Origin of the sequence: Psychrobacter sp. Ps2 (genome assembly GCF_022129405.1) — a bacterium.
Classification (GTDB): domain Bacteria; phylum Pseudomonadota; class Gammaproteobacteria; order Pseudomonadales; family Moraxellaceae; genus Psychrobacter.
Window position 1 is genome coordinate 1 of sequence record NZ_JADQAM010000024.1, and the last position, 99213, is coordinate 99213.

Sequence of the window (99213 nt, forward strand, 5' to 3'; positions counted from 1 at the left end):
TCAGAAGTGAAACATCGTAGCGCCAATGGTAGTGTGGTTCGCCCATGTGAGAGTAGGTCATCGTCAGCTCTCTATTCTGAAATATCCCCCGACATTAGCTTGTCGGGGGTTTTTCTTTGTGTGGAATTTGAGAAATCTCTGATACTTTTTGACTGGGACTCTATCTTATATGTATGATTTTGGAGCTTGTACTAGGTATTCGGTTATAATAATCTTTCTATTAATATACAATAAAAAATTATAGAGAATTTACTATGAAGTTTGGCTTCCTCATTGATCCTAAATCGTTCGAATGTGATGGATTTAAGCTAGCCCCTGTTTTGGAATTTTCTTATGTTCTAAAAGATTTTTACAGTACGGCACGTGTCAGCAACGGATGGTTCTATGGACCAGAAATAGAACTTGTGAAATCAGCTAGTGAAAAAGAAGACTTTGCATCTGATGCGCCAATAGTCCATAAATCATTTTTTCATATGAGTTCTACGCATCGAATAACATCAACTAAAAGTTACTCCGAGGAGCATTTAAGATTTCTTATTTTAGGTTACGGGTTTTTACAAGGACTGTATCTTACACCAGAAGGTTATTCACACTTAGGACGTATAGCTTTCAAGCCTACTACTTTAAATGGCCTATTATTAGCAGATAGTGACTACGTAAATGGAATGGAATGTATAAATCGATTTTATATTAACTCAGGTGAAGAAGACCGAAATCAGATGTTTGCTTGTATCCATTGGTATTTGATATCTCAAAGCTATCAGTTTGCATGGGATAAGTTCGATGCGCAGTATAAAGTAATGGATGGTGTATGGAGTCTTTCAGGCATAGCACAAGAAGACAAACGTAACAAACGTAATTATATTCCACATCCAGAGCGACCAGTAAAGCTTGCTGAAAAATACGGTTTAACACTACCGTCATGGGCAGAGTTAGATTCGAATAAAAAAAGTAAGCTTAGCAAACTGCGTAATGCTTTAGTTCATGAGGCAAAGTATGGTGGGTATCCAATTGGATACTCATATCCAGATGAAAATTACAGTCTTGAATTTAGGTCTTTTAATACGAAACTTATTGCAGCTACTTTAGGTATAAATACTCCATATTTAAAAGAAGAACCAAATTTTAGAATAAAAGGAAGATGGAATATAAAGCCATAACAAAATGTTTAATTTGGAAATTCTTATTGAGTGAGAAGTGTAGAACTTCTTAAAATAACTCACCTATCTCAGGTATCTCTTCAAAATCAAATCCTAACTGTTCATCTTTACGCTGTCTTATTTGTTCTATACGCAGTTTACGTCCTGCGATAAGCCTTAGCACCTCGCGCTGCTGCTCTGTCGTCATGTCATGCCATCGCTGGCGCTCAGTTCGACTACGCAGGCAACCAAAGCAATAACCCTTCTTATTGCTTTGACAAAGACCAATACATGGATTGGCAATCTCGAACAGTTCAAACTGTTGATTCATGACTCCTCCATAATGACTACCGTCATTCCTTTGACCTGCATAAAATCACTGTACAACATTATTATGTCGCAAATACTGACTAATAGTGTGCCATTTTATTGTTATTATTTCCGTCTAGTGGGTGCTATGCTTAGCTTTGATAGCCTCTATAAGATAATCATAACAAAATTAATAAGTGAGATGATACGTGAACTTGATTTATATCCATGGATTGGACAGTGATGCCAACTCGACCAAAGGCGTGTTGTTAGAAAAATATTGCCAGCTTCATCATCCTGATATTAATGTACTGCGTCCTGATTTAAATAAAACCCCTGCTCAAGTTTGTGAGCAATTATTGTCTTTGATCGAAGTGCTAAATAATAGTGAAGATGGAAAATCAGCAGATAAACAGACTGAGTTATCAAATACGGTATTAATCGGCAGCTCGCTAGGTGGGTATTTTTCTACTTTGATAGGCAATCAGATAGGTTGCCCAGTTTTATTGCTTAACCCTAGTATCCAGCCCCATATCACTTTACAGCGTTTCTCTAATCAATCAGTATCAAGTCAAGATAACTTAAATGAGTCATCTACTAGCAAAGTCCTGCATACGACAGCGGGTGGCTGGAGTATTACGACTGCAGATTTACAGTGGTTTGCAGATCATCAGCTATTATCAGTAAATTATCCCGATAAAGTTGCTGTACTATTAAAAGAAGGTGATGAATTGCTAAATTCTGAATTGTCTAGAGATTTTTATCAAAGTCAGGGCGCATCGGTAACGGTGCAAGTGGGTGGCGATCATTGCTTCAGTGACTTTGATGAGCAGTTGCCCATGGTGATGAATATCTTACAGAGTTTAGTACAACCTTAAATAGACGACATTATATGACGTAAGCGATGGAGTATTAACGTTAACGTCGCTATTTTTCGTTATAATGGTTTAATAGAATTAAACGCAAGCGAACAGTTAAGGATGCATTTGTGAGTCAATATAATGCGCAATCGTTAGAAGTTTTAGAAGGTCTTGAGCCAGTCCGTCGTCGTCCGGGTATGTATACCGACACCACGCGCCCGAACCATTTGGCGCAAGAGGTTATTGATAACTCAGTAGATGAAGCGTTGGCTGGTTATGCTAAAACCATCAAGGTGCAATTGCATAGTGATGGATCGTTGTCTGTCGAAGATGACGGGCGCGGTATGCCAACTGATATCCATCCTGAGTTTGGTCAATCTGGTATTGAGCTGATATTAACTCGCTTGCATGCAGGTGGAAAGTTTTCGACCTCTAATTATGAAGTGTCAGGTGGTCTACATGGCGTGGGTATCTCTGTCGTCAATGCGCTATCAACTCGCGTTGAGGTTACGGTATGGCGTGACAGTACGCAGTTTGATATGGCATTTGAAAATGGTGCACCAGTTACGCCATTGACTGAAGCAGTCAGCTCAAATAAGCGTAAACGTGGCACTAGAGTGCACTTTTGGGCGGATGGTAGTTTCTTTGATACGCCCAAATTTAATGTAAAACAGCTCAAGCATAATTTAAAAGCAAAGGCTGTTTTGGCCGCTGGACTGACGATTGAGTTCACTGATGATATCAATGACGAAAAGGTCGTTTGGCAGTTTACGGATGGGGTAGTCGAGTATCTAAGCGAACAATTAGATGGTTTGGAAACATTGCCTGAAGCACCGTTTTATTATAATTATGATGCGAAAGCAGGTGAACGAGCGGCTATTACCTTTGCCTTGTCTTGGTTGCCTGATGGTGGTACGCCGATTCAAGAAAGCTATGTGAACTTGATTCCGACAGCTCAGGGCGGTACGCACGTCAATGGACTACGCACGGGCATTTTAGAAGCACTTCGTGAGTTTTGTGATATTCATAATTTGCTGCCGCGCAGTGTGAAGTTGACCGCAGAAGATGTCTGGGACGGAGTGAACTATATCCTGTCTCTGAAGTTCTCTGAGCCACAGTTTTCTGGACAGACCAAAGAACGTTTATCTAGCCGTGAAGCTGCAGGTGCTGTACAGACATTGGCAAAAGATGCCTTTAGCCTATGGTTAAACCAGCATGCGGACATGGGTACGCAAATCGCTGAATTGGCGATCAATAAAGCAGGTCGTCGTCTGAAATCTGCCAAAAAAGTTGCTCGTAAGAAAATTACTCAGGGACCCGCATTGCCTGGTAAATTGGCAGACTGCCGTGGTGATTTACGTGATGGCGCTGAGTTATTCTTAGTAGAGGGTGACTCTGCGGGTGGTAGTGCTAAGCAAGCAAGAGATCGTCATTATCAGGCAATATTACCTCTGCGTGGCAAAATCCTAAATACATGGGAAGTATCATCAGATACGGTGCTATCAAGCCAAGAGATTCATGATATTGCCATTGCTATCGGTGTTGATCCTGCCTCTGATGATTTATCCGAGCTGCGTTACGACAAGATATGTATCTTAGCGGATGCTGACTCTGATGGACTGCACATTGCGACATTGATCTGCGCTTTGTTTGTGAAGCATTTCCCTGCACTAGTGGATGCGGGTCATTTGTTTGTGGCCATGCCGCCATTATACCGAGTGGATGTGGGTAAAGAAGTTCATTATGCATTGGATGAGCCAGAGCTTGCACATATCTTGGCTAACGTACCGGGCAATAAAAAAGCTCAGATTACACGTTTTAAAGGGCTTGGTGAAATGAGTGCTGAGCAATTACGTGAGACAACGATGAGCCGTGATACACGCCGCTTAGTACAGTTAGATATGGATGACATGGTACTGACCAATAGCGTGATGGATATGCTACTGGCTAAGAAACGTGCCTCTGATCGCAAGTCGTGGCTTGAGAGCAAAGGTGATTTGGCCGATATTTCTTAACACTTAGCAATGAATCTAAAGAAATATGGGTGCAGAATATCGAAATAGGTCATTACTTATATTTATGGCTAAACGATCTATCACATAATAAAAGCACGCAAAATTCAGCCTAGCCACAAAGGCTTAATGGTATTATGTCAGTACCTTTCATTATATTGTGCTGTCATGATACCGAAGATTTTTAACCGTTCTAAGTCTGTTGTTTCTAAACCTGCGCGCTCCAAAGTACTCCCAAAACTTAGCAAAAAGCATTTGGGAGATAGGGTTCCTAAGCGTGGCAATAAGTTTGCGCCTGCTATTGCATCCGCGCTGTTAAAGGCGTCAGGTTGGCGTACGGTAGGCGAGATTCCAAATATCTCACAAGCTGTAGTGCTTGCTCTGCCACATACTTCTAATGTGGATGGTATTTATGCGATTCCAAGTCTGTTTGCATTAGATATCAAAATCAGCATTATGGGCAAGCACACACTATTTAAAGTGCCTGTGTTTGCGCAATTATTAAATTGGATAGGGGTTATTCCTATCGATCGTGGTAATAAAGGCTCTGTGCTGCAAGCCAGTATAGATAAGTTCAAAACTGGTGAACCATTATTTTTGGGGTTATCGCCAGAGGGTACACGGCAATATACTGAGTCGTGGAAGACAGGTTTTTATTATTTAGCGGTGGGTGCTGGTGTACCGATTTTGCCAGTAGCGATGGACTACAATACTAAAGAAATACGGTTTATGTCGCTGGTTTATCCTACGGGTGATATCGAAGCAGATTTACCAAAAATATATTCTCAATATAAAGGGGTGCTACCAAGACACCTTGAGCGTTTGTCGCAGCCACTACAAGACATCAATAATGCAGCTGAATAAGCTAGATAGTATAAATATTAGTTCAATTAGTTAAGTTAAAATCATTGGTTGTATGACAGGTACGAAAACTCAAAGCTGTCTACAACTAAGTTCTAATGATTGTTATTGGAAAAGCCCCTGATATGATGGTATCAGGGGCTTTTTTTGAATAATATTTAGATACCTATCAGCTTAACAATTTAGAACTGTGGCTGTCCGTTAGAGGTACTAACACCGCCATCGACAGGTAGATTGACACCAGTAATCATAGAGGCGTCATCGCTCGCTAGGAAGGTAATGGCGGCGGCGATATCCTCTGGAGCTGCCAAACGTCCAAGCGGGCAGCGAGCTAAGAATTTATCTGTCTTAGACTCATTATCTTGAATAGCCGTGGTCATATCGGTCTTGGTGACGCTTGGGTTTACTGCGTTCACACGAACACCATCTGAACCATGATCTAACGCCAACGTACGGGTTAGATTGGTTACACCCGCTTTAGCAGCATTATAGGCAGCCATATTCCAGTCACCACCCACACCCGAGAGCGATGAAATATTGACGATATTACCCTTTGATGTAATCAGGTGAGGCATAGCAGCTTGCGAGACGTAAAAAGTCCCATTTAGATTCACATCGATAGCAGAGCGCCAATCATCAGCAGATAGTTCTGTGATTTTACCTTGAGTGGCTTTACCTGCATTGTTTATCAAGATATCAATCTTGCCGAATTTGTCGATAGCGCGCTCAACCATCTCTTGTACTTGGCTTTGGACACTGATGTCGCATGTAATAATGAGATAATTGTCGGTATGAATCCAAGTACGATCTTGTGGTAATTCTTTGGCAGTTTCTTCTAGTGTTGCTGCCGTACGTCCTACTAGAACCACGCTAGCGCCTTCCTCGGCAAAGCGAATGGCAGTTGCACGGCCAATACCAGAACCTGCACCCGTTACAACGACGGTCTTTTCTTTAAAACGCTTCATAATGTTTAATCCTTATTATTATATAATAGTTATTAAAGTTTCGATGATTAGAATTTCAATGACTACGGTTCCGATAAATACAACTAAGTACAGTTTGTCATCCATAAACTTGCACGCAAGCAATACTGCTTTGATATCATCATAACAAGTGATCGCTTTGAAAGCGACTGTCTCTGATAGTGCTTATGTAGCATAATTTTGCATCATTCAGATATTTGTAATACGCGATAATCATGTTGTTATTATTATGAGCTGGCATGTGCGATATTCACCATACGATAATAGAAGGTTGGAACTTGTGTCCCATTCGATTACTACTATGCCCGACTGGGGCTATCTGACAACTGAGCTAGCCAGTTATTTACAAGCAGATGCTATGGCTGTGACTTTAGCAGGCATGCATACGATTGAGCATGAATACAATGCTCAGTATATCGCTCGTCACTACCAATATCAGTTACCACTTGGCAAGCTACAGCTGTTGGAGCTGACACTGTATCTACCCTATGATACAGAATCAGCCGACATTGAGGCTGTACGTATGACTGCGGTCAAGTCAGCACTTACATGGTACAAGTCATTATCGTCTCAAAATGAAGACAATGCCTTAGCTGGTTATGAAGCTATGATTTTTGACATTCAGCTTGTCGGAGGAAGTAGCAGTCTTAATCAAGATGATAACAATGACAGTGCAAATAATTCAAACAGTGCTCTACAGCGACTTAAACACAATTTTGGGGTTCGTTACTTTTTAGAAGATTTGGTTGTCGACATGAGCGAAAGCATGCAGCAGCTGCAAGTATTTAGCTGGGACGACTGGTACTCGATAGCAGCAGCAGTACGCACCCCATGTGAATTATGGCGTTTCTTAGCTTATCATTTGAAGCAGCTTCAACAGTCGGCTGTAAACCATATTCCAAGTTTTGAATCGGAAGATGCTTTGGTTGAGCGCTTCTTGCAAAGCCCAGATTTATTTGCCTCTGCTATTGTAGTCGACAATGCGCTCATCAAAAATGAAGTACAAGACAAACCTAACTCAGCACTGGTCGCCATTACGCTTGCCTACAAGAACCAAAGTTCAACTGCTCAAATGTACCATCAGCATATGATACAAGCGGCCACGATATGGTCTCAGCTAAGTATGCAGATGATAGATACGTATGGTAAAAAGCACGTAGCTAATAACGACGAACAGACAGAAACACCGCTCGCTCATTGGCAACGACAATTGCTAGATGAATCTTTGTTTTCACGCCACGAGCTTATCCGTACGCTATATAGACATCCTAAACAGAGCGCAACGCTGCAAAAAGATGGCTATGTCGTACATCAACATTCTTATGAGAGTTTGGGCCGTCATTATGTGCTGGTTTTTTATGGTCAGGAGTCAAAAGGGCTTAATAGCAAAGCCACTGTCCAACCAAAGCTAGCAAAGATCGCACAGGACGTTGCCACACGTTTGCCAATTATTGAACTACATCATGTAGTCGTGCTTGGTATCGACTTTATCACTGAGAATAATGAGAATTTTTTCGATATTGATTTGTGGATTCAGCCAGTTGATGCGATGACTCAAAGGGAGCGCCAACTTACTAAGCAAATGCAGAAACTAAAACAACAAGAGTTAGATAAAAAAAATACGCCAACTGCTAGTAGCGTGGAAGATGGTAAACCTACAAAGGCGCAAAAAGAGAAGCTACCTCAAGTACAGATGAGCTTAACGATTCCAGCGCGTAAAGATAAGCAGTAGATAGACGTAGTTAGCTTTCTACCCGTTTATTAATAAGAAGAGCTACAGATTTATTAATATATTTACTGACATAAAAAAAGACAGCCTAGGCTGTCTTTTTCGTATCTAAACCAAACAATCAGAAATACTTATTTATTGAGGTCGTCATTGAGACCGCTACCAGGAAGTACGTCATCACTGTTGTAGATGTCATTAGTATCAACACGTGGTGTATCAACTACATCGGTACGTAAGTCAGCAGATGGTGTGTTTTCACGAACTGAATCAGCAACTTTTTCTTGAGTTGATGAACTTGGCTGTAGCGCAGATTTTGCTTTCGCTTCAGTGCGTTCATGATCCATCTTATCCTGCATTTTACGTAAGAAGCGAGCTGCAGCTTCTTGACCACCAAGACCAAATGATAGGGCAAAGGCAACGGCTACTGCACCTAGTGTTAGACCAAATGCTAGGTTAACGATTGAATCCGCAATACCCATCGCTTTTAGACCCATTGCTAATACTAGGCCCATGATTAATACACGTACGATGTTTGCTAGGAATTGTGAACCTTGCTCAGAACGTTCAACCACACCTGCAATGATATTGGCAAGCCAGAATCCGATAAATAGGATAATTGCGCCTAAGATGATGTTCGCACCGAATGCGATAAACATCGTGATAATAGCTGAGATAGGCTCGAAACCTAACAAGTCAGCAGCTGCAATAGCAGCAAATAGCATAGCAAAGAAGATAATCGCATAACCAACTAAGTCAGAGATTTTCTTATCGCCCATGGTTTCTTGTAGACCAACTTTCGCAGGTAATTGATTGATTTGAGTGTTCTCAATCAGACCTTTGATGATGTTGGCAACCATGCGTACAACATAGTAAGTTACTACTAGGATAGCCACTGCCATAAAGATGTTTGGGAGTGCTTCCATGATTTTGTTAAGCATATTGGTCGCAGGGCGAGCAATTACTTCGATTTTTAGTGCATTTAGAGCAGCAATAATGGTTGGAATAATAACCACAAGAAATGCTAATGAACCCGCAATATTAGGTAAGCTGTTTTGCTCACTTAAACCTGCTTTTGACGCCAATTCTTGTACATTAAAAGTAGAAACAAGGTTGGTCACAATACCGCGTATGACTTTGGCAATGATATAACCAACAACGAAGACCACACCAGCAATCAAGATGTTAGGGATAAAGCTAAAGATTTTGTCGACCATATTAGTTAGTGGAGCGAACAAACCATCAAGCTCTAATTGACCAAGTACCATGGTCAACACAACCAATAAGATGAACCAGTAAACCATATCAGCAATCGTACTGCTCATAGGTTTTACACCAGCTTGTGCACTTAAACGCTCATCCATAGAGGTTTTCGCGAGTGCAGCGTTGATCGCTGTGCGTGCAACAGTAGCCACGACCCAACCGATCACACCAAGTGCGATAGCGCCGATAAGATTAGGGATAAATGCCAATACTTGATTAACCATATTTGCGAATGGTGCTGAGATAGAGTTTAAGTTTAATTGGCTAAGTGCGCCTGAGATAGCAATGATGAAAATAAACCAGAAAACAATTTTGGAAATGATACCTTCAAGGTCGTAGGTCTTACCAGTTGAAGAGTTCATACGTTGATTGAGATTAACTTTAGAGAGTACGCCGCGTACCAGTGCTGCGATACCAAGGGCTACTAGCCAACCAATAACGAATATCAAAATAGCACCAATGATGGAACCGATAGGTCCACCGAGATAGCCGTTAAAAGATGTGTACATTGGGTTCATCTTATCCTCCTTGAAGCATCTTATATAACTCGCCAAAAACAATGTTCATACAGCGATTAGTGAGCAAGACATACAGATGGTTGTCATAAATAGTATTTTTAGAATCAGTTATATAGAGATATTATCGTTTTTGAGCATAAATTATTATCAGCAGTATCTCTTATTTATATTACAGTGACTTCGCTATCGTTATCTGCTTATTTTTGATAAAAATTAACGCTCGGTTACTTATCTCCTTAACTAAATCAGCTTAGCTGATGTATTGATGGATTTAAAGACAGAAAGCTTTACCTGTTACTATATTTGTGTGATAACTTGTTATTATGATAGAAGATATTAACATAGACTATACATTGACCCGATAATTTCGTGCAAAGCGTGGTTCCCAAAACTAAGATTTGTTATTATAGAGGAATGTGACATCTCGCCACTATTCTTACAATTAGAGAGTACTTTATGAAAAAAATCACTACTTTAGGCGTTAGTGCACTTGCTAGCGCTATGTTGTTAGTAACAGGCTGTAGCACCAACAATGGCAATCAAGAAACAGCCGCTCAAAGCGTTTCCATTACTGAACAAAGCTCAGCTAGTGAAAAAGTAGGTTATAGCTTAGGTTTCATGATGGCAGAAGGCAATAAAGACGCTGTCAAAGATCTAGACCTAAATACTTTTGAAAAAGGCTTCCGTGATGGCTACGAAGGCAATGAATCAGCATTGACCCAAGAGCAGATGCAACAAGTATTGATGGACTATCAAAAAGAGCAAGAAGAGCAGTTTGTTAAAGACATGGAAACCAAAGCGACAGAAAATAAAGCCGCTGGTACTGCGTTCTTAGCAGAAAACGCTAAAAAAGAAGGCGTGAAGCAAACAGAGTCTGGTTTACAGTATAAAGTTATCAAAGCAGGTACTGGTAAATCACCAAAAGCAACTGACGTGGTTGAAGTAAACTACGAAGGTAAATTGCTTGATGGCACGGTATTTGACAGCTCTTATGAGCGCGGTGAGCCAATCGAGTTCCCACTAAACCAAGTAATCGCTGGCTGGACTGAAGGTCTACAGTTGATGAAAGAAGGCGGAAAATACGAGTTCTATATCCCATCAGACATCGCTTATGGCGAAGCGGGTAACGCTGGTATTGAGCCTAACAGCACGCTTATTTTTACTGTTGAGCTATTAAAAGTAAAATAAGTATCTAAAGCAAATATTGTTTAGGTACTTAACCTAAAAAAGCCTTCATATAATTATGAAGGCTTTTTTTGTGATTAAACGTCTTATTTCAGACTGATATCGAGCTTATAAAGCAAATATCAAGTTGGCGATAAACTATAGATTCTTTTGAAAGACTTTAGAGTTACGGCCATTATGGTATTTCTCTAAACGTGCTTCAGGCAAAGCGCTGGCTTCAACTTCAGCAAAGCCTTGCTCAACGAACCAGTGCGCAGTACGAGTGGTCAAAACAAACAGCTTGTACAAACCATGGCTACGCGCTTGCTGCTCTAGAAACGCTAGTAAATCTGCACCGCGGCTACCACTACGATATTCAGGACGTACGGCAACACAGGCAACTTCCGCTGACTCTGAGTCTAGCGTATGCAATGCTGCACAGCCCAAAATCATACCATCACGCTCAATCACACTATAGTTATCAATCTCTTGCTCCAAGCGCTCGCGTGAACGACTGACTAAGATACCTTGCTCTTCTAGAGGTGACAGCAGCTCAATAAGACCAACCACATCATCGATATTGGCACGGCGAATCTCTTCATAAGGATCATGGCTAATCAGCGTACCAGAACCATCACGTGTGAATAGCTCTTCTAGTAATGCGCCGTTTTTAGCGTACGAGATAATATGCGTGCGATGGACGCCTTGACGACAGGCCAAGCTTGCACAGTTCAAGAAATAATTGATTTCGCAATTTAAATCACGGTCACGTAAGAAGCGATCAACTTCATTAGGAATCATTTCACGTAATAAACGATCGTCGTCGTTGATACCCGCTTCTTCACCTAAGAAGATAAGCTTATCAGCACCCAGTGCTACAGCAGCGCTAAGTGCAACATCTTCGGCCAATAAGTTAAATACTTCGCCAGTCGCAGAGTAGCCCATCGATCCTAGTACAACGATATGGTCATGAAGTAGGTTGTTTTTGATGGCTTCTACATCGATAGAACGCACTTCACCCGTCATTTGGTAATCAATACCTTCACGGATACCGTATGGGCGAGCTGTCACGAAATTACCCGATATCGCATCGATACGCGAACCATACATCGGAGAGTTGGCCAGTCCCATGGATAGCTGAGCTTCAATCTGTAAACGAATAGCACCAACGGCTTGTAAGATAGATGGCATCGCTGCACGTGGCGTAATACGGATGTCTTGATGTAGCGGCGATTCAATATTAGCGTCTTTTAAGTTCTTCTCGATTTGCGGTCGTGCCCCGTGTACCAGTACCAGCTTGATACCCAAGCTATGCAACAAGGCAAAATCATGAATAAGTGTGCTGAAGTTCGCATGATTGACCGCTTCACCACCAAACATGATCACGAAAGTTTTGCCGCGATGGGTATTAATGTAGGGTGCAGAGTTACGGAACCAATGAACGTATTCAGGGTTGATCTGGGGCATGGAGCTAGTAGTCATAATGGGAGCAGTAGTCGTTAGAATAAGAAAAGGGGCGTAGCAAAAAAATGCCTAACGCTAAAGATTTACCATAGCAAAAAACGCGGTTATGAGCTATCTTTTATTTCAGTTGTATTCAAGCATTCTGATTGCCAATCGCTGATATACACAACCTCAACACTGGGTTAATGTACGTACAAATGCTTTTTGTTATGCTAAGTGCTATTGCTTTACAGATGCTGAGCGAAGATAATCAGGTTAGATAAGTGAGTTCAGGTTTTTAATGGATTGCATGAACTATTTCACAGCGATATCTTATGTACATCGTAATGCTTTTTATCTGTTGAACAAATTATAAAAATAACTTAAGTTGCACCATCTGTGTTTTACCGATATATCAACCAGGGATAATGAAAATCATGAAAAAAAGTAACCAGTTTGCTAGCCCGTTCAGTGCTTGGAGCGGCCACCGCTTATTTCACATTGTTGCCGGTACGCTCATCGGTGCAATGGTAGTCACACAAGCCTCAGCGATGTTACCAACACCAGAGCAAGCGGTTGATAGCTCAATGGCTATTCAGACAAATGCCAACAAGAACAGCAACTCAAGTGCTCAAGCCGTTAACAGCAGAATTACAGCGTCGTTGGTCAGCGTTGATGCCAATGGTCAAGAAGTGCTTGTCCCTGTAGATACCAATACTCGTTTGCAGTCAGGCAATGTATTGGAATATCAAGGATACTTTACCAATACCAATGCAGATCGCGTACGTAAAATGACCGTTACGATGAGTATCCCAGAGCAGGTAGAACTATTAAAAACGGTTGCTCCTGAATTCCCGTATGGCAGTGTAGATGGCAATAACTTTGCTCGTATGCCATTACGTACCAAGGTAGATAATCAACTGCAAGACGTCGCGCTTAAGTACTATAAAGCGGTACGTTGGGACCTAGAAGGCGTAGGTCTAAATGATACCGTCGCTGTAAAATATCGCGCGCGCGTTAAATAGTCCTGAATGTTTGGATTAGAATTTAGCTAGTATTGATGTAGTTAGCACTAAAAACTATCCATTTAGTATTGAAAGCTATCAATAAAAAAGCACCACAGTTTATAGCTGTGGTGCTTTTTTACTGTATGTCAGGACGTTTGATAATTTTGCTGATAAGTAAGTAAAAATACTGAGCTACAGCGTGGCATATTTGCTATTAGATTTCTCTTGGATAAGTTGTTTAATTACATTGATTTGCGGCGTTGTAGCTTGAGCACCTGCTTGTATCAGACTGCGTCGCTGACTAGTATCTATTGAACTGTTACGACCGACATTGGGAGTAATAACAATATCTGCTCGATCCCGCTCGGTCTGTTTTGACGCGGAGCGATTAGCAGTCAGGTTAGTAGCCATAATATTGGTCTCGAGAAAGCCCCAAAAGTCACTCAATGAGTTCATAGTCGGTATTTGATTATTAGTACTATCACTGCCTTGAGCTCCCGTCACATCTACAGCAATGACAATATCAGCACCTAAGTCATAGGCGCTATCTACTGGTACTAAACTGACCACACCGCCATCGACATATTTTTTACCAACCTTTTCAGGAATGCGTGGGGCAATAAAAATATTGGGTACGCTACAGGATGCTTGTACGGCAAGCCCAGCGTCGCCAGTGGTAAAGACTGTTTTCTTTAGTGTGTGTTTTTCTGCTGCGATTGCCGCAAAAGCAATAGGGAAATCCTCTATGGCTCGCGCATTTATTTTGCTATTAATAAAGTTTTTTAACTTAATACCTTCGATGAAACCTTGATTGGACAATGTGAAATCTGTGAGCTGGCTATCTGTAGTGGTCAGTGATAATTGCTCAAGCTGTGCCGGCGTGTAACCACTGGCGTATAAGCTACCAATCAAGCTACCCACACTCGTACCGACCACCAATGTTGGTTTGATACCGTTTTCCTCTAGAGCTTTGATGACGCCCACATGGGCAAACCCTTTTGCACCGCCACCACCCAACACCAGTGCGACAGTAGGGGCTTTAATAACAGGCTCTGGAGTTTTGGGAGTAGTAGATGTCAACGTGCTACAGGCACTAATATACAAACCGAGAATGGGTATTAAACTCAACCTCAGTATTTTTAGATTATGACGAATCAGATTGTGACGAAACTGACGAGGCAAAATAGAAATAAGCATAGAAAAACACCTTACGAAATTGCCAGAACTCAAAAAATAAGACATCAGTTATTGATATGATGAGAAGAAGCGGTTTATCTATAGTAGATGGACTGTATAGATGCTATTTTACTAAATAGCCGAGCATAAGCAATTGTATTGTCAGCTATAATGAAATGAGTCGAATTTTTTATACGTACTATCGTTATCGCTATTCTATGCTACAAGTCATCATGTGCAACCTACTAAAAATGCTCGATTTAGCATACGAAAATTAAAAATAATATTGTTAGGATCTTTAATGCCAATATCGGAGAGTCATGCCTTAGCCAGCTTATCAGATCACTTTAGATCTGACATGCCGCTGTCAGCACTAGATATGCCAGTGTCTGCGCTAGCAGGTGTAGGGGTAAAAGTCGCAGAGCAATTGGCGCAATTGAATATCAAGCGGATATTCGATTTGCTATTACATTTGCCCCGTGATTATGAGGATCGTAGTCGACTGGTGTCAATCGCCGATGTAGAGAATGGACAATCAGCGCTAATTACTGGTCATATCGTCCATGTCGATACCAAGCGCAGTGGGATGACTGTGACGGTGGATGATGATACGGGTACGATATCGTTGCGGTTTTTTAAGGTCTATCGTGGTCTGGTACAGACCATGAATTTGGGGACACGCTTACAGCTATTTGGTGAAGTCAAAGTCAGCCGTTACGGTAAGCAGATACATCATCCTGAATATCAAATTATCACTGATAATACAGTCATGACTGATACGGGATTGCAGCCTATTTATCCTACTGTCAAAGGCTTACATCAAAACAAGCTGCGCACTTTAATTAAGCTGGCATTGCAAACGGTTCGGAGCCAAGGTTTGCCGATGACATTGTTTACGGCTGAAGATTTTGCAGTTGTATCCGATTTGCCATTAGTGCCTTTTGAGCCATCCAAATCAGCGGTGTCAGAGGCCGAATATACCGAAGATATTTTCTCGACGTTAGCACGCAGTGTGCCTGACAATGTGACTAGCAATGCGATTGGCAATAGCGTATACAAACCCAATCCTTCTACCTATCAGGCAGATAATGACATACATAACGTCGCTGCCAGTATTGCTCAGCACAATGTCTATAATTTAACGATATTTGAAGCATTGGTACTGCTGCATACACCGCCTATTTATACCAGCGCGTCTCAGCAATACAAACTATTCACCCAACTCAGTGCTCGTACGCATGCTGCTTGCCAGCGCTTGATTATTGAAGAATTGACTGCGCATCAACTCAGTCTGCTATATCGTCGCCAGCAGCTACATCAGCATAAAGCACCCAAATGCACTACCAATAGTCCTCTTGCTGATAAGCTGTTTTCTGCATTGCCTTTTGATTTAACGGGTGCGCAAAAAAGAGTGATGAAAGACATTACTGCGGATATGGCGACCTCAATTCCGATGCTACGACTGGTACAGGGAGATGTGGGTGCTGGTAAGACGTTGGTGGCAGCAGGGGCGGCAGGTTATGCGCTCGATAGTGGCTGGCAGGTCGCGGTAATGGCACCGACTGAGATTTTAGCAGAGCAGCATCTACTGAATTTCAAGCAATGGTTTGAGCCATTAGGTATTGGTGTCGGTTGGCTCGCAGGTAAGCAAACGGCCAAACAGCGCCGCGAAGCTTTGGAAGCGGTCGCAGAAAATACCGTGCAAGTGGTGGTCGGTACTCATGCATTGTTTCAGGAGCAAGTTCAGTTCGCTAAGTTAGGTTTAGTAATCATTGATGAGCAACATCGTTTTGGTGTTGAGCAGCGTATGGCATTGACCAATAAAGGCGTGGCTAACAGTACCCCACACCAGCTAATCATGACCGCAACACCGATTCCAAGAACCTTAGCGATGAGCGTTTATGGCGATATGGATACCTCAATTATTGATGAGTTGCCACCGGGGCGCACGCCAATTACGACGGTAACTATCGATCGCAATCGACGCGACGAGGTTATAGAACGTATTGCGATCAATTGCGAAGCGGGCAGGCAAGCGTATTGGGTATGCTCACTGGTAGAAGCGTCTAGTGTCTTGGATGCGCAGGCAGCCGAAGCCACTTATGAGGACTTAAATGAACGTCTAGATATTCGTATTGGACTGGTGCATGGCAAAATGAAGTCTGCTGATAAGCAAGCCATTATGCAGGAGTTCAAAGCAGGTAATTTGGACTTGCTGATTGCGACGACTGTCATCGAGGTAGGGGTCGATGTGCCCAATGCGTCATTGATGGTTATCGAAAATGCGGAGCGTTTAGGGCTATCACAATTGCATCAGCTGCGCGGGCGAGTCGGACGTGGCTCGACCAAAAGCTTCTGTGTACTGTTATATCAAAAGCCACTATCGGAGACAGGTACTGAGCGACTAAACGTCCTACGCGATAGTACCGATGGCTTCGTCATTGCTCAAAAAGACTTAGAGCTACGTGGGCCAGGAGAGCTGTTAGGCAAACGTCAAACGGGTAACGTTGGCTACTATCTGGCTGATCTGATCCGTGATGAGCAATTATTTGCCATTGCTCAGCGGTTAGCGAAGCATTTGATAGCAGACCCTGCGCGAAAAGCAGATGTCAGTCAATTGATTCATCGCTGGATGCCCGAGGCAAGTCGATATACCAATGCCTAGTGTTTAGTAATCAGTGCTTAGTATCGGTATCGGCAAGTAGGTTCAGTATGTCATCGAACCTAGCTCTGGATATAATCAAACAGTATGGCCGCAACGTTGACATTCTTTATAGACAACACTCCATCCATAGTCAGCCGTTGAATACATCAGATATTCAGCGACTAACTACATGCGCTTTTATTTCTTTAAATTGGTCGATATGCCTTGAACATTGCACAGATATTCGATCTAAGTTTCAATTAAGTTTATGAACGCTAGACGCTATATATAAAAATAAGATGAAGACTAAATATATGCTATTCTCGATAATTTGATGAACTATTATAATAATAAACAGTGCTTTAGAGAACATCGTAATACTCTCTGTAAGTAACGCTCATAGCTATATATCAGGCTGTCCAAACATTGCTTCGATTGCGTGCCACTTTTTATTATTGCTGTGAATGATTGACATTTTTAGTCATTCCATATCGAGTATTTCAATATTGACTGTACCTACAGAGAGTTATCATGAGCGATTTTGAAGAAACCCATTCTAAGCCGGCAGCTGAAGCTGAGTTGCCGCCATATCGTCAACCTGACACTGTATCTCAAAGGCCATCTGCAAAACCACCATCATGGTTATGGCCCGTATTAGCAGCCGTACTAGTGATAGGGGTGCTGCTTGGCAAGTATTGGGGCAATGATAGTAATGCAGCTGCAGATGAGTCAGCAAATTCTAATTCTGTCGCAAACGATCAGGCAACTGGTAGCGATGCCAGTATTGAGCAATCAGTACTCTCAGTAGAAACAGTCAGTCCAAGCCAAGATGATATCGGTAGCACGCTCAGTGCCGATGGAAACATCAATGCTAAGGATACTGCGAATGTCAGTGCAAAAGTCAATGGTGTGGCTATCGAGCGTATTTTTGTCGAAGAAGGCGACCGCGTCAGAGCGGGTCAAATCTTAGCCGTGTTCGATACCGATGCTATGGAGCAGCAAGTGCTACAGGCGCAAGCAGATGTCGCAGAAGCGGAAGCTACCCTTGCCAATGCCAGCGCTGATGCTGCACGTGTGTTGCCATTGATCGATATCGATGCCATCAGCAAACAAGAAGCCGACCGCTACCGTACCTCGGAAGTACGTGCCAGAGCTTCTTTGCAAGCGTCCAAAGCTCGTTTGAGCAATCAGCGTTTAACATTAGAGAACGCAAAAGTCGTCGCTCCTGTCAGCGGTATTATCAGTGAAAAAATGGTAGAAGTTGGGCAGGTGGCAGGCGGGGATCCATTATTTACGATTATCAAAGGCGGCATTTTGGAATGGCGAGCAGATATAGATCCTAAGCTTATCGGGGATATAAACGTCGGTACGCCTGTACAAGTCAGTCTGCCGGGTGGTGATACAGTGATGGGGCAAGTAAACCGCATCGCACCAACCGCAGACAACAACCGCCAAATTACGATTTATGCCAGCCTAGCTGCCAACTCAAAGATACGTGCAGGCATGTATCAAACAGGCGAATTCCTATTAGGAAGTACTAGTACGCAAACGATTCCTAATAGCGCCGTGGTCAGTAATGATGGTTATGATTATGTGATGCTCGTTACCGAACCGACTACTCGAGACGATCGGTCGATGGGACGTATCAAGCAGCAGCGAGTGACATTGGGTGAGCGATTGGGCGAGAGCGTAGCAGTGCTAGAGCCTTTACCAAGTGACAGTCGTATCGTAAAACAGGGCGGCAGCTTCTTAAATGACGGTGACCTAGTACGTGTTGTTGATGGTGTGTCTCAAACCAGTAAGCCAGTGCAGGCACAGCCATGAGCTTAAACGTCTCCGCTTATTCGATAAAGAACCCGCTCGTTGCTATCTTGCTGTTTGTGCTGCTGACGCTGGGCGGCATTTACGGTTTCATGAAAATGAAAGTCCAGCAGTTTCCGGACATAGATTTGCCAGCGGTGGTGGTCACGGTCACGCTACCGGGTGCTGCGCCTTCACAGCTCGAAAACGATATCGCCAAAAAGATTGAAAATAAACTGACCAGTATCGAGGGCGTGAGTCATATTCGCACCACGCTACAGACGGGTGCGGCGACCATTGCCACTGAATTTACCTTAGAAAAAGACATTCAAGAAGCGGTAGACGATGTGCGGTCAGCAGTCGGCGAAGTACGGGGTGATCTACCAGCTGCGGCTAATGATCCTATTATTACCAAAGTATCTACTGCTGGATTTCCAGTAGTTACGTACTCTGTCGCTGCTGAAAATATGAGCGTGGAGGATTTATCGTGGTTTGTCGATGATACCGTTACCAAGCGGCTATCAGACATACCAGGCGTTAGTACCGTGAGCCGTGTTGGCGGGTTGCAACGTGAAATCACGGTTGCTGCCGACCCAATTGCGTTAAGTGGTTTGAAATTTTCTATTTCGCAATTATCGCAGCAAATCGCTGGTATCCAGCAAGACAGCTCTGGCGGGGAGGCGGAAGTTGGCAATACGACTCAGACCATCCGTGTTCTCGGTGCCGTTGAGCGAGCAAATGAGCTAAACGATTTGCAAGTGGCTGTCCCTACAGGAGGCACACAAGCTTTAGGTCGTATGGCAAAAATCACTGACGGCGCAGCAGATCCAAGCTCGATTGCTAAGCTAGATGGTAAAACAGTGGTAGCATTTAACATCACTCGCTCGCGTGGGGCCAGTGAAGTCGATGTAATGGAGCTGGTCGATGAGGAGCTCGCCAAGCTGACCGCTGATGTCGGTAATATCAGTATTGAAAAAGTCTATGACCGAGCGACACCCATTGCAGAAGATTATGAAGCCTCATTAAGAATGCTCATCGAGGGTGGTCTGTTGGCTGTAGTGGTAGTCTTCCTGTTTTTGCGCAATATTCGAGCGACTATCGTCGCTGCAGTCGCTTTGCCGTTATCAGTCATTCCAACCTTTTTGGGTATGTATCTGTTTGGCTTTAGTCTTAATATCATCTCATTACTGGCATTGTCGTTGGTCATTGGGGTGTTGGTCGATGATGCAATCGTTGAAGTCGAAAACATCATACGCCATCTACGCATGGGTAAAACACCTTATGAAGCGGCGATGGAAGCCGCTGATGAAATCGGCCTCGCCGTTGTCGCTACTACGTTTACTTTGATTGCGGTGTTTTTACCAACGGCTTTTATGGGCGGTATCGTTGGACAGTTTTTCCGTCAGTTTGGTTGGACAGCTGCCTTATCAATTTTTGCCTCGCTGATGGTGGCGCGCCTGATTACCCCTATGATGGCAGCTTATATCTTACGACCTGAGAAAAAGCACGTCGAAAAACAAAGCGCGACGATGAAATACTATCTTAAGATTGTGTCTTGGACTCTACATCATCGCTGGATAACCATGGGTGCAACACTTGTTTTATTTGTGGCATCGCTAGCTCTGGTTAAGCTGTTACCCACGTCATTTATCCCTGATAATGATATCGATCAAACCCGAGTGGCTATTGAGCTGACACCTGACGTGTCGTTGGCAGATACTGAGCGCGTGGCAGCGCTAGCGAGTGCTCGCATTTTGGCCATGCCTGAGGTGACCAATATCTTTACCTCAGTGGGAGAGGCGCAGGCGTCGATGGGTGCGTCAGATGGTGGCGGCGGTAAGGCTGAAAACATTGCCGGTTTGGATATTGTGCTTGCTCCTCGTGCAGAACGAGGCACCAAGCAAGAGATAGAGCGCAAAATTAGCAAACTGATGACAGAAGTGCCAGGAGCACGGTTTACAGTCGGGCTATCGAGTGGTGGTGAAAGTGGCTATAACTTTTCATTAACCAGTACCAATCCGCAACTGCTTGAACAAACTGCACAAAAAATCATGTCTGAGATTCGGGGGCTACCAAGTGCAGGCGCTGTGACCAGTGATCGCAGTCTACCACGCCAAGAGCTAACGGTAACGCCAGATAGATTGGCAATGGCTGACAAAGGGGTGACCACGCAAGATATCGCTACGACTCTACGTGTGGCGACCGTAGGCGACTACGAGCAGCAATTGTCCAAGCTCAATCTTGATACGCGTCAAGTACCAATCGTTGTACGTCTGCCGGATGTGGCTAAGCAAAATGTTAGCCAACTAGAGGGCTTGTACGTGCCGAGCACTATGCCTGCCGGTCAAGGCGTGCGCGTCGGTGAGGTTGCTACGCTAGACTTTGGCACTGGACCTGCGCAGATTAGTAGACTGGATCGAGAGCGTGCTATTAGTATTACGGTACAACCTGCGAGTGGTGAACTTGGCGATTTGGTACAAGCGGTCAAAGCAGTGCCGACCATGCAACAATTGCCGCCTTCGATTACCATCATTGATCAAGGTCAAGCCGAAAACATGGCAGACCTCTTTAGTGGCTTTATCATTGCGATGTCCGTCGGTGTGGTTTGTATTTTAGGCGTGCTGATTTTACTTTTTGGTCGTTTGTTGCAGCCTTTTACCATTCTGATGGCGTTACCTCTGTCGATTGGTGGGGCGTTTGTCGGCTTGGTTATTACCAATAGCAGCTTATCGATGCCTTCGATGATTGGCTTTATTATGCTCATGGGTATTGCGACCAAAAACTCAATCCTGTTGGTCGATTACGCGTTGATTGCTCAGCGTCGAGGGCTGGCGCGTTTTGAGGCTATCGTAGATGCATGTCGCAAGCGTGCACGGCCTATTATCATGACGACCATCGCGATGGGTGCAGGTATGTTGCCCCTAGTATTTGGTTGGGGTGATGCAGATCCTACCTTTAGGCGACCGATGGCAGCAGCGGTACTGGGTGGTCTGGTGACCTCTACGCTATTGAGCTTGGTTGTTATTCCTGTCGTCTATACCTTAATGGATGACCTATCAGGATGGTTTGCTAAATGGCTAGCTCCACATGGTAAGCCTAGTGACCCCTAATAGTTACTTCTCATAGTCACTTCTCATAGAGAGCCAAATAGCTAACCAACTAATGAGCCAAGACACGACACAATAATAGCAATCTGGAAAACGATGTATGACTAACACGCTCTCAATTAGGTCATATACTCGTCAAACTAGAGGGCATTCTCATGACTTTCATCAGATTGTTTTGCCTTTGCGAGGGGCAATCAATATCGAAGTTGGGAGCTATACTGGAAAAGTTATCCCAAGCGAATGTGTTGTCGTCAAGGCAAATGAAAAGCACTACTTTAGTGCTGAGGAGAATGCAAAGTTTATCGTTGTGGATACAGATCTATTGCCAGATAATGTGCTTCATTCATCACAAATTGTCTTTTCTATCAGTGCGCCATTGTTGGCATTTTTGGAGTTTTCAGAAAGTCAGTTAAGGTATCAAATCAACCCTGAAGTCGAGAAGTTGATGTTTGATACCTTTTATAAGCTTCTAGAACAACAAAATATATTTGTGCAATATGACGCTCGAATTAGAGAAGTCGTCGCATATATTCACCACAATTTTGCTAAAAACCTTTCTGTCGAAGTGTTGGCGAATATCTCTTGTCTCAGTGCCACACAGTTTAAAAAGAACTTCAAATCGCAAACAAACCAAACCGTCACTGAGTACATCACAAAGATCAGAATGCAAAAGGCACAAGCTTTGTTACTACATACTGATTCACCTATCGCTATCATAGCCGAACTGGTTGGTTATACGGATGTTAGTGCTTTTAGCCGCCGATTTTCTAAATATTTCGGTATTGCTCCTTCCAAATTAAAACACGTCTAACCAGACATGCAAACCGTCTAATCTGCACAAATAGTAGTCTATAACCCTCTATAATAATGTTATTCATTATAACGTTAGAGGTAGCTACTATGCTGCAGAATAAATCTAGTCTAAGTGCTATTTTATGTGTGATAGCTGCCAGTGTCCTTTGGGGAACGACAGGTACAGCCTCTGCTTTTATACCTGACGTTAGTCCATTAGCCGTTGGTGCATTTTCCATGGGGGTGGGTGGTGTATTGCTAGTATTGAATGCTAAGAATGATTTATTAAGCGATAGACAGAAACTACTTTCCAAACCTAGTCTCTTATTCATCGGTAGCCTATGCGTTGCTATCTATCCTTTAGCTTTTTATTCCTCTATGAGATTGGCAGGTGTCGCTATTGGTACAGTGATCTCAATTGCCAGCGCGCCATTTTTCACTGTCGTCATGGAGCGTCTGATTAGCAATAAAAGAGTCACTAGTCGATGGGTGGTAAGTTTTATATTTGGTGTGGTTGGCGTCATTTTGCTAACCTTGGGAAAAACCCAATATTTAGATATAAACGCACAAGCAAATAATCGAATACTAGGCGTGTTGTTAGGGTTAGTTGCAGGACTGACCTATGCCACATACTCATGGACAGCACGTCAAATGATAGAGAACGGGGTAAACTCGAAATCAGCGATGGCCAGTATGTTTGGTCTGTCGGCAATCTTATTGTTGCCATCATTATTATTAACAGGGGAAAACCTGTTTTTGGATGCAAAACATATAAGCGTTGCCCTATATCTGGCAATTGCGCCGATGTTCTTTGGTTATTTACTGTTTGGTCAAGCGTTAAGAGTGATTGAGGCGAGCAAAGCCACGCTTATCACGTTATTAGAACCTATTGTGGCCACTATATTGGCTATCATTATAATCGGTGAAACATTCTCTCCTATCGGCTGGCTAGGCATGTCACTCATGATAGTCTGTCTTTTATTGCAGGTAATGAAGACGCCAAAACTGACAGGTTATCGAGGAAGGCGTGCACTATATAAGTAATCAAACAATTAGCAAAACAATGTTGCTGATAACAAGCAGTGTTTTTGATGAGTGATTGCCTACTAAGTATGACTCTTTGTATGACGTTAGTCTAAAACTGGTAAGTTGAATGGATTAGTTGGGTCAGTCTTTGCTATAGTCTGTCCAATCAAATTTATTGAAGAAATTGTTTACCTCTTATAGCACTATTTTAATTTTACTAATAGATTGATAGCTGCTAGAGCGATAAACCAATCACTATAAATTAATCTCTAAAAAAACTAGAAAATAAGGAACAACTATGATTAACGCATACGCAGCAAAAGAGAAAGGTGGCAAGTTTGAGCCTTATGAATACGATCCAGGTGCTCTAGGCGATCACGAAGTAGAAATCGAAGTACATAGCTGCGGTATCTGCCATAGTGACTTATGAATGTGGCAAAACGAATGGGGTATGACTCAATATCCGTTTGTCGGTGGGCATGAGGTTGCAGGTAAAGTCCTTAATAAGGGCAAGCATGTACAGCATTTAGAGTTGGGTGATAAAGTCGGACTTGGCTGGCATAAAGGGTACTGCAATGTCTGCGATCTATGCATCGATGGAGACCACAACCTATGCCCTGAGCAAGAAGGTACGATCATTGGTAACCACGGCGGCTTTGCAGATAAAGTACGCGCAAAAGATACTAGCGTCATCAAGATACCTGAAGGGCTTGATTTTAACGCGGTAGGACCACTGTTATGTGGTGGTGTCACAGTGTTTAACCCGCTCATGCAGTACGATATCAAACCAACTTCTAGAGTGGCTGTAATTGGTATTGGTGGTTTGGGTCATTTGGCATTGCAGTTTGCCAATGCGTGGGGCTGTGAAGTGACAGCATTTACCAGTGAATCAAAAATGGAAGAAGCAAAAGAGATGGGCGCTCACCATTCACTCAACTCAAGAGACGATAGCGAAATTGAAAAAGCCGCAGGTTCTTTTGATTTAATTATCTCAACAGTGAACGTCGATATGAACTGGGATGTCGTGATCAAAACGCTAAGACCAAAAGGTAAGTTGCATTTTGTTGGGTTATTAGAAGCGCCACTAGAGATATCGGCTGCACCAATGATTATGGCTCAAAACAGTCTATCAGGATCGCCAGTTGGCTCACCATCGACGTTGCGTAAAATGCTAGATTTTGCTGCGCGCCATGATATTCAGCCAGTCACTGAAACATACAAAATGTCTGAGATTAATGAAGCGTTTGAGCGACTAGAGAGTGGTAATGCTCGCTATAGAGTGGTACTAGAAAGAGATTAAATATCGTTACAGGCGACTCAATGTAGCCACTAAATAAGCACAATAATAGTGATACTCTAATTAATAGATAGAGTGTCACTATTTTTTTGTATTAAAATTCTACTTTCTATCAGTTTTTAATACATGCGAATTATTTGGAACTGGGTCTAAGTGTTTTTATTTGATTCTTTACTGATGTAGTTCTTACTGCTTTTTTCTAAACTGCTAGTAGGTCGTTTTAAAATTATAAAAAACCCCTGCTACTGAGTTTACAATAGCAGGGGTAAATACTTGTCTTTTTCAGATTAGCGTAGAGTAACTTTCCTTATTCTACCGTGACTGATTTTGCCAAATTGCGCGGTTGATCGACGTCTGTGCCACGCATTACTGCTACATGGTATGACAACAGCTGCACAGGCACGCTGTAGACGATAGGGGCAAGCGTCTCGCAAACATCGGGTACATACACTAAGTGCAATCTATCTTCCGCGACCATTTGACTGGCTTCACTAGCGAATACAAATAGCTCACCATGACGCGCATGCACTTCTTGCATGTTGGCTTTTAATTTATCAAACATACTGTCTTTAGGCGCTAGTACGACGATGGGCATGTCTTTATCGACCAATGCTAACGGACCGTGCTTGAGTTCACCTGCTGCATAACCTTCTGCATGAATGTAAGAAATTTCTTTTAGCTTTAACGCGCCTTCTAGCGCAATCGGGAACTGTAGCCCTCGACCTAAAAATAGACAGCTTTTCTTATCCTCAAAGCTTTCACTCATGGTCTTGATAGGAGCATCAAGGTTTAAGCTGGCGTAGAGTTGTCCTGGCAATTGATGTAACTCACTTAATAACGTATTTAAGTGTTCGTCAGTCATGCGTTGCTGCGTGACACCAACTTTTAATATCAACAATATCAATGCTACAAGCTGAGTGGTAAATGCTTTGGTAGAGGCGACGCCAATCTCAGGTCCTGCCAACGTCGGTAAAAAAATATCTGTTTCGCGTACTAGCGATGACGTCGGTACATTACATAGTGCCAAGCTGACTAAGCCTGCTGGCATTTGCTTCTGGATATCACGTAACGCTGATAAGGTGTCAGCCGTTTCACCAGATTGAGAAATACAGATGACCAAAGTATTATCGACGACGACAGGATTGCGATAGCGGAATTCGCTGGCAACCTCGACCGAGCAAGGTATACGGATAAGGCTCTCAAACCAGTATTTTGCGACCATACCGGCATGATAACTGGTACCACAAGCAATCACTTGCACATGACGAATACCTGACAACAGTGTCTCATGACGCTGTAAAAAATCGTCGCGTAGTTTAGTCGTTTCGCCATTATCCAAAGCCATCTCTATCGTACGAGCGACGGCATCTGGCTGCTCGTAAATCTCTTTGAGCATATAATGTTTGAACTCGCCTTTATCGGCATTGTGCTGGGTTGCATCAATCTCATGTATTTGACGTTGGACTTCAACACCATCTGCATAAACTTGAATACTATTGCGAGTTAATTTGGCGATATCGCCTTCTTCTAAATACATAAAGCGGTTAGTCACCGGCAGCAACGCTAACTGATCTGACGCGATAAAATTCTCACCGATACCGACACCAATAACCAAAGGTGAGCCTAGACGTACAGTAATGAGCTCATCAGGGCAATCTACGTGGACAATACCCAATGCAAAAGCACCGTGCAATAACGGAATAATGGTGCGGACCGCTTCTAACAAGTCAGGTGTCTTTTTGTAGATATCATGGATCAGATGCGCCACAACTTCAGTATCTGTCTGTGAAGTAAACACGTAGCCTTTGGCTATTAGCTCTTCTTTTAGTTCAGCGTAGTTTTCGACGATGCCGTTATGAACGACCGCAATCTTGCCTGATATGTGTGGGTGCGCATTACGCTGTGCCGGCTCACCATGAGTTGCCCAGCGTGTATGAGCAATACCGATATGACCATCAAAAAACTCTGGATTGATAGCAACGGCATTAACCAGTGCCTGTACTTTACCCACTTGGCGCTCACGGTGTAGTTCACCATCACGAATAACCGTCAGACCAGCTGAGTCATAGCCGCGATATTCTAAACGCTTTAGGCCTTCAAGTAAGATATTAGCGATATTTCGCTCAGCAACGGCGCCTACAATTCCACACATGGCTATTCCTTAGATTCAAATTTTAGTAGTTCAATATATAATGTTGCAAGATCAAAAATTTGGTTGGTCATTAATGATGAGTCATCAACAGATAAGTATGATGAAGCAGTACCACAAAAATTGCCGCACTGCTTAGATTTATTCAAAAATGACTGTGGTCGATTAAATTACCAATGAGCAATTATTTTTTAGTTGGTCTTTGAAAGTCATTTTTTTGTACTTGACGCGCACGACCAAATGCCAACGCACTACTATTAACGTCTTTGGTAATCACAGAACCAGCGGCAACGGTAGCTGTATCGCCAATCGTCACTGGTGCGACTAAGCTAGCATTGGAGCCGATAAAGGCGTTGTCTTCAATGATGGTTTGCGATTTATTGGCACCGTCATAATTACAGGTAATGACACCAGCACCAATATTAACGCCTGTACCGACAGTTGCATCACCGACATAGCTTAAGTGATTTACTTTACTGCCTTGACCAATAGTCGATTTTTTAATTTCGACAAAATTACCAACTTTGCTGTTATCAGATAGTACGGTATCAGGACGCAAGTGCGCAAAAGGCCCGATATCAACACCAGCACCGATATCAGCGCGATCGATCACGCAATATGGTTTGATATAGCAAGCATTACCAATCTTGGCATTTTTAATAACACAGCCTGCTTCGATATAGACGTTGTCACCTAAGGTACAGTCACCTTCAAATACCACATTAACGTCAATAAACACATCTTGACCAGCGGTTAACGTACCACGGATATCGACACGAGTAGGGTCGGCAAACTGTACGCCAGCTTCTTGTAAGTCAGCAACTAGCTTACGTTGCCAAGTGCGTTCTAGACTAGCAAGCTGTTGACGATTATTAACCCCTTCAATTTCAAACGTATGCTCAGGCTCAATTGCCGCGATAGTAATACCATCGGCAACAGCCATTTTGACGATATCCGTCAGATAATATTCTTGCTGTGCATTGTCGTTAGAAAGCTCAGGCAAATATTTGTGCAGTAATGCATTATCGACGCAGTAGATACCGCTGTTAATTTCTTTAATACTTTGCTCTTCAGCATCGGCATCTTTTTGTTCAACGATGGCTTCAATATTACCTGCTTGGTCGCGTTTAATACGACCCAATCCAAATGGATTATCGACAGTCAACGTCAGCATCGACATACCATTAGTATTGGCAGTTTTTAATGCCGTTAGCGTCTCACAGCTGACCAATGGCACATCACCGTAAAGAATGAGACTTTGTCCTGACTTGGGTAAATCAGACAGTGTCACCTTGACCGCATGGCCAGTTCCCAATTGCTCAGTTTGAGCAACCCAAGTAATCGATGCTTGTGTATATTGATTGGTAATTTCTGACTTTACTTGATCACCACCAAAGCCATGAACAATAATGGTTTCATCAACAGTTAGCTGATGACAAGTGTCTAGCACGTGGCCTAATAAAGACTTCCCAGCCAAGGTCTGCAATACCTTTGGCTTTGCCGATTGCATACGTGTGCCTTTACCAGCAGCTAAAATAATTACAGAAAGAAGAGATGTCATAATAGGCTCACAAATGTAACAAAATATAATATTGAATTATAGCGCAAATGTTCATTTATAAAAACGCTGTGATGTGCAGGCTTTGTAATGCAACCTGCTGACAATAAATCAATCATCTATGCAGAAGAGTAGCGTTCAAATTGATAACGTTGCTGGGATTAGCGGTTGTAGAGTAGTTAGCTCAGTATCGTGGTAGTTAGGGTAGCTTATAACAGCACGCCAAACATAACCGCTACCCATACTACTGCTGCCATGATACCGGCGATGATGTCATCAAGCATAATGCCTAACCCACCAGCAACCCTTTTATCAGCCCATCCAATCGGTGGCGGCTTAACGATATCAAAAAATCGAAATAAGATAAAAGCGAAAACAATGGCGAAAATAGAAAGCTCTTGAGACACATTTTGCCAAAAGTTATCGTCAGCAATCCCCATATAAGACAAGGGTAGTAGGGTAATCCAAATACCAGCCCACTCATCCCAAACGATATGCGGATCGTCGTGACCTTGCATTAGCTCAGCAGTGCGTCCGCAAATCCAAACGCCCAAAATACAAGATAGAATTGTCAAAATGAGAAAAGGTACAAAGCCCAAACTCAATAATGGTATGGCAATGATTAACCCACCAACAGTACCCCAAGTGCCAGGTGCACGGCGCGGCAGACCACTACCTAAACCTAGCCCAAGCCAATAAACCACACGGTCAAGCATACTGGCACCGACCGGTAGCGGTGGGCAGTCATTTGCTTTACGGATGTCAGGCTTAGATAAGTCGTGATCAGTCATGGATTAGCCTGTAAAGTGTTGGTAACCAGTAAGATTGGGCCATATTGAAAACGGTGCGGGCTGAGTTGGCGTCACTGGCTGATTTTGATAAAACAGTTCAAGACGTGAGTTATCAGAAGACTTGGTATCTGTCGTTATAGGATCTGATAGTGCAGTTACCTCACCGATACAAGTAACAGACGTGTTGCCTATAGGCGGTTTGATATGAGCAGGCAAAGTAAATGCCAATTCATAATCATCGCCGCCCGCTAGCTGCCCTAACAAGCGATCAGACAAATCGACAGTAGATAATGACTCGCTACTCGGTAGCTTGTCTAAATGGATGCGCATACTGACTGAGCTTTGCTGACAGATATGTCCAAGATCTTGATAAAGACCGTCAGAGATATCGATCATCGCAGTTGCACCAGTTTTCGCTAATGCTGCACCCAAAGCGATGCGCGGTGTCGGCATGTGCAAGCGATGCGCCAGTTCTATGCCTTGTGCGCTGTCAGGATGCTGTAGCGCATAAGCGGCATCACCAAGGGTGCCTGAGACATAGATTTTATCGCCAACTTGTGCCCCTGAGCGATAAACAGCTGGTGTATCTGCGACAAGCAATCCTTGCGCACTGACACTTAGCACTAGGCGCTCGCTACGGGTAGTATCACCGCCAATCAGCGTCACGCCAAACAGCTGGCAGGCATGAAACAATCCTTTGGCAAATGTCGTGAGCCATTCATGATTCGCTAGACGCTCAGGCAATGCCAACGCTAGCAAAATACTATGCGGCGTCGCGCCCATCGCTGCAATGTCTGAAACATTAACCGCGACCGCTTTATAACCAATTTCAAACGCAAGCTTATCTACTTGTGTAAAGTCAGCATGAAAGTGACGACCTTGAACCAGTGTATCAATACAGCTAACCAAGCGTGATCCTGCTGGCAATGCCATCACAGCCGCGTCGTCACCGATACCTTTTTCGATACCAGTTAATGGCGCATGCGTGGCCTGCATCTGTGAGAATATACGCTCAATCAGCTCAAACTCGTTCATGGCTAGTCTTAGTCTTAATCTTTAGTATCGTTAGCGTTTTTCTTGCTCGCCTTAAAGTCACTGATATTTGCACTGGCTTTACTGGCACTACTGCGTTTAACGTTGGCTTTGTTAGCACTGATACGCGGCTTATTTGATGCAGTCGGCTCATCGACGATCGTGCTTTCTGTTTCAGCAGCAGTTTCGATGCTATCTACTGGTTCTGCTTCAGACTGTTTAGCCGCCGCTTTTTGTGACGTACGTAGATTGGCATTAGTATCTGCTTGCACTTCGACTGCGCGCAGCTCACCAGCCATTTTATCCAGTACTGCATTGATCAATTTATGAGCGTCAGTCGCCCCAAAATGATTGTTTAGCTTCATCGCTTCGTCAAGCACGACCTTGTAAGGAATCTCTACACGGTTCTGTAGCTCATACGCGCCAATCAACAAGATAGCGTGCTCAACCGTATCTAGCTTATCAACCTCACGATCGAGATGCTGACTGATAAGCGCATCGAGAGCTTCAATCTGCTCTGGAATGTCGCGCATCATTTCATGATAATAACCGATATGGACGGTATGCATGGCATTGGTTGCACGCGTGCGAGCAGCAATATCGTGCGGAGCATTGGCTTTCCAGCCAAGCTTACCATCTACATCAAAGCGGCGATCAGTGACGAGCCATTCGTATAGGCCCTGCATCGCAAAGCGACGTGCCTTACGAATAGCCGTATGACTGGTCTTGTAAGAAGACTCACTCATATCGAATGTTTGATCACCCGCACTACTGCTCGCTATACGGGTAGCTTCAGCTTGTCCATCATTGGCTTGTGCGGTTTTCGCAGCGCTAATAGCGCGCTTGAGTTGGTCAGTCATAGGGGGTCTGTACCTAAATTTTTGAGATGATACCCAGTCAAAACATAAATTAACAAAGTAGCTTTTTAGCTTTGTTTATTCAAAATTTCAAAGGGTATAGAAATACGGCGAAAATTCAAAAAATAGCCAATTGTTTCGATAGCTGGCTAGTGCTATAAGGTGCTGTTATTACTAGATAGCAGCACCAGTTAAACTAATAAATTTGAGCTTTAAAGCTTATGCTTCATCGATGCTGTCATCAATATCTAGCTGTGACAAAACAGCGATCATTTCTAGTACGACCATCGCAGCTTCAGAGCCTTTGTTACCAGCTTTAGTACCAGAGCGCTCAATGGCTTGCTCGATGCTATCAGTAGTGATGATACCGTTAGCAACAGGGATATTATAATCCATTGCCACAGCGCTCAAACCTTTGGCCGACTCGCTAGCTACAATATCAAAATGCGGCGTGCTGCCACGGATGATTGCACCCAGTGCCACAATCGCGTCAAAACGATCTGATTCAGCAGCACGTTGGGCCACAAGTGGTAGCTCAAATGCGCCAGGCACACGAATAACAGTAATGTTGCTACCCAGTACGCCATGACGGAGTAGGGCATCGATTGCACCATCAACCAATGACTCAACGACGAAACCGTTAAAACGACCAACAACGATACCAATGCGAGCATCAGCGTTTTGATGTAGGTTACCATCGATATGAGTCACGTCGTTGCGCTGCTGTTGTAAATTCGACATAAAAAATCCTTTGCTTAATAAGCGTTCAATTGAAATATAGGCGTCAATAAGTAGCTAAATAGTCTGATGCGTTCAATCGACTCGGTCGCCTATTATTTTGGCGCTGCCCTAGTTAATTGAACGAAAATAAATGGTTAGCGCTATGATAGCATTTTTTTGGGTTTTATTTGTATATTACGAGCGTGCTAAAGACGCATCTGTATTCCTTGCGCTGCCATATACTCTTTGGCCTCCAATACCGTGTACTCACCGAAGTGAAAAATACTGGCGGCAAGTACGGCATCGACGCCGCCTTCTAGTACACCTTCTGCTAAATGTTGCAGGTTACCGACGCCGCCTGAGGCAATGACTGGTACATTCACTTGGCTAGTGATTTGTTGCATGAGGGCTAAGTCATAGCCTTTTTTGGTGCCGTCACCGTCCATCGAGGTGATTAATAACTCACCTGCACCCAGCTCAGCCATTTTTTTGGCCCAAGCAACCGCATCAATGCCCGTTGGCTTACGACCGCCGTGAGTGAAAATCTCCCAACGTGGGACGACAATGCCATTCACATTGATATCAGCGACACGCTTGGCATCGATGGCAACGACGATACATTGATTGCCGAATTTCTGCGAGGCTTCGCCAACGAACTCAGGGGTAAACACGGCGGCTGAGTTAATCGCCACTTTATCTGCACCAGCATTAAGCAAGTTGCGGATATCAGCGATTTTACGCACGCCGCCGCCAACAGTCAGCGGAACGAATACCGTTTCTGCCATGCGCTCAACAGTATGATAAGTGGTATCGCGCTCATCATTAGTCGCAGTAATATCCAAAAAAGTAATCTCATCAGCGCCTTGTTCGTTGTAGCGGCGGGCGACTTCGACAGGATCGCCTGCGTCTTTGATATCGACAAACTGTACGCCTTTGACCACGCGGCCATTGTCAACGTCCAAGCAAGGAATGATACGCTTTGCTAACATAGGGTCTTTCACCTTATAATCAATTCATAGGCGCTAGTCTAGCAAAATCACTGCTATTTCAGGCAGGTTTTCGCAAGATTATTACGCTTTTTACCATCGTTTGATCATGCGCGGTACAATTGCTGTCATTACCGCATAAACTTATCCTATTCAACTTCTTATCCAATTGCTATAAGTGAGATGTCATGTCTGTCTATACCCAGTTAACCGATGACCAGTTTGCCGCCTTTTGCCAAAGCTTTGGCGTGTCGTTTGCCCGCGCGATTCCGATCACTCAAGGTATTAAAAACTCAAACTGGTTTATTCAAACGACTGACGATGTAGATGGCACATACTCTTACGTGTTCACATTGTTTGAAGAGCGTCCGCCCGCTGATATCGAGAAAATGGCCGTTATTCTTAATCAATTAAATGGCAAGCTACCAGTCGCTGCGCCACTAGCCGTTATTGAATCAAATAGTTCACAAATGGATGGTGATGATAAGCGCTATGTTATCCATTATGAAGACAAGGCAATTACTTTAGTGCCGTGTTTAGCAGGCTCACATCCTGATCAAACCACGCAAGCAATGTGTCATGACATTGGCGCGGCATTAGCCATGCTGCATGAAACGCTACAAGCACTGCAGCCAAGTGAGCAGTACGGTGTGCCTTTGTACCCATGGGCAGATGTGCGCGACCGTGAAATGCAGTTTATGCCAAGTGACGAAGCTAAGCTGATGAGCGATATCTGGCGCTCTTATTCAGAATTACCACTGGCAACTTTGCCAAAAGGTCTGTGCCATTTAGATATGTTTGCCGACAATACCTTATGGAATCTACAAAAAGGCGAAGCGCGTTTGACGGGCCTTTTGGACTTTACTGAAGTCAGTGTCGAGCACTATGTGATGGATATTGCCATTACCATAAATGATTTTTGTACCACGTGGGGCGTTGCAGAACAAGGCGAATCCGTTAACTTTGATCGCAGTAAAATGGCGGCGTTCTTACAAGGTTATGAATCGATCCGCCCGCTAAACAGTGATGAAAAGCGTGCACTACCTGTTATGCTAGCAAAAGCCGCGGTGATTTTCTGGTTATTACGCCTAAATGTGATTCACTACAATCGTACCGAAGGTCGTACGGGTGATAACATCATGGTCAAAAACCCTGATTTGATGAAACGTTTGGCCGCTTATCATTGGGCGCATGTTGAAAAGTCGCAAAATACCGTATTTGTACTATTAAGCAAACCAGACAATCAAATAGTTGGTGTATTTAGCAGTATCTCGCAAGCTGAGCAAGCGCAGGAAACATTAAATAGTAGTGAGTTTGCAATCAAAGAATATATGCTAGATCAATTATCGTAAGCATTGCTTATTCATTTATTCTAGTACCAATGCTAGTACCAATGCTAGTACTAATTTTAGCACCGAAACCTTAGAGGCGACCCCATGACCGATCAAGTTGATAACTGGCACAAACTGGCGCGCTATGATACCAATATGCAGGGTGAGCTGCATGCCAATCTGCTACGTAATAACGGCATAACCGTGTCCTTGCAGCCGCTCAGCGCTATTCCTGGTATGAACTCTGGTATCGTTCTCTGGGTAGAAGACACCGACTTGGCAGAAGCTCAGCGCATATTGGATACCATCCCAACTGATGGTGCCGCTTTGCTTGATGAGATGAGTGATGCTGACTTTGATGCGCTATCTGCCAATCAAAGCAATAGTACTCAAGGCAATGCTACTCAAGGCAACTCAATAATAGACGACAATAACGGCGGTACTTTATAAATGTGTCAACTCTTAGGAATGAACTGTAATACCCCAACGGATATTGGCTTTAGCTTTGCAGGATTTCGCAAGCGCGGCGGTATGACGGACAGTCATGAAGATGGTTTTGGTATTGCCTTTTTTGAGCGCAGCGAATGCAGCAATAATGACAAAACCAACGATGAGACGGCAAATGACTCAACGGGTCTGCGTCTGTTTCATGATAATCGTCCAAGCCATCTGTCGCCAGTCGCCGATTTGGTTAACAACTATCCAATCAAAGCCATGAATGTCATTGCGCATATTCGCAAGGCGACGCAAGGGCAGAACTGCTTGGCAAATACCCATCCGTTTGTCCGTGAAGTATGGGGCGAGCAGTGGGTATTTGCGCACAATGGGCAGATGAATAGCGAATTTATCAAACGCTGCCAACGATTGCAAGATAACGGCAACGCCTCACACTGTCAGCCAGTCGGTTCAACTGATTCTGAAATGGCATTCTGTTATTTGGTTAATCGTCTAAAAAGTAGCTTTAAGTCGCGTCCTGATGACAAAACGCTGTTTAATTTTTTGACCACACAGTGTCGTTATCTATCTGCCAATGGGTTATTTAATTGCTTGATATCCAATGGCAGGTGGCAACTGGCTTATGCAGGTAGCTTACTGTTTTATCTCACGCGCAAAGCACCATTTGGTGAAGCGAAACTCGCTGATGATGATATGGCGATTAACTTTGGTGATGTGACCACAGACACGGATAAAGTCACGATTTTGGTCACTGTGCCATTGACTGAAAATGAGAAATGGCAGCAATTGGCTGTCAATGAATGCTTAATCTTTCAAGATGGTGATGTCATTTATAAAGACAGTCCAAGCCAGCGCAAGTTCTTAACGGTTGATGAAGGCATTGCAATCGCACGAGCAGTTGGGGCGAGTGTTTAAGAACTAAATTGTTAGTTTTAGAATTGACTTGTACTCTTAGATAGTTTGTTTCATTATCAGAGTCATTATTAATCACGTTATAAATCAGGTGCAGCCATGTTAGGCAATGACATTCAAATAAAACAGCTAATAGGTGTCGGTGATGTACATCTTAGTTTTCTACCTGACCAAAGAGTGTATTGTCTGATTGGTGAAAATGGTATTGGTAAAACCAAGTGTTTAGAAGCTTTGTTTATTTCATACCTAGTACACAATAATGACTTCTTATCTGGTGATTACGCCGTTTTTCCTGAAAGACATTTCCCATTTACAAGCTACATATCTAATTTATCTAGCAAAGCTCTTAAACCACCTACTGGTAACTACTACGACTTTGAAAAAGTTTTTCTGGGGACAAATTATCATAACCTCCCTATAAATTTTGTAGGAGCACAAAGTAGAGGTTATATAAGAGATGGTTCTGAGTATAATAGTTCGATTTCTCGCGATAGTTTTGATGGTATTGGCGTAAAAGAAGAAAGGAAATCTAGCTACTTAGATAGGTTAATAACAGGAGTCGAAAGTACGGGTCTAAAAGATTTAAATATGGATACAGATATTGAAAAATGGATTATTCAACGTGCCCGATCTGCGAATCCATATCAGTCTGTAGAAGACAATAGAGAAATAGAGATTAAAACTTTATTTGACTTACTTAGTAAAATTGACAAACGCATTGATGCAAGCTTTCTTGAAATCTCAGGCAACAATCGCGTATTCATTAAAGTTGCAGATAAGAAAACCGAACTATCCGAGCTTTCTAGTGGTTTTGCCTCAATACTAAAAATCATGCAGTCCATTATCGCAGGTTACAGTTATTTCACTAATGAAAACAATATCGCTCATGTCAAAGGTGTGGTATTTATCGACGAAATCGAAAGCCATCTACATACTAAGTGGCAAGCGACTATTATTCCTACTTTAAAGCGTCTGTTTCCCAACACGATATTTTATATTACCACTCACTCCGCTATTGTTTTGAGCCAACTACAACACGGCGAAGCCTATGAGTTGTACCGTGATAAAGAAGACGGCGTGGTCAAAACAGAGCTGATAGAACATCCAAATAATGCTGCATTTGTAGACCTGCTAAAAGATGCTTTTGATATTGATATCAACAAGCTTAAGCTGGCTCGTGACAATGCTCCACAGCAAACAGAGGCGAAACAAGCATTACTAAGCTTATTAGATGAAAAAATTAAGCAGTTAGAGGTAGGGCAATCATGAAAGAGAAAGAGAAACTGTTAGACACAAACTATCTGATTGGTCTGCTCGAAGGCAAAAGTGATGGAGATGATACTGAGCTTTTACAGAATTTGAAAGATTTGCGCAATGAAATAAAATCAGAAAATGTAGAGGTAGTCATAACTCCACTTATCCGTTATGAGTTCTTACGCTATTTTCTTTGGAAAACTCAAGAAAGTGATATCAAAAAATATATTGATGTCATGAATGGACTAACTACTTTAGACATTAGCCAAGATGTAGCAGATTTGGCTGCAGATTTATATCGATTAGATAAATTCGAAGCTAGCAAAAAAAATATAAACAAGAATATTGATAAACGTCAGTTTGATATATTTCATTTTGCTACAGCTAAGATAAATGGTATAGAACTATTATCCAATGACAAGCACTTACCACAACTTGAAGATTTATATAAACTCTATGAATTAGACAAAATACTCTAGAAACTAACCTAAATACTCCCCACAACACCGTTTAAATTTCTCCCCAGAACCACAAATACACGGTTGCTTTTGTGTCACAGTCATCGCAATCGTCGGATCTAAGAAGTACCAGCGCGCATCATGATTAGCTTTGTTTGTAACCTTTACAAAAGCAGACAGTTCATGGTGTGCCTGTACTTTTTCTTCTAAACTAGCGGTATTATCTTTTGCATTAAAATAAGCCTTAAATTCAACCTGTGCATGACGTTTACCAAGTTTTGGCGTGTGCTCTACAATCTCTAATCCTGCCCAATCTGTCTCTTTTGCCCAACTCTCAATCGCTGCAACATCAAGTAATGCTTGCTGCGCAGGCACTGTGGTCTTGACGATATACTCTGGTTTTACGAGCACAAAGGCGCTATAGCGCGTGCGCATAAGCCGTTCGGCTGTCTCCGCTCTTATACCATCTGCTTTATCAACCTCATCATTATAAAAAGCATCATGATATGGCTTGCAGCAGTCTTGATAGGATAGCGGAGCGTCTGTCGTCTCTGTTGTTGGATTGATTTGGCAAGGGCAAGTATCTGGGTAAGGTTGCATGTTTTACTCTAATTTTTGTTTGGACTCATTCGTTTAGGCTTAATGGTCTTATGATAATTTTATTGCAGCATGCTTTTTATTAATTCTGGCAATATACCGACTTTGAGCTGCGCCCATGCTGAAGGATCACTTAGTCGTGACCAAAACATCTCAAAAGGTGGGGCGGCATACACCAGTAGCCCCAGAATAGTATATAAAAGCAGATACCACCATTTGTCTTTTGGCTGATAAAATTTCATTGCCGTGCCCGATGAACGTTTCATTTTCATATTGGACAGATTGACGCTATACAGCTCGTCCAATGATAAGTGCACCATCGCGCCCCCAAATAAAAACAGACCATAAAACCAGCTAGTCGTCAGTGGTAGGTGCAAGCCATAATAACTTAGGCACGTCAGACCCAATCCCAGTATCGCCATATACGGCACAGAGTGGATGACGCCGCGATGCACCGTCATAGTAGTAAAAATATGAAAAACGACATAACGCATGAAACCGTAGCCTGCTAGCCACAATACTATCAATGCCAGTAAGCTCAAGTCACTACGCCAATGCATGACCAGACCAAAAGCAAATATGAACGAGGTGATATTAAAACCGAGCTTAATCGGTGTTGAATTATCAGAATCCAAGTCTGGCAGCAATCCACCGATAGTACCAAGCGCTACGCACACCAAAAACCCTGAATCATCAATCAATCCAGCTTTATAAACCGTCAAACTCAGTGTGCCGCTGACCATAAAGGCGACATTTAAGTGGGTATTAAAATTTGCCATAAAACTCATTCATCCATAGCGCTCAAAAAGTCCTTTCGAGCGGCGTATCTAGCAGTAAAAAAGCGCACCATGATACCATAGACCGTCCATACGTCTAATAGAGATAGCCCGTAAGAGAGAGCTTCTATGCCTGCCAATGATTTACCCGCCACACTTAACTCTGATACTCATACTAAGCAGCTGCCGGTAGTAGAAGGTCAGCTTGATAACAGCTTTGCTGATATTGATTGGCAAGCACCATGGTTGTCACATATCGTTCAACTACATTACCTCAGCAACAGCATTGAGCATCTTAGTAGGCCAAGTCAGCAGAATAGCTTAAGTGAATCGGATAGTTTAGATGAGCACGATATAAATGCTTCTGACATCAATACGCCTGACACGATTGCCAAAGTCTTAAAAACGGCGATGATGCAGCAGGCTGAACATCTGCAACAGCCGTTACGACATACTAAACCTGCTCATGATCACAAATCTCAGACGCTACAGTTCGTCTCTCAAAATTCATTGCCTGAAGGGGAAGCCTATGAGCATTTCATCGGCACAACTGGCAATATCCCGACGCGTGATAATTTGCATGACTTGTTTAATGGCAGTATTTGGCTGACCTTTCCGAAGACTAAAGCTATGCTCAATTACTACCATATGCTAGAAATCGCAAAGCAGGGTATTAGTGAGCGTCGAGGGCGTGTGCGCGACACTATTACTGTCTTTGATGAGAATGGCGCAGTGCTAGTGACTTTTGATGCTAATATCGGTAAAGCATTAATTGATTTTGACTGGCAGGCAAGTTTGGTGAAACCGCGTGCTAAATGGGACAACCCAACTCAGCCTGATAACAGCGCTCAAGCCGCAGTTTATATCTTTGGCCATGCATTGCTTGAGCAGTTGGTACACCCACGCAAACCTCTATGCGCTCACAGCATTGTCATTCACGTTGCACAAGAATTCTTTACCTTATCATTAGCTGAACGTATGCGCTATTTGGATGACAAAGTTGCCGAATACATGGATACATTATTATCAAATGATGACGTCAAACCGCGCCAGCTTGCGCCGTTACCGATTTTAGGGGTGCCGCATTTTTGGGCAGAAAATGCAGATACTGGCTTTTATGAAGACAGCTACGTGTTCCGCAGTGGACGACGTAAAAAAGACAAAAAGTAAATAGAAAGATATTGCTTAAGAATAGCTCGCTAAACCGTTGTTACGTTTACGATTGTGCCACGATTCGACAACGTCTAGACGTTAACAAAGCCTTGTATGTTTGTTATGGTAAAAGGGAGTTTCTGTTAATCACTACAGATACGATTATCTCTTTTGTTAACACGGACTCATATCAGACAGTTTTGCGAAACTGCGATATTGATTCAAGACAGATCAATCATTTATTGAGCCACCAGTCATACATAAACTTATAATAATTTATGTTCAGGATTTATAACAACGATAAGGAAGCTATCATGAGTGATATTTTTGATGTAAAAGACACCCTTTCGGTTGCTGGCAAGGAACATGCCTACTACAGCCTGCCGAAGCTGACCGAAACTTATGAACATATCAAGACACTACCATTTTGTATGAAAGTGGTACTAGAAAACCTATTGCGTAACGAAGACGGCGGCCAGTCGGTTGGCAAAAACCATATCGAAGCGGTTGCCAACTGGGATGCAGGGGCTGAGGCGTCAAAAGAAATCGCCTTTATGCCAGCGCGTGTGGTATTACAGGATTTCACTGGTGTACCTTCAGTAGTCGATTTGGCTGCGATGCGTGATGCAGTGGTCGAGCTTGGCGGTAAGGCTGAGCAGATCAATCCGTTTATCCCTAGTGAGCTGGTCGTCGACCACTCTGTACAGGTTGATGCTTATGGCCGCGAAGATGCGCTAGATTTGAATGAGAAGATTGAATTTAAGCGTAATAATGAGCGCTATGAATTTTTGCATTGGGGCAAGCAAGCCTTTGAAAACTTCGTCGTGGTACCACCAGCGACAGGTATCGTGCATCAGGTTAACCTTGAATATCTAGCCCGTGTCGTGATGGCAGCAGACGTCGATGGCGAGCTGACAGCTTATCCAGATACAGTGTTTGGTACAGATAGCCATACTACGATGATTAATGGTATTGGCGTGCTTGGTTGGGGTGTGGGCGGTATCGAAGCTGAAGCCGCGATGTTAGGCCAACCGTCTTCGATGCTGATTCCACAAGTGGTCGGCTTTGAGCTAAAAGGCAAGCTAACCGAAGGCGTCACGGCGACCGATTTGGTACTACGTGTCGTTGAGATGTTGCGTGCACATGGCGTAGTGGGCAAGTTTGTCGAGTTTTATGGCGAAGGCTTACACAGTATGCCGCTAGCGGATCGCGCCACCATTGCCAACATGTCACCAGAGTATGGGGCGACTTGCGGTATTTTCCCAATTGACCAAATGGCGATTGATTATCTGCGTCTATCAGGTCGCGAAGAAGCGCAGATTGAACTGGTCGAAAAATATGCTAAAGCGCAAGGTTTATGGCACGATGCCGATACGCCAGCGGCGACTTATTCGAGCAAGCTAGAGCTCGATCTGTCGTCAGTACAGCCCGCATTAGCAGGGCCAAACTTGCCACAGCAGCGTATCAATCTGTCTGATATGCATGAGAAGTTTGGCGAAACGCTAGAAAAAATGACCAAAGATCGCAAGTCAGAAGTCGAAGGCAAAGTACGCTTTGACCAAGAAGGCGGCGAGCAAGAGCAAGCGGAACACTTGGCGGCTGAGCCGAATATCGAAGTTGATACTAGTGATGATAATGCAGGTTATGCGCCAGCAAACAATGTCTTCTCAAATGTCAGCATCAATGACAAACAACACAAGTTACGAGACGGGTCGGTAGTTATTGCTGCTATTACTTCTTGTACCAATACTTCCAATCCAGCAGTAATGATTGGTGCAGGTCTAGTGGCCAAAAAAGCTGCTGCCAAAGGTCTTAAAGCCAAGCCTTGGGTTAAGACATCGCTTGCACCGGGTTCTAAAGTGGTCACCGACTATCTTGAGAAAACTCATCTGATGGATGAGCTAGAAAAAACGGGCTTCTATTTAGTCGGTTATGGGTGTACCACGTGTATCGGTAACTCAGGGCCATTATCAGAAGAGATCGAAAAAGGCATTGAAGAAAACGACTTAGTCGCAGCAGCGGTACTGTCTGGTAACCGTAACTTTGAAGGTCGTATTCACTCGCATGTCAAAGCCAGTTATTTAGCATCACCACCGTTGGTCGTTGCTTATGCGCTAGCAGGTACAGTCGATATCGATCTGACGACTCATCCACTAGGCCAAGACCAAGATGGCAACGATGTATTCTTAAAAGACATCTGGCCAACTTCAGAAGAAATTAACGAGTTAATTGCCAACAATATCGATGCTGATATGTTCCGCAAAAACTATGGCGAAGTATTTGACGGTAGTGCAGCGTGGAACGCAATTAGTTCAGCGGATAGCCAATTGTATCCATGGGATGAAGGGTCAACGTACATCAAAAACCCACCGTTCTTTGATGGTATGACCATGGAGCCAGAAGGTATCCCTGATATCGAAGGCGCGCGTATCCTAGGTCTGTTCGGTGATTCAATCACCACCGATCATATCTCACCAGCAGGTAATATCGATCCAGACTCACCAGCAGGTAAGTACTTGCAAGAGCGCGGTGTGATGGAAGCAGACTTCAATAGCTATGGTTCACGCCGTGGTAATGATGCAGTCATGACTCGTGGTACCTTTGCCAACATCCGTATCAAAAACACGATGATGGGCGGTAAAGAAGGTGGCTATACTTATTACTTCAAAGATGACAGCGCTACGTTACAAGATGGCGAAGAAATGCCTATCTATAACGCAGCGATGAAGTATAAAGAAGATAAGCGTCCGTTAGTGGTATTGGGCGGGGCAGAGTATGGTTCTGGTTCGAGCCGTGATTGGGCAGCTAAAGGTACCATCCTGCTAGGCGTAAAAGCAGTTTTAACCAGCTCGTTTGAACGTATTCACCGTTCAAACCTAGTCGGTATGGGTGTGCTGCCATTGACGTTTAAAGATGGTCAAAATGCAGAAACCTACAAACTAGATGGTTCTGAAGTGCTGAGCATCACGGGTCTAGATAATGGTGAGAGTAAAACAGCCACGGTTACGGCTACACGTGCTGATGGTTCGGCAGAAACCTTTGAGGTAAATGTTGGTCTACAAACGCCAAAAGAGCGCGAATATGTGCGTCATGGCGGCGTATTGCACTATGTACTACGTCAATTGGCTGCTGAGAGCAAAGAAGCTGGCTAGTAATTAGTTAAGCTTTATATGACAAAAAGCCCAACCTCCTTTAAAGTAGGGGATTGGGCTTTTTTATGGAAGACGTTTTTTCTTCTTGTTACTTTACTCTACGCTTTTTCAGTCAACAGCTTAATTCCTAGCCCCATAAATACGACACCACTTATTTTATTCATCATGGATTCAATTTTTGGATTCTCTCTTAGTTTTTTGCTGAACTTTGACGCCAGCAGCGCCAAACACAAGCACCATATAAAACCTGTGGTGGCAAAAGTCAGTCCCAACATCAAAAATGACAGCATGCCATAAGCATAACTAGCGTCGATAAACTGCGGGAAGAACGCCAAGAAAAATAAAGCGACTTTTGGATTAAAAGTATTGGTCAACACACCTTGCTTATATATTTGCCAACCATCTACAGCCTTTCGGCTAGTCACGTTCTGATCTTTGGACAAATTGTTTGCTATCGAGCTCGAGTTTTTGCTCAGTAGCATTTTTAGACCCAAATAGCACAAGTAAGCCGCACCGATATATTTGACGATCATAAACGCCGTAGGGGAGTTGGCAAGTAACACGGACAACCCTAGCGCCGCCAATAAAGTATGTACCAAAATACCCGAAGTAATGCCAAGAACAGAATAAAACCCTGCTGTTTGTCCTTGTGAAATACTACGGGTGATGATGTACATGCTATCCGTACCTGGCGTTAGGTTTAACAAAATAGCCGCCAAGATAAACCCCAGATAATTCTCGATACCAAACATCGCAATCACTTCCCTTTAATCACGCCAAGCCCCATCATTTATAGTATGTGGCTGCACTTTATAAATATGCTTATCAGGTCGATATTAACGAGTATTAGATAGGTTGGCAATAGTGCTATCAACAGTAAGCTAGCAGCGATTAATAATAAGCTAACGACAATAGAATAGAGGATGTTGAGAAATGACAGACATAAAAAAGCCCAGTCACCATATGATGACTGGGCTTTTTTATTGTTCGCTTATTAGTCTAATCTGATGCTAAGCAAAAGTGCTAATAAGTGACGCCGAATAGTGGCGTCCCCAGGGGGATTCGAACCCCCGTTACCGCCGTGAAAGGGCGGTGTCCTAGGCCTCTAGACGATGGGGACGCATAGAATGTTATAACCAGTGGTTACAACGGTACTTCACAATATCAGATAGCTTAGTGAATAAGCATTGCCTAGGTGCTGATATCGTCCTACTAGCGAGTATTTATTATTACGTTTCAGTAATACTGAGCGTTGCTATAAATAAGTATGGTGGAGCTAAACGGAGTCGAACCGTTGACCCCTTGCATGCCATGCAAGTGCTCTACCAACTGAGCTATAGCCCCTCGCTAAGAGTGTGCGTATTTTATGTAAGAGCGGCAGTCTTGTCAACCACTATTTTAAAAATAATTCATAAATATGCGAAAAAAAGTGATTTAGCCTGTTTTAAAGGCTCAACAAGCCCAAATTAGCGTGGATTTTGCTTAAGTGCGATCTCTTTTAGGGCTTTATCGGTATAAAACTCTTCTTCGCTGCCATCAGAAAAAATAATCGCACAGCATTCAGTTGGCATATATTGACCGCCTTTTTCTCGGATTGTTCTGATACTTTTGACGCCAATGATGTCATATTCGCCCAATTTATCTAGATTATGCTTGGTGTAACTACAGTAAGTGTTGTATATCCATTTTAAGTCTTCGAAGTCTTGGCCCTTGGTCAGGGTCAAAGTTGCATCAAACAGCTCCTTTACGATGGCATCATAATATTTCTGTGCTTCTTTTAGGGTATTAAAGACATAATCTTTGCTTTCTATCGTGACGGTTTTGGCAGCCATGTTTATTTCCAACTAAAATATTGAGTAAGAGGTTTTTATATTCTGAGAGTAGTAGTACTTATTAACAACGAAAAAAGGGTCAGAGATGGCCTGACCCTTTTACATTCGACAAGTTTAGCTAATTAACTGTTTAGCAGATAAGTTATTCAGCTTCTGAACTATTCAGCAGCAGCTAAGAAATCTGGCAGTTCTGCCGCTTGTTTCTCAAGTTTTTTCAGTTTCTTTTTGCCAAGGCCGCCTAATACATCAACGGCATGACGCAAGCGAGTCAGAGTCATGTCAGCACCGATAATCGCCATAGAGTTCATGACTGGCGTCGATGAGGTGCTACCAGCGATAGCGATAAAGAACGGCGCCATAAAGTCACGCATCTTAATATCCAGATGAGCAGCAAGGCCTTTTAGCGTGGCATAGATGTTTTCTTCTGACCACGTTGGCAGGACTTCTAACTGCCAAAGCGCTAATTGCAGCATCTCGATAATTTGCTCAGGGGTGAGTGATTTATGAGTAAAGCTTTCAGCATTGATGTCAGGTAGGTTTTGGAAGTAGAAACCACCCCAATTAACCGCATCAGATAATAGCTCGATACGTGGCTGAATCGCCGCTGCGATAGCGGTTAGTTTGTCACTGTTACTGGCCCATTCAAGGATTTTATTCTTTAATTCTTCAGGGCTAAGCGCACGTAGCCATTCTGCATTGAGCCAGTTTAGCTTTTCGATATCGAAGATAGGGCCACCAAGCGACACACGCTGAATATCAAAGCTGGCAATCATTTCTTCTAGCGTAAACTGCTCAGCATCATTGGGCATTGAGTAGCCCATACGACCGAGATAGTTTAACAATGCTTCAGGTAGCACGCCTGCATCACGATAGTAGGTGATAGAGGTTGGGTTTTTACGTTTAGACAGTTTTGACTTATCTGGGTTACGCAGTAGCGGCATGTGGCAAAGCGTTGGCATTTCCCAACCAAAATAATCATAAAGCAGTTGATGCTTAGGCGCAGAGTTCAGCCACTCTTCACCGCGCATCACATGGGTGATTTCCATCAAATGGTCATCGACGACGTTGGCTAAATGATACGTTGGCATGCCGTCTGTTTTTAGCAGTACTTGCATATCGACTTGAGTCCAAGGGAACTCAACGGTGCCACGTAGCATGTCTTGTACCTGACAAGTGCCTTCGGCCGGTACGCGCATACGAATCACGTGCGGTTTGCCCTCGCTTACCAATTGCTCGGTGGTTTCTGGTGCAAGGTGAGCACAGCGACCATCATAACGAGGGGTCTCGCCATTGGCCATTTGCTCAGCACGCATGGTATCTAGCTCTTCACTGGTACAGAAACAGCGAAACGCATGGTCTTTTTCTATGAGTATCTCGGCGTGTTTGGTATAAATGTCGCTACGCTCGCTCTGACGATAAGGGGCGTGTGGACCACCGATATCTGGACCCTCGCTCCAATCTAGACCAACCCAGCGTAAGGCGTCCAAAATCATTTGTTCTGATTGCTCAGTCGAGCGAGTCTGATCAGTGTCTTCGATACGTAAGATGAATTCGCCACCGTGCGCTTTGGCAAAAGCCAAGTTAAACAGGGCAATATAGGCAGTACCTACGTGTGGGAAGCCAGTTGGCGATGGGGCGATACGCGTACGTACAGGGCGCGTGCTGTCAGTAGAGGTTTGCATGATAAAAGTCTCAAAGTTTGCTATCGATATAAGCTATTAGTATAAATAGCGATGAAAGATATGAAGTCGATGTTAAGAAATAGCGTAAAATATAGCGCTAGTATAACAGAGACATGTGATATTTTTAATGAAAAGCCCTTCTAGTGCTTGACTACAGGTGTATCCTTGCGATAATAATGCTAAGCAAGTCATAACTTGTTTATTTTCATCTAATTACTGGCCAGTATGGTCGTCATCTATTGAGTTGTTTGTGTCCCTATCAAAGTCTAAGCCAAAATCGAAAGCCAGTCCTTCTGCCGCCGCTGATCTCTCTGCGTCAGTGTCTAATCCTTCTGCTGTAAAGGATGCGTCTACGCAAGATGTCGATCTGGATGTTACTCACGCCCGTCATGAGGGCGATATCACGTCTGATGAATTAAGTTTTGTCCATGATGCGGTGCTGCTGCAAGAGACTGTCGCAGCAGTACTGGGTGTAAAATCCTTGCCTAAGCAAAAAGAAGGCGACCAAAATAGCTTAAATATAAGTGGTATCTATGTTGATGCGACCTTTGGCCGTGGCGGCCATAGCCGACTGCTATTAAGTCAACTCGCAGATGACGCCACACTGATTGTCTTTGACAAAGATCCGACAGCCATCAGCGTGGCGCAAGAGCTGGCAAGCAAAGACAGCCGTGTGCGTGTGGTGCATGATAGTTTTGCGACGTTGACCGACAGTCTGGCTGCTATGGGCATCACTGAAGTTGATGGGTTAATGGCGGATTTGGGTATTTCATCACCGCAGATTGATGATGGTAGTCGTGGCTTTAGCTTTATGCGTGATGGGGCAGTAGACATGCGTATGGACACCAGTCGTGGCCAGTCAGTTGCCGAATGGCTTGAGAAAGTCGATGATGAAACGTTGGCCAATGTGCTTTATGAGTTTGGCGAAGAGCGTCATAGTCGCCGTATTGCCCGCGCTATCAAACAAATGGAGAGCTACGAGTCTACACTTGAGCTGGCAGAAGTCATCAAGGTAGCGCATCCCAACTGGCAGCGCGGCAAACATCCAGCCACACAAAGCTTTCAGGCCATGCGTATTTTTATTAACAATGAGCTGGGCGATGTTGACGATTTTTTAGCGCAAAGTATTCCTATCTTAAAATCAGGCGGGCAGCTTGCGGTCATTAGCTTTCACTCATTAGAAGATCGCCGTATCAAGCAGTTTTTGCAGCGACATAGCAAAGGGCAATATCCAGAAGACGAAAACCTGCCAATGCCGCCGAATCGTCCGCGCTATTTTAGCAAGCCAAAACGTGTTGGCCCAAGCAAAGCTGAGACGAGTCAAAACCCGCGTGCGCGCAGTGCATGGTTGCGTATGGCAACTCGCACCGACACAGCTTATGAGCAGACAACAAAATTATAGAACAACATGATGCCACAAGTCATAGTCGAATAAGATTGGTGAGTTGTCAAAGATTGCTAATGTTTGTCTAAATGATGCGCAAATGTCCTAATGGCTACGCCACTGTTAAAAATCTGTAAATATTGTCTGTTAGGCTCAGCAGTTGATTTTTATCTGCATGATAGTTGCACGGATTTATATGTAGTATAGCCATACAATGTGTTTGGTTGTGGTATGGCATATTGATAGCCATGAGTTGTGATGACTTGTGGCGCCTAAATATATTAGCTATTGGATATGTTTTTTACATTCGTTTTTTTAAGTTTAGTTTGTACATTTATAAGTGTCTTTGGTTTTATATTTATCGATGGTATGACCGAATAATGACACGTTCATCTTTCGCAATCCGTTATCTACTCTATCGTTTACGTTCACCTTTTTGAGATCGTCATGGCAATATCTGACAAACCTGCGAATCGCCGCACTGCTACACCTTATAATACCGATGTCGGCGAGCTGTTCGTGCGCCGGTTTAATGTGGTGAGCATTTATGTAATCGTGCTATTGCTATTGGCAGCCACGATTGTATGGAGTGGTATCAAAACTGCCGAAGAAGTTCAGCAATATCATCAGGACTACAAAACTTTGCAAGACATGAAAAAACAAGAACGTAAGCTACAAGTAGAGCATCAGCGTCTATTAATTGAGCAACAAACCTTTAGCGCCACGCCGCAGATTGCCAGTCGAGCGGTTGCTGAATTGGGTATGTATTCGCCAACATTAAAGGATAAGCTGATTATCCAACCTGGCGTCGCAACTGCATTGGTGCCAGTGGTTACAGAAGACTCAGATGAGGATGCATCTGACGTCATCGGGCCACGTGTCTCTACCGATATTTCTCCTGAAGAACCAGCGACGGAGGCAGGACAATGAGTGAGAAAAAGCCTAAATCCACCGCAAAAAACACCAGCAAAAAACCAGCCAGCGGCAAGGTAACCAAACCTCTCCGCCGAGCCAGTGCGGCTAAATCTGGTCAGACGAGCAGCAAGCCCGATAAAGCTGCAAGCAATCGTAAGGCAAAATTGTTTGGACGCATCAAAAAAAGCGACACCCAAGGCGCTTATACCAGTGTAAAAAATCGCAAAAGTAAAATGGTTTTTTCGAGCAAAGCGTCAGGTGCTTCTGCTCTTGGTGGTTTCGAACAAGACAAAAACCGTTTTCGTATGGTTTGGGGTCTAGCGCTAGTTATATTAGCACTACTGATTAGCCGCGCCTATTATATTCAGGTTGCCAACGCACAGTTCTATCAAGACAAAGGCAATGAGCTTATTACCAGTGAACGCACCCAAAAATCTTATCGCGGTATGATTACCGACCGTAATAATCTACCGCTTGCAGTCAGTGCGCCGCTCGCGACAGTTTCGTTTAGTCCACATGATTATTCTCGTGAATATTACGAGCTAAAGCGCATTATCATCACCAATCCTAGCAGTCCACAATTACAAGCGCGTATGCAAAAGCGTCTAGATAATATGGACCTGACAAAGCTAGCCGCTGCTGCCAATATCTCGGTCGATGAGTTGAAAAAAGTCACTGCTATTGATGACAGTATTGATGTGACCGATGAGAAAGCGGTAAAAGCTGCTTTACCATCTGGTGCGGGCTCACACTATTTGCCACTGCTTAATAAGGTCACACCTGAGATTGCCCAAAGCGTCAGCTCACTTGATTTCCCAGGCGTCTACGAAAAGAATTTCTTTCAGCGTTATTATCCACAGCCACAGTCCAATGCACAGCTACTGGGCTTTATGGGTCAAAATGCCAAAGATCCTGAAGGCGGTTACGAAGGCCGTGCTGGTATTGAGCGTCAGTATGAAAAAGATCTGGCGGGTGATGATGGGAAAGTTTTGGTTCTAAAAGATGCTAAACAAAACAGCCTAAAAGAAATCAAACAAATCGAGCCAGAAGTACCTGGCAAAGATGTGGCATTAACGATTGATTCGCGTTTACAGTATTTGCTGTATAAAGAGCTAGAAAAGGCTGGGCGTTTGCAAAAAGCACGCTGGTCAACGGGTATGATCGTTGATGTGCAGACTGGTGAAGTGTTGGCATTATCAACATGGCCGTCGTTTAACTCAAACAACCTTAATGAGATGACGGGTGAAAACCAGCGTAACCGCGCATTGTTAGATGTGTTTGAGCCAGGTTCGGTAATGAAACCGTTTACCGTGGCGGCAGCGCTAGACTCGGGCAAATATACGCCAACGACTTTGATTGATACCAATCCTGGTTCGATTCGCGTACGTGGCTATACCATTCGAGATCATAATAATTTGGGCATGATTAACATGGCCACGCTATTACAGAAATCTAGTAACGTTGCCTCGACCAAGATTGCGCTATCACTGCCAGCCGATGCTATTAGTAATATGCAACGACAGTTTGGCTTTGGCTCAAAAACACCTTTGCAATTCCCAGGTGAGGGCAGTGGTTTAATCGTCACGCCAAAAGAAAAAGAAACCTCGCGTCGTGCGACGGTTAGTTATGGTTATGGTCTACAAGTGACATTGGCACAGGTTGCACAGGCGTATTCAGCCCTAGCAGCAGGTGGAGTCATGCATCCATTAACTTTAATTAAAGATGACAAGTCGCAGCCAAGCAAACGTATTATGGCGCATGAGCAGGCAATGTCGATTGTACAGATGCTTGAGAGCGTGACTGAGCCTGGTGGTACGGCGAAAGCCGCTGCCATTGACGGATATCGCGTGGCAGGTAAGACGGGTACGTCACGACGTATCAATCCAGATGGTGGCTATTATACCGATCAGTATCGTAACGTCTTTGCTGGCATGGCACCTGCATCTAATCCAAAGCTGGTAGGCGTGATGCTTATCGAAGATCCGCGCGGTCAGATTTATGCTGGTCTAACGGTCGCCCCTGTCTTCCACAATGTGATGAAAGAAGCATTGCGATTGTATAATGTGCCTTTGGATAAGCCACTAAAAACGGAAGCGCAGTAAGCGTTCAATTATTTTAAATGTCCAGTTCTACTGAGCTGACACGTTTTAACTGTTTAGGATTTATCTATGACTATATCATCGCTAGATAGCGCTACTGTTACTTTACAACAGCTTATAGATGCCAATAAAAGCCAGCCGCAAAAACTGGCTGAGCAGCTTACAGCGATGATAGCAGCATCGATTCAGGAAGAATCCAATCAGGTAGGTTCAGATCAATCCCAGTCTATTGCCCATATTCAGTTTCAACAGTTTCGCTTAGACAATCGCCAGTTGGAAGCGAATGACGTATTTGTCCTTTTAAAAAGTCAAACAGCCAATTCTGAAAAAAGTCGCGACTATTTACTGCAAGCCGCTGAACAAGCCGCGTTTATTCTCTCAGAGATTGACCCTAGTATTTTGCTTAGCGAAGCAACAAATCTCTCAAATACCAGTAGTGAACCGCAGACGGATAGTATGCAGCAACTAGCAGCATTGCCGTGCCCTGTCTTATACGTTCCTAACATTCGCGACTTTTTGGGTAGCTTAATTCAAGCGCGCCTGCAATATCAGCAGCCAGTGACTCTACCGACCGTGGTTGCGGTGACTGGTACGAATGGTAAAACAACCATCAGTCAATTAGTGGCACAGCTTACCCAGTTGATGGGTCAGAGTAGCGCAGTGATGGGTACGGCAGGTAATGGTCGACTTGGCGCTCTAGTACAAGCAAGTCATACCACGGGCGATGCTTTAGCTGTCCAGCAATTCCTATATCAAATGGGAACAGAAAAGGCTGAGATATTGGCATTAGAGGCCAGCTCTCACGGGTTGGACCAGCAACGTCTACAAGGTATGCCAGTCACTGTGGCGATTTATACCAATTTGAGTCGTGACCATTTAGACTATCATGCCGATATGGCAGAATATGCCGCTGCCAAAGCCAAGCTGTTTGATAAAGCTCATTTCCCAGATTTGACCCATGCCATTATCAACATCGATGATGAGCACGCTCAGGTTATGTTAGATATGGCAAATGCCAGCGGTTTGACGGTATGGACATACAGTTTGGATTCATCAAAAGCGGCTACTTTTGTTGCCGCTGATATCATACCAAGTCTGCAAGGCGTCAAAATAAAACTGCGTATTGAGTTTGGTAATGAGAGAACTGACAACATGGAGATTGTCAGTCCATTATTAGGTCGCTTCAATGTAGCCAATTTGCTCGCAGCGATAGCAGCTGTCGTAGCACTCGATGTTGACTTAGCCATGAATATTGAGCGTATTGCGCCTGCTGTTGCACAGTTGCAAGGTGCGGTTGGGCGTATGCAGCGTGTACCGTCAAATGATGGCTGCTTTATCGTTGATTATGCGCATACTCCAGACGCTCTAAGCCAAGTGCTAGCAAGTTTAAAAACCCACTGTAAAGGTCAGCTATGGGCAGTATTTGGTTGCGGCGGAGATCGCGATGCAGGCAAGCGACCGTTGATGGCGCAAGCAGGTCTGGCATGTGCTGATCAAGTTGTTTTGACTGCGGATAATCCACGTACCGAAGACCCAAATGTAATTTTGCAAGATATGCAGGCTGGTATGACAGCTGAGCAATATCAACGAACCCATATTGAACCTGCCCGCCAAACCGCTATTGAGTATGCAGTTAGTCACTCAGGTGTAGATGATATCGTTGTCATCGCAGGCAAAGGTCACGAAACCTATCAAGAGATTAATAACGTCCGCTATGATTTCGATGACAGTGTTGTTTTGCAGCAGGCATTGAATCAGACGGGACGTGTGTAATTGGTTGGCTCGCGTTACATGCATTAGTAAAAATTGATCATTAAATATAAAAATTAAGTAGTCATCATATAAGGTAATCATTATGACAGCCGACACCGATAATACTGCCCAATCGCAAGGACTCTATGTCTGGCAAATGGACAATCTGCTCGCAGCGACCACGTCGCTCGATGGGCATTGGCAACTACCACAAGGCCATGCAGCAGAGCAGACTGCTTTAGCCAGTAAGCGGATAGCCACTGATACTCGTACGATAAAGCCAGGCGATATATTTTTGGCGCTAAGCGGCGATAATTTCGATGGTCACGATTATATCGAGACAGCGATACCAAAAGGCGCTGTTGCCGCTGTCGTCTCGCGTCCTATTTCGTTGTCCGGCCCAAATGCTATTCCGCAATTGGTGGTCAGCGATACCCGTTTGGCGCTAGGTCAATTGGCAGCGTATCGTCGTCAGCAGCATACAGATTTAACCGTGATTGCTATTACGGGTTCTAGCGGCAAGACCACTTGCAAAGAAATGCTAGGCAGTATTTTTGGTAGATTGGCACCGACCTTAATCACTCGTGGTAACCTCAATAACGATTTGGGTGTACCAATGATGCTGCTTGAGCTATCAGATCATCATCGCTATGCTATTTTAGAGTTGGGTGCAAACCATATTGGCGAGATTGCTTATACGACTGAAATCGTTCAGCCTGACGTGGCCTGTATCTTAAACATCGGTACAGCGCATTTGGGTGAATTTGGTAGCCGTGAAGGTATCTGCCAAACCAAAGCAGAGATTTACCATACGTTGACGGACGCGCAGTTTGCGATTGTTCCTGATAAGGATGATTTTACCAATCAGCTACGCCGTATCGCTGAAAAGCACACCTCACATGTGATTGGCTTTGGTAATACAGATGTCAGCGCAAGCCATCTAGACGTAGAGCCTGAGCGTAGCGAATTTAAGCTACATATCGGTAACCAAGTCCATGATATCAACTTGCCATTGGCAGGTGAGCACAATGTCAATAATGCCTTGGCTGCTGCTGCCTGTGCGCATGCGCTAAATATTGAAGTAAGTGACATTGTGATTGGACTCGAAAACGCACGTCCTGCTAAAGGTCGTCTAAATAGCCAGATACTTGGTATGCATCGTCTCATTGATGATACTTATAATGCCAATCCTCATTCGGTACGTGCCGCCGCCAAAGTATTGGCCGCGCAAACCGGTACGCAAGTTATGGTACTGGGCGATATCGGTGAGTTAGGCGAGGCGGCCATCAGTGAGCATCAAAGCTTGGGACGTACTATTGCGACCACAGGTATCAACGTGCTGCTTTGTGTTGGCGAATATGCCCCTTATACCGTTGCGGGTGCGCAAGAGGTCTCTGATATCAGTGCGCATGCCTTTGCTGACAAAGAAGGTTTATTACAGTATTTACAGCCGTATTTGCAAGCGCAACAAGCTAAGCCTTGTACTGTGTTGTTCAAAGGCTCTCGTTCCATGGGAATGGAAACACTTATTCATGCGCTAGTAGAGGAGTAGGCGGTGTTAGTTTGGTTGTTCGGCTGGCTTGGCCAGTATTATACGCCGTTTTCTGCGGTTTCTTCGTTGACGCTACGAGCATTGCTTGCCGTTGTTACCGCCCTTGTATTTAGCATGATGTTTGGTGGCCGTGTCATTCGGCACTTGCGTTCGCTCAAATATGGTCAGGCCATTCGTAATGATGGGCCTCAATCGCATTTGGCCAAGACTGGTACGCCAACCATGGGCGGGGTATTGATCCTAAGTGCGATTGGTATATCGACGCTACTATGGGCACGACTAAACAATCCTTATGTTTGGATTTTGCTCGTGGTTATGGTTATCTTTGGTGCCGTCGGTTGGGCTGATGATTGGCTAAAAATTAAGTACAAAGATCCAAAAGGCTTAATCGCGCGCAAAAAGTATTTTTGGCTGTCTATGGGGGCACTGTTTGTCGGTGTGTCTTTATATTATATCGCCACGCTACAACCCGATATCAACACCACGCGTGAGATGCAGGATCTGCTATTGCCAGTATTCAAAGACTGGATGATTCCATTTTCAGTAGTGCCATTTGGTATTGGCTTCATCATCTTTACTTACTTTGTGATTAATGGTGCTTCTAACGCAGTCAATCTAACCGATGGTTTGGATGGTTTGGCGATTTTGCCAGTCGTTCTCGTCGCTGCAGGTTTGGGCGCGATGGCCTATGTATCAGGCGATGTACGCTTTGCTGATTACTTACATGTGCCTTATATTCCTTACAACTCCGAAGTCATCATCGTCTGTGGCTCAATGGTCGGAGCAGGTCTTGGTTTCTTATGGTTCAACGCGCATCCAGCACAAGTATTTATGGGTGATGTTGGCGCGCTAGCATTGGGTGCAATGCTAGGTACTATCGCCGTGATGACCCGTCAAGAGATTGCCTTTGCGATTATGGGTGGTTTGTTTGTCGCAGAAGCGCTATCAGTGATGTTGCAAGTTGGCTCGTACAAACTACGCAAAAAACGCGTCTTCCGTATGGCACCGCTGCATCATCATTTTGAGGAAATTGGCTGGAAAGAAACGCAAGTGGTGGCAAGATTTTGGATTATTGCCATTATCCTTGTCATCCTCGGGTTAATGACGCTAAAGCTGCGTTAAGCTATAGCAGTCGAATATCTATATAGATATTAATTTGCAAAACTCTAAAAAGCCGTTTCAATCGTGATTGAGACGGCTTTTTGTCGCTCATGACCCATGAATTTTGTTAAAATACGAAGCATATTGCTATCACTTTGAGATGCCCGTGTCGTTATTTATTTGTCCACTTTGTCAGTCACCACTACAGCCTGCCGTAGATACTTGGCGCTGTGATGGTAGTTTGCACCCTAAGCAAACTTCACATCCCTTTGATGTGGCGCGTCAAGGCTATGTCAACTTACTACCAGTACAACAAAAAAAGTCCAAAGCACCTGGGGATAGCCAAGAATCTATCGATGCGCGTAAGCGGTTTTTGAATCATGGACACTATGCACCGCTCCAAGAGTTAATTAGCCAAAAAATGATAGAATTGCTGTCTAACGATGAGTTAATAGATAAGCAAGATAGCAAGACGGTCAATTGGCTTGATATTGGCTGCGGTGAAGGCTACTACACGCAGGCAATGGCACAAATGGGATCGGATGTTATAGACACGCTGATAGCCGCTGACATCAGTAAGCCTGCAGTGGTTGAGCTGGCCAAAGTCAGTAAAATAGCAGGTCGTCTATGGTATCAGCCGCGCAAAGAAGATACTGCCAAGACGACAGCAGTCTATCCATTAGTGACCAGTGCTGCACATCTACCATTACGCCCGCATAGTATGACGGGTATTAGTAGTATTTTTAGCCCTATTTTGCCCGAGGCGTTTGATAATGTATTGATGGATGGCGGCTATCTGATTATTGCCAAACCTGATGTCGGGCACTTGGCAACGATGCGTGATGCGCTGTTTGATGATGTGCGTGAGCATGATTCTGATAAATTTTTGCAAGAATTGGCACCGTATTTTACGTTGGTTGAGACCTGCTGTGTCAGTACAGAGCTGACGTTATCCGCAGAGGATTTGGCTGATTTGATGACGATGACACCTTACGCTTACCGTGCCCGCAGCGAAAAAAGGCAAGCACTATTGGCTGCCGTAGAAACAGCAGCATTTAGCACAGAGGCAAAGTTTGTGGTTTATATTTTGCAGAAAACGTCTGTTTAGCACATTTAGAGCATAGCAGTCTGGAGTATTGCTATGTTCGCTTTAAACATTAGCCATTAACTTCTAATGAGTTAGGTTTTTCGAATAGCAGAAAGGTCGATATAGAGAGTTTAGCTTAACCGCCTCCGTATTTGCATTCTTCAACAATCAGCCAGACATTCGCGTTTTTATAAATATCCTGTTTACGATGCTTACTGATAAAGCGTAAATACGCTGTCATTTAACCAAACATTACGCCAACACCTAACATGCCTTTAATCGCGCATGCCCTCGTAACAATCGCAACCTTTCTTCAAGTTTCATAAATCTACTTAATACTATAATCATTTATCATTCTCTTTGTCGATAGAGTAAAGCTTTATCACGATAGTTCATTTAACACTAAGTGAATTATCTATAACTACTCTAAATATGAATTCAAAGGAATAAAATGATGAAAAAGATACTAGTTAGCTCGATTCTAGCCGTTACTGCTTGTTTGTCGATGGTTGGTCAGGCCAATGCCGCGCCTAATTTTGATAAGCATCATACAGCTCAGGTACAGCATCAAAAACACAGCAGCAATAAAGAGAGTAATAACTATAAGCATGCCAAAGTTAAGGCAGCAAAATCACATTACAAAGCGAATGTAGTGGCTGCTAAACATAAAGCAATAGCCAAAAATGCTCATGCTAAAAACAGCAATACTAAAAACAGCCACGACAAAAACAATCATGATAAAAACAACCATGATAAAAACAACCATGATAAAAACAACCATGATAAAAACAACCATGATAAAAACAACCATGACCGTCGCTCATAAAAATACGATCCTACCATCCAAAAATAGCGCCTTAATTAGGCGCTATTTTTTTGTTCTTATATGACACTATTGAGCGTTACTAGTTGAGCAAATGCTACTGACTGATAAATGTCATTGATTTAGATGTACCGCTTTTATTAGGCTGAATGAGTGTGACTTTGCTACTCAAAACATCGCCTTTGGCATTGATTTTATAGCATTCTGACGACGTACCTGCAGCATCAGAAGTCAAAAGCAGATTGCCTGAGGTTTCTATACAGAGCCACGCCGTGTTATTTGTATCTTGTGTGAGCGACCAGTCCTGCTTATAGGTGGCGGTTTTCTGACCCATACTGCTGTCAGCATATACGTTTTCAGTGATGAGCTGATTTGAGTCGCCCACCGTAGCTATCTTAGGGATACTTGTCGTTTGGTTAGCGATTGAATACTCACCCGTACTATCCGTAAAACCATGGAACACCAATGGGTTTAGCGTAAAGTAATTGATAGCGACGGACTGATCCGTAATCTGCTGATTCACTGTGTTGATTGTGCTGACTTCTGCGCCTTGTACCATTTTATTATTAAAACGCATGCTGCCTTTAGGGGTTATTTGAATATCTGCGGCTACGCTTTGTCCGCCGACAGTAGCGACCAATTTTTCACTACGTTGTTTGGTATAGATATTGAGTAAGGCAGTCTCAACTGGGTATTGAGTGATTACGTTAGCAGAGTTGTTATTTTGATTGGTATTACCTGTTGCCATGCCGCCCATGCCAGTAGCGCAAGCACTCAATCCGAGTCCTGCTACGATACACATTCCTAGTGTTTTCATCGTTGTATCCTTTAGTTTATTTAAATAAATACTACCGATATTTACTATAATCCAATTTTTGGACAATGGCATCTGCCGAGTATCAGAGACCCTATTGTGATTACATTTTTGTACGATATAGCAATATTGACTAGCATTGATACAAAACTAGATTGAGCATCACAGAAAAATTCAACGCCTTTCTGTATAAAGGTTTAATGATAAAAACAAGCTGATAATAAAACGAATCGTAATAGAATATCTACTCATTTTATGAGTCACTCTCATTCCATGGTACGAATTTTTTAGTTTGGTCAATCAATGTGTTGTTCGATTAGATATATAGTTATTAGACTCATACAACACACGGAATTAAGGCTAAACAGAAGTATTTCAGACAGCAGTAGAAGATGAGTATAGACTGAAAGTCTTACTGTTAAAAAGTATAAAAAATATCTAAAGAAGGGTAGAACAAGATAGAAAAACTGAGGTTTTGCTTAAGCAGAATAAGATTGGCGGTGAAGGAGGGATTCGAACCCTCGATACGCTATGAACGTATACACACTTTCCAGGCGTGCGGTTTCAGCCACTCACCCACTTCACCGTTTTTTGAACGCCTAAGTATAGCGGATACCATTTAAAATGTCACGACTTGCGCGCTATCTTTCTTTATTGGCAAGCGCCTGCTAGGATAGCAAGTATGTAACGGCAAGTATAAATGGTTGAAAGTTGAATGATAAGTTTTAGTAGGCTTAAGTACGGATGTAAGAATAGTGCGATGATGGCAGTATTGCTTGTCGCGACGGGTATTACCCAAGCGCACGCTGATGATCTAACCCAGTGTAGCCAGTCTTTTTATGGGGGTGTTTATCCTGAATTTACCAATACCAAGCTAAAAAAAGACACACAAGCGCTATGCATGGATGGCTTTGCAGTCATGTACTCAGGGGTGTCGCGTACCCCGCTTTGGTCAGCAGAGCATCTCGATCGCACACGTCTGCAACAAGCTAAGCAGATCGATCGTGAAGATAGCTTTCACGAAGAGAGTAAACTACCAAAGTCAGCACGAGCCTCATTATCTGATTATTCAGGATCTGGTTATGATCGAGGACATTTGGCACCCAATGCCAATATGGCCAATCGCAGCCAGCAGTATGATAGCTTTAGCCTAGCCAATATTGCCCCGCAGTCACCACGTAACAATCGCTATATCTGGCGTAATATTGAATCTGCCACTCGGTATTTAACGCAGCAATACGGTGAGGTGTATACCATCACGGGTGTGGCATTTACTGATAAAAAAACCAAGCAGCTCGCTAACCGTGTCCTTGTGCCTAGCCACTTCTTCAAAGCGGTATATATCCCAGCAACCAATCAAGCAGGCGTGTATTACGCACCAAATGATGAGTCAGAACGCATCGATGTGATCAGTATCGATGAGCTGACCACTGAGATTGGCATCGATGTATTACCTATGCTAGATAGTCAGTCCAAATCTCAAGCGTTTGATTTACCATTGAAGGCAGGTGAGAGCTCAGATACCCCTGAGGCACCTGTGGAGGAGCCTGAGTGGATGCTATTTGTCTGGGCTATTTTAGAATGGTTAATTGCACAGTTGCAAGCTTAAGCTGAAAGTAAGACCCAAAAATAGCCTCATTTCGAAAAAAATAAAATGTTACTGATAATAAGGATAATCAAATGATTGAGCCATTCGCCAACGACCATCAAAGCATGCAGATTGGTGATCTTGTCATTGAAAATCAAAAAGACAAGATTATTATATATGGTGATATTGATCTCACTTTTGACGAGTTGGGATACGAGCAAGCCCAACAGCTACATGAACTATCGGGGAAAATCGTACAAGCATTTGCAGATAAAAATCTATATAGCAAGAATGATGCTAAGTCAAAGGAAAATGATGACCAATTAGATAAAGATATCGACAATCCTTTCCTATAAGTCTTTGATATGGTTTTATTTTTATAGAAATAAGAAACTGTAAAAAAATTACTAGGCAAAACCTAAAAATTGCTTATAATGAGTTAAGACATCGCTTGTGTCGCTCGAATCTTTAACCAAAAGCTTATAAGTTGTCATGGTAACTATCATTGAAAAAGGTCGAAACCGTAAAGCTCGTAATGAAAGGTTCTAGCAAAGGATAAGCATAGGACAACAGAAACATAACGTTTCGCGTAATCATTGTATGAAGGGAGTCAATCTATGAAATTATTTACAAAGACCACTTTAGCAGTTGCTGGTATTGGTATTGCTAGCATGGCATTCGCCGCTGACCCATTAGCCAACACTACTTGGCAGACATATGATGAAGGCAAGCCAAAAGGTACGGTAAAAATCACTGAGTCAAATGGTGTGTTGACCGGTACTCTTATTGCTACTAACTCAGCTAAAGGCAAAAAGCACGTTGGTACGACCATTATTAAAGGTCTAAAAGCTGACGGTGGTGGTAAATATAGTGGTGGTACGATTACTGACCCTGAAAAAGGCAAAGACTATCGTATGACTGCAAGCTTAAGCGGCAACACGTTGAAGCTAAAAGGCTATATTGGCCCATTCTCTCGTAGTCAAGAGTGGAAAAAGAAATAAACTAAAGAGTTAGTTTTAGCGTAATACATAAAAATCCCGCGTTACCGAAAGGTCTCGCGGGATTTTTTACGTTTTAGATTCAAGCTTATATTTTATATATTCAATAGGGGAGATCTTTAAACACTAAAATTATAAACGCTGATACTACAGTAGGTAGTATCAGCGCATTTAAAAGCAGTCTTTAGCTTACTTGAAAGGAGCTTATCTTATAAATTCTGGATAAGCTTCCATACCACATTCTGCAATATCAGCACCTTCGTACTCGTCTTCTTCAGAGATACGTAGACCGATAACCAGCTTGATGATAGACCACACCACTAGGCTGGCAATGAATACCCAAGCAAAGATGGTTGCAGCACCCACAATCTGACCGATAAAGGTAGATGCTGGGTTAGTGATAGGTACAATTAGCAGACCAAATAGACCGACCACACCATGAACTGAGATTGCACCAACTGGATCATCAATTTTGATTTTGTCTAAGGCTAAGATTGATAACACTACAATGATACCGGCGATAAGACCAAAGATAGTGGCTTGTAGTGCAGAAGGGGTTGAAGGCTCAGCAGTAATGGCTACTAGACCAGCTAGTGCACCGTTTAGGAGCATAGTTAGATCGGCTTTACCAAAGATGACGCGTGCTAGTAATAAAGCACCCACTGCGCCACCAGCTGCCGCTGCATTAGTATTTAGGAACACCATCGCAACAGAGTTAGCGCTAGCGATATCGCCTAATTTAAGCACTGAACCACCGTTGAAACCGAACCAACCCATCCACAAGATTAGTGTACCGAGTGCAGCCAATGGTAGGTTAGCACCAGGGATAGCACGTATCTCGCCGTTAGGGCCATATTTACCTTTACGTGAACCTAAGAGTAATACACCTGCTAGAGCTGCTGCAGCACCTGCCATATGTACAATACCAGAGCCTGCAAAGTCAGAGAAGCCCATGTCGCCTAGGTTGAATAGACCAAAGACATCGTTGCCGCCCCATGTCCAGCTACCTTCTAGTGGGTAGATAACACCAGTCATGACCACAGCGAATAATAAGAATGACCACAGTTTCATGCGCTCAGCAACCGCACCTGATACGATTGACATACAGGTCGCTACAAAGACTACTTGGAAGAAAAAATCTGATGCGGCAGAGTAGACAGAGTCGCCACCGAAGCCGTTTTCAGCAGAGGCTGCTAGGGCGTCTTCTACTAACGTATCACCGCCTGCAATTCCGCTTAAGAATAGATCGCCACCATACATAATCGCATAGCCACATACCATATACATGATACTAGCCGTTGCAAATAGGGCAATGTTTTTGGTTAAGATTTCGACTGTGTTTTTTGATCGGACCAGTCCGGCCTCTAACATAGTGAAGCCTGCTGCCATCCACATGACCAACGCACCACATATCAAAAAGTAAAACGTATCAAGCGCATATTGGAGCTCAAAGATTTGACTTTCCATTTAAATTCCCCCTTGAATTTATAATATAGATATCGGCATTACCGATAGATAAAAATGCTGTAAGAGTCTGTACCTATAAGTTTATGCCCGTAGGTAGGTCTTCAAATTTAGATAGCGTCAGGTCCCGTTTCACCCGTACGGATGCGAATAACTTGCTCAAGTGCAGTGACGAAAATCTTGCCATCACCAATCTTACCAGTGCTAGCGATACGAGTGATTGCCTCGATAGCAGGCTCAACCATCTCGTCGATCACAGCGACTTCGACTTTTACTTTAGGTAAAAAGTCCACCACGTATTCTGCGCCGCGATAGAGCTCTGTATGACCTTTTTGACGACCGAAACCTTTGACTTCAGTGACAGTGACACCTTTAACACCGATGTCGGAAAGCGCTTCACGCACGTCGTCGAGCTTAAACGGTTTTAAGATCGCAGTGATTAGCTTCATAAAAAATTCCTTATTTGTGTGATGCCGCAGATTGATAGAAGTACTATGATGCATCATCATATCTCTGCCTTGCTTACTGTAAGTTATTCAAGAACTATGCCAACCTACTCAAGGGGGGAGGTAGAATTGGCGTTGTTCATTAAAAAGTAATGACAGTAGTAACATAGAATATGGGCTACGATGCAACGATTAGAGCCATTGCTACAAGCATAATAAAGGTGAATCAATCTTTAGCATTTGGTTAACGAAAACTTTATTATAACCAACTTTTTGAGTGCTTGGGGAGGCTATCCCTTTATTTCATGTGACGATTTGCTAACTTGAGTTTGGTCGTTCGCTTGGCCTTTTCATGCAAGCGTATCAAAGATGAATGGCGGGAAGGTAGAGAGAGAATAGAGGTAAGCGGCAGAGCCTAACATAGTAGTCAGACCCCTGGGCTTAGATAGATAAAGGGTTTGGGCGTGTTTATATATACGTCGTTAGGCTTTAGGAAATAGTAGATAAGGGGTTTTTGTACTGACCAATAGCTTTTTAGTGTCGCTACCTTGTAGTAATTCGCGTAGACGAGATTGGCCAAAAGCCCCAGTCATAAGTAAACCGATATCATGCTGATTTTGATAGTAGTTCAAAGCCGCAGCTACATCACGGCAGTCAAGCAATGTCTTTTTGGATTTGATACCCGCCTGTTTGAGTTTGGCGTAGGCTTCACGCAACGCATCACAGTTATCAGAAGTTTCCTTGCCAACCATCACAATATGAACCGTTAGTGCACGCACCAGTGGCGTTTTACACAGCCAATTTAGTAGTTTATGGCACGTTGGACTGTTATCAAACGCAAATAAAGCGGTAGTAGGGGGCAAAAATGGTGCATGTGTCACCAAAATGGGGCAGTGACTGACTCGAATGAGTTGACTTAGTGTTGATTTGCAGGTGACATGATGACCTATAACGATCAATTGTGCTTGGTCATCGACGTAATCAATGCTTTGATTTAGGTTCTCATGACGATGCAGTGTATATGTCTTTAGCTTATGGCGTTGCTGCTCACAATACGAGGTCGCTTGAGATAATAGCAGTCGGCCCTGCGCTTTTAGTTCACAGTTGCTCAGATGCTCTTTGGATGTGAACTGTTCGAGCAAAGCGTTTTCGTCATCAATATTGAGGCAACCAGAATAATTAATAGCGGCTTTTTGCTGCAAGCTTGGCATCGAGTGCAATAAGCCAACAGGCGCGCGCAGGCGAATAGAAGCCCACATACTGGCCTCTAGTACCGCTTGAACATGATCAGGACAGTCCAAGCAAGCAATCACACTATCTGGTTTTAAATTACTCATAAAACGACCACATCATTTTAGTAATAAAAATCTGCTATCTCAGTTTATGGTTGGCGTATGCAAAATACATCCAACCCTTTTACCAATATAACTGTCTATTAATATCCGATACATCAGCCATGGACTAATAATATAGCCACATGGCAACCGCGTAGATTCGCTTAGCAGTTTCGCTTAGTCTAACAAGCCAATGTCTCGGCGGTCATGAACAGAGAAGCGATCAATCAGTGTTCGACTCGCATTGTTGAGTCCTACCACTTTGACATCAATGCCTTCACGTTGCAAGCGCATCACTAGCTTGTCCAAGGTATCAACAGCGCTGACATCCCAGAAATGTGCTTGGCTTACATCAATCTGAATACTATCTAAAGCTTCTTTGGTATCGAAACTATGCAAGAACTGGGTGGTAGAGGCAAAGAATACCTGCCCTTGAACATAATAGTAGCGGGTATTGCTGCTGTCATCATATTCACTAAAGATGGTTAGGAACTGACCAATTTTATTGGCAAATGCTAAGGCAGATAGTAAGACACCTACGCCGACACCGTAAGCTAAGTTGTGAGTAAAGACGGTAGTCAATACAGTCGCCAGCATGACAATATTGAACGACATTGGATGCGTCTTAAACTCGCGAATAGATTGCCAATTAAACGTACCAATCGATACCATAATCATGACTGCAACTAGGGCTGCCATTGGAATTTGACTGACCCATTCGCTCAAGAACACGACCATAATAAGAAGAACAACACCGGCCATCAAAGTAGACAGACGCGTACGACCACCCGATTTGACGTTAATCATTGACTGGCCAATCATCGCACAGCCTGCCATACCACCAAAGAAACCCGACACGACATTAGCCATACCTTGACCACGACACTCTTTGTTTTTATCACTTGGGGTATCGGTCAATTCATCGACGATTGTCGCTGTCATCATAGACTCTAAAAGACCAACGATGGCAAGCGCGATAGAGTATGGTGCAATAATCAGCAAGGTATTTAGGTTTAATGGAATGTCAGGCAACAAGAATACTGGCAATGAATCTGGCAAATCACCCATGCTGCCAACGTTGCGAATGTCAAGATTCATATACATTGCAACAGCGGTCAAACCTACAATACAAATAAGCGGTGAAGGAACGATGCGACCGATTTTAGGAATAAGGGGAAACAGATAAATAATCGCCAAACCAGCTGCCGTCATGATATAAACGGTCGTGCCAACACGCTCAGTCATGGGGTTCAGTTCTGGTAATTGCGCAGCAAAAATCAATATTGCTAAAGCATTGACGAAACCGATAACCACTGAGCGAGAAACAAAGCGCATCAGATTAGCAAGCTTTAGAATGCCCATCACGACCTGAATGGCACCACAAAGCAAAGTTGCGGCAAGCAAATATTGCAGGCCGTGGTCAGCAACCAAGTCGACCATGACCAGTGCCATAGCGCCAGTCGCCGCCGAAATCATGCCTGGACGACCACCGACAAAACTGATCACTACCGCGATACAAAATGAGGCATATAAGCCAACCTTTGGATCAACACCAGCGATAATAGAAAAGGCAATGGCTTCTGGAATAAGGGCTAGGGCTACAACCAAACCCGATAAAACGTCACCGCGAACATTGGAAAACCACTCGTCACGCAAGTTATCAATAAAAGATGTCATAAGTAAACTACATAGGGTTAGAGGCAAAAAAAGTAATCATTACTCATTTATAAAATGATCGCGTCGCTAATAATAGCTATTCATTTTTCTTTTACTTCAACATGCACTAAGTCATGTTGCTGTGTTGGATTGTGAGAAACTAATAATCAAGATATCTAACTAATAATCGAGATATCTAACTAATAATCGAGGTATCTAACTAATAATCGAGGTATCTAACTAATAATTAAGGTATCTACTGATTTTTTTGGTATCAAAAATACGCTCATCAATAATCAATACGATGATAAGGGCAGTAAATTACCTAAAAATATTTTTTAAAAGATTGCTTAAAATAGGCAACTAGATAGATGTACCTACAATAATATATAGAGTCAGCAATCACTTGCTGTAATAGAAGGTGATATATCACTCGTCAAATTATCAAAATTGTCTGATACACCTTTATCACAACAAGAATCGTTGATGAAGAGGCATGACAATAGCGCGATAAATGTGACAACATGCTAAACTAAAATGCTTGAGCAATGTGCTCAGCAAAATACTGATAAATATTAATCAAGCTGACTATTATAGCATTAGCCACTTAATATAAAAACAGGCGAATAATAGCATAAAGTCATAAAAAATCAGTACCGAAATCTGAACGATGGCGTTAAGATGCTGCACATCTTAGCGGCGTCGGTTAGAGTCGCTATACAGCAGATTTATTTGATGCAATTTTTCTCGTTTAATAGAAGGAATAGATATGACCACTAATACAGCAACAGAAACCTTACTTCATAAGGGTAGTGGTCTACAAGTCGTAGTCGGTTTGGGGCAGTCTGGATTGTCCGTCGCGCATTATCTGGCCAAGCAAGGCTATCAAGTCGCAGTCACTGATGCTCAAGTTACCCCTAAGTTGGCCGATCAGTTGCCAGCCGAGATAGAGATTCGTCAGTTTGGTGGGATAGATGCCGATTTATTGCAGCAAGCCGCACGTATTATTATTAGCCCAGGTATTTCTCTTGAAACTGCCGCTGTGGCTGCTGCTCGCCAAGCCAATATTCCTGTAGTCAGTGATATTCAACTGTTCTGTGAAGCGTGTACCGCACCCATCGTAGCGATTACAGGCTCTAACGCCAAAAGTACGGTCACTACGTTAGTTGGTCAAATGGCGGCAGATGCTGGCGTTAACGTGGGTGTTGGTGGCAATATCGGTGTACCAGCTTTAACATTGCTAGATAATCCTAATATGGAACTTGCGGTACTTGAGCTGTCTAGTTTCCAATTAGAAACCGTCACTAACTTGGGCGCAAAAGTAGCGACTGTGCTCAATATGTCGCCTGATCATTTAGATCGTCATGGAGATATGCTTGGCTACCATCAAGCCAAACACCGTATATTCCAAGGTGCAAAGTCGGTAATGATTAACCGTGAAGATGCACTCACTCGTCCATTGGTCGCAGACAACCTACCGAGAATTAGTACGGGTATTCATGCCCCTGATAAAGGTCAGTATGGTCTGATTACCGACACAGAAGGCCAAACTTATCTTGCTCGTGGTACAGAACGATTACTGTCGGCAGACAAACTGTTGATTAAAGGTCGTCATAATCTACTGAATGCGCAAGCGGCTCTAGCACTTGGTGAACTGGCAGGATTACCGCTAGAGAGTATGCTGACCACTTTGCAGCAGTTCACAGGTCTTGAACATCGCTGCCAATATGTAGCTAACGCTGCTGGTATTGATTATTTCAATGATTCTAAAGGCACCAATATTGGTTCGACCATGGCCGCTATCGAAGGCTTGGGCGCAGTCTATGCGCCAAAAGACGGTAAGCTATTATTGATCTTAGGCGGGCAAGGCAAAGGGCAACAGTTTGGTGAATTAACGCCTTTTATCAATCAATATGTGAGCCAAGTCTTGTTCATTGGTGAGGATGGTCAGCAGATTGAACAACACCTAAGAGCTGCGAAATTGAGTGATGATGTTGCACTACATCAGTGTCAGACATTAAAGAATGCCTTTGCGACCATCCAACAAGTCACTACCAGTAGTTTATCGCAAGTACAGGCTGTATTGTTGTCACCTGCCTGTGCTAGCTTTGACCAATATAGTGGTTATGCGGATCGCGGTGAACACTTTAGCCAACTGGTCAATCAATTAGACACCGCACAATCAGAAGCTTGATAGGTAGCCAAATAGGTCAGTCAGCTATATAGATTGGCATATCGCATATCGCGTCTTTAGCAGCAGCCAGTATTTTCTGGATAAATGATTGTTTTGCTTATAGATTGCTGCTACTGTCAAGCATATAATCTTGATTGCTGAAATAGGTGCTAGCTAAGGCGTTTGCCGAGGGTTACAGGTTTCCTATCACCATCTATTTAGTACGATTTATTTTATGATTTTTTAAACGGTGGCGTTTCATAGACGCCGTGTTTTTTCGTTTGTTAGTGTATATAAAATTATGGCGCTCTCTTCTTTTTTTCGTTCCTCGCCCCAAACCAAGCAAACCTCTGGCTCAGACGGTGTTCTGTCTATGCCGTCAGCGCGCGCAATTTTATTATCAAGCGTCGGCTGTATGATGGTGCTTAGTCTGCTGATGGTGGCTTCTGCTTCTATCCCTTTTGCGCTTAGCCGTGGTATGACCGAGCTGTATTTTTTCAAAAACCAGTTGTTGTATATGACGATTGGTTTAATCGTTGCGGTCATTCCTTATTATGGCGTGTCTTTACGCACCCTATATAAGACTGAGACCCAGTTTGCTTTGCTGGGCATCACGGGGCTATTACTTGTTGCCACACTGTTTAGTACGCCAATTAATGGCTCCAAACGCTGGCTCACAGTAGGCGGCTTTAACTTTCAGGTAGCTGAGTTGGCCAAACTGGTCATGATTGTGTTTGTATCTGACTTTGTGGTGCGCCGATCTTTTGAAGTTCGTAATGGCTTAGATGGCTTCTTGCGAATTATGCTGGTAGTGGCGCTGATAACGATACTGTTATTATCGCAGCCAGATTTTGGTTCTTTTGTCGTCATTATTGGTACGCTGTTCGCGATTTTTTATATTGCTGGAGCACCTTATAAGCACTTCTTAGCCTTGGGTGCTGCTGCTGTTGGCGGTGCAGTGTTGATGGTGACTACGGCAGAGTACCGACTGGTGCGTGTGATGTCGTTTATGGATCCATTTGACGATGTACAAGATACTGATTATCAGCTCGCACGTAGTTTGATCGCCTTTGGTCGTGGGCAGTTCACGGGTGTTGGCTATGGCGAAAGTGTACAGAAACTGTCGCATTTGCCTGAGGCACATACGGATTTTTTATTAGCCATTACAGGTGAAGAGTTAGGGTTTGTCGGTGTCAGTATGGTACTGATACTTGAAGCGTTGATCATCGGTAGTGCGATGCGTATCAGTTACAATGCGCTAAAACGTCGTCAAATGCGTATGAGCTATACCGCTTTCGGAATCGGCGTGGTATTTATTGCCCAGACGATTATTAACGCTGCGATGAATATGGGTGCTATTCCAACCAAAGGTCTCACTATGCCGTTCTTTAGTTATGGTGGATCGTCTATGTTGATTAGCTTGGTTATGGTCGCGCTATTATTGAAAATATATAAAGAAAGCCCTGAAATAGAAAAAAGCCAATGCCGTTACTATTAATAGGTTTTGCATATCATGGGCTTGGCATAATGTAACTTCAGAGTTTCGGTAAATAGTGTGCAGTACTATTGCAATAAAAGCGTCACTCATAGTGGCGCTTTTTATTGTCTATTTATAGCTTTTGAACTCTTATCAGTAGGACAAGTTTAACTGTTGCTTGCCTTGTAACGGGGAGTTATCCCATTGCGCAATGGCTTGTTTGAGCATGTTTTCTGGGGTATCAATATCGACCTTTGCTTGCTGCAGTAGCGATAGGGCTTCAGCAATAAGTTGGCTCGGGTCTGATGTGTCGATGGGTTGAGCAAGATTTTGCTTAGAGAGTTTTTGGCCATCGGCATTATTAATCAATGGCAGATGATACCATTGGTCAATAGTGGGTAGGCGGGCTGCTTGCATGATACCGATTTGCGCGGTCGTCATAGGTAGAATATCAAGGCCACGCATGATATGAGTAACCTGCTGTAGACCATCATCGAGGCTGGCCGCCAGTATATAGTTAATCATGCCATCCTGACGACGAGCGACCATATCGCCTAACGTCTGTTGCGGATTATCCCACTGTAATCCCTGAATACCGTCATTGAAGCCAATCCGATAGTCTGGTAGCTGAATACGTAGCTTATGTTGCTTTCTATCAAGGTCAGCTGCCACACAGCGACGCGGATAGCGTTGTCTATTTGGCTGTACTTGGCCAATTGATGAAACTTGTTCGTCTAATAATGTCTGATCGGTCAGCGCGGTTAAGCTGGCACTACTATGGTTTTTATTTATCTCTTCTTGCGCCCAGTACTGTTCTAAGTCTTTACGAGAGCATTGGCAGCCATAGGTCAACGGCTCCAGATATGATGACAGATAATCGTTGTAGATATCAATGCGCTCAGACTGATAAATTACATCACCATCCCAATGCAATCCAAGTGCCTCAAGATCCATCAAAATTTGCTCAGTGAACTGTCTATCACAGCGTTCAGTATCGGTATCTTCCATACGCAACAGCCACTTACCACCGATTGATTTGATATGGCAAAAGCTGGCAAGCGCGGTGGTTAGAGAGCCAAGATGTAATTCACCCGTTGGTGAAGGCGCAAAGCGGCCAATGGGCTGTGATGGTGTGGTTTGAGTTGGCATGGTGGTAGGCATTGTTTTCAAAATAAATGGCTGTCTATAAAAAGTAATAAAGATAGAATAATAAATATAAGTATCAAAAGATATTCATTAAATGAGATTGTTTTGTTAGTCATGTCATTATTCAAGCGATTGTGTTTTTCAGAGCAAAATTAGTAATGCAGCAAAATAGTGACAGTCTAAAATACAAAAAGCGACCTATTATAAGGTCGCTTCTGCTTACATTTATATCTGTAATATCTGATCTAAGCGCCTTGGTTTTGACGTTCTTTGATTTCAGATAAGGTTTTGCAGTCGATACATTGAGTAGCGGTTGGGCGTGCTTCAAGGCGACGTAATCCAATCTCTACACCACAAGTCTCACAAAATCCATAGTCGTCATTTTCGATTTCTAACATAGATTTGTCGATTTTGCGGATAAGTTTGCGCTCACGGTCACGAGTACGTAATGCCAATGCAAACTCTTCTTCTTGAGTGGCACGGTCATTGATGTCTGGCATGGCGCTTGACTCATCTTGGATGTAGTTTTTGGTACGATCCGCTTCGCCAATCAGTTGGTTTTTCCAATCCAATAAAATAGCCTTAAAGTGCTCCAACTGCGCATCAGACATATACTCTTCGTCTTTGGCCGGCACATAAGGAGTAAATTTAACTTCACTCGGATTCGTGGTCAGGGTGCTCATATGGGTATCCTACTTTTTCAAATTAATTCAATAAAACGACGTATCAAAAGACAAGACGTTATTAATGCTACAAACGCTACAATTTGTCCTTTTATCAAACGTTTCACCACTTGGTAATACAAGTAACACAGCTGATCAAATAATATCGTAGACTTTATATCTTGACAGTTATATACCGATTGTTAGATAGGTTGTTATACAAACTTCGGTTTGAATAATACTGTCTAAAGCATGCCGTAGGTCATTGATTGTGAAAACTGAGCTTGTGGTTAATGGGCCATCCTAGCTATCGTGCAGTGGCTTCATATTAGATATTGGGCCACCCTTGCTTTATTTCATAAGTTGTATCATTGTTTGTAATAATAATGAAGTGATTTTTTATATTGAATGCATATTTTATTTGTTCATCACTGCATTTTTCATTAGGAATTATTGACGAAAGCTATAAGTATAAAGGGCTAAGGGTTATACTATTCCCAATAATTATGGGCATCAAGTATCCAGTCTTTCAACCCAGCTTGCAACTGTTCCATTGTTGGCTAATTGCAACCAGCGATATCCTGGTAGTGCGTGCTCATCATAAGAGAAATCATCTTCATAAGGTTTGAACTGATAGCAGGTAGATGGCGTGCTATACACCGTGACGCCTTGGCGCAGTCGAACTTGCTCTTGGTGAGTATGGCCACTGATCACCACTTGTAGCTGTTTAAATGGCGCCATATGCTCCCAAAAGCTCTCAGTGTTTTCTGCCATATGGGTATCAATCCAGCCAGAGTCAACTGGAACAATATGATGGTGTAGGGCGATTAATGCAGGCTTATTACAGGTACTGAGTCTCTCACATAACCAATTGATATCAGTAGGCGTAATCTCGCCTGCGACCTTACCAGAAATGGATGAGTCTAATAACAACAGCTGCCAGTATTCAGTCTCAATGACATGACGACTTAACAAACGTGAGTCAGCAGGCTGAGCGACAAGCTCTCGTTGAAAAAACGGCAAGTCTTTACCATTTTCGTCCGTCACATCATGATTACCAGCAATACAAGCAAAAGGAATCTGAGTCGCTTGTAATACAGTAAAGATATGATCATAAATTGAGGACTTTACTCGATTGACCAAGTCACCGGTCACAATAATCAGATCACAGCGAATATCTTCACTAAGCGCCTGTTGGAGCACTGCTTCAAAGCTACGTTGACAAGTCACGTCATCACTATAGGTATTACTCTCATCAACAAAGACAGGCGTCGATAAATGCAAATCAGTAATCTGTAAAATATTTATTGTTTGGTCGGAGGTGCTTAACTTATTGGCAGGATAGTTTGGCATTGGTTCAGTCCCTTATCGAATCACAACAATAAGTATTGTTAGCGCGAGTATGGATAAATGAGCTACTATTTTTCACTGGGTATTTATAATTATTATTAATCTACTATAAAAGAGCACAGCGTTTGCCTTGAGCTTACTTTGACTCTAATCAACGATATTTATACTATCAACTATCAACTATCAACTAGCAATAGCAAATTTAAAGTCTAGAGCCACCTTATAGTATTATCGAGCTAAAGTATTTATTATATTAATAAAATAAAGTCGAACAAAAAGATAGCGAAAAACAGTCATGTTTTATTTATTATAACGTATTTACAGCATCGCTAACTAAAGTTTTATCTTTATTAACTTTGAAAAAATGAGTGCAGTAAAAAATAAAGCAGCTAATATCAAGACGATAGAAAGACCTGTTTGAATATCTAGCCAAATACTGCCCCACACACCAAGTGTCACACCCAGTTGAGCGATTATCAACGCTATAATCACCATTTGTTTTGGCGATGCCGACCATAGACGTGCGGTCAGTGCAGGTAGCACTAATAATCCGCTGATTAATAGACTGCCAACCGCTTGTAGTGCAATCGCACAAAACCCTGCCAGTACACCCATAAAAAACAGCCGTTGCCGCGTTGGGTTGATACCTTGAATACGTGCCAATGCTTCATGCGTTGCCAGCTTGATTTGCGCAGGCCAAATGTAGATAAGCAGTCCCAAGCCAGCTAATACGCTACCAGCAAGCAAAGGCAAATCTGCCCAATCGAGATCTAGCAAATTGCCGAATAAAAATCCGAGCACATTGGCCTGTTGGTCAGTCAATTGGGTCAAAGCCAGTAAGCCTAGGCACAGGAGCGACACTGACACGACTGCCAATACAGCATCCACTGGCAGACGCTCATCATCAATCAAGACCAGTCCCAGTACGACCATGACACTGACCAATGCAATGCCGATACCCATTGGTAATTGCCACCACACAGCCAAAGCCACACCTAGCAACGTGCCATGAGCTAAGGCATCGGCGAAAAACGCCATGCGCCGCCACAATACCAAGCAACCTAACGGCGCTGATAATAACGCTAATATACTGCCAGCGATCCAAGCAGGCGCAATGATGGCTAACCAAGCAGTCATAATGAATGTCCGTAAAATTTTTTATAAAAGAGTAAAGCCGTATTATTTATATGTTTAATAGTTTTGGCTTTAATGAGCTGGATTTTGGCGATTTTGAGCCTTGATTACTAACGCTATAACTCGCTTGGTGCATGGTGTTCACAGGCATGGGGCTGATGCACGTATGGCTGCTCATAATGATGACCAAATAGCTTTTGAAATTCAGTACTAATGGCCAGCTCGCTTGGTTGTCCTTCACAGCAAATATGCTTATTCAAACAAATGACGCGGCGGCTGCCTTTCATGACCCAATGCAAATCGTGAGACACCACCAGCATGGCGCAACGTAAGAAATCAGGCAGCTCGTCAATAAACTGGTATAGCCAAACTTCAGTATCGGGATCGAGACCCTGCATCGGCTCGTCTAAAATAAGCAAGTTGGGTTTGTCTAGTAGCGCTCTGGCCAATAGTACGCGCTGCGTCTCACCACCTGATAAATGCAGCATTTGCCGTGACAGTAGATGGGTTAATGATAAATTATCAAAGATAAACTGCCGCTGCTCAGAGGTTAAACGTTTCTTATCTGCTTGCGCCAACAAATCGCAGACACGCAGTGGTAATATCGGTGGCACAGCAAATCGCTGCGGTACATAACCAAGCTGTAGCGGCTTATGTGCTGTCATAGAGCCATCAGTTGACTCAATCAAACCTAAGATGAGTTTGACTAGTGTTGATTTACCAGCGCCATTGGGACCGATAAGACTGACCGTCTCATTAACAGCAATGTCAATATCGATGTGAGAGAGCAGACGTTGAGGCCCAATATGGTAACTGATATTGTTTAAGCTCAATAATTTGTCAGCATTACTCACAGTACTGCTATTCGCAACAGTAGTATTTAACTGATTAGAAGGTAGGGTAGAGATATTCATAATATGACAACGCATAGGTAAATAGACAATCGACGAATCATGCTTAAAACGTTTACACGAACCACAGTAGCCTTACTGACAAGCTTGGCAACGACCGCTAAGCTCAATGACACTACGCTCAACCACAAACCCTACATCTTGCTCGGCAAAGCTCATCATTTCCTGAACGGGCAGGCTGCTGCATTCTTGCACCCGTTGACACTGATCGCAGATCAAAAATGCGGCTGTATGCTGGGCGCGAGGATGACAGCAAGGAACATAAGCATTAATAGAGGTTAATTGATGAATCAACCCTTCACTTAGCAAAAATTCTAAACTGCGATAAACCGTTGGCGGCGCGACATTTTTCGGCGTGCGTTTTTTGGTTATCTTAGTTTCTACCGACACTGTTGGTGAACTCGCTACTTTTTGAATATTACTATCATTAGGTATAGACAACCGCATTTGCTGCAACTGAGTGATTAGGTCATAAGCGCCAACGGGCTGATCTGCCTCTAAGACCAATTGGTATATCTGCTGACGCAAAGGAGTAAATCGCGCGCCATTTAGACGGCAATGCTCTTTAGCTGCTGCTAAGCGTTCATGAACATCATGCGGAGTCAGATCTTGCACATCATGCAAATGTTCGCAGATCGATGAAGTAATAGACATGGTACAAGCTCCTAAAAATAGCATGGTAATCGCATGACGTTTTTTATGATAGCGTTTTTTATTGTTATAGTATAACATACTAAAATAATAACTGAGTAAATTGTCTTATAGTAGTCTTGTATATCTACCCTTTTTACAGGAGTGGGGCAAGACACTATTACTCATACGTTCGTTATCCAACAATGCTATCTAACAATAAAAGAGCTTACTATGAACGCTGTTTTTACTTACTCCGTACGTTCGCTTATCACATTACAGCGCTTGCTAATGACAGGATTGATAATCCTAGGGTCTTTCACACTGAGTGCACAAGCTGCGACGGTCAGTGTTAGCAATTATCCGCTATTCTTGTTAAGTGAGGCAGTAACAGAAGGTGCGCCATCAGCCAATCGACTATTGCAAGCGGGGGAGGTGGGACATCATGGTAGTATCAGCCCTGGTGATATCAAGGCAATCAAAGACAGCAAGTTCGTGGTATGGTTCGGTGAGCCGTTAGAAAACAATCTAGCAGCGAGCCTGAAAACAGCCCCAAATGCCATTGCTTTATTTGAGTTTGATGCATTCAATCGTCATCCATTACGTGATGTAAAAGGCGACGCTATCGCGGGTACATTAGATCCACATATTTGGTTAGACCCTGAAAATGCCAAAGCCATTACCCGTGCATTGGCTGTGATTCATAGCCATGCCAATCCACAATATAAAGACTTGTATCAAGCCAACGCGAAAAAATTTGCTCAGCAACTAGACAAAGAGGTTACTGCATTGGAGCAAAAATCTACTCAAAGTACCTCAAAAACACGACCTTATTGGGCTTATCATGATGCTTATCAATATATCGAAGATAGTCTAAATTTGACGCTCGTTGGTAGCCTTAGCGTAGATCATCATCTATCACCTAAAGCAAGCCAACTCCGTTGGTTGAACGAGCAACGCCTAGCCAAGCAAATGTGTTTAGTCAGTCCAAGTGAGCCAGCAAAAGGCTTACTTGCGAAATTGCAACCAGTGGAAAGTACGGTACAACCAGAAGATATGAGTAGTAGCGACGACTTTATCAGCGGTTGGCAGAATATGGCCAAACAGATATATCAATGTATTTCGTAATGTAGCCAAAAACAGCAATTTGCTAGGATTGTTTAAGTTGGTTGTATAGCTTCGCTTCAAGCATTTATGACAGACTAAATATTATAATAATCTTAGCAAAATGCGTTAGGTGACTGATAAAAGTCATATTTTACTTGCTTAATAGTTACGCTCTACCTATAATAAGTAGCGTTTTATTTTGGCCGAAAGGTAATGCCTGTAGAGTAAGTCATTCACGGATAAAATTATCATAAGTGTGATATATTGTCCCAATGCTGTAAGGGCTATAGGAATACCGATGACCAAGCCTGCCAAACGCACGCAAAAAGACAAGATTGGCATCTATATTAAACGACAAGCATGGATACTATTTATCCTTATTATCATTGCTTGGATAGTAGATACTCTTTGGCTACATAGTGAGCTTACGATAGCAAAAAGCGCTGCAATTGGTGCGCTATTAAGTTTTATTACTCAAGCAGTATTTGCGTTTTTTATTTTTTGGTATACCGGATATCGCGCGCGCCAACACATCGTTAGCCAGCTATATCGGGGTCAAATGTCAAAATGGTTATTGACCGTGTTTGGTTTTGCACTAATTTTTATTACCGTACAACCCCTATCTGCGCCAGCGCTGTTTATCGGTTTTATGGTAATGCAAATTAGTCACAGTTGGATGTTGTGGCATATACGCTAGCGCTAATAAATGATCGCTAAACAGATGGTTTATTAATAGTACTGGCAAGTCACCCTGCCGTCCAGCTTCTCTATGACTAGTTCGAAAAGTCGAAGTACAACGCTGTCTTAGGATAGCACCAGTGATTATAAAGACCGCACTATGAGTCTCAATGTTAGACGTAGTATGCAGTGAGAGGGTAGGGGTTATTCAACTATCTGTATTGCTGATAATTAGATTACTTATATCTAATTATGGTTAGTGGCTATATTAGCAAGTAAAACTGGTGGCTAACTTATTCATACAGTGGATAAAAAAATCACAATTGACTTTACACGAATACAACGCTGCATTAATATAGGCGGCTAAATATTTTGCTTATAAGCGCTACATTAAGCGCCGATCGTAAAAAACGGTCAGTGGGCGAGCACATATATAATAATTTTGCGTATAAAAATGCAAGGGCTATTACTGAGTTATCATAAGCCCTTTTTTGATAGCTAAAATTTATCTCACGCTATCAAATACTGCATATTAGTAATAGAACTATGGGTTGGATGTTGTTGGTTACATGAGTGTTTTAGTAAGGTCTATTTGTCTGCTTAATAGCAAGATAGATATAAATACTATACCTCATCAGATGACAACCATATTTTTGGTAGTTGATTAAATCGTTGATTAATAAGAAGCTTACATTATGGCATCCGAGCAAACATCATCAGAATATATCTCTCACCACTTAACGAATTGGACGTATGGCTATCTGCCGGGCGAAGGTTGGAAAGTTGCTCATACTGCTGAAGAAGCAGGGGCAATGGGCTTTAACGCTATCCATCTTGATTCTATGCTATGGTCGATTGGTCTAGGTATCTTATTTTGCGCCGTCTTTTGGATGGTTGCCAAAAAAGTCACTTCAGGCGTGCCAGGAAAAACTCAGGCAGCAGTTGAGATGATCGTTGAGTTTGTTGATAACAACGTTCGTGATTCATACAGTGGTACATCAAAACTGATTGCGCCATTAGCGTTGACCATTTTTGTCTGGATCTTTTTGATGAACTTGATGGATCTAATACCTGTTGATTTCATTCCAGGTATTGCTGGGCAAATCGGTGCCGCTATGGGCCATGATCCACATCATGTTTTCTTTAAGATTGTTCCAACGACTGATCCTAACATCACGCTTGGCATGTCGTTCTCTGTCTTTGCACTGATTATCTTTTATAGCATTAAAGAAAAAGGTTTGGGGGGCTTTATCGGTGAGTTAACACTACATCCGTTTGGCGCCAAAAACCCAATCGTACAAGCGATTTTGATTCCCATCAACTTCATCCTAGAAGCAGTTACTCTAATAGCCAAACCTGTATCACTTGGTTTGCGTCTATTCGGCAACATGTATGCTGGGGAATTGATTTTCATACTGATTGCTCTAATGCCGTTTTGGATTCAATGGGCGTTATCGGTACCGTGGGCTATCTTCCACATCTTAGTTATTACACTTCAAGCGTTCGTATTCATGATGCTGACGATAGTTTACATGTCGCTTGCATCATCAACTGAACATTAATTAGACATTCAATAGGTAAATGAGGATACATCAATGGATCCAGTATTAGGTGGTTACACAGTTATCGCAGTAGCACTACTTATCGGTCTTGGCGCACTTGGCACAGGTATTGGTTTTGCTATTCTAGGTGGAAAATTCTTAGAAGGCGTTGCGCGTCAACCAGAGCTTGGCTCGCAATTGCAAACTCGTATGTTCATCGTAGCAGGTCTTCTTGATGCTATTCCGATGATCGGTGTTGGTATTGCTATGCTATTGTTGTTCGCTAACCCTCTAGCAGGTTAATCCGAAAGCTCAGTTGTAAATGTTTGGTATTCGGAGACTTTCTATCAAATATAGTCAAGATTTGACTACCAAACATGATCAATGAAACTGATTTTTCATTAACAAAGAGGTGATCACGTGAATATCAATTTTACCCTCGTCGGTCAAGCCATTGCTTTTGCAATATTTGTGATTTTTTGCATGAAATTCGTGTGGCCACCACTTATCGGTGCCATCAATGAGCGTCAGCGTAAAATTGCTGAAGGTCTGAATGCCGCAGAAAAAGCAAAAGCAGATTTGGCGACCGCGGAGCAAAATGTCCAGCAGGAACTTGATCTTGCAAAGACCAAGGCTGCCGCTCTAATCGAGCAAGCGAACAAGAGTGCCAATCAGCTCGTCGAAGATGCAAAATCGCAAGCCCAAGCGGAAGGCGAGCGCATTCGTCAACAAGCGCAAGCATCTATCGATCAAGAAATCAATCAAGCGCGTGAATCATTGCGTGCCCAAGTTGCTGAACTGGCTGTACTTGGTGCAGAGAAGATTTTGCAAGACAAAGTCGATGTGCAAAAACATGCCAGTATGTTAGACCAACTGGCGGCGAAGCTGTAATTGTGAGGATATAATGGCTGACTTATCAACCTTAGCACGACCGTACGCTAAAGCCGCGTTTGACTATGCCAACGAAAACGGCGCAGTCAACGAGTGGGAAAACTTCTTACTTGTTGCTAGCACTGTTGTCAATGACAAGTCGTTCAGTACTTGGCTAGACAATCCAGCTGTTTCTGCTGAGCATAAGTCAGCTGCTTTGGTCGATCTTTATGATACGCAAGTAGCTAGCGCTAATGATTCTGCTTTCAAGCAGTTATTAAGCGAAGCTCAAGGGACTAGCCTTGACAGTAACGTAAGCTATCCAAAAGTATCAGTAGCACTTAGTAACTTCGTTAAACAGTTATCAGAACAAGAGCGTCTGGCGCTGCTTCCTGAAGTTTATGAGCATTATCGCCGTCACAAGGCAATAAGCTTAAAGCAGCTTGACGCATATGTGACCTCTGCCTACCCATTGACTGATGAACAGCGTCAAACGCTACAAACGCGTCTTGCTGCCTCGCTAAATGCTAGTGTAGTGATTCACGAATCAGTTGATCCAAGTCTATTGGCAGGCGCTACAATCAAAGTCGGTGACAAAGTCATTGATGATTCGATGCGCGGCAAGTTACAACAGTTAAAAACACAGCTAACTGCCTAATGCCAATCATCAATACAGTCAAATATTGGCTGTATGATTATAAGAGCAATTAAGTCAGTGGGCGGGTTATCATAAATTAAAGGAAACAAGGCAATGCAACAATTGAATCCAGCGGAAATCAGTAACCTGATTAAGCAGCGTATTCAAGACCTTGATGCGGGTGCAACTGCAAAGAATGAAGGCACGATTGTCAAAGTATCTGACGGTATCGTGCAGATTCATGGTCTTGAAGATGCCATGTACGGCGAAATGATTGAGTTTGAAGGCGAAATCTACGGAATGGCTCTAAACTTAGAGCGTGATTCTGTTGGCGCGGTAGTACTTGGTGATTACCTAAAGCTGCAAGAAGGTCAAAAAGCCTATTGTACTGGTCGTATTCTTGAAGTACCAGTAGGTCCTGAGCTGTTAGGCCGTGTTGTTGATGCTTTGGGTAATCCTATTGATGGCAAAGGTCCTATTGATGCCAAGATGACTGATAAAGTCGAAAAAATCGCTCCAGGCGTTATCGACCGTCAATCAGTAGATCAACCAGTAATGACTGGTTATAAAGCCGTTGATACCATGATCCCAATCGGTCGTGGTCAGCGTGAGCTTATCATTGGTGACCGTCAGACTGGTAAAACAGCGATGGCTATCGATGCGATCATCGCACAGAAAGCTTCAGGCATTAAATGTGTATACGTGGCTATCGGACAGAAACGTTCGACTATCGCTAACGTAGTACGTAAGCTTGAGCAAACTGGTGCACTAGAATATACCACTGTTGTGGTTGCTTCAGCATCAGAGCCTGCAGCACTTCAGTATATCGCACCGTACTCAGGTTGTACGATGGGTGAATACTTCCGTGACCGCGGCGAAGATGCACTGATTGTATTTGATGACTTATCAAAGCAAGCAGTTGCTTATCGTCAGATTTCACTACTATTACGTCGTCCGCCAGGTCGTGAAGCTTATCCTGGTGACGTATTCTATTTACACTCACGCCTACTTGAGCGTGCATCACGTGTAAATGCTGATTATGTAGAAAAGTTCACTAACGGTGAAGTGAAAGGTAAAACTGGTTCTCTAACCGCACTACCAATCATTGAAACACAAGCTGGTGACGTATCTGCATTCGTACCAACCAACGTTATTTCGATCACTGATGGTCAGATCTTCCTAGAGTCTAGCTTATTCGCCTCAGGTATCCGTCCAGCAGTAAACGCTGGTATCTCGGTATCTCGTGTTGGTGGTGCTGCTCAGACTAAGATCATCAAAAAGCTATCTGGTGGTATTCGTACCGCTCTAGCTCAGTATCGTGAACTAGCAGCATTCGCTCAGTTCGCATCAGATCTTGATGATGCAACTCGCGAGCAGCTTGATCATGGTGAGCGTGTGACTGAATTGATGAAGCAGAAGCAGTATCAGCCGATGTCAATCTCTGAGCAAGCAGCCGTTATCTATGCTTCAAACGAAGGCTTCTTAGCTGACGTACCTGTCGAAAAGATTGGTTCTTTCGAAGAAGCGTACCTACGTTATATGCATGATGAGCAAAGTGAATTGATGCGTGAGATTGATGACACTGCGAACTACAATGATGATATCGCAGGTCGTTTAAAGTCATCTCTAGAGACCTTTAAACAAAATCACAGTTATTAATTTAACGGGTTAAGCCGAATTGGTTATAACTGTAGCTTAGAGCTGATAAAGTGGCGCGTTGTCTGACTAGATATTTGCGCCACTGTTTTAACCATTATCGGTATTAGATCGCGTAATGCCACAAGATATAAAATGTTATTCTGTAGGACTGATGTTGTATATCAAACGATTGTCGCATGCGCCAATGCTTTTTAACCCTCTTATATTGGAATCATTATGGCAAGCTTAAAAGAGATACGTGCCAAAGTCACCAGTATTAAAAGCACCCAGAAAATTACTCGTGCTATGCAAATGGTAGCGGCAAGTAAAATGCGCCGTGCGCAAGAGCGCATGGACGTGGGTCGCCCGTATGCTGATAGTATGCGCCGGGTTATTTCACATTTGGTGCATGCCTCATCAGACTATAAACATCCGTATATGGTATCGCGTCCAGTCAATAAGGTTGGCTATATTGTCATTACCTCTGACCGTGGCCTAGCGGGTGGTTTGAATATTAACTTATTCAAAGCCCTAACTAAAAGTATCCAAGATTATCAAGATCAGTCTGTACAGGCTGAGTTTGCAGTCATCGGTGCCAAAGGTGTGAGTTTCTTCAAAAACTTTGGTGGTAAAGTTACGTCGGCTGTGACCGATTATGGCGATAAACCAACGTTTGAACAATTGAATGCACCGGTTCAAGCGATGCTTGAAGACTATAATAACGGCAATATTGACCGTATTTATGTAGTCTATAACCGATTCGTCAATGCAATGACTCAGAAGCCAACGGTTAATCAGTTGGTTCCTCTACCAGAGCAGTCATTTGATGATGAAGACAGTGGTCTACAGACAGAACTTAGCTGGGATTATATCTACGAGCCTGACATCAAGACGTTAATTGATGAATTGCTTGGTCGCTATATTGAGTCGATTGTTTATCAAGCGGTAATGGAAAACATTGCCTCTGAGCAGTCTTCACGTATGGTTGCGATGAAAGCGGCAACAGATAATGCTGGTGACCTTATTAACGATTTACAGTTGGTTTATAACAAGCTGCGTCAAGCGGCGATTACCCGAGAAATCTCGGAAATCGTTGGCGGTGCTGCTGCTGTTTCATAATTGACTACACCTATATATAGAAGTTCAAGGAGAACGCAATGAGTAGCGGTCGTATTGTACAGATTATTGGCGCGGTTCTTGACGTTGAGTTCAACCGTAATGAAGTTCCTCAAATTTTTGATGCCTTGCAAGTAGACGGTACCGAAACTACCCTAGAAGTACAGCAACAGCTGGGTGACGGTATTGTACGTACTATTGCAATGGGTTCAACCGAAGGTTTAAAGCGTAACCTACCTGTTACTAATACTGGCGCACCTATCTCTGTGCCTGTAGGTACTGGTACGCTAGGTCGCATCATGGATGTTCTTGGTCGTCCTATCGATGAAGAAGGTCCTGTTGTTGCTGACGAAAAATGGTCTATCCACCGTGAAGCGCCAAGCTACGCGGATCAGTCGAACAGTACTGAGCTACTAGAGACTGGTATTAAAGTTATCGATCTACTTTGCCCGTTTGCTAAAGGTGGTAAAGTTGGTCTGTTCGGTGGTGCTGGTGTTGGTAAAACCGTTAACATGATGGAGCTGATTAACAACATCGCTCTAAAACATGAAGGTTTGTCAGTATTTGCTGGTGTTGGTGAGCGTACTCGTGAAGGTAACGATTTCTATCACGAAATGCAGGAAGCTGGCGTTGTAAACACTGAAGACTTCAGTAAGTCTAAAGTAGCAATGGTGTATGGCCAGATGAATGAGCCACCGGGTAACCGTTTACGTGTTGCACTGTCTGGTTTGACCATGGCTGAGTACTTCCGTGATACCAAAGATCCTGTTACTGGCAAAGGTCGTGACGTCCTATTGTTTGTTGATAACATCTACCGTTATACACTAGCGGGTACAGAAGTATCAGCACTACTTGGTCGTATGCCATCAGCGGTTGGTTATCAGCCAACACTAGCTGAAGAGATGGGTTTACTACAAGAACGTATTACGTCAACCCAGTCAGGCTCTATCACTTCAGTTCAGGCGGTATACGTACCTGCGGATGATTTGACCGATCCATCACCTGCTACAACGTTTGCTCACTTGGATGCAACAGTTGTACTAAGCCGTGATATCGCATCACAAGGTATCTATCCTGCGGTTGATCCATTGGATTCAACATCACGTCAGCTAGATCCACAAGTAATCGGCGAAGATCATTATAATGTTGCTCGTGGTGTTCAGGAAGTTCTACAGCGTTATAAAGAGCTTAAAGACATCATCGCTATCTTGGGTATGGATGAGTTATCAGAAGAAGATAAACTGGTTGTTTATCGTGCTCGTAAGATTCAGCGCTTCTTGTCTCAGCCATTCCACGTAGCCGAAGTCTTCACTGGTGCACCTGGTAAATACGTACCACTACGCGATACCATTGCTAGCTTTAAAGCAATCATCGCTGGTGAATACGATGACCTACCAGAGCAAGCGTTCTACATGGCTGGTAGCATCGATGAAGTAGTCGCTAAAGCTGAAAAAATGAAGTCTAAGTCAGCGTAAGTTGTATGAGCATAAGCTAACGAGTAGATATAATATAAACCTTGTATCTACTCTTCAGTAACGCATCGCAGTTTTACTGTTTTTTGATCGCGCTTTGATGGTAAGGAATTAAGTATGGCAACATTACAATGTCGCGTCGTAAGTGCTCGTGAAGAGTTGTATTCAGGCGAAATTAGCATGTTAATAGCTACTGGTACCGAAGGCGAGATTGGTGTATTGCCAGGTCACACACCGCTTATTACTTTGCTAAAGCCAGGTGCAATGCGAGTGCAAACACCAAACGGTGAAGAAGAAGTAATTTACGTCTCAGGTGGCGTACTAGAAGTACAGCCTAAGATGGTTACGGTATTGGCTGATACAGCCATGCGTGCACACAATCTTGACGAAAGCAAAATCGTTGAAGCACGTAAAAAGGCTGAGCAAATGCTAGTTAATCAGTCTGATACGCTACAAACCAATGCGGCTTTGGCCTCACTTGCAGAGTCAGTAGGACAATTACAGACTATTCGTAAGTACAAAAACCGCGCGTAATTTACTACTGATAGCTATAGCTAGTCATTTAGAGTTATCGCTATAAGTAATGATAAAAAACAGTCCATTATATGGGCTGTTTTTTTATGTCTATTCATTATGAAATTAACGGTTCTGCGGTAAATACACACGGTTATTACTTGGATAGTATTTGTGGTAGTTCAATCTATTCTCAGGAAAAATCTTTTATTATCAATGAATCATCGCCTATTGGAATTTTCTTAAAAAGACACTGGCGACAACGTTAATATATGGTTATATTAGACATAACGTATTATAAGTAACGAGCAGTAACTGTACGCGATAATGTTGGCTCGATGGTTTGGCTAATCAGCAAACGATAGATAATACAAATTGCGATGTAGTAACGAAGTAATTGACGTAATTTCTGGACGCAAACTAAAGTTTTGATAGGGGTAGTTTATAGGTTTTGTTACCGACTATCAGCTATAGTATAGGAAGCTGATAATTTAATAGTATACTGTGCTACCAAGTTTGTAACAGCTATACGAACATCAATTGTGCCACTATATGGTGCTATTAATTTTACCGCTCTTACTTTTACTGCTTTTAAATTAGATGTATTAGAGGATATAACAATGACAACGAATGAAGAAGACAACACCCCCCGAATCTTGATTGTTGAAGATGATGAGCGTCTGGCCATGCTGACTCAAGATTACTTGGTCAAGAATGGTTTAGAAGTGGCAATTGAAACTGATGGTAATCGTGCTATTCGCCGTATCGTCAATGAGCAGCCAGATATGGTTGTACTTGATGTTATGCTACCTGGTAGCGATGGTTTGACCGTATGCCGTGAAGTACGCCCGCACTATCAAAATCCAATTTTGATGTTGACTGCACGTACTGAAGACATGGATCAGGTATTGGGTCTTGAGATGGGTGCTGACGACTATGTTGCCAAGCCTGCTCAGCCACGTGTATTGCTTGCACGTATTCGTGCGCTACTGCGCCGCTCAGAAAATGCACCATCAGAAGACGTGCCACAACGTCTAGAGTTTGGCGAGTTAGTAATTGATAACGGTGGTCGTTCAGTTAACCTAGGTGATGAGTTGGTTGATTTCACCAGTGCTGAATATGATCTACTATGGTTACTTGCTTCTAATGCAGGTCGTATTCTATCTCGTGAAGATATCTTTGAGCGTCTACGCGGTATTGAGTATGATGGTCAAGATCGTTCAATTGACGTACGTATCTCACGTATTCGTCCAAAAATCGGTGATGATCCAGAAAATCCAAAGCGTATTAAGACCGTACGTAGTAAAGGCTATCTATTCGTAAAAGAAGGCAACTAATATTGTTGCTTCTGTACATTGATTAATTATTAATCACTATTCGAAAAAGCCAGCAACGATGCTGGTTTTTTTGTGGCTAAATCTTAATTTTTAAACTTAAATGCAGTGTTATGTGGTTTAATTAACCCATTATTATAGACGCTGACTAAATATATGTCATACATATAAGTCTTTGGATGATTGCTGCATATGAATTAAAATGCGGTAATTAAAAGTCAAAGTTAAAGTCTATCCCTATTCGATAATGCTCGATATCATCAAACACATAGCACTACCTATATGTTTGATGGTATTAGCAATTTCCATTTATTAAGTTGGTCACGGCACGTATGTCATTAGTCTCTTCTTTAAAACACAGTATTTTTGTTCGTATCTATGCTGGGCTACTTATAGTCTGCTTATGTGTGGCACTGTTTGCGCAGTTATTGATGGATACCATTAATAAGGAGCGTGTGCAGTCTTATCGTGAAAATATGGCAATGGGGGCGTTCCATTTGGTGAGTGAAGGAATCTCTCACCAAAATAGCGAAGAAGAGCGTGAATATTGGTTATCAGATGCGAGTAGTTTGTTTGGTACTACTTTTAAAGTCTTGCCTATTGACGAAGTAGATTTTAGCGCCAGTGAGTTACGCCGTTTTAAAAATGATAATACCGTTGTACGTTATTTCAACCAGCCTGTATATGCAGATGTTTATTATCGTTTGCCGGACAACAAGAGTGTTTTAACAGCGAGAATCTCACAGGTTACTGAGCAGCAAGTACGGGCAATCGCGGTATTTCTGTTAGATGATTTGTCTTATCACATGACACTATCGGACAAGCGCGCACGTTTGGCTGAATTGGAGAAAAAGTTTTCTTTTCCTTTAGCGTTTAAAGCAGTTAATACGCTTGAGTTAGATTCAGATCAGATGGCTCGTCTGCGTCGTGATGAAGTCGTCATATCACTGCAAGATACTAACAGTAGTACGAGTAACTCTGCTATTAGGGTAATAGTACCCTCTGAAATCAATGATATGGCAATTTTAATTGGGCCTATACCGTTATTTAACTGGTTCCCGCTTAACTTAATTATTAGTATGATTCTTATCAGTATGTTCCTAATTAGCTTAGGTGTATATGCACTCATCTTCCCGCTTGAACGTAAGCTGCAATTGATTCAGGTAGGTGTGAATGAGGTCAGTCAAGGTAACCTTGATATTCAAGTACAGGTTATTGGTCAAGATGAAATAGCACGTTTGTCAGCAACTTTTAATTCCATGACCTCGCATATTAAGCGTTTGATTGAATCACAGCGAGAGCTTACCCGAGCGGTTTCACATGAGCTTCGTACTCCAGTGGCTCGTATTCGATTTGCCGTAGATATGCTTGCTGATACGGATGACGAAGACTCACGTTTTATGCAGCGTGACTATATTGATGAAGATATTGAATCGCTTAATGGTTTGATTGATGAGATCTTGACCTATGCTAAGCTTGAGGAAGGGTCACCAAAGTTAGATTTAGAACCAGTAAACTTAAGAGAGCTGTTAGAGCAGATCGAGCGCGAAACCAATGCGCTAGGTAAATCTATCAAAATAGTAACCAGTCTGCCAAATGCAAAAGTCACAGCAGTTGCGGATAGACGCTACTTACACCGTGTGATTCAGAACCTTGCAGGTAATGCGTTACGCTATGCAGAAACAACCATTATCATTAGTGCAGGTGTCAAAAAAGGCAATGCCTTCGTTAGTGTCGAAGATGATGGACATGGTATTCCTGAAGCAGATCGCGAAAAAGTATTCATTCCATTCTCACGCTTAGATGACAGCCGTACACGCGCGTCAGGTGGCTATGGTCTAGGCTTGTCTATTGTATCGCGCATTGCCTTTTGGTTTAATGGTAGTATGAAAGTAGATGAGAGCCGTGAGTTGGGCGGTGCAAGGTTTGTGATGACATGGCCTATCAAACCATTGACGCAAATTCTGGCTGCTGATGAATTGACGCAGGAGAAAAGCGAGCGCGACTTCGATACTAAGTTGTCAGATTAGACCAAGTTATACGGCTAAGCTATAAGAGCAAGCTATCAGACTAAATCATCAGACTAAATTATCAGGCTAGGCCATAATTATTAGTCATGTTCCTAAAGACAATCAGCGTCATCTTAACGGTATAACACGATAGCGCTTTATAGCTAGGTGACGCACTTGTCGCTATTTTTAAGACAGTTGGACAATGTCATAGGAGGCATAGGATGCCATATTTATTTGGTGGCTTGGTAGTGTTGAATGCGATTACGCTAGGCTATTATTTATTTTTAAAACAGCCGTCAACGACCCAAACACTACAAACAGCTCAGGCTGAAATTACCCAGCCATTAGCTTTCACTAACAGTGCTGAGTATATTCCGCCGGCTATTGGTAGCAAAGACTAGCGTTTACCTCTTTGCTTATTCAGATTGAAGTCTTATCACTATTTTAAATTTGGCGCTGTACTGTCTACCTCAGATACTTCGTCTACGTCAGCCGCTAACGTAGTATCTCCAGCGACTTTAGAGAGTAGGGGAATGCGTACGCATACTTGTAGTCCACCTTCAGGGTGGTTGATGGCTTCAACAGTACCATGATGTAATCGTGCAATACGATCAACAATCGCAAGACCTAGTCCGCTACCTTGAGTAGTCCGCGCCGTCTCTCCACGTTCAAATGGTTGCATAATCCGCTCTAATTGATCGTCAGCGACGCCATCACCGCAATCTCGTACACAAATCACTAACTGTTCTTGAGCTTCTTTGTTCACCACATTTTCGCTGACCACATCGGTATCTTCGTCTTCGACAGTTTCTATAAATGTCGGTACAACCGTTGCCGATAAATAAATTGGTGGTTTTCCATAACGATTGGCATTGTTGACTAAGTTGATAATCAGACGCTTGATGGATAATGGACGTACGGGAACGACCTTGTCGCATTCTGACTCATATACAAACTTCATTGGCGCAAACTGCACCATGACTTCATTAAATATAGTGTCTAGGTTGGTCAAGCTGACTGGCTCATCAGAACCATCTTTCATAAAAGAGATGAACTGCTCCAAAATAGCATCCATATCCTCAATATCGTAAATCAGCCCTTCACGAAAGAAATCATCTGGTAGCATCTCTGCAGTTAAGCGCATACGTGTCAACGGCGTCCGCAAATCATGTGAGATGCCGGCAAGCATGATTGTTCGCTCTTTTTGCGCTTGGTTTAAAGTCGTAAACAGTCGGTTAAACGCCATATTAACTTGACGTATTTCTGTGGGGCCTTTCTGAGTTGGCAGTGTGGTTGCATGACCGAGACGAATATAATTAGTAGCTGCCCGCTGTAGGTAGCGTAGCGGGCGATTTAATTGACGGGCTAACAGAATAATCGTGAGTAACGATAGGATAGGCAGTCCAATCAAAAATAGCACCAGTAATGTCGGGCTATATTGTGAATAGTAAACCACAGGCTCACGCACCCAAAAACTGTCATCACGGCTATCTTGTACCCATAGCTGCGGCGTTGGCTTAAATTTAAAATAAACTTCTACAGGACGACCGAGCTGTGCACCGATTTCACGTTGTAGTACGTCCGTAAAAAAGCTCACGAATGGCTTGTCAGCGACTTCTGGAAAGTCGCTGGGATTGTTTATCACGACGACATGAGAGTGCTGGTAAATCCATTGGCGTACTTCGGGACGACCTTGCCAATCTTTGTTAACGCTATTGATCAGCTGCAACTCACTCGTCAAATAACGCGCATGGTTTTTTAACTCTGGTAGATATAGACTGCGCCAAAAGAACAAAATTGATAAGCTCACACTGATAAGCACGATAAAGGCAACCATTAAGGTCGTTAGCCAAGTGTTGGAATAAGAGCGTGGCAGCCAACCTTTACGACGCGGCTTTGGGTTCGGAGAGATCATATGTGTCCAACAGAGTAAAAGAAAAGTTAGTGTGATATAGCCTGTAGTTCTCTAAACATAGTCGTCTTAAGGCGAGTATGTGCGTTAATTTATGGCGGTATATCATAGAATAGCATAATCAATAAATAGTACTGATACAGTATGCAATCGACGAGCGAGCCAAATAGTTATTGGAATAGATATAAAGTTAAGCTTAAGGGTTAGACCATCTAATAACTGTAAAACCTTTAGAAATAACCATAGTAGCCTACAGAACTTAAAGAAAAACTTTAAAAATAAGCCATTATTATCAGTTATATTTTACTTAGGTCGACATTTAAGCTATTGTTAATAAATAATTAAATATGCACAGTTTATGTTTTCAACAAATAAAGACTGTGATATAATTATGCCCTTTTTGGTATACCTGCGAAAGAGAGAATTCACATGGTTGTTATTCGTTTAGCACGGGGCGGTGCCAAGAAACGCCCATTTTATCAAGTAGTTGTTGCTGATCAACGCCGCGCGCGTGACGGTCGCTATATTGAAAACATCGGCTTTTTTAACCCACTCGCTAAAGAGTCTGAAGAAGCAGTACGCCTAAACATGGAAGCGTACAATGCGTGGATCGCAAAAGGTGCACAACCTTCAGATCGCGTTGCTTCATTAGCAAAAGCTTACAACAAGTCTGCAGCTAAAACTGAAGCAACTGCTTAAGTTTTGGTTGTTACTGAGACGTTCGTAGCAAAACTATGATTTGACTCAGTAGACTTTAGAATACATAGCGTAACTGGTCTGACCAGGGTGCGCCATTAACTGTTTATCGCTTTTGACGCAATTGTTTTTGCAATTGCTGTTTTAATCATTGTTAGGTTAGCTGCTATGTCATCTGTTCCAAACGTTAGTGCCCTTATGAAAATTGGTCAGCTTAAGAAGCCTTACGGCATTAAAGGCTGGCTTTGGGTATTTAGTGATACGGATGACCGTACAGCGATATTCGACATGAAGCCGTGGTGGATGAAAACTGCCACTGGCATGAAACCTTTAACTGTGAAGGCTTGGCGTGAGCAAGGAACAGGAATTGTGGCTCAATTTGAGCAGATTCCTGATCGTAATGTTGCTGAGACTATGAACGGTGTTACCGTTTGGGTCGAACAAAACGTCCTGCCTGAAACAGCTGAAGACGAATATTATTGGTCGGATTTGGTCAGTCTGCGCGTGATGAACGAGCAGGATGAGTATCTAGGTAATATCACTGAAATGTTTGAAACCGGTGCCCATGACATCATGCGTGTAACGGCAAATTCAGACAGTTTGGACAATGAAGAACGCCTGATTCCATGGCATAAGCAAACTGTGATAGAAGTCAATATGACTGAAAAAACAGTGCTTGTGGCATGGCCGAGTGATTACTAATAGCGTTTCTGGCTTTTTAGTCAGACGTTATTAGTACTTACACCGATTGTTTTAGCCTCAACGCAAGTAGACATCAGATGTATTTTGCCGTAATTAGTATTTTTCCTGAGATGTTTGCCACGATTCGTGAATTTGGAATCACGGGCCGAGCAGTGACTCAAGAGCAAGTTACGATTGAATGCATTAATCCACGTGATTATACCACCGATAACTATCGCCGTATTGATGAGCGCCCTTATGGGGGTGGTCCTGGGATGGTGATGATGGCTGAGCCATTATCGAAAGCCATTGAGGATGCACGATTGCGTGCCAGTCAGCATGGTTGCCGTGTCGATAGTGAGCACTGTCCGGTGATTTATATGTCACCGCAAGGACAGACGCTTAGTGAAAGTAGCGTAGTCAATATGACTGATTACGATGGCATGATTTTATTATGCGGTCGTTATGAAGGTATCGACGAGCGTTTACTGTCACAATATGTCGATATGGAAGTATCGTTAGGTGATTATGTGTTAACTGGTGGCGAGTTGCCAGCAATGGTGCTGATGGATAGTGTGATACGTCGTCTGCCCGATATCATGGGTGATGATAAGTCAGCGGAGCAAGACTCTTTTGTCGATGGCTTGCTGGACTGTCCACACTATACTAAGCCGCATGAGTTTGCGGGTATGGTGGTTCCTAAAGTGTTACTTTCAGGTCACCATGCCAATATCGCTAAGTGGCGTTTTAGTCAGCAAGTCAGTCGTACGCAAACGCGTCGTCCAGACTTATGGCAAGCGTTTACTCCAACCGTAGAGCAAGCGAAGTGGTTGAAAGCATTGGCCAAAGCAGATAAAAAGTAGATTTTTAAAATCTGACTTTATTGTTACTAGGTTTGATAAACAGTTAAGAAACAGAATTTTGAGCAATAATAAAACGAGTCATCACATAGTGGCCGTTGGTTATAACCCATTTACGTTGTGTCTCACTATAAAGAGATGCGATTAATTATTACAAACAGGTGATATGCGTTAAGCCTCTATTATCTAATGTGAGGAGATAACTCTCATGAGCAACAAGCATCCATTGGTTCAGGTCATCGAAAACGCTCAATTGCTTGAGCGCCCAAACTTTGCACCCGGCGATACCGTTGTGGTACAAGTAAAAGTACGTGAAGGTGAGCGTGAGCGTTTACAGGCTTTTGAAGGCGTTGTAATTGCTAAGCGTAACCGCGGTCTAAACTCAGCGTTTACCGTACGTAAAATCTCAAGCGGCGTTGGTGTTGAGCGTGCATTCCAATTGCATTCACCAATCATCGAGAGCATCGAAGTGAAACGTCGCGGTGCTGTTCGCCGTGCGAAACTATACTACTTACGTGAGCGCTCTGGTAAATCAGCACGTATCCGCGAAAAACTTGGTGCTCGTCCAGTTGCTAAGAAAAAAACTGACGCTGGCGTACCTGATGCAGTTGATACTGCACCTGGTATCTAAGCACAAGTTTGCCGTTTTGAGTTAGTCCCATAATGTTAGGATTAGCTCAAGACAAGGTAATAGTAGATACAAGCCCTTATTCATAGGTTTATTTATAAATAAGCGGGCCATACCAAAAAAGACGAAACCCCAATCTATGCGAAAGCTAGATTGGGGTTTTTGTATGTATAGCATTAATAATTTAAGTTTTATCAGTTATCAGCTCTAATAGCGCCAGTTATAAGCTAAAGTTTATTGAGCATCAAAGGTATCGATGCGGTTGACTTGCTCCTTGGACTTACTGTATTTGCGCAGTCTAATGTATAAAGTCTTGGTGACGGTCGCGATTAGCTTTTGCTGCTCATCCACGATGTCGACTTTATACTCACGGAATACCGCTTCGCCTTCTTTTGCCAACTCTTGAATAGTAATAATTTCAGAACTAGGTATTTTCATGCGTGCAGTGACTTTGCTACTGCCAGGCGCAACAAAATCAATGTGTGAGCTTTTGTCCCACACTACGTAATTACTACCCAGTTGATGCATCAGCATAAGCATATAAAAAGGGTCAACCATTGAATATAAGCTACCACCGAACTGAGTACCGACGATATTTTTGTTCAGAGTGTTTAGTCCCATGCTGACTACGCACAAACCCTGATCGAGACTAATATGATCGATTTTGATACCTGCGCCAATGTATGGTGCATAAGTATTAAGGCGTAGCTTTAATAAATGCGGTGTCAGCAATGGCATGATGCTTTGCTTGGCCCGACGTTTCAAAGTCTCAAGGTTGGTAGGTAATACGCTCATAAACTTGTCCTGTTGCCTTTTCTCAATTTTTTGATTGTATCAATAATGCGGTTTTACACAGTATCACTGGTAAATAAATCGATAAAAAGTATTTATCATAATTAAAAAGTACTCAGCCCGCTAGCTCTAAAGCGTAACCGAAATGACATATTTATGCCCACTTACAAGTAACGATCGTTATTTACTATAACTATCTTTGCTATTCATCTATGTGATAAAAAATCATCTAGATGCAAATCATTATCAATAAAATGGTCGTTTATTCTAATTCAACATCTATAACAGAGAGATTTTTTCCTCATAGTTTTCTATTAAGGTTAATTTTGTCTCAAATAGAAACTTTAGTTTATATATTATAATGAGATACATAGTATCTTTAAATGGTTTTAGGTTCGCATTTCATCAAGTCTTGGCATACAATAGTTCGCAGTTTGTAATAGGCGCTTTGGTCTATGACATTAGAGCAGAGCGTGTGTAGTCAATCAAAGATGTAATCGACACAAGGAAATGTGATGAGTAACCCTCAGACCCCCTCTTCAGGGTCTAATCCGCCGACCTCGAACGTAAACCACGACAGTCAAGTACAAGGCAGTTATGTAGATTTGCATAAGTCCAGTTCTAGTTTCGACAGTCGTGATGCTTATTTAAACCATGAATTACAAATCATGCAGCCGAAACGTTGGCGTCCTAATTTACCATTCCGTGATTACCGTTTTGAATACGAAGATACTATTCCAGCAATGGCCGCGACCATTGGTAAAGTTGTTATGGTGGGCGCCATTGCAGCAACCTTTGCAGGTCCACTCGGCTTAGGTGATGCGTTTGTTTTAGAAAACGTGCGCTATGAGCTATTGATCGTCTCCTTTTTTATCATTCTATTTTCGGGCTTTCTACTGCCGACGGCCAACCTTGCAGGTACTCACGGTCCACTTATTCCTCTGATTCCTATTGTGGTAGCAGCTGGTGGACACCCGATGGCTTTTGGTTTGCTTATCGGAGCTTTTGGTCTGCTCCTCGCGATTAGTAAAGGTGGGAGTTTGCTGGCTAATTTGACCAGTAAGGGTGTGTGCGGTGGCCTCTTGATTTACTTGGGCTTTATCGGAACTACCTCACAGGTCAAAAATCTCTTTGCTTGGGCAGAAGGGATTGGCATGTCACATATCGCTTTCTTTATTATTCTGGCGACTATCCTGCTGTATGCATTGCTTGAACATTGGCAAAAACGCTGGCTCGCGGTTCCGCTAAGCTGTGTGTTAGGTGGTGGTCTTGCATTTGCATTGGGCGCACCTTTTGCGTTCAAAACAGCACCAGGTCTACCAAACATGAATCCAATGTATTGGTGGGGCGAAAACACAGGTTGGATGTTAGGTCTGCCGACGATTGAAAGCTTCATTGTAGTACTGCCGTTTGCTATTTTGGCCGTGGCAATGTGGTCGCCAGATTTCTTGGGCCATCAAGTATTCCAAAAAATCAGCTATCCTAAACGTACTGAAAAAGTGCTTATGGATATCGATGACACGATGACCAGTGCTTCGTTTCGTCAGGTAGTCGGCTCTGTATTGGGCGGTGCCAACTTTGCGTCATCGTGGGGAACGTATATTGTTCCTGCAGCGATTGCCAAACGTCCGATTCCTGCCGGCGCTTTATTGACGGCTCTATTCTGTATCATCGCAGGAGTTTGGGGCTATCCGATGGATTTGGCCATTTGGCAGCCAGTGATGTGTGTAGCCTTGATCGTTGGGGTGTTTATTCCATTACTAGAAGCTGGTATGGAGATGACGCGTGAAGGTAAAACCACGCAATCTGCTGCGATTGTGGTGTTTGCCTCTGCATTGGTTAACCCAGCCTTTGGTTGGTCGCTCACGTTGTTGCTTGATAACTTGGGACTGATTGGCTCTAAAGAACGTAGTGCAAATTTGACTAAAATGAGCCGCTGGATCATACCGGGTATTATGTTTGTGGTACTGACAGGCGTGATGGCTATCGTCGGTATGCTGCCGGGTATCCCAGCACTGATGGCAAACTTCCGTCATTAGTAGTATGTGATTGGATAAACGATAATAGAACAAACTAAGCCGGCGAAAGCTGGCTTTTTTATGGGTAGCGCTGCGATAATAATTGGCTTGTAAAACAATGACTCCCGCCCCATAACTAGAAGTATTACTAAGATTTTTAAGAGCAATAAATTCTATGGTTAATGTCTCAGAATCGAGTCCTGTCGATGATAAAAAAGCCCGTCTTAAGCATCTGATTAAACGCCTGCCTAACTTGCCAGGGGTGTATAAGATGCTGGGCAAGAACGGCGATATATTATACGTTGGTAAAGCTAAGTCGCTAAAAAGTCGAGTAAATAGCTACTTTGCTAAGACGATAGATCATCCAAAGACACGGGCGCTAGTGGCGCGGATTCATAATATTGAGACTATCATTACGCGTAGTGAGACCGAAGCGCTGTTGCTTGAGCAGAATCTAATCAAAGAACATCGACCGCCTTATAATGTGCTGCTGCGTGATGATAAATCCTATCTTTATGTGTTTATCTCAGCCGATAAGCCTTATCCACGTTTGGCCTACGGTCGCGGTAAAGGTAATCATCAAAAAGGTCGATTCTTTGGCCCGTTCCCCTCTGCACATGCGGCAAAAGAAACGTTGGTATTGATGCAAAAAATGTTTCAAATGCGTCAATGTACCAACACCTTTTTTAAGCAGCGTCAGCGTCCTTGCCTTGAGTATCAGATTAAACGTTGCCGTGCGCCCTGTGTCGGTTTGGTATCGCCAGAAGAGTATGCAGAAGATGTGAATAATACCATCCGTTTTTTAAAGGGCGACTCTAGCGACATCCATAGTACGCTGATTGAAAAGATGGAAGCGTCAGCTGAAGCGTTAGATTTCGAAAAGGCGGTATTTTATCGCGATCAGTTGTCCATGTTACGCGAAGTACAAGCAAGGCAAGCGGTCTATACCGTACAAGGTGAGGCAGATGTGATTGCCATTGCCAGTCAGGCTGGCATGACCTGCGTGAACGTGCTGACGGTACGTGGCGGCCGTGTATTGGGCGGGAAAAATTATTTCCCAGATGTGGATAGTAGTGAGTCGTTAGCAGACAATTTATCAGCTTTTATTACTTCGTTTTACTTTCAAGTGACCGATGATTTACCCGCCGAAATCATATTGAGTCATCAGATACCAGATCAAGTGGCAGTGAGTGAAGCATTGGCAACGCATTTCGGTAATAAAGTAGTCATCAAGACCAATGTTCGCGAACATCGTTCAGAGTGGCTGGACTTAGCTACACTAAATACTAGTAATGCATTAAAAACCAAGCTTGGCGATTATTTAGAGCTGCACGCACGATTTGGCGCGCTAAAAGACGTACTGGCGACTGTCACCGATCGGACGATTGATCGCATTGAGTGCTTCGATATCTCACATACGATGGGTGAGGCGACCATTGGTAGCTGCGTGGTATTTGATCAAGGTGGCTCGCGCCGTCGCGATTACCGTCAGTATGCTATCCATGATATCCAAGGTGGCGATGACTACGCTGCGATGAAACAAGTACTGACTCGACGTTACAAGAAACAGCCGTTACCAGATTTGCTATTGGTTGATGGTGGTAAAGGTCAGCTTGGTATTGCCAAAGAAGTATTAACTGAATTGGGTATTCTTGGTGACACCTTGCTCATTAGTGTGGCAAAAGGAGAAGGGCGCAAGGCTGGGCTTGAGGTATTGCACTTTATCAATCATGAGCCGTTAGATCTACCGATGGATAGCAAAGCATTGCACTTGCTGATGCATATTCGCGATGAGGCGCATCGTTTTGCGATTACCGCTCACCGTAAAAAACGCGATAAGCGTCGCTCATCATCAGTGCTAGAGGTAATACCGGGACTGGGTGAGAAACGTCGTCGTGACTTGCTCAATCACTTTGGTGGTATGCAGCAGCTGTTAGGCGCTTCACAGCAGGAGTTGGCAGGCGTACAAGGTATCGGACCAGTACTCGCAAAGACGGTTTATAAAGTATTGCACGAGTAATGGATTAGATGTTATCAAGCATCAGTTTTTATTGGTTGTCTATAAATACGACTGTGTGGAGATTAAAAAAAAGGGGGTAGTCTTGGATAAGTCAAATTATCCAAGACTGCCCCTTTTTTAATAGGCTTTTACTACTTATCAGTTTCTACTTTATAAGTGGTAAATTTAAAGCTTAAATCGCTCTTTTCATCATGCATCTGCTCAGATTCGTCTGCTACTTTAAAGCGTTCTGGCAACTCAGGGTAAAATGCATCGCCGTCAGCAATGTCAGTATCTACATGAGTCAGCTCAATACGGTCCGTATACATCAGAGCGTCACTAAATACTCGCTCGCCGCCAATCACCCAAATCGTATCGAGATGCGCGCCATGTGCTAGGCTAGCTGCTTGTGTCAGAGCATCGTCTAGATTGTGTACCACATAAGCATTGTTGCTATCTGCGAGACCTTTTGTCTCAGCATAATCCATCTGTGTCGTGACAATGAAGCTCACACGCTTAGGTAATGGTTTACTACCCATTGACTCAAATGTCTTACGACCCATGATCACGATACCTTGAATCTTGCTATCGTTTTCTTTGGTCGTCATGCTTTTGAAATGTTGCAAATCTGCTGAGATATGCCACGGTAGCTCATTGTTTTTGCCGATACAGCGATTGCTACTAATAGCAGCGATTTGGGCAACTTCGGTATGGGCATAGCTCATAATATATCCTTTTTATTATATTCTTAAATTTTGCTCTGATTCAGTATAGTTAACCAGACTAACTTTATACGGCAACTTTGGCTTTGATAGCAGGGTGCGACTCATAGTCATTGACGTTAATGTCTTCGTATTCAAACGCAAATATGTCTTTCACTTTAGGGTTCAAAGACAATGTCGGCAGTTTATATAGCGAGCGAGTCAACTGTAGCTCAGCCTGTTCACGGTGGTTTTGATAGATGTGACAATCACCACCTGTCCAAACAAACTCTCCAACTTCTAGACCACACACCTGCGCGATCATATGAGTCAATAGCGCATAGCTCGCAATGTTAAAAGGCACGCCTATGAAATTTACAACCCCTAATTTATGCACAAGTCGTTTTATTTTCTAATGTAGAGCGCTACATTCCGACTGTGCATTTTTAATTCTGCACAATACGGTCTGTGTAAACGGTCAGTTGTCCTTACCAGCAACATCAACATTATTCGATTTACCGAGTAGAGTGTCTTGATAAGAGATATTATATCTTATCAAGACATATAAAACACTTAGCCCAATACTAAAACTCACCCAAGCATGGGAGTTTCTTAAAAACTGTGTAACTGCTTATAATCCACTAATAGGAGAATAAGCAATGACTACTCAATCTGACATTAAGAAACTGG

General features: G+C 43.1%; 83 protein-coding genes, 3 tRNA genes and 1 pseudogene. 52 read left to right on the top strand and 35 right to left on the bottom strand.

The window, feature by feature from the left end; genetic code table 11:
• Positions 1–254 precede the first annotated feature (254 nt).
• Entirely contained in the window at positions 255–1160 is a 906-nt protein-coding gene (locus I3254_RS00905) for a hypothetical protein (RefSeq protein WP_238050506.1), read from the top strand.
• Between the two features lie 49 nt (positions 1161–1209).
• Here I3254_RS00905 and I3254_RS00910 read toward each other — a convergent pair whose 3' ends face one another.
• A complete protein-coding gene (locus I3254_RS00910) occupies positions 1210–1470 on the bottom strand; it encodes a DUF1289 domain-containing protein (protein ID WP_238050508.1) in 261 nt (86 codons plus the stop codon).
• A gap of 187 nt (positions 1471–1657) precedes the next feature.
• Between I3254_RS00910 and I3254_RS00915 the strand changes: the two genes are divergently transcribed.
• The 3 genes from I3254_RS00915 (at position 1658) to I3254_RS00925 (ending at position 5184) form a co-directional block, all read left to right on the top strand.
• Positions 1658–2326: a YqiA/YcfP family alpha/beta fold hydrolase gene (locus tag I3254_RS00915; RefSeq protein ID WP_238050509.1), complete on the top strand. Its 669-nt coding sequence runs from the start codon at positions 1658–1660 to the stop codon at positions 2324–2326.
• Positions 2327–2436: 110 nt separating this feature from the next.
• Positions 2437–4323 carry a DNA topoisomerase IV subunit B gene (gene parE, locus I3254_RS00920; RefSeq protein WP_102093485.1) on the top strand — a complete coding sequence of 629 codons (1887 nt, stop codon included), beginning with the start codon at positions 2437–2439 and terminating at the stop codon, positions 4321–4323.
• Between the two features lie 165 nt (positions 4324–4488).
• Positions 4489–5184, top strand: coding sequence for a lysophospholipid acyltransferase family protein (locus I3254_RS00925; RefSeq protein WP_238050510.1), 696 nt, complete (start codon positions 4489–4491; stop codon positions 5182–5184).
• Between the two features lie 179 nt (positions 5185–5363).
• Here I3254_RS00925 and I3254_RS00930 read toward each other — a convergent pair whose 3' ends face one another.
• Positions 5364–6146, bottom strand: a complete 783-nt coding sequence (locus I3254_RS00930) for an SDR family oxidoreductase (RefSeq protein WP_238050511.1) — start codon at positions 6144–6146, stop codon at positions 5364–5366.
• A 298-nt stretch (positions 6147–6444) separates the two neighbouring features.
• On the opposite strand from I3254_RS00930, the gene I3254_RS00935 reads away from it, so the two are divergent.
• The gene (locus I3254_RS00935; RefSeq protein WP_238050512.1) at positions 6445–7896 is read left to right on the top strand and encodes a DUF3570 domain-containing protein; all 1452 of its coding nucleotides are present in this window, start codon (positions 6445–6447) and stop codon (positions 7894–7896) included.
• Positions 7897–8024: 128 nt separating this feature from the next.
• Here I3254_RS00935 and I3254_RS00940 read toward each other — a convergent pair whose 3' ends face one another.
• Positions 8025–9671, bottom strand: a complete 1647-nt coding sequence (locus I3254_RS00940) for a mechanosensitive ion channel (RefSeq protein ID WP_238050513.1) — start codon at positions 9669–9671, stop codon at positions 8025–8027.
• A gap of 456 nt (positions 9672–10127) precedes the next feature.
• Here I3254_RS00940 and I3254_RS00945 point away from each other — a divergent pair, with 456 nt between their 5' ends.
• Positions 10128–10859 carry an FKBP-type peptidyl-prolyl cis-trans isomerase gene (locus tag I3254_RS00945; RefSeq protein WP_057762133.1) on the top strand — a complete coding sequence of 244 codons (732 nt, stop codon included), beginning with the start codon at positions 10128–10130 and terminating at the stop codon, positions 10857–10859.
• 135 nt (positions 10860–10994) lie between these two features.
• Here I3254_RS00945 and argA read toward each other — a convergent pair whose 3' ends face one another.
• Positions 10995–12317 carry an amino-acid N-acetyltransferase gene (gene argA, locus I3254_RS00950; RefSeq protein ID WP_057762129.1) on the bottom strand — a complete coding sequence of 441 codons (1323 nt, stop codon included), beginning with the start codon at positions 12315–12317 and terminating at the stop codon, positions 10995–10997.
• Between the two features lie 398 nt (positions 12318–12715).
• On the opposite strand from argA, the gene I3254_RS00955 reads away from it, so the two are divergent.
• Positions 12716–13303, top strand: a complete 588-nt coding sequence (locus I3254_RS00955) for a hypothetical protein (protein WP_238050514.1) — start codon at positions 12716–12718, stop codon at positions 13301–13303.
• Positions 13304–13477: 174 nt separating this feature from the next.
• Here the strand turns inward: I3254_RS00955 and I3254_RS00960 are convergent, their stop codons facing one another.
• Positions 13478–14482: a patatin-like phospholipase family protein gene (locus tag I3254_RS00960; RefSeq protein WP_238050516.1), complete on the bottom strand. Its 1005-nt coding sequence runs from the start codon at positions 14480–14482 to the stop codon at positions 13478–13480.
• 280 nt (positions 14483–14762) lie between these two features.
• Between I3254_RS00960 and recG the strand changes: the two genes are divergently transcribed.
• From recG to I3254_RS00990, 6 genes and pseudogenes are all read left to right on the top strand, one after another.
• Positions 14763–17126: an ATP-dependent DNA helicase RecG gene (recG, locus tag I3254_RS00965; protein ID WP_238050518.1), complete on the top strand. Its 2364-nt coding sequence runs from the start codon at positions 14763–14765 to the stop codon at positions 17124–17126.
• A 510-nt stretch (positions 17127–17636) separates the two neighbouring features.
• Entirely contained in the window at positions 17637–18929 is a 1293-nt protein-coding gene (locus tag I3254_RS00970; protein ID WP_238050520.1) for an efflux RND transporter periplasmic adaptor subunit, read from the top strand.
• The gene (locus I3254_RS00975) at positions 18926–22015 is read left to right on the top strand and encodes an efflux RND transporter permease subunit (RefSeq protein WP_238050522.1); all 3090 of its coding nucleotides are present in this window, start codon (positions 18926–18928) and stop codon (positions 22013–22015) included. The genes I3254_RS00970 and I3254_RS00975 overlap by 4 nt, the downstream gene beginning before the upstream one ends.
• A gap of 97 nt (positions 22016–22112) precedes the next feature.
• Positions 22113–22823 carry an AraC family transcriptional regulator gene (locus I3254_RS00980; RefSeq protein ID WP_238050524.1) on the top strand — a complete coding sequence of 237 codons (711 nt, stop codon included), beginning with the start codon at positions 22113–22115 and terminating at the stop codon, positions 22821–22823.
• Positions 22824–22912: 89 nt separating this feature from the next.
• On the top strand, positions 22913–23848 hold the full coding sequence (locus I3254_RS00985; RefSeq protein ID WP_238050525.1) for an EamA family transporter: 936 nt from the start codon (positions 22913–22915) through the stop codon (positions 23846–23848).
• A gap of 280 nt (positions 23849–24128) precedes the next feature.
• Positions 24129–25130: pseudogene (locus I3254_RS00990) on the top strand (NAD(P)-dependent alcohol dehydrogenase).
• A 304-nt stretch (positions 25131–25434) separates the two neighbouring features.
• Here the strand turns inward: I3254_RS00990 and glmS are convergent.
• The 7 genes from glmS to hisF all read right to left on the bottom strand — a co-directional run bounded on the left by glmS (position 25435) and on the right by hisF (position 33223).
• Positions 25435–27279, bottom strand: coding sequence for a glutamine--fructose-6-phosphate transaminase (isomerizing) (glmS, locus tag I3254_RS00995; RefSeq protein WP_238050527.1), 1845 nt, complete (start codon positions 27277–27279; stop codon positions 25435–25437).
• 181 nt (positions 27280–27460) lie between these two features.
• Positions 27461–28837 carry a bifunctional UDP-N-acetylglucosamine diphosphorylase/glucosamine-1-phosphate N-acetyltransferase GlmU gene (glmU, locus tag I3254_RS01000; protein ID WP_238050529.1) on the bottom strand — a complete coding sequence of 459 codons (1377 nt, stop codon included), beginning with the start codon at positions 28835–28837 and terminating at the stop codon, positions 27461–27463.
• A 206-nt stretch (positions 28838–29043) separates the two neighbouring features.
• Positions 29044–29625 carry a phosphatidylglycerophosphatase A gene (locus I3254_RS01005; RefSeq protein WP_179799591.1) on the bottom strand — a complete coding sequence of 194 codons (582 nt, stop codon included), beginning with the start codon at positions 29623–29625 and terminating at the stop codon, positions 29044–29046.
• Positions 29626–29628: 3 nt separating this feature from the next.
• A complete protein-coding gene (gene thiL / locus I3254_RS01010) occupies positions 29629–30660 on the bottom strand; it encodes a thiamine-phosphate kinase (RefSeq protein ID WP_238050531.1) in 1032 nt (343 codons plus the stop codon).
• A gap of 14 nt (positions 30661–30674) precedes the next feature.
• Positions 30675–31517: a transcription antitermination factor NusB gene (gene nusB, locus I3254_RS01015; RefSeq protein WP_238050533.1), complete on the bottom strand. Its 843-nt coding sequence runs from the start codon at positions 31515–31517 to the stop codon at positions 30675–30677.
• A gap of 216 nt (positions 31518–31733) precedes the next feature.
• On the bottom strand, positions 31734–32255 hold the full coding sequence (ribE, locus tag I3254_RS01020; RefSeq protein ID WP_075106501.1) for a 6,7-dimethyl-8-ribityllumazine synthase: 522 nt from the start codon (positions 32253–32255) through the stop codon (positions 31734–31736).
• A gap of 185 nt (positions 32256–32440) precedes the next feature.
• The gene (gene hisF / locus I3254_RS01025) at positions 32441–33223 is read right to left on the bottom strand and encodes an imidazole glycerol phosphate synthase subunit HisF (protein ID WP_238050545.1); all 783 of its coding nucleotides are present in this window, start codon (positions 33221–33223) and stop codon (positions 32441–32443) included.
• A 185-nt stretch (positions 33224–33408) separates the two neighbouring features.
• Here hisF and I3254_RS01030 point away from each other — a divergent pair, with 185 nt between their 5' ends.
• The 5 genes from I3254_RS01030 (at position 33409) to I3254_RS01050 (ending at position 37652) form a co-directional block, all read left to right on the top strand.
• Positions 33409–34572 carry a homoserine kinase gene (locus I3254_RS01030; protein WP_238050547.1) on the top strand — a complete coding sequence of 388 codons (1164 nt, stop codon included), beginning with the start codon at positions 33409–33411 and terminating at the stop codon, positions 34570–34572.
• Between the two features lie 84 nt (positions 34573–34656).
• On the top strand, positions 34657–35001 hold the full coding sequence (locus tag I3254_RS01035; RefSeq protein ID WP_238050549.1) for a hypothetical protein: 345 nt from the start codon (positions 34657–34659) through the stop codon (positions 34999–35001).
• On the top strand, positions 35002–35922 hold the full coding sequence (locus tag I3254_RS01040) for a class II glutamine amidotransferase (RefSeq protein ID WP_057762068.1): 921 nt from the start codon (positions 35002–35004) through the stop codon (positions 35920–35922).
• 96 nt (positions 35923–36018) lie between these two features.
• The gene (locus tag I3254_RS01045) at positions 36019–37188 is read left to right on the top strand and encodes an AAA family ATPase (RefSeq protein ID WP_238050551.1); all 1170 of its coding nucleotides are present in this window, start codon (positions 36019–36021) and stop codon (positions 37186–37188) included.
• On the top strand, positions 37185–37652 hold the full coding sequence (locus I3254_RS01050; protein ID WP_238050553.1) for a PIN domain-containing protein: 468 nt from the start codon (positions 37185–37187) through the stop codon (positions 37650–37652). Before I3254_RS01045 ends, I3254_RS01050 begins: the two co-directional genes overlap by 4 nt.
• Positions 37653–37655: 3 nt before the next feature.
• On the opposite strand, the gene I3254_RS01055 is transcribed toward I3254_RS01050, so the two are convergent.
• The gene (locus I3254_RS01055; RefSeq protein ID WP_238050554.1) at positions 37656–38231 is read right to left on the bottom strand and encodes a YchJ family protein; all 576 of its coding nucleotides are present in this window, start codon (positions 38229–38231) and stop codon (positions 37656–37658) included.
• 59 nt (positions 38232–38290) lie between these two features.
• Complete coding sequence (locus I3254_RS01060; protein WP_179799584.1) at positions 38291–39007, bottom strand: metal-dependent hydrolase; 717 nt, start codon at positions 39005–39007, stop codon at positions 38291–38293.
• Positions 39008–39133: 126 nt separating this feature from the next.
• On the opposite strand from I3254_RS01060, the gene I3254_RS01065 reads away from it, so the two are divergent.
• On the top strand, positions 39134–40174 hold the full coding sequence (locus I3254_RS01065; protein ID WP_238050555.1) for a DUF3025 domain-containing protein: 1041 nt from the start codon (positions 39134–39136) through the stop codon (positions 40172–40174).
• A 296-nt stretch (positions 40175–40470) separates the two neighbouring features.
• A complete protein-coding gene (locus I3254_RS01070; RefSeq protein ID WP_238050556.1) occupies positions 40471–43308 on the top strand; it encodes an aconitate hydratase in 2838 nt (945 codons plus the stop codon).
• 98 nt (positions 43309–43406) lie between these two features.
• On the opposite strand, the gene I3254_RS01075 is transcribed toward I3254_RS01070, so the two are convergent.
• The 5 genes from I3254_RS01075 to gltX all read right to left on the bottom strand — a co-directional run bounded on the left by I3254_RS01075 (position 43407) and on the right by gltX (position 46825).
• Entirely contained in the window at positions 43407–44060 is a 654-nt protein-coding gene (locus tag I3254_RS01075; protein ID WP_160021476.1) for a LysE family translocator, read from the bottom strand.
• A gap of 292 nt (positions 44061–44352) precedes the next feature.
• Positions 44353–44428, bottom strand: a tRNA-Glu gene (locus I3254_RS01080).
• A gap of 148 nt (positions 44429–44576) precedes the next feature.
• A tRNA-Ala gene (locus I3254_RS01085) sits at positions 44577–44652 on the bottom strand.
• 122 nt (positions 44653–44774) lie between these two features.
• Positions 44775–45140, bottom strand: coding sequence for a hypothetical protein (locus I3254_RS01090; protein WP_238050557.1), 366 nt, complete (start codon positions 45138–45140; stop codon positions 44775–44777).
• Positions 45141–45298: 158 nt separating this feature from the next.
• Positions 45299–46825, bottom strand: coding sequence for a glutamate--tRNA ligase (gene gltX / locus I3254_RS01095; RefSeq protein ID WP_238050594.1), 1527 nt, complete (start codon positions 46823–46825; stop codon positions 45299–45301).
• Positions 46826–47222: 397 nt separating this feature from the next.
• Here gltX and rsmH point away from each other — a divergent pair, with 397 nt between their 5' ends.
• From rsmH to I3254_RS01135, 8 genes are all read left to right on the top strand, one after another.
• Positions 47223–48224: a 16S rRNA (cytosine(1402)-N(4))-methyltransferase RsmH gene (rsmH, locus tag I3254_RS01100; protein ID WP_238050596.1), complete on the top strand. Its 1002-nt coding sequence runs from the start codon at positions 47223–47225 to the stop codon at positions 48222–48224.
• 429 nt (positions 48225–48653) lie between these two features.
• Positions 48654–49136, top strand: a complete 483-nt coding sequence (locus I3254_RS01105; RefSeq protein WP_238050558.1) for a cell division protein FtsL — start codon at positions 48654–48656, stop codon at positions 49134–49136.
• Positions 49133–51223: a penicillin-binding protein 2 gene (locus I3254_RS01110; RefSeq protein WP_057762051.1), complete on the top strand. Its 2091-nt coding sequence runs from the start codon at positions 49133–49135 to the stop codon at positions 51221–51223. Before I3254_RS01105 ends, I3254_RS01110 begins: the two co-directional genes overlap by 4 nt.
• A 66-nt stretch (positions 51224–51289) precedes the next feature.
• Positions 51290–52993 carry a UDP-N-acetylmuramoyl-L-alanyl-D-glutamate--2,6-diaminopimelate ligase gene (locus tag I3254_RS01115; RefSeq protein WP_238050559.1) on the top strand — a complete coding sequence of 568 codons (1704 nt, stop codon included), beginning with the start codon at positions 51290–51292 and terminating at the stop codon, positions 52991–52993.
• Positions 52994–53075: 82 nt separating this feature from the next.
• On the top strand, positions 53076–54524 hold the full coding sequence (gene murF, locus I3254_RS01120) for a UDP-N-acetylmuramoyl-tripeptide--D-alanyl-D-alanine ligase (RefSeq protein WP_238050560.1): 1449 nt from the start codon (positions 53076–53078) through the stop codon (positions 54522–54524).
• Between the two features lie 3 nt (positions 54525–54527).
• Complete coding sequence (gene mraY, locus I3254_RS01125; RefSeq protein WP_238050561.1) at positions 54528–55646, top strand: phospho-N-acetylmuramoyl-pentapeptide-transferase; 1119 nt, start codon at positions 54528–54530, stop codon at positions 55644–55646.
• Positions 55647–55785: 139 nt separating this feature from the next.
• Positions 55786–56733: a putative RNA methyltransferase gene (locus I3254_RS01130; protein ID WP_238050562.1), complete on the top strand. Its 948-nt coding sequence runs from the start codon at positions 55786–55788 to the stop codon at positions 56731–56733.
• Between the two features lie 433 nt (positions 56734–57166).
• Positions 57167–57538, top strand: coding sequence for a hypothetical protein (locus I3254_RS01135; protein WP_238050563.1), 372 nt, complete (start codon positions 57167–57169; stop codon positions 57536–57538).
• Between the two features lie 94 nt (positions 57539–57632).
• Here I3254_RS01135 and I3254_RS01140 read toward each other — a convergent pair whose 3' ends face one another.
• Positions 57633–58352, bottom strand: a complete 720-nt coding sequence (locus tag I3254_RS01140; RefSeq protein ID WP_238050564.1) for a hypothetical protein — start codon at positions 58350–58352, stop codon at positions 57633–57635.
• Between the two features lie 492 nt (positions 58353–58844).
• A tRNA-Ser gene (locus I3254_RS01145) sits at positions 58845–58935 on the bottom strand.
• Positions 58936–59064: 129 nt separating this feature from the next.
• Here I3254_RS01145 and I3254_RS01150 point away from each other — a divergent pair.
• The 3 genes from I3254_RS01150 (at position 59065) to I3254_RS01160 (ending at position 60938) form a co-directional block, all read left to right on the top strand.
• Entirely contained in the window at positions 59065–59958 is an 894-nt protein-coding gene (locus I3254_RS01150; RefSeq protein ID WP_238050565.1) for a DNA/RNA non-specific endonuclease, read from the top strand.
• Between the two features lie 71 nt (positions 59959–60029).
• The gene (locus tag I3254_RS01155) at positions 60030–60293 is read left to right on the top strand and encodes a hypothetical protein (protein ID WP_201569227.1); all 264 of its coding nucleotides are present in this window, start codon (positions 60030–60032) and stop codon (positions 60291–60293) included.
• Positions 60294–60554: 261 nt separating this feature from the next.
• The gene (locus I3254_RS01160; RefSeq protein ID WP_101205965.1) at positions 60555–60938 is read left to right on the top strand and encodes a DUF2147 domain-containing protein; all 384 of its coding nucleotides are present in this window, start codon (positions 60555–60557) and stop codon (positions 60936–60938) included.
• A gap of 201 nt (positions 60939–61139) precedes the next feature.
• Here I3254_RS01160 and I3254_RS01165 read toward each other — a convergent pair whose 3' ends face one another.
• From I3254_RS01165 to I3254_RS01180, 4 genes are all read right to left on the bottom strand, one after another.
• Positions 61140–62402, bottom strand: a complete 1263-nt coding sequence (locus I3254_RS01165) for an ammonium transporter (protein ID WP_238050566.1) — start codon at positions 62400–62402, stop codon at positions 61140–61142.
• 107 nt (positions 62403–62509) lie between these two features.
• Positions 62510–62848 carry a P-II family nitrogen regulator gene (locus tag I3254_RS01170; protein WP_010197981.1) on the bottom strand — a complete coding sequence of 113 codons (339 nt, stop codon included), beginning with the start codon at positions 62846–62848 and terminating at the stop codon, positions 62510–62512.
• A 479-nt stretch (positions 62849–63327) separates the two neighbouring features.
• Positions 63328–64182, bottom strand: a complete 855-nt coding sequence (locus I3254_RS01175; protein WP_102092102.1) for a universal stress protein — start codon at positions 64180–64182, stop codon at positions 63328–63330.
• A gap of 174 nt (positions 64183–64356) precedes the next feature.
• Positions 64357–65856, bottom strand: a complete 1500-nt coding sequence (locus tag I3254_RS01180; RefSeq protein ID WP_238050573.1) for a SulP family inorganic anion transporter — start codon at positions 65854–65856, stop codon at positions 64357–64359.
• Positions 65857–66604: 748 nt separating this feature from the next.
• Here I3254_RS01180 and murD point away from each other — a divergent pair.
• Together murD and I3254_RS01190 are read left to right on the top strand one after the other, a co-directional pair.
• Positions 66605–68029, top strand: coding sequence for a UDP-N-acetylmuramoyl-L-alanine--D-glutamate ligase (gene murD, locus I3254_RS01185; RefSeq protein WP_238050575.1), 1425 nt, complete (start codon positions 66605–66607; stop codon positions 68027–68029).
• Between the two features lie 280 nt (positions 68030–68309).
• The gene (locus tag I3254_RS01190; RefSeq protein WP_182176715.1) at positions 68310–69506 is read left to right on the top strand and encodes a putative peptidoglycan glycosyltransferase FtsW; all 1197 of its coding nucleotides are present in this window, start codon (positions 68310–68312) and stop codon (positions 69504–69506) included.
• Positions 69507–69638: 132 nt separating this feature from the next.
• Here I3254_RS01190 and gluQRS read toward each other — a convergent pair whose 3' ends face one another.
• The 6 genes from gluQRS to I3254_RS01220 form a co-directional block, all read right to left on the bottom strand.
• Positions 69639–70634, bottom strand: a complete 996-nt coding sequence (gluQRS, locus tag I3254_RS01195) for a tRNA glutamyl-Q(34) synthetase GluQRS (protein ID WP_238050576.1) — start codon at positions 70632–70634, stop codon at positions 69639–69641.
• A gap of 242 nt (positions 70635–70876) precedes the next feature.
• Positions 70877–71314 (bottom strand): RNA polymerase-binding protein DksA, encoded by a 438-nt coding sequence (dksA, locus tag I3254_RS01200; protein WP_057762021.1) that lies wholly within the window; start codon positions 71312–71314, stop codon positions 70877–70879.
• Positions 71315–71806: 492 nt separating this feature from the next.
• A complete protein-coding gene (locus I3254_RS01205) occupies positions 71807–72646 on the bottom strand; it encodes a metallophosphoesterase (protein ID WP_238050577.1) in 840 nt (279 codons plus the stop codon).
• A gap of 330 nt (positions 72647–72976) precedes the next feature.
• Positions 72977–73780: a metal ABC transporter permease gene (locus tag I3254_RS01210; RefSeq protein ID WP_101205961.1), complete on the bottom strand. Its 804-nt coding sequence runs from the start codon at positions 73778–73780 to the stop codon at positions 72977–72979.
• A gap of 113 nt (positions 73781–73893) precedes the next feature.
• Positions 73894–74691 carry a metal ABC transporter ATP-binding protein gene (locus I3254_RS01215; RefSeq protein ID WP_238050578.1) on the bottom strand — a complete coding sequence of 266 codons (798 nt, stop codon included), beginning with the start codon at positions 74689–74691 and terminating at the stop codon, positions 73894–73896.
• A 72-nt stretch (positions 74692–74763) separates the two neighbouring features.
• Entirely contained in the window at positions 74764–75342 is a 579-nt protein-coding gene (locus I3254_RS01220; protein WP_165598211.1) for a transcriptional repressor, read from the bottom strand.
• 210 nt (positions 75343–75552) lie between these two features.
• On the opposite strand from I3254_RS01220, the gene I3254_RS01225 reads away from it, so the two are divergent.
• From I3254_RS01225 to I3254_RS01285, 13 genes are all read left to right on the top strand, one after another.
• Entirely contained in the window at positions 75553–76446 is an 894-nt protein-coding gene (locus I3254_RS01225) for a zinc ABC transporter substrate-binding protein (protein ID WP_238050579.1), read from the top strand.
• Between the two features lie 277 nt (positions 76447–76723).
• Complete coding sequence (locus I3254_RS01230; protein WP_238050580.1) at positions 76724–77122, top strand: ATP synthase subunit I; 399 nt, start codon at positions 76724–76726, stop codon at positions 77120–77122.
• A 676-nt stretch (positions 77123–77798) separates the two neighbouring features.
• The gene (atpB, locus tag I3254_RS01235; protein ID WP_101205957.1) at positions 77799–78665 is read left to right on the top strand and encodes a F0F1 ATP synthase subunit A; all 867 of its coding nucleotides are present in this window, start codon (positions 77799–77801) and stop codon (positions 78663–78665) included.
• A 33-nt stretch (positions 78666–78698) separates the two neighbouring features.
• Positions 78699–78947 carry a F0F1 ATP synthase subunit C gene (gene atpE, locus I3254_RS01240; protein WP_010197960.1) on the top strand — a complete coding sequence of 83 codons (249 nt, stop codon included), beginning with the start codon at positions 78699–78701 and terminating at the stop codon, positions 78945–78947.
• Positions 78948–79064: 117 nt separating this feature from the next.
• Complete coding sequence (locus I3254_RS01245; protein WP_101205956.1) at positions 79065–79535, top strand: F0F1 ATP synthase subunit B; 471 nt, start codon at positions 79065–79067, stop codon at positions 79533–79535.
• Positions 79536–79548: 13 nt separating this feature from the next.
• The gene (locus tag I3254_RS01250) at positions 79549–80172 is read left to right on the top strand and encodes a F0F1 ATP synthase subunit delta (protein ID WP_057762004.1); all 624 of its coding nucleotides are present in this window, start codon (positions 79549–79551) and stop codon (positions 80170–80172) included.
• A gap of 93 nt (positions 80173–80265) precedes the next feature.
• A complete protein-coding gene (atpA, locus tag I3254_RS01255) occupies positions 80266–81810 on the top strand; it encodes a F0F1 ATP synthase subunit alpha (protein WP_057762002.1) in 1545 nt (514 codons plus the stop codon).
• Positions 81811–82026: 216 nt separating this feature from the next.
• Positions 82027–82908, top strand: a complete 882-nt coding sequence (gene atpG, locus I3254_RS01260) for a F0F1 ATP synthase subunit gamma (protein ID WP_101205955.1) — start codon at positions 82027–82029, stop codon at positions 82906–82908.
• Between the two features lie 38 nt (positions 82909–82946).
• The gene (gene atpD / locus I3254_RS01265) at positions 82947–84380 is read left to right on the top strand and encodes a F0F1 ATP synthase subunit beta (RefSeq protein ID WP_057761998.1); all 1434 of its coding nucleotides are present in this window, start codon (positions 82947–82949) and stop codon (positions 84378–84380) included.
• Between the two features lie 114 nt (positions 84381–84494).
• Positions 84495–84911 carry a F0F1 ATP synthase subunit epsilon gene (locus I3254_RS01270; RefSeq protein ID WP_057761996.1) on the top strand — a complete coding sequence of 139 codons (417 nt, stop codon included), beginning with the start codon at positions 84495–84497 and terminating at the stop codon, positions 84909–84911.
• Positions 84912–85510: 599 nt separating this feature from the next.
• Positions 85511–86227 (top strand): response regulator, encoded by a 717-nt coding sequence (locus I3254_RS01275; protein WP_057761994.1) that lies wholly within the window; start codon positions 85511–85513, stop codon positions 86225–86227.
• A 329-nt stretch (positions 86228–86556) separates the two neighbouring features.
• A complete protein-coding gene (locus I3254_RS01280) occupies positions 86557–88254 on the top strand; it encodes an ATP-binding protein (RefSeq protein WP_238050581.1) in 1698 nt (565 codons plus the stop codon).
• A gap of 203 nt (positions 88255–88457) precedes the next feature.
• Entirely contained in the window at positions 88458–88637 is a 180-nt protein-coding gene (locus tag I3254_RS01285) for a hypothetical protein (RefSeq protein ID WP_057761990.1), read from the top strand.
• Positions 88638–88675: 38 nt separating this feature from the next.
• Here I3254_RS01285 and I3254_RS01290 read toward each other — a convergent pair whose 3' ends face one another.
• Positions 88676–90151 (bottom strand): ATP-binding protein, encoded by a 1476-nt coding sequence (locus I3254_RS01290; protein ID WP_238050582.1) that lies wholly within the window; start codon positions 90149–90151, stop codon positions 88676–88678.
• A gap of 426 nt (positions 90152–90577) precedes the next feature.
• Between I3254_RS01290 and rpsP the strand changes: the two genes are divergently transcribed.
• The 4 genes from rpsP (at position 90578) to rplS (ending at position 93016) form a co-directional block, all read left to right on the top strand.
• Entirely contained in the window at positions 90578–90847 is a 270-nt protein-coding gene (rpsP, locus tag I3254_RS01295) for a 30S ribosomal protein S16 (protein ID WP_238050583.1), read from the top strand.
• Positions 90848–91012: 165 nt separating this feature from the next.
• The gene (gene rimM / locus I3254_RS01300; protein WP_238050585.1) at positions 91013–91546 is read left to right on the top strand and encodes a ribosome maturation factor RimM; all 534 of its coding nucleotides are present in this window, start codon (positions 91013–91015) and stop codon (positions 91544–91546) included.
• A gap of 77 nt (positions 91547–91623) precedes the next feature.
• Positions 91624–92388 (top strand): tRNA (guanosine(37)-N1)-methyltransferase TrmD, encoded by a 765-nt coding sequence (trmD, locus tag I3254_RS01305; RefSeq protein ID WP_238050587.1) that lies wholly within the window; start codon positions 91624–91626, stop codon positions 92386–92388.
• 205 nt (positions 92389–92593) lie between these two features.
• Positions 92594–93016 (top strand): 50S ribosomal protein L19, encoded by a 423-nt coding sequence (gene rplS, locus I3254_RS01310; RefSeq protein ID WP_238050589.1) that lies wholly within the window; start codon positions 92594–92596, stop codon positions 93014–93016.
• Between the two features lie 231 nt (positions 93017–93247).
• On the opposite strand, the gene I3254_RS01315 is transcribed toward rplS, so the two are convergent.
• Complete coding sequence (locus tag I3254_RS01315; protein ID WP_102093128.1) at positions 93248–93808, bottom strand: DUF4442 domain-containing protein; 561 nt, start codon at positions 93806–93808, stop codon at positions 93248–93250.
• Positions 93809–94320: 512 nt separating this feature from the next.
• Here I3254_RS01315 and I3254_RS01320 point away from each other — a divergent pair.
• Together I3254_RS01320 and uvrC are read left to right on the top strand one after the other, a co-directional pair.
• On the top strand, positions 94321–95844 hold the full coding sequence (locus I3254_RS01320; protein ID WP_238050591.1) for a DUF3360 family protein: 1524 nt from the start codon (positions 94321–94323) through the stop codon (positions 95842–95844).
• Positions 95845–95998: 154 nt separating this feature from the next.
• Positions 95999–97843: an excinuclease ABC subunit UvrC gene (gene uvrC / locus I3254_RS01325; protein ID WP_238050593.1), complete on the top strand. Its 1845-nt coding sequence runs from the start codon at positions 95999–96001 to the stop codon at positions 97841–97843.
• A 131-nt stretch (positions 97844–97974) separates the two neighbouring features.
• On the opposite strand, the gene I3254_RS01330 is transcribed toward uvrC, so the two are convergent.
• Together I3254_RS01330 and thyA are read right to left on the bottom strand one after the other, a co-directional pair.
• Positions 97975–98547 (bottom strand): dihydrofolate reductase, encoded by a 573-nt coding sequence (locus tag I3254_RS01330; protein ID WP_201572239.1) that lies wholly within the window; start codon positions 98545–98547, stop codon positions 97975–97977.
• 64 nt (positions 98548–98611) lie between these two features.
• Entirely contained in the window at positions 98612–98920 is a 309-nt protein-coding gene (thyA, locus tag I3254_RS01335; protein WP_346015364.1) for a thymidylate synthase, read from the bottom strand.
• Positions 98921–99213 lie beyond the last annotated feature (293 nt).

What these genes read in the sequence shown, in the direction of transcription:
- I3254_RS00905 (WP_238050506.1), top strand. Translation starts at nt 255, where the DNA reads ATGAAGTTTGGCTTCCTCATTGATCCTAAATCGTTCGAATGTGATGGA.
- I3254_RS00910 (WP_238050508.1), bottom strand. Translation starts at nt 1,470, where the DNA reads ATGAATCAACAGTTTGAACTGTTCGAGATTGCCAATCCATGTATTGGT.
- I3254_RS00925 (WP_238050510.1), top strand. Translation starts at nt 4,489, where the DNA reads ATGATACCGAAGATTTTTAACCGTTCTAAGTCTGTTGTTTCTAAACCT.
- I3254_RS00930 (WP_238050511.1), bottom strand. Translation starts at nt 6,146, where the DNA reads ATGAAGCGTTTTAAAGAAAAGACCGTCGTTGTAACGGGTGCAGGTTCT.
- I3254_RS00940 (WP_238050513.1), bottom strand. Translation starts at nt 9,671, where the DNA reads ATGAACCCAATGTACACATCTTTTAACGGCTATCTCGGTGGACCTATC.
- I3254_RS00945 (WP_057762133.1), top strand. Translation starts at nt 10,128, where the DNA reads ATGAAAAAAATCACTACTTTAGGCGTTAGTGCACTTGCTAGCGCTATG.
- argA (WP_057762129.1), bottom strand. Translation starts at nt 12,317, where the DNA reads ATGACTACTAGCTCCATGCCCCAGATCAACCCTGAATACGTTCATTGG.
- I3254_RS00955 (WP_238050514.1), top strand. Translation starts at nt 12,716, where the DNA reads ATGAAAAAAAGTAACCAGTTTGCTAGCCCGTTCAGTGCTTGGAGCGGC.
- I3254_RS00960 (WP_238050516.1), bottom strand. Translation starts at nt 14,482, where the DNA reads ATGCTTATTTCTATTTTGCCTCGTCAGTTTCGTCACAATCTGATTCGT.
- recG (WP_238050518.1), top strand. Translation starts at nt 14,763, where the DNA reads ATGCCAATATCGGAGAGTCATGCCTTAGCCAGCTTATCAGATCACTTT.
- I3254_RS00970 (WP_238050520.1), top strand. Translation starts at nt 17,637, where the DNA reads ATGAGCGATTTTGAAGAAACCCATTCTAAGCCGGCAGCTGAAGCTGAG.
- I3254_RS00975 (WP_238050522.1), top strand. Translation starts at nt 18,926, where the DNA reads ATGAGCTTAAACGTCTCCGCTTATTCGATAAAGAACCCGCTCGTTGCT.
- I3254_RS00980 (WP_238050524.1), top strand. Translation starts at nt 22,113, where the DNA reads ATGACTAACACGCTCTCAATTAGGTCATATACTCGTCAAACTAGAGGG.
- I3254_RS00985 (WP_238050525.1), top strand. Translation starts at nt 22,913, where the DNA reads ATGCTGCAGAATAAATCTAGTCTAAGTGCTATTTTATGTGTGATAGCT.
- glmS (WP_238050527.1), bottom strand. Translation starts at nt 27,279, where the DNA reads ATGTGTGGAATTGTAGGCGCCGTTGCTGAGCGAAATATCGCTAATATC.
- glmU (WP_238050529.1), bottom strand. Translation starts at nt 28,837, where the DNA reads ATGACATCTCTTCTTTCTGTAATTATTTTAGCTGCTGGTAAAGGCACA.
- I3254_RS01005 (WP_179799591.1), bottom strand. Translation starts at nt 29,625, where the DNA reads ATGACTGATCACGACTTATCTAAGCCTGACATCCGTAAAGCAAATGAC.
- thiL (WP_238050531.1), bottom strand. Translation starts at nt 30,660, where the DNA reads ATGAACGAGTTTGAGCTGATTGAGCGTATATTCTCACAGATGCAGGCC.
- nusB (WP_238050533.1), bottom strand. Translation starts at nt 31,517, where the DNA reads ATGACTGACCAACTCAAGCGCGCTATTAGCGCTGCGAAAACCGCACAA.
- ribE (WP_075106501.1), bottom strand. Translation starts at nt 32,255, where the DNA reads ATGTCGAATTTACAACAGCAGCGCAACGACGTGACTCATATCGATGGT.
- hisF (WP_238050545.1), bottom strand. Translation starts at nt 33,223, where the DNA reads ATGTTAGCAAAGCGTATCATTCCTTGCTTGGACGTTGACAATGGCCGC.
- I3254_RS01030 (WP_238050547.1), top strand. Translation starts at nt 33,409, where the DNA reads ATGTCTGTCTATACCCAGTTAACCGATGACCAGTTTGCCGCCTTTTGC.
- I3254_RS01035 (WP_238050549.1), top strand. Translation starts at nt 34,657, where the DNA reads ATGACCGATCAAGTTGATAACTGGCACAAACTGGCGCGCTATGATACC.
- I3254_RS01040 (WP_057762068.1), top strand. Translation starts at nt 35,002, where the DNA reads ATGTGTCAACTCTTAGGAATGAACTGTAATACCCCAACGGATATTGGC.
- I3254_RS01045 (WP_238050551.1), top strand. Translation starts at nt 36,019, where the DNA reads ATGTTAGGCAATGACATTCAAATAAAACAGCTAATAGGTGTCGGTGAT.
- I3254_RS01050 (WP_238050553.1), top strand. Translation starts at nt 37,185, where the DNA reads ATGAAAGAGAAAGAGAAACTGTTAGACACAAACTATCTGATTGGTCTG.
- I3254_RS01055 (WP_238050554.1), bottom strand. Translation starts at nt 38,231, where the DNA reads ATGCAACCTTACCCAGATACTTGCCCTTGCCAAATCAATCCAACAACA.
- I3254_RS01060 (WP_179799584.1), bottom strand. Translation starts at nt 39,007, where the DNA reads ATGGCAAATTTTAATACCCACTTAAATGTCGCCTTTATGGTCAGCGGC.
- I3254_RS01065 (WP_238050555.1), top strand. Translation starts at nt 39,134, where the DNA reads ATGCCTGCCAATGATTTACCCGCCACACTTAACTCTGATACTCATACT.
- I3254_RS01070 (WP_238050556.1), top strand. Translation starts at nt 40,471, where the DNA reads ATGAGTGATATTTTTGATGTAAAAGACACCCTTTCGGTTGCTGGCAAG.
- I3254_RS01075 (WP_160021476.1), bottom strand. Translation starts at nt 44,060, where the DNA reads ATGTTTGGTATCGAGAATTATCTGGGGTTTATCTTGGCGGCTATTTTG.
- I3254_RS01090 (WP_238050557.1), bottom strand. Translation starts at nt 45,140, where the DNA reads ATGGCTGCCAAAACCGTCACGATAGAAAGCAAAGATTATGTCTTTAAT.
- I3254_RS01105 (WP_238050558.1), top strand. Translation starts at nt 48,654, where the DNA reads ATGGCAATATCTGACAAACCTGCGAATCGCCGCACTGCTACACCTTAT.
- I3254_RS01110 (WP_057762051.1), top strand. Translation starts at nt 49,133, where the DNA reads ATGAGTGAGAAAAAGCCTAAATCCACCGCAAAAAACACCAGCAAAAAA.
- I3254_RS01115 (WP_238050559.1), top strand. Translation starts at nt 51,290, where the DNA reads ATGACTATATCATCGCTAGATAGCGCTACTGTTACTTTACAACAGCTT.
- murF (WP_238050560.1), top strand. Translation starts at nt 53,076, where the DNA reads ATGACAGCCGACACCGATAATACTGCCCAATCGCAAGGACTCTATGTC.
- I3254_RS01130 (WP_238050562.1), top strand. Translation starts at nt 55,786, where the DNA reads ATGCCCGTGTCGTTATTTATTTGTCCACTTTGTCAGTCACCACTACAG.
- I3254_RS01135 (WP_238050563.1), top strand. Translation starts at nt 57,167, where the DNA reads ATGAAAAAGATACTAGTTAGCTCGATTCTAGCCGTTACTGCTTGTTTG.
- I3254_RS01140 (WP_238050564.1), bottom strand. Translation starts at nt 58,352, where the DNA reads ATGAAAACACTAGGAATGTGTATCGTAGCAGGACTCGGATTGAGTGCT.
- I3254_RS01150 (WP_238050565.1), top strand. Translation starts at nt 59,065, where the DNA reads ATGATAAGTTTTAGTAGGCTTAAGTACGGATGTAAGAATAGTGCGATG.
- I3254_RS01155 (WP_201569227.1), top strand. Translation starts at nt 60,030, where the DNA reads ATGATTGAGCCATTCGCCAACGACCATCAAAGCATGCAGATTGGTGAT.
- I3254_RS01160 (WP_101205965.1), top strand. Translation starts at nt 60,555, where the DNA reads ATGAAATTATTTACAAAGACCACTTTAGCAGTTGCTGGTATTGGTATT.
- I3254_RS01165 (WP_238050566.1), bottom strand. Translation starts at nt 62,402, where the DNA reads ATGGAAAGTCAAATCTTTGAGCTCCAATATGCGCTTGATACGTTTTAC.
- I3254_RS01170 (WP_010197981.1), bottom strand. Translation starts at nt 62,848, where the DNA reads ATGAAGCTAATCACTGCGATCTTAAAACCGTTTAAGCTCGACGACGTG.
- I3254_RS01175 (WP_102092102.1), bottom strand. Translation starts at nt 64,182, where the DNA reads ATGAGTAATTTAAAACCAGATAGTGTGATTGCTTGCTTGGACTGTCCT.
- I3254_RS01180 (WP_238050573.1), bottom strand. Translation starts at nt 65,856, where the DNA reads ATGACATCTTTTATTGATAACTTGCGTGACGAGTGGTTTTCCAATGTT.
- murD (WP_238050575.1), top strand. Translation starts at nt 66,605, where the DNA reads ATGACCACTAATACAGCAACAGAAACCTTACTTCATAAGGGTAGTGGT.
- I3254_RS01190 (WP_182176715.1), top strand. Translation starts at nt 68,310, where the DNA reads ATGGCGCTCTCTTCTTTTTTTCGTTCCTCGCCCCAAACCAAGCAAACC.
- gluQRS (WP_238050576.1), bottom strand. Translation starts at nt 70,634, where the DNA reads ATGCCAACTCAAACCACACCATCACAGCCCATTGGCCGCTTTGCGCCT.
- dksA (WP_057762021.1), bottom strand. Translation starts at nt 71,314, where the DNA reads ATGAGCACCCTGACCACGAATCCGAGTGAAGTTAAATTTACTCCTTAT.
- I3254_RS01205 (WP_238050577.1), bottom strand. Translation starts at nt 72,646, where the DNA reads ATGCCAAACTATCCTGCCAATAAGTTAAGCACCTCCGACCAAACAATA.
- I3254_RS01210 (WP_101205961.1), bottom strand. Translation starts at nt 73,780, where the DNA reads ATGACTGCTTGGTTAGCCATCATTGCGCCTGCTTGGATCGCTGGCAGT.
- I3254_RS01215 (WP_238050578.1), bottom strand. Translation starts at nt 74,691, where the DNA reads ATGAATATCTCTACCCTACCTTCTAATCAGTTAAATACTACTGTTGCG.
- I3254_RS01220 (WP_165598211.1), bottom strand. Translation starts at nt 75,342, where the DNA reads ATGTCTATTACTTCATCGATCTGCGAACATTTGCATGATGTGCAAGAT.
- I3254_RS01225 (WP_238050579.1), top strand. Translation starts at nt 75,553, where the DNA reads ATGAACGCTGTTTTTACTTACTCCGTACGTTCGCTTATCACATTACAG.
- I3254_RS01230 (WP_238050580.1), top strand. Translation starts at nt 76,724, where the DNA reads ATGACCAAGCCTGCCAAACGCACGCAAAAAGACAAGATTGGCATCTAT.
- atpB (WP_101205957.1), top strand. Translation starts at nt 77,799, where the DNA reads ATGGCATCCGAGCAAACATCATCAGAATATATCTCTCACCACTTAACG.
- atpE (WP_010197960.1), top strand. Translation starts at nt 78,699, where the DNA reads ATGGATCCAGTATTAGGTGGTTACACAGTTATCGCAGTAGCACTACTT.
- I3254_RS01250 (WP_057762004.1), top strand. Translation starts at nt 79,549, where the DNA reads ATGGCTGACTTATCAACCTTAGCACGACCGTACGCTAAAGCCGCGTTT.
- atpA (WP_057762002.1), top strand. Translation starts at nt 80,266, where the DNA reads ATGCAACAATTGAATCCAGCGGAAATCAGTAACCTGATTAAGCAGCGT.
- atpG (WP_101205955.1), top strand. Translation starts at nt 82,027, where the DNA reads ATGGCAAGCTTAAAAGAGATACGTGCCAAAGTCACCAGTATTAAAAGC.
- atpD (WP_057761998.1), top strand. Translation starts at nt 82,947, where the DNA reads ATGAGTAGCGGTCGTATTGTACAGATTATTGGCGCGGTTCTTGACGTT.
- I3254_RS01270 (WP_057761996.1), top strand. Translation starts at nt 84,495, where the DNA reads ATGGCAACATTACAATGTCGCGTCGTAAGTGCTCGTGAAGAGTTGTAT.
- I3254_RS01275 (WP_057761994.1), top strand. Translation starts at nt 85,511, where the DNA reads ATGACAACGAATGAAGAAGACAACACCCCCCGAATCTTGATTGTTGAA.
- I3254_RS01280 (WP_238050581.1), top strand. Translation starts at nt 86,557, where the DNA reads ATGTCATTAGTCTCTTCTTTAAAACACAGTATTTTTGTTCGTATCTAT.
- I3254_RS01285 (WP_057761990.1), top strand. Translation starts at nt 88,458, where the DNA reads ATGCCATATTTATTTGGTGGCTTGGTAGTGTTGAATGCGATTACGCTA.
- I3254_RS01290 (WP_238050582.1), bottom strand. Translation starts at nt 90,151, where the DNA reads ATGATCTCTCCGAACCCAAAGCCGCGTCGTAAAGGTTGGCTGCCACGC.
- rpsP (WP_238050583.1), top strand. Translation starts at nt 90,578, where the DNA reads ATGGTTGTTATTCGTTTAGCACGGGGCGGTGCCAAGAAACGCCCATTT.
- rimM (WP_238050585.1), top strand. Translation starts at nt 91,013, where the DNA reads ATGTCATCTGTTCCAAACGTTAGTGCCCTTATGAAAATTGGTCAGCTT.
- trmD (WP_238050587.1), top strand. Translation starts at nt 91,624, where the DNA reads ATGTATTTTGCCGTAATTAGTATTTTTCCTGAGATGTTTGCCACGATT.
- rplS (WP_238050589.1), top strand. Translation starts at nt 92,594, where the DNA reads ATGAGCAACAAGCATCCATTGGTTCAGGTCATCGAAAACGCTCAATTG.
- I3254_RS01315 (WP_102093128.1), bottom strand. Translation starts at nt 93,808, where the DNA reads ATGAGCGTATTACCTACCAACCTTGAGACTTTGAAACGTCGGGCCAAG.
- I3254_RS01320 (WP_238050591.1), top strand. Translation starts at nt 94,321, where the DNA reads ATGAGTAACCCTCAGACCCCCTCTTCAGGGTCTAATCCGCCGACCTCG.
- uvrC (WP_238050593.1), top strand. Translation starts at nt 95,999, where the DNA reads ATGGTTAATGTCTCAGAATCGAGTCCTGTCGATGATAAAAAAGCCCGT.
- I3254_RS01330 (WP_201572239.1), bottom strand. Translation starts at nt 98,547, where the DNA reads ATGAGCTATGCCCATACCGAAGTTGCCCAAATCGCTGCTATTAGTAGC.